A 115,343-nucleotide genomic window follows, 5' to 3' on the forward strand; every position below is an offset into this window, starting at 1 on the left:
CCCGCTCTTTTTTTATTACCTAACGGTGATCCCACGCGGGGTCACCGTTTTTTTTGTTTTGGGTCTTAAATCTTGGTGTATAATCAATGAATAAGTCCCCTTATACGTTTTTACCAAGGTATATTATTCGGTATATTATAGGCTTATAAGGACATTTTGTTTTTAAAGGGTATAGTTGTTATAAACTCTCTCAAAATTTGTTAGTGGTTATGGACTTTTCTGATTTTATCAATCGATATAAAGATAAGCTGCACAATCTCTTCAATATTAAAAGTGATATTGATGAGTTAAGCTTAAGCCGTGGTTTGCCTGATGAGATATTTAATCAAGTTATGGATTGCAAACCGCTGAGTGTATTTATTCCTGAAGAATATGGAGGTCGAGGGGCAGAAACACATGAGGCACTGGCAATGTTAGAAGCCAGTTCATACGAGTCGCTTCCTCTTTCGTTAATGATGGGTATCAATGGGGCGCTTTTTCTACAGCCAGTAGCCAATTACGGCCGTGAAGAAGTTAAACAATCTATTTTTGATAGATTTTTGTATGAAAAAAATATGGGTGGACTAATGATTACAGAGCCTGATTTTGGTTCTGATGCCCTGCACATGGAGACTTCTTTTAAGAAGATTAACTCAGACAAAGGTGATGCTTTTAAGGTCAGTGGAACAAAGCATTGGGCGGGTTTAACAGGCGCTGCAGATTTTTGGTTGATTACGGCTCGCAAAGAAAACAGTAGCGGTGATCTAGGACGTGATATAGGTTTCTTTATTCATGATAGTAAACGCGGAGGCATTGAAGTAGAAGAATACTATAAGAATTTAGGGTTATATATGCTGCCGTATGGAAGGAATAAAATTAACATTACGGTACCTGAAGAATATAAATTACAGCCTAAATCTATCGGTATTAAGATGATGTTGGATGTACTGCATCGTAGTCGGTTGCAATTCCCGGGTATGGGCATTGGCTTTTTGAAGCGACTAATGGACGAGGCCATAACACATTGCAAAGAGCGCTATGTTGGAGGACAAAGTCTGTTTAATTATGATCAGGTCAAGAAGCGATTAAACAGATTGCAATCTTCCTTTACGGTGTGTTCTGCGATGTGTGCATTTACCAGTTCAAATGTACCCCTTACCAAAGATGTATCGAACATGGATCTTACGGCTAATGCCATTAAAACGTATACTACGGATCTGATGCAACAAGCTGCACAATCTTTATTGCAGTTAACCGGTGCCAAAGGATATCGATTGGATCATATTGCCGGACGAGCACTTATTGACAGTCGTCCATTCCAGATTTTTGAAGGCTCAAATGATATTTTATACCAGCAAATTTCAGAATCAGTTTTAAAAAATATGCGTAAGCTGAAACTCAAAAACCTCCACAAGTTTTTGAGTGAGTTTAAACTTACAGAACGTGCTTCGGATTATTTTTCTGATCTGTTAGATTTTAAAATTGATCATACTTTAGCCCAAGATCGGTTAGTTGAACTTGGAAAAATATTAAGTCGTGTAATTTCTCTTGAGTTTACGTTACGTCTTGGTGACAAAGGTTTTAATAAAGATCTCATAAATAATGCCATAACAGTTCTCAAAACAGATGTAGAAAGAATGGTGGCCTCTTTTACAAACGAGAAAGCCCCCAGTGTTGTTGAGAATTATGAAGAATCAAGTTCTTGGTTGGAATCGATTTTGCCCCAACACGCTCACAGTCAATAAGCGTTCTGCCAATCTAACACAAGCGCTATGGAGAAGGTTGTAGTTTTGACCGGTGCTGGCATGAGTGCCGATAGTGGGTTAAAAACCTTCCGTGACTCTGATGGCCTATGGGAAGGTCATGATGTTCAAGAAGTGGCAACACCGCAGGCATGGCAAAGAGATAAAGAACTTGTTTTAGAATTTTACAATGAGCGCCGTCAGCAATTACATTCGGTAGATCCCAATTCCGGACATCAAGCACTGGCCGAGTTAGAAGAGCAGTATGATGTAACCATTATCACACAAAATGTGGATGATTTGCATGAACGTGCCGGCTCATCGGATGTGATACATTTACACGGAGAGCTTTCGAAGGTTCGCAGCGAAGAAGATCCATCACTGATATATGATATCGGTGGTGATACTATTGAAGTGGGAGATACTGCTGAGGATGGGGCACAGTTAAGGCCTCATGTTGTCTGGTTTGGAGAACCGGTTCCAAACATGCGAAAAGCTGCCAAAACTGTATCTAAGGCTGACATATTAATTGTGATTGGTACTTCGCTTGTCGTTTATCCTGCAGCGGGGCTAGTTGATTTAGCAGACCAAAATATCCCAAAATATATTATTGATCCTGCCACTCCCGAACTTCGAACGTTTAAAGGATGGGAGCATGTTCAGGAGCGTGCAGCAGAAGGAACCCCAAAATTGATTCAGGATTTATTAGAGAATTAGAAAAATAATTTTTGATATAATTTTATGAGTGACCATAAAGCAAGTAAAGAAGAGAAAGAAGTTTTAGAGAATTATTTATTACAATTTTTAAACCTGGAAAAACGATATCCGTTACTTCCCGGTATTGAAAATGAAGAAGCTATGGCCGGGTTGATGGGATTAGAAAAAGAGGAGCTGAAAGAGCTTCGCGATCGTTTTTCTTCTAATGCCAAAGAAGCGGCAATTGAATTATTAGAAGATGGAGAAGTAGCAGAATGGATCGAAGAACTACCCTTTGAACAGGGAGACACCATTGTTGCTATTGGAGATTCGTTGACGGATGATCTGCAAAGCTGGTTTAACATCTTCCAACATGTATTGGAGATTGGGCTCGAAGATGCAGATTTGACCTTTGTGAACAGTGGCGTATCCTACAATACCTCGACTGATGCACTTAAACGATTAAACCGTGATGTATTAGATCACGATCCGGACTGGGTTATTGTGGCCTTAGGCACGTTTGATGCCCAGCGCTTACATGTATCGCCGGATCGTACATTGGTATCATTGGCCGATTTCTGGGAAAATCTCAATACTATTGAAACCGTGGTTAGTGAGGTGACTGATAACCCGTTAATCTGGCTTACGCCTCCCCCGGTTATTACTGAAATGCAGCAGCAGATGAGACTTTTCCATTTCGATCTTTTTGAGGAAGATTTGAGTCAGTATCGTGAAATATTAACCGGCAAAAAAGGATACATAGTCGATCCTCTTGGAGAACGGATGAAAGATAAAGATGACAGCGTAGAGGATCAGGAAGAGGAAGAGCCGGGCCCGGCTGCTTGGAATTATTTGAGTGATGGTCTACATCCGTCACTTTCCGGTCATTCAAATACCGTAAAAGAGCTTATTCGGTATTTAGCTCTGGCAAAAGAACCTGAAGAAGGTGCTCAGTTTGAAACTCCCGATGATTATGATGCGGAAGTGGACGATGATTAGAGGGTTACCTTCAGTTCGAGAACATTTAACGAAGGTTTGTAACTGGTGCTAAAACGTTTACTGGAAAGCTGTTTCTGTTCGATAAGTTCAGGATTAACCATTCCAACTTGTATCGTTTGATCGGCGTTGCTATAGGTTATGAGGCCATTGACGTGTTGTTGGGAAGACAACGTAGAAGCCTGTAGATTAGCAGGTTTTTCAGCAAGCGTGAAAGCATCGATTAGCCCGAATCCCATACCAAGCCATGCCCCGGCACCTGCACCGTATTGCAACCCCTGTTCAATTCTTTCTTGCAGGATTAAGGTGACGGAAGACCCCACAAGCATCCCACCGACTGCTCCATAAATAGTATCGAGTAATACGAGAATTGATCGGTTTGTACCATCATTAAAGGTGCCGGAAATATAAAATTGTTCTCCCTTTTCAACTTGGGACATATCATAAGCGCCCATGCCAATGCCATAAAGGGTTCCTGCGCCAAGCCCGACTTCAACCGGTCTATAGTCATTAGAGTTTTGAAGCGCCATAGTTGCTCCGCCGAGCAGTACGCCGTTCATAGCTCCATTTAGCGTGCTACTGCCTAATATTTCAATGGATTGTGCTTTAAGGATGTTTTGTGATAGGGTAATACCGAAAATAATGGCAAGTAATAGAACGAAATATTTTTTCACGATCCTTGAGTGCTATGTAATTAAAATTGCAGCGTAAATGTAGAAAATATTGGTTAAGAGTCCAGTTTATATTACTCGGGATCTTTGAGCGCTACAGGTAGAATTTTTCCATTATAAAACGTAGATCCTTCTATGGCAAAATTTGCGATATAACTTCCCATTTCTTTAGCAGTTAATGGGGCCTCGATTCCAGGAAAAGCTTCTTCGAGCATTTTGGTTTGTACCGCTCCGAGACACAAAGCATTTGCTTTAATATTCTTATCCGATAATTCAACTGAAAGGCACTCCGTTAAGATGCTGAGAGCTCCCTTTGCGACGCTGTATGCTGCAAGACCTGGAAATTTAGCACTGCCTTGAAACCCTCCCATACTGCTGATGTTCACAATATGAGCATCCTTGCTAAATAAAGAGAGCATTTTTTTTGTAATATGTACAGCACTGATCAGATTACTTTCCAGCTGTGATCGCCAATCATCCAGTGTAAGTTCCTCGAATGATTTATTAATTAAGGCTCCCGCATTGTTGATGAGAATATCAACGGTGTTAAAACCTTTTTGCAGTTGATTTATTAGTTTATCAACATCTCTTTGATCCCTAAGATCAGTGGGATTGGCAGAAATGTTTGGGGAACTATTGGCTAACTCGTTTAACGGTTGCTCAGATCGGGCAACGGCTATAGCATGATGTCCTTTATCAGCAAGATCAATACAAGTTTCACGACCTATACCACGACTTGCACCAGTTACAACAGCAACTTTTGACATAACAACAGTTTAATTTTTTAATGAATGTACAAATCCAAATTAGACCTTACAACGTAGATCTTCATTTTAAAAGTTTTGACCTCATTGCGTTGTTAAAGTGACCTAATTTATTCATATTTATAGCCGAAAATATGCGTATATCATACGAAATTGAAGTTTAAAATTTAGTCACTAATTTGGTAGTTATGGCTGATTCAACTGAGCGTCCCTTAGTGCCCGTAAACATTCGAGATTTATCTCCTTATGTGGCAGGTAAAACCATTACAGAAGTCGAAGAAGAATATCAGCCACCGCAAATATCTAAGCTGGCATCTAACGAAAATAGATTGGGATGCAGTCCAAAGGTGAAGCACGAAGTTGTAAAGGCGATGCAGGAGATTCAAGATTACCCGGATCCGATTTCCAGACAGCTTCGCGAAGTTCTGGCGGAGGAGAATAATGTACAGCCGGACAATATAATGATTGCTGCAGGATCTGAAAGTGTCATTGCAAATCTCTGCCGCACTTTTTTTCTGAATCATGAGGAAGCTATTACCGCCGACGCAACCTTCGTCGGTTTTTTTGTTCAGGCGAATATTCGAGGAGTTTCTATCGACAAGGTGCCGGTGACGAATGACTATCGGTTTGATCTTGATGCAATGGCAGAGCGCATCACCAACCGCACGAAAATGATATACATTGCCAATCCGAATAATCCGACAGGTACCTATATTACTGATTCAGAGTTTGAACGTTTTATGCGAAAGGTGCCGAGCGATGTATTGGTTGTTATGGATGAGGCTTACTATGAATATGCAAAAGAGGTGGCGGATTACCCGCATTCACTTGACTATGATTATGATAATGTGATTACACTTCGCACTTTTTCTAAAGCATACGGACTAGCGGGATTTCGGATCGGTTATGCGATTGCATCTGAGAGAATTATCAGCGAGATGATGAAAACAAAGTTGACTTTTGAACCTACTACTCCGGCCCAGGCAGCGGCACTGGCAGCACTTGGAGATCAGCAGTTTCTGAAAAAGACAAAAGATGTAGTTGAAGAGGGAAGGAATAGGCTTTACCAGTTTTTTGAAAAACACAATGTCAATTATGTCCCTTCTATTTCCAACTCGGTGATGATGATTTTACCTGATGAACAGCAGGCTATCGACTTTACACAGGCGATGCTGGAAGAGGGTGTTATTTTGCGGCGAATCAATGCTTTTGGATTGCCACATTGTGTACGGATAACCATCGGACGTAAAAAAGAGATGAAGCACTTTGAGCATAGTTTTGAAAAAGTGATGAACGCATAGAAATTATTGAAATAATCTCATAATAAATTGACAGTTATGCCCACTAAAGAAGAGCAACAGAAAGAAATGCCCGAAGTAATATCGTCGATCGATTGGAGTTGGTTGGCAAAGCTGATGATGGCCTCCCGAGCTATGGACAATAAAGAAGAGAATGAGCTCGTCCCTAATAAAGATGTGCTGTATCAATTTTCGGCCCGGGGTCATGAGCTCGGACAGATTTTATTGGGATCACAGCTTACACACAAGCATGATGCAGCCAGTGCATATTATCGTTCACGTCCACTAATGCTTTCACTGGGATTAAGCTTGGAGGATGCTATGGCAGCGCCTATGGCAAAGTCGGGCGGATACAGTGACGGGCGCGATATTGGAGTGGTTTGCAATAAACCAGGTATCGATGGACCTACGGTGTTGCCTATGGCCGGTGATGTGGGATCACAGTATACACCCGCAATCGGCTGGGCACAGGGCATCCGGTATCATCAAAACCAATTAGATGAGGAAGAATATGAACGAGCCATTTCTGTGGTTTTGGGGGGAGAGGGCTCGGTTGCTACAAATGGATTCTGGTCAGCCTTGACCATTGCTACAACGCAGGATTTACCCGTGCTATTTTATGTTGAAGATAATGGATATGGGATTTCAGTCCCGGGAGAATTTCAAACACCAGGCGGTAACATTGCAAAAAACCTGTATTCTTTTAAAAACATCAGAATTTTTGACGGAGACGGTACAGATCCTGTGGAAGCGGCTGATCTTATTAGTCAATCGGTGAATTATGTGCGGGATAGAAAAGGTCCGGCATTAATTCATCTTACCATGCCGCGCTTGAATGGACACTCTTACCAGGATAATCAAGCCTATAAACCGGATGATTTGATCGAAGAGGAAGAGCAGAATGATCCGTTGGATTATGTAAAAACGTTCTTAGTTCCTGATCGGATTTCTGACGATGATTGGAAGGAGCTGGAAAAACAGGCTGACAAAGATATTGAAGAAGCTGCTGAGGCGGCCTTGGCGCGTCCCGAACCCGACCTTCAGGAAACAGAGCGTTATGCTTTTTCGGAAACGGATGCAAATGGAAACTTGGATACTCAGCTCATTGGTGGACTGGCGCCCTCAGATCATACTTTCCCTAAAAGCTCTGAAACGCCCAAAGCCGGTAAGCAGCGCATTAATATTGTAGAAGCTATACGTAAAACACTGGATTACGAACTTGAAACCAATCCCAAGCTGATGGTTTTCGGTGAAGATGTGGGAGCAAAAGGAGGGGTTCATGCTGTGACGATGGGACTCCAGACCAAGCACGGCGAATCGCGTGTTTTTGATACCAGTCTTTCCGAAGAGGGAATCATCGGTCGATCGGTAGGATTGGCCTATCAGGGATTGATGCCCGTAGCAGAAATTCAGTTTCGTAAGTACGCTGATCCGGCTACCGAGCAGCTTAATAATTGCGGTACGATCCGCTGGCGTACTGCCAATCAATTTGCAGCACCTATTGTAGTGCGTATGCCCGGTGGTTTTGCAAAGTGTGGTGATCCATGGCACAGCCTTAGCAACGAAGTCTTTTTTGCTCATGCGGTCGGATGGGAAATTGTAATGCCCAGTAATGCACAGGATGCTGTTGGACTCTTGCGCTCCGCTATGCGTAGCAATAATCCGACTATCTTTTTTGAGCACCGTAATTTGTTGGATGCCAAATATGCGCGTAAACCTTATCCAGGTGATGAATATTTGGTACCCATTGGAAAAGCTAACAAATTACAGGAGGGAGAAGATCTTACGATTGTAACATGGGGGGCCATGTGTGAACAGGTAGAAATTGCTTTAAACGAAATGGATATCTCTGCTGATATCTTGGATCTTCGCTCTATTATGCCATGGGATAAAGAAGCTGTATTAGAATCTGTCCAAAAGACTAACCGCTGTTTGATTGTCCATGAGGATACAAAAACAGCCGGTTTTGGTGCTGAAATAAGTGCAGTTTTGTCTCAAGAGGCATTTACATACTTAGATGCTCCTATTGAACGGCTTACCATGCCTGATATACCTGTTCCATATAATGTTGAATTAATGGATGCTGTGTTGCCAACATCCGAAAAAATTATTGAGAAAGTTAAAGCTTTGGTAGCTTTTTAGGGTATAACTTTCAAAAATGGTTTAGATTGACTTCCTTTAAAAAACATTGTACTGGTTGACGTCATGCAGTTGATTAATTTACACATTTGATGGGTTGGGAATAGAGCAAGTTTGCTGACATTGGTTTATCTGCCTTTGTTCTTATAAAATGGGTATACAGTTAATCTTTTAACTTTTATGAAGCTTAGTACCAAGTTAATAGGTAGCTTTTCAATAGTAGTCCTCTTTATGGGGGGTATTGGTTTAACCGCATCATATTTTAATCATGCGGTTAAAGACCAAGTGACATTCGAAAGCGAGAAGGCGATTCAGGAGGTTACTTTAGCCGGCGAACTGGGGTTACAGCTTTTTAAAAGCTTGACCAGAACGCAATATTTGCTGGAGGATAGCTATCGTGAAAGTCTCTCGATGGATTACAGCAGGAGTAATAGAACCAAAGAGGTTCAAATTGCAGAGATTGATAAATCTCTTGCAGAGTTTGAAAAGAGCCTGGAAGAGTTGAGAACACTGGTGAAGTCAAATCAGAAAGGTATTTTTGAACCTACCTTAGATTCTGCGAAAGTTCTCAGCTTGTTAGAGAACTTGGAAAAAAAGTACAGAAATTATTCGGCGCTACTTACTCAATTCCAAAATATCAGTACCGAAAACTATCAGGACCGCAAAGAGTTTTTTACGGTGACTATAGAGCCATACTTTCGATCCAATTTATTGCCTAAGATAGATCAGCTTCGAAATCACATCCAACAAAACCATCGGCAGCAAATTGCCGGTTTAAATAGTCAGCTTGACAAGGTAGGGTATATTTTGGTGATTGCCACCGGTATAGCTCTAGTTATTGCAATTATTCTTTCTCTGTTTATTTACCGATCGATAGCAAACCCTATTGCAAAAATTGCAGATGCAGCCCAAAGTGTGGGGCAGGGAAATTTACAGAATCGGATTGGCTACGACTCCAACGATGAGTTGGGACAGCTGAGTTCTACTTTTGATCAGATGGCAGAAAACCTTAGCAAGACGACGGTGTCTCGGGACTATGTGGATAGCATTATAGAAGCTATGGCAGATCTGCTGGTTGTAACCGATGAAGATTTACACATTACGAGAGTTAATTCGGCAGTGTCAGCGATTTTAGGGTACACAGAGGATGAGTTGCTTGGTCAACCGATTGATATATTATTCAATGAAATTCCTGATGAAACTTTTACCAAACAATATACGGATAGCAACAAAACGTATACCGGTGAACTAATTGGAAAAAATGAGAATGCTATTCCGGTTAGCATATCCAGAGGAAAAATAAGCGGTAAAGAAAGATCGGTTGAGGGATATGTATTTGTTGCCAGTGATATAAGTTCGGAAAAGAAAGCCCAGCAAAAAATCTCAGAATCTCTGCGTGAAAAAGAAGTTCTATTGGCAGAAATCCATCACCGCGTAAAGAATAATTTAGCTGTTATTTCGGGACTGCTTCAAATGCAGATGTGGGAATCAGAAAACGAAAATGCCAAATCTGCTCTTCAACAGAGTCATTTGAGGGTACAAAGCATTGCCTTGGTACACGAGAAACTCTATCAATCAGAATCGCTATCGTATATCCAGTTTGACCGTTATTTAAAAGATTTACTGCACACCATTGCAGATATATATATTGGTGATGAATCTGATATTGATATTAACTCGAATCTTAATGCTCTTACTCTTAATGTAAATCAGGCTATTCCCTGCGCATTATTAATCAACGAATTGGTCATTAATGCATTTAAATATGCCTTTGAAAATATTGACGGGGGAACGATTAATATTGAGGTCCAAAAAAATGAACACCAGGTATTGGTAAAGGTAAGTGATAATGGCCACGGATTTGCTGAATCTGATGAGTTAGGCAATGCTCAATCTTTGGGCTTAGAGCTCGTTGATACATTGGTTGAGCAATTGAATGGAGATCTCAAACTTTATAACCAGGATGGGGCGCATATCGAATTTAGATTTACTCCTGAAGGGGTATCGAATACGACGTAATTAATATTCTCTGTCCGAAAATTGCTTCCTCTCGTTGAGCACATCTACAAGTACAATTAATATTGTCATTTCTGATAAAAGGTGATCCTCACTGTTAAGGATGAAGGTGAGGAGCTGCTAAAATATCAAGAATTCGGTTATGAAAGTTTAACGAAACTTGTTGAGCTCCCAGCTTAATGGAGGTATAATCTGGGAGAAAACGAAAAGGACTCAGACTAATATTTTGCACTAAGGTTGAAAAAGAAATCCCTTTCGTTGATCTTCGATTAAATAGAATCACTTGCTTTTGAATTCCTCGATAAAGTTTTTGGTAAAATCAGAAAGAACCAGTCGACCACTTATTTCCGCTCGTTTTTCAAGAAGCTCGTCCCAGTCTTCCGTTCCTTTCCAGAGTACCTTCTTCAGTTCTCTCATTGCATCGGGACTATAAGCGGCAAGCTGCTTTGCCAACGAGTCCACTTCTTCATCCAGGTCAAAATGATTTTCGCAGATTTTTGAAAACAGCCCGTTTTCCCGAGCCCACTTGGCGGAGTTCCAACTTGAAGCATCTACAGAGAGGGTGCTAAATGCTGAGGTACCTACTTTCCGTTCAACGGCAGGACCAACTACAAAAGGACCGATACCCAAAGCGAGTTCACTTAGCTTAATAGCTGCAGATTCGTGTGCTATAGTGTAATCTCCTGCTGATGCAATGCCAACTCCACCACCTACCGTTTTGCCTTGTACGCGGACGATAATAAGCTTAGGGCACTGGCGCATGGCGTTAAGCACCAGTGCAAATCCCATAAAGAAATGCTTCCCTTCTTCGTAATCATCAATGGCAATGAGCTCATCAAAAGAAGCTCCGGCACAAAAAGCACCATCCCCACGACTTTTCAATACCAGTACGTGCGCATCGGGATTGTTGCCCATATCAGTTATAGTATTTGCCAAATTCCGCAGTATTTGTCCTGGCAGGGAGTTCCCTTTGGGATGATAAAATTCAATAGTTCCAATGTTATTTTTAATGTTGGTCGTAATTTCTCCGTTTTCAGACATATTCGTGAATTTATTTGCCACGGATGAACGTGGATCTATATTTATGTATTCGTTTAAATCTGTGACTGATTAATTTTCTTCTTCAAAAATATCCATATCCAAAACTTCACGACGTTTGATGAGTGTCAGAATCGTATATTCTGCAACCAGTTCCTCATCTTGGTTCGTGACTTCCACATCCCAGTAAATGATACCAAATGGAAACTTGTCTTTGGCCTTTTTCTGGCGAACCTTTTTGCTTTTCACGATCAGCTTAGCCTGGATGGTATCACCGGGTGCAACGGGAGCAACAAACCGGAGGTTTTCCAATCCATAATTGAGAATAACCGGTCCCTCATCGGGATGGACAAACAACCCGGCTGCCCGAGAAAGTATAAAATAGCCGTGTGCTACAATTTTACCGAATAGGGACCGCTCGGCCGCGTCTGGATCAGTATGTGCATAAAATTCATCGCCGGACAGATCTGCAAATCGTTCGATATCTTCTTCAGTTACCGTATGAGTGTCCGTGGTACGAGCCTCCCCGACTTCGAGATCTTCAAAATACTGCTGGAAGGGATGTACATCGGCCTCTTTGGTTTCGGCACCTTTGATGTATTGATTGGTGATATTGGTAAGGGTAGTGGGAGATCCCTGTAGAGCTACGCGCTGCATATTATGGATGACTGCTCGTGCTCCGCCCAGCTCTTCACCACCGCCGGCATGGCCCGGTCCGCCATGGATCATATGTGGCATCGGGGAACCGTGTCCGGTAGACTCTTTTGCACAATCACGGTTAACCACCATAAATCGTCCGTGATAGGGAGCGCATCCCAGCGTAATTTCACGGGCAATGTGGTCATCCGCTGTAAAAAGTGATCCCACCAGAGATCCGTCGGCTTTGTTAGCCAGTTTTATTGCCTCTTCATTTGATTCGTAGGGCATTACGGTAGTCATAGGTCCAAAAGCTTCAATTTTATGAACCTCATCAACTTCCATTGGTTTATGGCAAAGCAGTACTTTGGGACTGGTAAAAGCTCCTTTATGCTTTCCATTACCGTTGCTGTATATGGATTCGGTTGTTTGCAACAGGGACGAAACCTGTTCTTCGAATCGTTTGGCCTGTGTGGTGCTGGCCAACGGACCCATTTTCGTCTTTTTTTGTCCGGGATCGCCGATGGGAGTTTTATTCAATCGTTCTTTCAATGCTTCGATCACATCTTCGATACGTTCTTTTGGGACAATTGTCCGGCGAATAGCAGTACACTTTTGTCCCGTTTTTACGGTCATTTCTTCAGCAACCTCATCAACAAAAAGGTCGAACTCTTCCATGTCGGGAGTCACATCAGCACCTAAAATCGAGCAGTTCAGCGAATCGGCTTCCAGGTTGAACCGTACGTTGTTGGCCACGATGTTGGGATGCGCTTTTAGTTTCTGTCCCGTTTCTGCTGATCCGGTAAAAGAAACAGAATCTTGACTGCTAAGATGGTTCAATAGATCGCCAGGAACATCGGCAGCAATAAATTGAATAGCTCCTTCCGGAAGTAGATTTGATTTCAGCATATCTTCAAAAACCTTATAGGCCAGGTAAGAGCCTGTGGGTGAAGGCTTGATGATGGCCGGCATCCCGGAAATTATGCAAGGAGCCAGTTTTTCCAACATGCCCCAGACCGGAAAGTTAAAGGCATTTATATGTGCCGCCACACCGTGACGCGGAACACAGATATGTTGTCCCACAAACGTTCCTTCGCGTGACAGCCGTTCGTGACTGCCTTCCACATGATAGGGCAGATCCGAAAGTTCGATACGTGACTTGCTGGAAAGCGTAAACATACTGCCGATACCTCCTTCGATATCAATCCACGAATCCTGTCGCGTAGCACCGGTGTGTGTCGAGAGTTCGTAATAATCTTCCTTTCGTTCCAAGAGGTATTGGGCCAAAAATTTAATTTTGAACGCCCGCTCATGGATAGACATAGATCGAAGCTTTGGACCTGCCTGCTGTCGGGCGTACTCGCACATTCCCTTATAGTCGAGGTCTGCTTCGACTAGCTGGGCAACAGGATTCCCCGTTACAGCACTGATAAGATCCGTTTCTTTTCCATCTTCAATCCATTGACCTTTGGAATAGCTTTTTACTTTCATAGTAAATTCAATTTAGGCCGCTTATTCTCACAGATATTTGTTAATAAATTAGTTTTTATCTGTGCACATCTGCAGCTATTTATCTTTCCTATTTCCCCACGTTTTGTACTTTTTTGACTGGCTTGGTTGATCTTCCGGTTCCTCCCGAAGCGGTTTGCACTCTTTCAATGAATTATGAAGTTGTCCGGGAAGCTGCTGATACAATTCGGTGCCTTTCGTTTTCCATTCGATCATTTCATCGGAAACATCTCTCACAATTTTTGCCGGGTTTCCTATTACTAATTTTCGCTTGGGGACTTTCATCCCTTCCCTTAAAAATGACATGGCTCCGACGATACATTCATCACCTAATTCTACATTGTCCATTACTACAGAATTCATCCCAACAAGGCAGTTGCGCCCGATATGACCACCATGAATAATGGCGCCGTGACCGATATGTGCACTTTCTTCAAGTACTACTGTCACGCCAGGAAACATGTGGATCGTACAATTTTCTTGCACATTGCATCCATCCTTGATCACAATTTTTCCCCAGTCACCGCGGATGGCTGCTCCCGGCGCTATATAGACATCTTTGCCGATAATCACATTACCCGTTACCGCTGCCTGTGGGTGTACAAAAGCACTTTCATCTACAACCGGTTTATATCTTTCAAACTGATAGATTGCCATAATGGATTTAAGTTTTCACAAAGTCATTAAGATCAAAATAATTAATGTTCAAGTTTCTAAGTGACTTTGTGATTGTTAAAACTACACTTTTTCTAGAATTACGGCCATACCTTGCCCAACTCCAACACAGAGTGTACAGAGTGCATATTGTTTATTTTGTTCATGTAGTTCTATGGATGCCGTTTGCAATAACCTTGCACCTGACATACCCAACGGATGTCCGAGTGCGATAGCTCCGCCATGCGGATTCACGCGCGGATCATCATCTTCGATGCCCAGCTCACGCAACACCGCCAGACTCTGTGCTGCAAAAGCTTCGTTCAATTCGATAATATCCATGTCGTCAAGGGTTAGGGAAGTCCGGCTTAATACTTTTCTGGTTGCGTCCACTGGCCCCATCCCCATAATACGGGGTTCTACACCGACTACTGCCGAAGCTACAATGCGTGTCATCGGCTCAAGGCCAAAATCCTTGATGGCTGTATCACCGGCTAGTAGCATTCCGCATGAACCGTCATTAATTCCGCTGGCGTTTCCCGGAGTTACGGTTCCGTCATCCCGAAAAACAGCCGGCAATTTGCTAAGAATTTCTACCGTAGTTTCGGGACGGATAAACTCATCTTCATCAAATATTTTAGGATCACTTTTTTTCCGGGGGATCTCAACGGGCATGATCTCCTTGGCCATGCGTCCGCTTTTGGTTGCTTGAGTTGCTTTTTGTTGCGACCATGCCGCAAACTTGTCTTGATCCTCGCGGCTCACATCGAACTTCTCTACGATATTTTCAGCCGTTTGGCCCATTGCCTCACTGCCATACTGCTCATCCATTTTAGGATTTACAAATCGCCAGCCAAAAGTAGTGTCATGCATTTCGGTATTTCCTGAATAGGGTGCTTCTCCTTTACCAAGTACCATTGGCCCACGGGTCATATGTTCCATGCCACCGGTTATGAACAAATCGCCTTCGCCCACGTTGATCGATTTATAGGCCATCACGGCGCTGCTCATTCCAGACGCGCAAAGTCGATTGATCGTTTCGCCGGGAACCGATACCGGAAGTCCCGCCAGCAGTGCTGCCATACGAGCTACATTGCGATTGTCTTCGCCTGCCTGATTAGCGCATCCAAAGATCACATCTTCTATACGCTCAGGATCGATGTTTGAATTTCGGTTCATCAGTTCTTCGATTGTCAATGCGGCCAAATCATCTGCCCGAATGGGAGACAGGGCGCCACGATATTTGCCGATGGGAGTTCGAATGGCATCAATAATGTAAGCTTCAGACATAAATTAGTAGTGAGTTGTAAGTATTGAGCAGCAATAGGTCAGATTTTATTCTGAATCTCTTGTTACTCAAAACTAAGTTCTAATTATTTTCCTTAAAATGATATTCTTGGGTTCTGAAAACCGTTCCGCGAAACAAGGCGACTTGTTCATCATCCTGATTGGTAATACTTATGTTATAGACGCCGATGCGTCGGCCAATGCTGAGTTCTTCAGTTTCCGCGATTAGTGTATCACCGGAAACAACTTTTTTCATAAATGAAATATTGTTCTCCATTGCTACGGCTATCCTACCATAACTGTTAGAGGCAAAAGCCAGGGCACTATCGGCCAGTGAAAAAGCAATTCCGCCGTGCGAGACCTTAAATCCATTTACCATGTTTTCTCGGATTCTCATTTCCAGTTTTGCATAACCGGGGTTTATATCAACGACATCAATGCCCAGCCACCGACTAAAGGCATCATCCGTCAACATTTTATCAACCACTTTTTCAGCAAGTTTTTGTTTTTCCATAAGCGGCAGTTTTACAAAGGTTGATACGGAATAAATAGCCTAGCATCCGTGAAGATCTGTGGTTAATGAAATGTTTCTCCGTTACGAACTTTGCGTTTTAATAATGGATTTGGGCGATAGCGATCTTCGCGATATTCAGTCTGTAAACGCGTAATACGATCAAGCACTTTTTGTAAGCCAATCTCGTCTGCCCATTTCAGCAATCCTTTAGGATAGTTGACCCCTTTGGTCATAGCCAAATCCACATCCTCAACGGTGGCGATATTCATAAATACCGCATCGGCTGCTTCGTTAATTAGCATAGCCACAATGCGATCTACTATTTGCTGGCCCAATTCTCTATCCTTTGTTGGCTTGGGATTATCGGCCTCATCTCCATACTCATAGAAGCCTTTGCCAGACTTTTTGCCCAACCAGCCGGCCTCGACCATCCGTTTTTGTGTAAAAGACGGCTTAAATCGTGGATCATAGAAAAATTCTTCGAAAACAGTTTCGGTGACCTTGTAATTCACATCGTGACCGATAAAATCCATTAATTCAAAAGGACCCATCCGAAATCCGCCAATCTCCTTCATCGCCCAGTCAATAGTCGAGACATCAGCAACGCCCTCCTCGTACTGACGAATGGCCTCGCTGTAAAACGGACGGGCTACACGATTTACGATAAAGCCGGGTGTATCTTTGGCTAAAACCGTCGTTTTTCCCCATTCGTCAATTTGTTGTCGGGCGGCTTGCGTAATTTCATCAGAAGTAGCAATGCCCCGCACAATCTCTACGAGTGGCATAATGGGAGCGGGATTAAAAAAGTGAATTCCCAGAAAACGCTTAGGTTTTTTTAGTGCCGATGAGATGGAGGCAATCGATAGGGAAGAAGTGTTTGTTGCTAAAATGCAATCATGCGAAACAATACCCTCCAGGCGCTGGAAGACATCTTGTTTAATATCAATATCTTCAACAACAGCTTCGATAACGAGACTACATTCATCGTAATTGGTGAGATCTTCTACAAAGTGGATACGATTCAAAATTCCGTCCACTTCTTCCTGGCTCATGCGTTCTTTTTCGACCTGGCGTTGCAGAATTTTTCGGAGGGCGTGTTTGGCTTTGCCCAACTGATCGGGATAGGCATCATATAAATAAACTTTGTGATTGTTTTGGGATGCTATCTGAGCAATGCCTTGTCCCATAGTGCCAGCGCCTACTACACCAATAATCTCATCTTTCATTTTTTGCGGTAATTATTTCAAATTCTTGCACTCTGAAAATAATGAATTCAATCCTAAAACCAACTCAAGTTCATTTGTTAGAGAACGATATCATTTTCCCTTAAACTCTGGTTTTCGCTTCTCCAGAAATGCCTGTACTCCTTCGTGATAATCCTCGGTTTTACCGGCCTCGGTTTGAAGATCAGCCTCCAGTTCAAGGTGCTCGTCTAATTTATTAGATAGGGATTGATTAATAGCCTCTTTGTAAAGTGCAAACCCTTTAGTAGGCATTTGGGCTAACTTCTGACAAATAGATTGGGCTTCTTCTATCAGCTTATCAGCTTCTATTGCTTTATAAATGAGACCAATTTCTTCGGCTTTTTCGGGAGTGATTTTTTCGTCCAGCAGATACATCGCATTAGCTCGTTGAAGTCCGACCAGACGCGGCAGGAAAAAAGTGCCGCCGCTGTCGGGAATGAGTCCGATTTTACTGAACGACTGAACGAAAACGGATTGTTTTGAAGCCAACACAAGATCACAGGCTAGTGCTATGTTAGCTCCCGCGCCTGCTGCTGTTCCGTTAACGGCGCAGACCACAGGTTTGTCCAGTTCTCGAATGGCATTGATGATAGGATTGTAGCTTTTGCGTACAGTTTCTCCGAGTTCATAATCATCTCCTTTGTCGACAACTTCCGGCAGATCTTGCCCCGCGCAAAAAGCCTTACCTTTTCCTGTAAGTAACACACAGCGAACGCCTTCATTTCTTGTTGCATTGGTTAATTCCTGTTGCAACTCTTTTGCCATTGGTTCAATAAAGCTATTGAGCTTATCAGGACGGTCCAAGGAAATTGTCAAAATCTTGTTTTCAAGAGAGGTAGAAATATATTCACTCATAATTAAATAATTTTAGGCCGCGGATTTACACGGATTGAAACAGATATACCTTGAGTTTGTCGGCGGCTTATATACACTTAAAATGTTCAAAGGGTTCTTCGCAATCGTGACAGTAATATTGTGACTTACATGCTGTAGAGCCAAACCCACTTTGCAGCTCGGTATTTGTGGAATCGCAATACGGACAAGGAATAACCCGGCTCGAACCTTTGAGTGTTTTCAGAAAATCGTCATCTTTTTCGGTTGTGCCGGGAGGAGCAATTCCATAGTCTTTCAGCTTCCTCTTGGCTTCATCCGACATCCAATCCGTAGTCCAAGTCTCAGAAAAATCCTTCTTCACCTCGAAATTTTGTATGCCGTTTATTTTAAGTGTTTTCTCGATCTCTTGTTCGATAGCTTTCATTGCAGGACATCCGGAATAGGTGGGGGTTATGCGGACAATTACTTTTTCTTCTTCAACGGTAACCTCTCTAGCAATCCCGAGATCGATAATAGATAGTACGGGGATTTCCGGGTCTTTGACATCCGCAAGCAGATCCCAGATTTCATCTTTGTTATACGTTATTTTAGTAGCCATAACATTTTATTAACGAGCTGTTTGCTTGGGAATCCCTATTAATAATAAACTAAAAACCAATAGTTACTCCCAGTCTGCATCGGGATACGAACGACGCAAGTGCTGCATTTCTGCCAGCAGATGCCCCAAATGTTCAGTATGTAATCCTTTGCGACTGCCTTCTACCATAAATTGATCAAAATCCGGAGCTTCCAATGTTGCTTCGGCCAGTGTATCTGAAACCAAATTTTTCCAGTCTGATTTGAAGGTTTCGGTATTGGCAGCCAGATTTCTATCCTGCAAAAATTCATCGACTTCATCCTGATGGAATAATTCTCCTGTATAGGTCCATATGTCATTAAAAGCATCCTGGATGCGCTCGTGGCTTTCTTCCGTGCCATCGCCGAGTCGTAATATCCATTCACGGCTGTGACGCAGGTGATATTTTACTTCTTTAAAATGTTTTTCAACCATTCCGCGGAACTGTTCATCCTCAACGTCCGACAATAACTGGTATAAATAATAGCTGTACGATGAAAACAGAAACTGTCGAGCAATAGTAAAGCCGAAATCACCTTTTGGCAATTCCGTAATTTTTAGATTTTTGTACTCAACATCATTGCGGAAGTAAACTAAATCGTCACGGTGACGTCCTTCTCCCTCGATTTCAGCGGCATATTCATAAAGATTGGCAGCGTGACCAATATAATCCAAAGCGATGTTCGCCAAGGCAATATCTTCTTCCAAGATGGGACCGTGGCCACACCATTCTGAGAGGCGATGGCCAAGAATCAGGCGGTCATCAGCCAAGCGGACCAGGTATTCAAAAAGTGCTTCTTGTTTCGTTAATTCTTTTGTAGCTGTACTCATGATCGTCGTTTTGAAACTCGGGGTACACTGTAAAATTGCGGATGCCGATAGGGTTTGTCATCGGCCGGATCAAAAAATGGTCCGGCATCTTCCCCTTTGGAAGCTACTATCTGGTCGCTTGGAACCACCCAAATATTGACGGCTTCCCTGCGTCGCGCGTATACATCTCGGGCATTTTCCAAGGCTTTTTCCGCATCAGGGGCATGCAGGCTACCGGCATGTTCATGGGGTTTTCCGTCTCTGGGTTGGGTAAAGACTTCCCAAAGCGGCCATTGTGTATCTTCGTTTTCAGATTTTTTATCGTTGCTCATCTTAGACTGTTATTCAGAATATAATTTAATTTTTAAAGGCAATGCTGTAGTTATTATTGATTGCTTGAAAGAGCCAAATAACCTTTTAACTCGCTTTTTCTTTACTCAATTTCTGTTTTCGGGCGTATTCTTCTGCCGCTTCGCGGACCCATTTACCATTTTCATGCGCTTCCCGACGCGCTCTCATGCGTTCCTTATTCATAGGTCCATTGCCCTTCACAACATTCCAAAACTCATCCCAGTCAATTTCACCAAACTCCCAGTGTCCGGTTTCTTCATTATATTCCAAATCCGGGTCGGGAATTTCGATACCTACCTCATGAGCTTCTGCAACATGGCGATCTACAAAGCTTTGTCGAAGTTCGTCGTTGGTTTTTGACTTGACGCCCCATTTAATAAGCTCAGCACTATTAGGTGAGTCGTCGTCGTGTGGGCCAAACATCATTAGCGTTGGCCACCACCAGCGGTTTACCGCATCTTGAATCATCTCCTGTTGCTCAGGAGTGCCATCCGCCATTTTAGCAACCATTTCGTATCCTTGTTTCTTATGGAAACTTTCCTCTTTACAAATACGCACCATGGCACGTGAATAGGGACCGTAGGAGCTTCGCGCCAGCATTGTTTGATTGATGATAGCAGCACCATCCACAAGCCAGCCTATTACGGCTACATCGGCCCACGATAAGGTGGGATAGTTGAAAATACTCGAATATTTTGCTTTGCCTTCCAACAGTTGGTCAATTACTTCTTGCCGGCTAGCGCCCAGCGTTTCGGTAGCACTATAGAGATAAAGGCCGTGACCTGCTTCATCTTGCACCTTGGAAAGAAGAATCATTTTACGACGAAGCGACGGAGCACGGGTAATCCAGTTTCCTTCGGGTAACATACCCACAACTTCGGAATGGGCGTGTTGCGACATCATCCGGATAAGTTGTTGTCGATAGCGATCCGGCATATCGTCTTTGGGTTCAATCGTTTCTCCATTGTCGATGCGTTCCTGGAATGTTTTCATCTTGGTTTGATTACTCAATAATTATCGCTTTAATGAAACCGGTTTCACCCGAACATATACATGAACATCAAATTAAACAAATACATTCAATAAAACGCATTGAACTCATTAATCTTATAAGTAAAATGCAAGTGTAATTAAATAATTTGAGACGTAAACCGTTGGATACTATATTAACTTATGTTAAACATTAACAAATATATTGAGGTGTAGTACAAGATGGGGGCACAAGCAGATCATACCGCGACATTAAAACGACCTGTCGAAGAAGAATTTGATGACCATCTTGGACTTCAGGATGTTGATTTTGTAGAGCATTATGTTGGTAATGCCAAACAGGCCAGTCATTTTTATCAAACGATTTTTGGGTTTGAGCTTAAAGCGTACAGTGGGTTGGAAACTGGAAATCGAGATCGGGTTTCCTATTTGTTGCAGCAGGGTAACATACGCTTTTTAATTACCTCATCGCTCAATAGTAAATCACCCATTGGCGCCCATATTGCCAAGCATGGAGATGGTATTCATGATATTGCCATGGATGTAGAAGATGTAGATCGTGCTTATAAAGAAACCGTCAAACGCGGAGCAGAAGGCGTTGAAGATCCTCACAATCTGGAAGATAAGCACGGAACCATTCGTAAAGCCGCAATTGCTACTTATGGTGATACTATTCATACCTTAATTAATCGGTCGAATTATGATGGCATATTTATGCCAGGTTTTGAACCTGCAGAATCCCCCATAAAAAAGATTGAACCGGTAGGTGTACAGTATGTAGATCACTGCGTGGGCAATGTGGAGAAAGGAAAAATGAACGATTGGGTTGATTTCTATCGCGATGTGATGGGCTTTACGCAGTACATTCATTTTGATGATAATGATATATCAACGGAGTATTCGGCCTTAATGTCGAAAGTGATGGCGGGTGGGCGCGGGATGATCAAGTTTCCGATAAATGAGCCGGCAGAAGGGAAAAAGAAATCCCAGATTGAGGAATTCCTTGATTTTTATGAAGGCCCGGGTGTACAGCATGTTGCACTGTTGACGGGTGATATTATTAAAACAGTGAAGGAGCTGAAAGGGCGCGGATTGGAGTTTTTGCACGTGCCAACTACTTACTATGAGGAGTTGGAGAATCGCGTTGGAAAAATTGATGAACCCATCGATCAGCTTGAGGAGTTGGGTATTCTTGTTGACCGGGATGATGAAGGGTACTTGCTGCAGATTTTTAGCAAGCCGGTGGTAGATCGACCGACCTTCTTCTTTGAGATTATTCAGCGAAAAGGAGCTCGCGGATTTGGAAAAGGAAACTTCAAAGCGCTGTTTGAAGCTATTGAACGGGAGCAAGAAAAACGAGGAAATTTATAAATGATAGTAACGAGTAGTGAGTATTGAGATGGTCTCATTACTCATATCTCACTACTCAAATCTAATGAGGTATCAATTATGATTTATCATCAGTTAGGAAAGATTCCACATAAGCGCCACACGCAATTTCGTCGACCGGATGGAGAGCTTTATCAAGAGCATCTGTTCGGTGCCGAGGGATTTCACGGGCTGTCGTCGTTAATGTATCACCATAATCCACCAACAAAAACATTCAAGGTGGAAAAGAGGGAAGAGGTAAAGATTGAGAAGTGGGATGAAGGCATGCTTCGCCATCATCACCTGCGGACGGCCAATATTGAGGAAGGCGGTGATCCGGTCATGGGACGGAAAGTATTGCTTTATAACAATGATGTACAGATTGGAGCTGTGCGTCCAACCGAACCCATGGATTATTTCTATAAAAACGGGGAGCATGATGAGCTGCTGTTTATCCACGAGGGGGAAGGGTATGTGCATACCATGTTTGGGAAACTCGAATTTGGTTGGGGCGATTATATTTACATTCCACGTGGCACGATTTATCAGGTCGTTTTTGAGACGGAGAAAAACCGCATGCTCACGGTAGATTCCACCGGTCCGGTGGATATTCCGGATCGCTATCTTTCTGACAAGGGACAGTTCCTCGAAAATAGTCCCTTTTGCGAACGCGATATTCGTCGTCCCGAGGGACCGATTTTTGTCAATAAACAGGGCGAATTTGAGGTTCGAATCAAAAAACAGGGTCGATACACCTCCTATTGGTACGAGCACCATCCCTTTGATATCGTAGGCTGGGATGGATACCTGTACCCGTGGATTTTTAACATCAAGGATTTTGAACCCATTACTGGACGTGTCCACCAGCCGCCGCCCGTACATCAGACGTTTAAAGGCAATAATTACGTGGTGTGTTCATTCTGTCCGCGCAAATACGACTACCATCCCAAATCAATTCCGGCACCTTATGCGCACTCAAATGTAGATTCTGATGAGGTGCTCTACTATGTGAAAGGAGACTTTATGAGTCGTAAGGGCGTGGAAGAAGCAAGTATCACGCAGCATCCCGGTGGTATTCCGCACGGTCCGCATCCTGGGAAATATGAAGGAAGCATCGGCAAGGAGGGTACTGAAGAATATGCTGTAATGATTGATACCTTCCATCCGCTGCATTTGACAACCGAAGCCAAGAAACTGGATGATGAAAGTTATCCATATTCCTGGAATGAGGATGTCGAAAAAGAGAAGGTGGAAGCCGAAGAATAATCCTTTTGATAAGCTAATTTGTGAACCCTGTTAGGATTAAAAATCCTGACAGGGTTTTTATTTGGTGGAAGGTTTTGTTGATATAAAAAAAATCAAATAAATTTATCCTAAGTTCAATAAAATTAGTAATTTACTTTCTGTTGTATTTCAGGGTATGGATTGTGGAGGATAGATTTCTATTTATTTAGGGAGTATCCCAAGATAAAGTAGCGTTTGGTAGTCAGGGAGAAAACTTTACAAATGAGGGGAATTATTATGAATGAGAGAAATCTGATTGTTTTCGTATTGGGAATCGCACTTCTTTTGGTTTTTACAGGACAAGATTTGAACGCCCAGCATCAACTGGAATATGGGACCGTGAATTTTGAAACATCCTGTAATGAATCCGCAGATAACACATTTCACTCTGGGTTGGCCCTGATGCATCACATGATGTATGAGCAGGCCCGTAGTAAATTCAAAGAAGCCACCGAACAGGATACCGAGTGCTCCATAGCGCAGTGGGGCATTGCCATGAGTTATATTCACCCGCTTTGGGGGCAGCGCCCATCGGATGCCGATTTTGAAGCCGGCAGCAAAGCCTTAGTAAAAGCAAAAGAAAGAGGTGATTTTGATGAACGAGAAATGGCGTTTATCAATGCGGTGGAGCCATTTTTTGAAGATTGGGAAGAGACGGCCTATCGCGATCAGCTTGCTATTTTTGAGGAAGGCTATCGGGCATTGCACGAACAGTATCCCGAGGATGAAGATGCGGCTGCATTTTATGCGCTCGGACATCTGGCAATGGCACCGCCCGATGATGAGTCGCTTAGCCATCAGCAAAAAGCAGGTGCCATGCTCGAAGAACTGCACAAGCAGTATCCCGAGCATCCCGGTCTGTTTCATTACATCATCCACGCCTATGATAATCCAAAACTAGCCGAGCGAGCTGTTGATGTGGCCCGGGCCTACGATAAGGTTGCCCCTGATGTGCCTCATGCCCTTCACATGCCAAGCCATATTTTTGTCCGGCAGGGTATTTGGTCGGATGTCATTGAATGGAATGAACGTTCAGCCGAGGCTGCGCTGCGCCAGTCATCCGAAGATGAGGTGTCGATGCATTATGTGCATGCATTGGACTATCTGACCTATGCGCACTTGCAGCGTGGTGAAGATGAGAAAGCGAAAAAGGCTGCGCAGAAAACCATTGAGGTCCAGAATCTGCAAAATCATTTGGGCTCGGCCTATGCCGTTGCTGCTGCCCAAGCTCGCTATAATCTTGAGCGGGAGGAGTGGGATAAAGCAGCACAAATTGATCTGGAGTCACCCAATAACTTTTCACATAAAAAGTACCCAGCTACGCAATCAATGATCTATTTTGCACGGGGAATTGGGGCGGCACGATCCGGTGATTTAGATGGTGCTCGTGAAGCCCAAAAGGAGTTGGACAATATTTATGATGTGCTAAAAGAAAAAGAAGAAAACTACTGGGCTGTATTAACCGATGCACAGCGCAAGGCAGTTGAATCGTGGATGACTTTTGAGAATGGAGATCAGCGAGAAGCACTTACACTCATGAACAAAGCGGCTGATACCGAGTATTCTGTGGATAAGCATCCCATCACACCGGGACATATTTTGCCGGCAAGAGAATTGCTGGGAGATATGCTGTTGGAAATGGATCGTCCTGAGGAAGCTTTGACAGCATACGAGAAAAGCTTGGAAATATCTGCCAATCGTTTCCGAAGTTTATATGGTGCCGGACGTGCTGCCGAGTTGGCCGGTTATATGGATAAAGCTAAAGAACACTACAAAGCATTGGTTGCTGTCACATCAGCCGAAGAAGTGGAGCGACCATTGTTTAAAGACGTACAAAGCTTTCTTGTAGTGAACAAATAACACTAAAAGAGCAGTTATTATGGCTGATTCAAAAACCGTTAAGGAAGCCTTTGAACGGAATCAAAAGGCGTTGCAGATGCGTCCGTCAAAAGCAAAGAGTACGGCAACAACAAAAGTACGATTATTCGACGGAACGACCTGTGAAGTGGAGCATAAGCACTGGAAATTTAACGTTGATATCGGAAAATCCGAGGGTGGTAACGACGCTGGACCGGGTCCCGGTATTCTGGAGCGCGGCGCGCTGGGTAGCTGTCTGGCAATCGCTTATTCGCAGCGAGCAGCCGTGTTGGGTATCCCAATAGATAACCTTGAGATTGATGTCGAGTCAGATTTTGATGCTCGCAGCATGTTGCATCTTAGTGATGATCCGCCCGGCTTTAATGCCATTCGATATAGAGTACATATCGAAAGTCCAGCACCAGAAAACGAAATAATGCAGATGATCGAAGAAGCCGATAGGCACAGTCCGGTGTTGGATGATTTTAGTCGTGCCATTCCCGTTAAGCGAGAAGTCATGATTGAATCTAAAGAAAGGGAGGAAGTATGAAACCGGCATTACAACGCAGGGTACAGCGATATGGCTGGGATTACTCATCACCGTATTATCAGAAAGGGTGGGAACGTCAGCTACAACCTGCACAAGAAAAATTGTTGAGAAAGATTGATTTGCAACCCAGCGAAAGGGTTCTGGATATTTCTTGTGGAACGGGGTTAGTGACTTTTCCCATGGCAAAAACGGTTGGAGAAGAAGGTGAAATTGTTGGCATTGATTTATCTGAAAAGATGATCGATGAAGCTAGGGATATCTTTCAGGACTTGGATGCATCCAATGTTAAATTTATGCACATGGATGCCGAGGAGTTGAAATTTGAGGATCGGTCTTTTGATGTGGCTGTAAATTCGCTGGGACTGATGTATTACCCTAATCCCGATAAAGCGATACAGGAAATGTATCGGGTTACGAGCCCAGGCGGACGAACTGCGGCTTTGGTGTGGGGACGTCGCAGTGCTTGTGGTTGGGCTGGAATTTTTCCCATCGTGGATGCACGCGTGGAAACGGATGTGTGTCCGCTTTTCTTCCAGCTTGGCACGGGAAATACACTGGCCCAAGAGTTTGAAAACGCCGGTTTTGAGGATGTGGAGTTAGATCGATTTGAGGTTCCGCTGCCCTACGAATCGGATGAGGAAGCCCTTATCGGTGCGTTCCAGGGTGGGGCGGTGGCCTTGGCGTATCGAAAGTTTGATGAGCAAACGAAAGATGCGGTTCACACCGAATACATCGAGTCTATAATGCCATTTAAAAATGGGAGCGGATACGAAATTCCGGGAGAATTTGTGATTGTATCCGGTAGAAAATAAGTACAGAAAAGTTATTTAACATAAATGGAGGAACATCATGCCCAAATATGTAATCGAACGAAATGTACCGGGAGTTGGTAAACTAAACCACCGGGATAGAAAAGCCGCGGCCATGAAATCAGTGCACGCGCTTAAAGATATAGGTCCCGATATCCAGTGGATTCATTCGTATGTGAGTGAAAATAAAACGCACTGCGTGTATCTTGCTAAAAATGAGGAGCTAATTAAAGAGCACGCAGAGCGCAGCGGCTTTCCAGCCAATAAAATTACGAAGATAGATTACATTATGGAGCCGCTCACTGCTGAGAAATAACAATTCAGTCATAAATTTTTCTTTATTTTTTGCTTGAATTCTGCTGAGAATGTGCTTAATCAGAACTCTGGGGAAGCTGGTTTTACACCTGGGCTTTCATGGGAGGGTATAGACTAATTTTAGTCTCATCTATTTTTTAGCGGTATTATCGACTTTCAATATGGATATTTGTTTCACTGAGATGGATCTTGGGGCTTTCTGGTTAGACTTGGAATTTAAACCACTTTTTTTTGTGTTTAAATGAAGCTAAATCAAATTAAAAAAGAAGGAAAGCAGAGATTAGAATAAGACTATGAGCAATATCTTGATTACTGAATTAGATGGTCAAGGTCCGGGCGATATTCTTGGTGCTATTGGTGGAGAAACGGACATTGATCCCGCAATTATCGGAAATATTAATATTAATGGCTCGAAAGCTTTTGTAGAAGTTAATGATGGAAAAGCAGAAGAGCTTGCAAGCCAACTGAATGGAAAAAAAGTTGGCCATTCCAGGGTCTCGGTTCGAAATATTGAAGAGGAGGATTTTGAAGAAATTGAAACGATTTATGATTACGTGAACCGATTCAAGCGATTGGTAGAGCTGGAGCGTGAAGAGGAAATGCGAGAGCACGAGGAAAGCATTCGGTCGCTTTCTGGCCAACAGCGCGAGGCCGAAGGAAAAGCTATTCTACATTTGAGAGGCCGTGACGAAGGCAATGCGCTCGAAGGCAAGCTGGTGAAGTTTATGCGTCAGCACAAGGGTGAGCCACTTCCGGAGACAGAAATAGCTGTTGGCGATTTGGTAATGGTTTCGCGCAGAGACCCTTTACTTAGCGACAATCCTACCGGTACGGTCGTACAAAAAACCAACTATTCTGTTACCGTTGCTTTTGATCAGCCCCGCAGCTTCATTTTTGGTAAGGGATTGCGCATGGATCTCTATGTCAATGATATTACCTATCAGCGGATGAAGGATGCGTTGACTGAAGTAGAAGAAGCAACCGGAAGGTTGGCGGAACTTAGAAATATTATAGTGGGTCTGGATTCGCCAGAAGAGCCGGAGAAAGCAGAGGGCGTTGAGTGGTTCAATAACGAGCTAAATGAGTCACAAAAAGAAGCAGTGGCCTATAGTCTGGGTGCTGATGATATTCACTTAATTCACGGTCCACCGGGTACCGGCAAGACAACAACAGCCATAGAAGTAATTGAACAATCGGTGGCGAATGGACAGAAAGTGCTTGCTACGGCTGCATCAAATATTGCTGTTGATAATATGCTCGATTTTCTGCTTGATCGTGGTGTAAAAGCAGTCCGAGTAGGGCATCCGGCGCGGGTGACATCACAACTAAAAGAGCATACTTTGGACAGCCTGATCGAGGAAAACGAACTCTATCGCAAGTCAGAAGATCTACGCTCTCAGGCATTTGAGAAAAAAGAGGAGCAGGAAGAATTTACGCATCCATCCGGGAAATTTAGAAGAGGTATGAGTAATACCAAGATCAAAGAGCTTGCTGAAGAAGGGCGCGGCTCGCGGGGCGTTTCAGAAGATAAAATTCAAGATATGGCCCGTTGGATTGAGCTCCAGGATGAGGTCGAAGATTTATTTGAGGAAGCGGATCAGCTGCGCGAGGAAGCCGTTAATGAAATTTTGGAGTCCAAGCAGGTTATTTGCTCAACCAACAGTACAGCTGGCAGTGATCTCATAGCAAACCGTGAGTTTGATCTTGTTGTGATTGACGAGGCTACGCAATCAACGGAACCGAGCTGTTTAATACCTATTACCCACGGCAAGAAGGTAGTTATGGCCGGAGATCATCGTCAGCTGCCGCCCACAGTTAAGAATCGTAAAGCTGCTAACAAAGGGTTGGAGGACACACTTTTTGAACGTCTCGCTGAAAAGCATCCCGCAAGCAAAAATACGCTGGAGATACAGTATCGGATGAACGAAAACATAATGGCATTTTCAAATGAGCAGTTCTATGATGGCATCCTTACTGCCGATGAAAGCGTACAGGAGCATACTCTCGAAGACTTCCAGCTGGATGTCAATGTATTTGACAACAATCTGACAGATATTCTGGAACCACATACGCCGGTCATATTTGTGGATACGGCCGGACGTGACGCCGCCGAACGAATACGGCAGGGGTCTACATCCAAAGAAAATCCCGAGGAAGCGTTGTTGGTTGCACAGATGGTGGATAATTTACTGAGATCGGGGTTGCCGCCTGAGGATATTGCTGTTATCAGTCCGTATAAGGATCAGGTTGATTTGCTGGATCGTAAAATTGATACGGAAAATCTGGAGATAAAATCGGTTGATGGTTTCCAGGGGCGCGAGAAAGAAGTGGTGATCATGTCACTGACACGGAGCAATAAAAATAGGCGTATCGGTTTTCTTGAGGATGTCAGAAGACTCAACGTATCGTTGACCCGAGCAAAACGAAAGCTTATTGTGGTAGGCGACAGCGATACAATAACAGCTCATAAAATCTACAAGCATTTCGTAGATTATGTGCGTGAAAAAGGAAGAATGATCCCGCTATAATTTCACGTATCAATTAACTATTTCATACTCATTTGCCCTGCCGCCTGCAGCGCTTTATAAACATTGACCACACCATCAGACACCGATAGTTCTGCAAAGGCAGCCTGCTGGGCATCCTGTGGATTTCCTTCACTTGGTACGGTTACTTGCTGGTTGGGATATTGGATGGTGTTATCGAGGATAATCTGCCGAACCTGCTTGGCAGTCAATTCCGGATAATAAGCCATAATCAATGCTGCAGTTCCTGCAACAACCGGTGATGCCATACTAGTACCCTCCTGAAATTGGTACTCATTATCGGGCATGGTGGAGTAAATATCTACGCCGGGGGCAAATAGATCTACTGTTTGGTTTCCATAATTACTGAAGTTAGCAACAAACTCTTGATTTGGTTTCCAGCTTGTTGCTCCCACACTAAGCCAAAGCGTGGCAGTAGAATCACTCATGGTGCTGCTATATTTATCTGTGGGATAATTGGCCGTTGTATCGACATTTTGTGCACTGTTACCCGCTCCGTGCACCATCAGTACATTGTTTTTATCGGCGTGAGCCACGGCTTTATCAACCACCTCTTTATAGGGAGAGTAACTTTTTCCAAAGCTCATATTGATAATATCAGCCCCGTTATCCACGGCATAACGGATGGCATTCGCTACATCTTTGTCGCGTTCATCGCCATTGGGAACGGCGCGAATCGCCATAATTTGTACGTTTGAAGCAACACCGTCTACCCCAATTCCATTATTGCGTTCGGCTCCAATAATTCCGGCCACGTGTGTTCCGTGGGAGGGATCAGGTCCCGCTACATCGTTATTGCCGTAGTATTGCTCTGATTTATCATCATAATCATCACCCACAATATCGCGGGGATTAAAATCAGGGTTATAACCGTATTTTGCGAACTCATAAATTTGTTTTTTCTGATCGGCAATGACCGTGGAGTCAATGTCATTTTCCATAACATAAATCATCACATTTTTGGCAAAGTTAAGGTCCTGACTGGTAGGCTGAAGGTTTTGGAGGTCTTTGTAGGAATAAGACGAGTCGGCAAAATGGTTATTTAGTATCTTTTCAGCTTGTGCCTTGCTCTGTGCTATGTTCTGAATATTCTGGTACTGTTGACTTAACTCTTGTATTTTGTCTTCGTAATCCGATTTTATTTCCCGGTAATAAAGGTATTCTTCTTTTTCTTCGGCGGTTAAAGCAGATGATTTCATTTTTTGACCGTACTTCTCCTTCAGCTTTCGATAAAGACGGGTTAATTCAAAGGTATCGTGATTAACATTCTCACCGTCAGCACCGCCGATAAAATTCCATCCGTTAATATCATCCACATAGCCATTATTATCATCGTCTTTGCCATTATCCGGCACTTCATCTTCATTTATCCAAATAACATCATTGAGATCCTCGTGGTCGGTATCCACGCCACCGTCTATAACGGCCACAGTAACTGTTTTTTGTGGGACTTTATCACCTAGTAACTCGTGGTAAGCACGGTCACTGCTTATGCCGCGGAATTGGGTGACTTCCTCATCCCAGTGATGCCATCCTTCGGGCGGTTCCAGCATCGTTTCAAAATTTACTGAATCTGGAGCCTCCTCCTGCACATATCGTTCACTTTGTTTAATGGCTTCATCATCAGAAACCGTTTGTTGGGTTGTTGAGCAGCTATAAAAGGAAAGAGCAAAAGCCAGTATAATTAGTAGTCGCTTTTTCATACAGGTAAAGGTTATAAATGATTACAACTAGATTTGATATTTACTTACAACGATTCAATACTGGAGATAAGTTGTTCAGAAGCTTTTTTGAAAGCCGTAAGAACCGCTTCATTCAGGGACTCTTTGAATTCAGTTCCCGCTTCGGTAGCATAAAAGTTTGCATAGTGTCTAATTCGATTATTATCTAATCCATGGTACATAACTAAATAATTATTAACCAACTCATCTTCTAACTGCATCTGCAGGCGATTTTTAAAATTGTTTACAATGCTGTTAATCTGCGTTTCACTTACGTTTAAATTATTGCTGATTGCATCGGTGCCAATAACCAAAGAGCGGAAAAGGATAGTCTGAGACCCTAGGGCAGATTTTTTTGCCGAGCGGTGTTCAATAAGGTCTTTGATAATTGAAATATGTTCTTCAGATGGCTGATCCTGTTCAAGCTCATATTTTGTAACAATCTGTTTTCGAGTACCCTGTAAGGTATAAAATTCAGCCTCTGCATTTAGGACAGGTTTTACCTTATCAGATTCCAGGGTAGTGAGGACTGAATCAGCATAATTGGCATCAAAATTTTCTTTAAAACTTTTGCGTGCCATTTTTAAGAGGGAATCAGCGTGATATGCTTCACCGTAAAGTTGTAGAAGCTTGCTGTTTTTTGAAGCAGGTATTTGAAACGGATTCTGTGAAAATTGGCTTTTAAGATCTTTTGGAAGCTCAGTTAATGTTTGTTTGACCGGCACCAAGTTAAAAATCCGATCGATATCGGTGCTATCTTTGGCATTCGAAGAATCTTGAGCTATACCCAGAAAGGGAAATAAGAGGCAAAAAATAAAAATCGTTAACCGCGAATATGTCATGATTTTATAATTGATGGAAATAAATGAGGTGATAAATATTTTAGAAAATAAGCTAACGATAATTTTTAACGCTCAAAAGTTTCAGCTTATTTGGTGGATGTTAATTTTTTTTAATCGAAGACCGATTTTTTTGTGTTAATCAAAACTTATGGTAGAATCAAACTAAGATTGATAATTCAATATGTGATCAAGGAAATTTGGAAAGGCGGTTAGATTACTCTGGATAAGTTGAAATATAAAAGGATTATTTTTAGATGAAAGAAGAAAGAGGGAAGACGAGCGAACGAGATAGTGGTTACTGGCGTCCCCTGCCATTGGGATATTTACTGGAAGAATATGGGTTGTTTAGTAAAAAAGTAGTACTAATACTTTTTTTATGGCTTGTCTTATTTGTTCTCAGTTTTCTTTCTGTTATTTATTGGATTCCTTCCGATTGGGACACCTTAGCAAGTACGAGCCAGGCGATTTCGCTTTTTCTGCTGTTTTATCCGCCGCTTTTAATATCAAACTTATTACTGTTTTGGTTAGGATTTGAATGGGGATTTATTCCTGCATACCTCTCTACTTTTATGGTTGCGCTGGCTTTTAATATGCCAACCCAGTGGTCAATACTTTTCGGCATCGCAGTTGTTTTGGGTATGGCTATTTTTGCGGTCGTATATTACAGTACCCATTTTCATTATACCATAGACAGTATTACTCATTTTGCCTTTTTTGTGGGCGTTGCACTGGTAGCATCTATGGCTTCTTCGTTGGGGTCTTTAATCTGGAGCCATGTTCAAGGCCTAACCATTGAAGAAACACTTATTGCCTGGCAAAGCTGGTGGACCGGTACATTTCTTCAGCTTGTTCTCATTAATGCTCCCATTCTTTTTCTGGTTGGAAATAAAATTGAACGTGTAAAGGATAAATATTTTGATGTACCCGAGCGTCCCGAAATTTCACTGGGATGGGTATACAGTGCCATTATATCTGTAGTAACTGTTCTGGTTATTTTTATACTTTCAGCTGAACAATTGGGTACCCTGAGAATACAAGAAGCACTAAAAAATACGTCTTCCAGTTTTGCAAATGAGATTCTAAGTGCTTCACAAACGTTTGAATTGACTGCTTGGATTGCCATAGTGATCTTGCTGGCTGCCGGATTAGGTGGTATTCGGTTGGTTGAAGGGTGGAATAAAACATTAAAAGAACAGGTGCGAGTAAAAAGATCGCTCATAGCAGAAATCCATCACCGGGTAAAAAATAATATGCAGTTAGTCTCAGGACTGATTGAGCTTCAGCTTCAAAACTCAGAAAATCAGAATGTACAAAAGGAGTTACGCAAGAGTCATTCCCGTATTTATTCGATGGGTAAAGTTCATGAACAAACCTATCAGCACGAAGATGCTGCTGATGTTAAAATGGATATTTATGTCGAAAGCATTGTAAAACAAGTAGAAGCCAATTTTGGAGAAATTGACGGAACGCGGTTTATCTTGGAATGTTCTTCTTTTAAACTAACCATCAGCCAGGCTGTAACCTTTGGATTACTACTCAACGAGCTGTTGACTCTTATTTGTAAACATGAATTCAGTCATACCAGTAACAATACTGAAATTACAATTAGAGTTGAAGGAACTGAAAAACTGGTACACGCCAAATTCCAAGGAATTTCTAAACCATTTGAGATTGCAGTTGCCGATTCATTGGATGGCACACTGATTAGAAAACTTACGAAACAGCTTAATACCGAGTTACACCGCGTCCAAGATCAGGAGCAGGAAGAAGCTGTAAACTTAGAGTTTTCCTTTGATAAAAAAGACTCCCCATCGTATTTCAACTCTTGGGAGCCCGTTCAATAAGGTTTTTATCAATAATATAAAAACTCATCTCTCAGACGGCGGGTATACTTTTAATAGCGCTTTTACTATCAATTCTGTGGTATTTAAACAGCTTTAACAGTTCCCCACTTTTGTTGAGTTAGAGTTAATCAATCTGCTACTACTGACTTAAAGAAATCAAGAAAGAGCCTTAGCCTCTCGTCACATTAATTGAATAAATGGGGATCTAAATTCACCTTTAGAGGTATAAACAATTATTCTATTAATTTTTAATTCTGAGGGAGTAATGCTGAAAAGAAAACAGTGTTCATTTGTACCTAGCCATTATTTTATAGGGATGATAATAGGCAGCCTTTTTCTAACTGCTGGTTGTACCGACAAGGCTGATGACCGAAATTTGTTTGCTGATCAAACAGCACCTTTATTTGAGGGGATGGGAGATCATCATTTTGATGTTTCGTTAAATGATACCCTTGCAACTCGATATTTTGATCAAGCCATAATATTGACATACGGTTTTAACCATAAAGAAGCGGAGCGTTCGTTTCGGCAGGTTGTTGAGCTTCAGCCTGATCATCCAATGGCTTGGTGGGGCATTGCATTGGTACAGGGACCAAATTTGAATCTGCCTATGCTGCCTGATGCAGTTCCGATAGCATGGGAAGCTATGCAGCAAGCTCAGGAATTAAAGTCCAACGGTACGCAACGGGAGCAAGATTATATTAATGCGTTGGCAAAGCGATATGCTAAACAACTGCCCGAAGATCGCACCCCACTTGATATCGCCTATGCCGAGGCGATGGGAAAATTAGCTGAAAAATATCCCGATGATATGGATGCGCAGGTGTTATATGCTGAGGCCTTAATGAATCTGCACCCATGGGATTTTTGGACAAAAGAGGGAGAGGCCCAACCGTGGACGCCTAAAATTATGGCGGTACTGGAGCGTATTTTTGAGAAAGAACCGGATCATCCAATGGCTAACCACTTGTACATTCATGCTTCCGAAGCTTCGCCCAATCCCGAAAAAGCTTTGGAAAGTGCGAAGCGATTAAGTAATGCCGTTCCCGGAGCGGGACACCTGGTTCATATGCCAGCCCATACTTATATACGCATAGGGATGTATCATGAGGGATCAGAAGCAAATGAACGAGCGATTGAATCCGATAATGAATATGTTGCGCAATGCCATCAGCAGGGCATGTATCCACTGGGATATATGCCGCATAACCATCACTTTTTGTGGGCAACGGCTACTTTAGAAGGGCGAAAAAAACGTAGTTTAGCGGCTGCCCAAAGTACTTTTGAGCATGTTGATACCACCATGATGCGTGAGCCGGGAATGGGACTCTTGCAGCATTTTTGGACGATCCCAATGTATGGAAATGTACGGTTCGGTGAATGGGATAAAATTCTGGTTACTCCAAAACCTGACCGGGAACTGCTTTATCCTCTCGGCGTTTGGCATTATGCTCGAGGAATGGCGTTTTTGGCCAACAATCAAGTTGATAGTGCACGGCAACATCTGGATGAGCTAAAAATTCTAGCAGCTAATGATTTATTAAAAGAGGTGATTATTATGAATCACGCCTACGATCTCATGCAGATAGCTACGCGTGTATTAGAGGGAGAAATTGCTGCAAAAAATAACGAATACGACCAAGCTGTAGCATTTTTAAAAGAGGCGATCACGATTGAAGATGAATTGCTGTATAATGAGCCGCCGGATTGGTTCTTCCCCGTGCGTCACAATCTCGGTACCGTTTTGCTAGATGCAAAAAAACCTTTGGAAGCCGAACAGGTCTTTCGTGATGACCTCAAAGAGTTTCCTAAAAATGGCTGGGCGCTCTTTGGTTTACATCAGAGTTTATTGGCTCAGGGACTTGAAAATGAAGCACAAGAAATTAAGAATCAGTTTGATGAAGCTTGGAAATATGCTGATATCGAGCTTACTTCCGCGCGAATATTAGAGAAAGAAGAAAGAATGCTGGGTTATGATAGCCAGTAAAGGATGTAGATTTATTTACTGTTTTTGACTTTTCCCAGTCATGGGAACAAACCGAACCGGCATTTTTTGTTCTCTTTTTATGTTGCCGTCTTTTGTTTTTGTGATTTTGGTCAAAACCTGGTTGTCATTAACATTGCCAACCGGAGCTACCAATATTCCTTCAGGAGCCAGCTGATTAATGAGCGGTTGAGGAATTTCTTCAGGGGCTGCTGTTAAAATAATAGCATCAAATGGAGCGTGTTCCGGCCATCCTTTATACCCATCACCAACTTTTGTGGTGATAGTATTATAACCTAGTATCTCAAATCGCTTTATGGCTTGGTCAGCCAGTGGTTTCACAATTTCTATGGTATAAACATGCGGAGTGAGTTCGGATAAAACCGCCGCCTGATAGCCGCTGCCCGTGCCAATTTCCAGTACTTTTTCGCCCGCTTCAATATCCAACAGATCAGACATATAGGCTACAATTAACGGTTGTGAAATCGTCTGGTTATATCCGATCGGAAGGGGACGATTTGCATAGGCATGTTCCTGATAGTTTTTCGGCACAAAAAAGTGACGCGGAACATGGCGCATCGCATCCAGTACTGTTGGATCATTAATAATACCACGGTCTTCAATGCCTTTGTTGACCATCTCGTACCGTTCCTTCTGGCGCTGATCGAAACGAGGACGTTCCCATTGCACCGTATCAGCTACAACAGTATCTGTATCATGTGGAAATAGTAAATCGGCGGCTGACAGAGGAATAGGATCATCACATGTAAGCCATATTCCTGCTGATGCTATCAGGAAAACCAGAAAACGATTTAGTGTTTTCATAAAAGTGGTATTCTTTTATCCGTATCAAAAGAACATACTATCCTCTACAATCCGTTCAAAATAGGGAAGCTATTTGCCTTTCCGCCCTTCAAAACCTAAAATTGAGCACAGCTCAATGGGTAATAAACAAGTGCTTTATGGATTTTCAAGAACTTCAGCAAAAAATCGACTACGCTCGTGATACTTCTAAACAGTTACCTCCTTTGGCGGTTTCGGATATCCCTGAATTATTACAGCAACGTTTGGATAAGGAGGCTAACTACTTGACCTATATTGATGAAAATGATAACAGAACCGAGGTTAGCTATGTTGATTTTTGTCAGCATGTGATAAACTGTGCGCGGTTTCTGCAGAACCACGGACTTAGTCACGGCGATCGTATTGCAACGATCTCACATAATCACTGGCATACCGTTGTGCAGTATTTTGCCGCCTGGCTGTTGGGATTAGTGGTTGTGCCGATCAATTTGGGGGAAGATGATGAGCGCATTGCCTATATCCTTGAAAATGGAGAAGTCGAGTTGGCATTTGTCCGCACCGAATACCGCGATCGATTTAGGGGAATTCTGGAATCGTACAAGTATTTAAAAAATGTTGAGTGGATTGTCTGTGAAGGAGATATCGAGAATTTTACCAGTGAGAAGGGAGATCTTGACCTTCCTGACGATAATTTGAGGGATTCCGAAGCGCTGATTGTCTTTACTTCAGGAACTACCGGTGCACCCAAAGGAGTGGTGCTGAGTCAGCGTAATTTGCTTGAAGATGCTCGAGGCATTGCTGACTGGCACAATATTGACGATCAAACGCGTATGATGTGCGTGCTGCCGATTCATCATGTAAACGGTACCGTAGTTACGTTACTCACCCCGTTTTTTGCTGGGGGATCTACGGTCCTTAATCAAAAGTTCAGGACCAGCCGCTTTTTTCCTACCATCAAAAAAGAGGGCGTTCATATCGTCAGTGTTGTTCCTACGTTGCTGCAGTATCTAAACAATTATTACTCAGATAAAGAAATGCCCGATACCTCAACCTTAACGCACGTAATTTGCGGAGCCGGGCCGTTGACCGTTAAAGTAGCGACAACCTTTGAAGAGCGGTTTGATATTCCCATAATTCACGGCTACGGTCTTTCGGAAACTACTTGCTATTCCTGCTTTCTTCCTGTTGATCTGGATGAAGAAGAACACAGAAAGTGGCTTTCTGATTACGGGTATCCCAGTATCGGTGTGCCGATACCGGCCAATGAAATGGCTATCCATGACGAAGACGGGAATGAGTTAGAAGAAGAGGAGCGTGGCGAAATTGTGATTCGGGGCGTGAACGTGATGCTGGAATATCACAATAACCGAAAAGCCAATGAAAAGACCTTTAAAAATGGTTGGTTTCGAAGTGGAGATGAGGGATTTTATGTCAATGATGAGCAAGGACGTTCCTACTTTTTTATTACTGGTCGACTAAAAGAGTTAATCATTCGTGGTGGAGTAAACCTGGCCCCCCTTGAAATTGACGAGGTGATCAATAAAGCCCCGGGCGTGAAGGCAGGCATTGCCGTGGGATTTGAAAATAACTGGTACGGCGAAGAGGTCGGGGCCTATGTACAGCTTAAAGATGGAGCGGAAGAAGATGAAGAAGCAATTTTAGAGTTTTGCAGAGAGCACCTGCCATTTTCGAAATCACCTAAAGTTGTTGTCTTTGGGGATAAAATACCTGTTACCTCAACGGGTAAGTATCAACGCCGGAAAGTAACGCACCATTTTGAACAGTGGAAAGACACCCAGTTTAGAAAAAGTTAGCAGGTGAAGCTCGACGATGAAAGGATTTGGACAATCTGGAAAATCAAACCTTAACCCAGTTACACAATAATACTTGCTCCTCTATTCGTTATTAATTAAGGTTGAAAAAAGGGATCATCTACATCACGGTACAAACGCAGGAGGTCACTATGGCTCATTCACTGGATCTTGATCTGTTTACACATCTTCAGTCTGACTTGGAATCTCAGCAGTACAAGATATTAGCGGGATTAAAATCTATTTCTGATGATTTTCAGATGAATAAAATTTATCCGCATCTGAGTCATTTGGTAGAACTCTATACTACGCTGGATGATATCTTGAATCGACTGCGGGATTTGCGGGATGAATTTCCAAAGCGTATCAAAAAGATCGACTTTGTAAATGAGGTTATTGAACACGAGGTGGTGTTTGTGGATGGCTCAGATCTAGCTAAAGTGGAAGATCTGATTGAATGGGGACTGCCATTAATCAAAGCAAAAATCGAGGAAGGGAAAGCGATTTATGAGTTTGTAAACGATGAAATTAAGCTCCAAGAAGTTGGGATTATCCCTAATTATACGGATGAGGGCTACTTTTTTGTGCCCGATAACGAGGAGTCAAAATTACTGCTTTACCAATATGAGCTTACCGTTTTTGAAAGCTCACAGGATAAATATCGATCGCTTAAGACAGCCTTTTTAAAAGGATTAGAACAGGGCGATGCTTATCGATCACCGAATGCCATCAAGTTGGACCTGATTGATGAAAATAAAGAATTACCCAATCCGGCTACCTTCGCATTCAATACTGATCTGGACTTTCCATTTCGGGAAACCATTTTCCCTGTTACCAAACGTAAGTTATTGCAGCAGCTGTATGAATAGGTTATAGTATTTGGTAGTGAGAGGTGAGTATTGAGATTATTGGAAAGTAAATTTTTACTTGGGAGATAGCTTTTGGGAGAAGGTGAACATCATTTTTTGAAGTTGATTGATCTCACTTGATAGTATATTAATAGTATTTTCAGGAAGTAAATCTAAGTTATTTGCAATTATTAGTTGTGTTTCTAATTCGCATGATGAAGCGTATGCGATACTTAAGAAGCGTTTAAAATCTTTATTCGTATTTCGTCCAGCTCCTTCTGCAATGTTTGATCCAATAGATACAACACACCTTCGGAGTTGAGAAACTAATCCATATTTTTCTTCAATCGGAAAGTTGGTAGTTACCTCATATATTTCAGTGGCTAAAGAGATGGATCGTTTCCAGATATCTAACTTTTTATATCGGTGCAAAGTAAAAGACTTAATTGATATTTTATAATAGTATGACCGAATAGTTGGGTAATCCTTACAAGCATTTTTGCAGAAATTGTTGCTAAGTTTCAAATCTCACATCTCATTACTCACTACTAAATATCTACAATAGCCAGTGTACACCGAGATATGCATACTAAATTTTCATCTTCGTTAAAAATCTTGGTCTCCCAAATCTGCGTTTGACGACCGGTATGGGTAGGTCTGGAAATACCGTGAACGGTCTCTCCTTTTTTTGCGGCGCGTACATGATTGGCATTAATTTCAACACCCACTGCTGTTTTTCCCTCTTCATCAATATTTAGCCAAGCCCCGATGGATGCCAGTGTTTCGGCCAGAGCAACAGAGGCTCCGCCGTGGAGTAATCCAAAGGGTTGAATAGTATTTTCATTGACCGGCATCGTGGCTTTTACTTCATCAGACTTAAAGGAAGTGAAGGAAATTCCGAGGGTGTCTCCCATATTTTTTTCAGAGACCGAAAGAAATTTTTCTACTCGTTTTTCAATATTCGGTTGGATATACATAAATGATTCTCTTACAATTGATTAGTGGGTGCGAAGTTAATTATAAAATTGGAAGAAAAAATTTAAATAGACTTTTAAATCATCCACAATCGTTTAAATTATTGGTAAAGAACGTCATCAACAATAAAATAGCGTACTGTTATGGCTTACGATCCGACCACTATTATAACTGAGATTGAAAAAGGTATTCAAAAGCATGATAAAGATGTATTCATTTCTACGAAGAGAAATGGGGAATGGATAGAAACGAGTAAAGCTGAATTTCAGGAAAAAGTGCGGAAGCTGGCACTGGGATTATATGAGCTTGGGGTACGTGCCGGTGATAAGGTGAGCCTACACTCCGAGAACAGTGCTGAATGGGTAATTTGTGATCAGGCCATTCTTTCTCTTGGAGCGGTAAATGTCCCCATTTATACTACACAACCCGGAGAACAGATTAAGTATATCCTCGAGAACTCTGAAACCAAAGTGCATATTGTTTCGAATGATGAACTTTTTGCTGATACAAAGCCCATCATTAAAGAAGTTACCAATGTTAAAGCGATAATTTCAATTTTCGGATCGAAACATGGCAAGCTTAAAGAGTTTGTGGATATCCTGGAAATGGGAGCAAAGAAGGATCAGGAAAGCCCTGAGCTCTTCGACGAGCTGCGATCAAAGGTGCAGCCAGATGATTTGGCTTCCCTGATTTATACTTCCGGCACAACAGGAGATCCCAAGGGCGTGATGCTTTCGCACAATAATATTGCTTCAAACCTGCTGGCCTCCTTGGAGCGTGTACCTTTTGATGAGACGGTCCGAGAGCATGAACAAATGCTGTCGTATCTACCGCTTTCGCATGTCTTCGAGCGGATGATTACCTATATGTATCTAAGCATGGGATATCCCATTTACTACATTGAAGATGTGGATGAGATACGCGACGACTTTGACTATGTGAAACCTTATTACTTTGCTACAGTGCCACGGCTGCTGGAGAAAATCCATACGGGAATCAAAGTAAAGGGACAGGAGATGAGCGGGCTCAAAAAGCAGTTGTATTACTGGGCGATAAACAGAGCAGAAGAATATGATCCGGAAAACCCACCGAGCGGATTAGATGCTATTAAGCACAAAATTGCTGATAAGCTGGTCTATTCAAAAATTCGTGAGTTATTCGGTGGAAACCTTCTCGGTATGGTGAGTGGTGGGGCAGCGCTGTCACCCAATCTATTCCGATTTATGAATGCTATGGGGCTTATTTGCATGCAGGGATACGGACTTACCGAAACGTCGCCGGTGCTCTCAGTTAATGATAAGGATCATATGCGCGTAGGGAGTTCAGGAACGCCGCTTTCAAATGTAGATATTAAAATTGCCGATGATGGTGAGATTCTTGCGAAAGGTCCCAATGTGATGGGAGGCTATTACAACAATCCGGAAAAAACAGACGAGGTATTTACAGATGACGGCTGGTTTATGACCGGTGATGTGGGTAAGCTTAAAGATAACTATCTGTTTATAACCGATCGTAAGAAGTCAGTTTTTAAACTTTCTACAGGAAAATATGTGGCCCCACAAATTATTGAGAATCTTTTAACTGAAAGTGGATTTATTGATCAAACAATGGTGATTGGATACCAGCGAAAATTCTGTTCGGCTTTGATTGTTCCCGATTATGACAATGTAAAAAAATGGTTGAAGGGACGTGGAAAATCCGTTTCGGATCCCGAGAATGAGGATCCGGAAATTCGGAGGCTTATACAGCGCGAGGTTGATAAAGTGAATAGACAGCTTTCACCTTGGGAGACAGTTAAGAAATTTGTTCTGCTGGATACGCCTTTCTCAATTGAGTCCGGTGAACTTACGCCAACCCTAAAAGTTAAACGACCGGTTGTAAAAGAACGTTATGAAGATGAAATAGAGTCGATGTATCAAGATGACGAGCAGAAGGCTGAAGCTGAAAAATAACTACCTAAATTAATTCGGTTTCTCTGCGATGTTGCGTGATTAACTTAACAGTCGTAATTAAAATTCTATACGATAATATTTATGTCCACAAGCAAATACGATATTCAGAAAGTTGCGGTACTTGGGTCGGGAACCATGGGCAGTCAAATTGCTGCACACTGTGTAAACGCGGGGCTAGAGGTTTGGCTGCTTGATCTAAAAGATGAGGAGAGCGATAATCCCGATCAGCAGGTACTGGATAATATTGATAAGCTCAAAAAGATGAATCCATCTCCGCTGGGATTACCGGAATATGCTGACCGCATCAAGCCCGGTAACTTTACAGATGATCTGGATATTATAAAAGAAGTTGATTGGGTTTGTGAGGCCATTATTGAAAAGATGGATATCAAAAAGGAGATGATGGCAAAGATTGATGATATCAGGACGGAAGGAACCATCGTCAGTTCGAATACATCGGGATTACCCATTGGGGAGATCAGTGAGGATTGTTCGGATGAATTAAAAGCACATTTTCTGGGTACACACTTTTTCAATCCCCCGCGATACATGAAGTTGTTGGAAGTTATCCCTACGAAATCAACCGCAGATGATGTTGTTGATTATATGTCCCAATTCTGTGAACGTGATCTGGGTAAGGGGGTGGTGCAGTGCAAGGATACGCCCAATTTTATTGCCAATCGCATCGGTATTTTTTCGATGGCTAGTATTATGCCTCACTTCTTTAACGGGGATTTTCGAGCTGAGGAAATCGACTATTTGCTTGGCACCCTTACGGGTTATTCCAAAGCAGCTACCTTTCGGACTGCTGATATGTCGGGACTGGATGTGATTCATCACGTAGCTTCTAATTTGTATCCCGCCATTCCGGATGACGAACGGCGTGAAGTGTTCGATCTGCCTGAGTTTTTTGAGCAAATGGTAGAGGAGGGTAAATTCGGCAACAAAGCGGGCAAAGGTTTTTACAGGAAAGTGCGAACGGATTCCGGTAAGGAGTACAAAGTTATTAATCCTGAATCAGGTGAATACGAATCGCAGATTGATCCTGAATTTGAAAGTGCTAAAGAGGCCCAAAAGAAGTTTAGCACGCCTGAAGAGCGGCTCAAATTTTTGATCAACCAAGATACGGAAGTAGGGGATTTTTTATGGAGAGTGCATTGTGATTTGTTGCTGTATGCCGCTAATCGAATACCTGAGATTACTGAATCCGTAGAATCCATCGATCGTGCGATGAAGTGGGGCTTTAACTGGGAGTTAGGTCCGTTTGAGCGCTGGGATGCTATTGGTGTTAAAGAGTCGGTGGATCGTATGCAGGAAGAAGGCTTGGATGTGCCGAAAAATGTGCTTGATATGCTTAACAGCGGTCACGAGCGATTTTACGATAAACAGAAAGGCACGGTTTATAATCTGGCCACGGGAGAAGTCGAACAGCTGAGTCCGCAGGCCGAAGGGTCAATTCAGGTTGCCAATCTTAAAGCGGATAATAGTGATGTCTTTATGAACGATAGCGCCGGGCTGTATGACCTCGGGGATGGCATTGCTCTTTTTGAGTTCCGAACCCGAAAATACACGCTTGGATTCGAGCTCATCGAGTCGCTGGATAAGGCCTGTACCATTGTGGGAAATAACTTTGATGCGTTGGTAATTAGTCACGACGGCGATAATTTTACGTATGGTGCCAACCTGATGGAAGCAATGGGGGCTTGGGAAAAAGGGGACAAAGAGCGAGTCCGAAAAGCTGCTAAAAATTTTCAGGATGTGGTTGTTGGATTGCGATATCAGCAGTTTCCTGTGATTGTAGCCCCATTTGGTCGTTCCCTTGGTGGTGGTGTTGAGTTTATTTTACATGCAGATAAAGTAGTGGCTCACCATGAATTATATGCAGGTTTGGTAGAGGTCGGCGTTGGGTTGCTCCCAGCCGGGGGAGGGACCAAAGAGATGCTGTATCGTACAATGCAGCAGATATTAGATGATGAGCAGGTTGATCCTATGCCAAATATTAAAGAGAAATTTAAGACAATCGGCATGGCTAAAGTATCTGACGGAGCCCCCAAAGCCAGAGAGTATGGCTATTTACGGGATTCGGATTCTATAATTATGAACCGGGATCTGCTTATTGCTAATGCCAAAGAAGAAGCTCGTCGGATGGCTGATACCGGATATTATCCACCTGAAAAACCAATGATAAAAGTGCTCGGAAATGAAGCTTTGAGTTCTTTGAAAATGATGCTCCATATTATGCATCAGGCCAATTTTATTACTGATTATGACAGGGTTGTGGCCGAAAAAGTAGCATATGTGATGAGCGGTGGTGATCTGAGCGAACCTCAGGAAGTGCCTGAAGATTACTTACTAAGACTCGAACGTGAAGCTTTTATGGAACTGTTGGAAGATGAACGAACCCAGGCTCGCATCGAGCACATGCTTAAGAAAGGTAAACCACTTAGAAATTAGAATACTGATGACACGGATCAAGCTGACAATGGTAATCTGTTAAATTAGCTGTAACCGTGTTCTATTAATTTAAGGTATATACATTATGAAAGAAGCTGTAATTGTTGCTGCTGCCCGAACGCCAACTGGAAAAGCAAATAAAGGATCACTGCGTTTTACTTCCCCTGATACACTGGGTGGGGAAGTGATCAAAAATTTATTGGAGCGAGCTCCGAATCTTCAGCCCGAACAGGTCGAAGACGTAATTATGGGTTGTGCGTTTCCCGAAGCGGCACAGGGACTAAATATCGCACGTCAGTGTGCTGCACTGGGTGGATTGCCACCTTCGGTCCCGGCTGCTACGATGAATAGATTCTGTTCCTCGGGACTACAGACCATTGCCCAAGCCGCCGAACGTATTATGGTGGGTGGTGCGGATGTCATTATTGCAGGAGGTGTAGAGTCGATGTCGCTTGTACCTATGGGCGGATATGTTTCAAGGCTGAATCCCGAGCTTGTGGATAATTATCCCGAAATTTATATCAATATGGGATTGACAGCTGAAAACGTAGCTGATAAATATGGCATAAATCGCGAGGATCAGGATGCCTTTGCCTATCGCAGTCATCAGCGGGCGCTCAAGGCATGGGATGAAGGCTATTTTGATGATCAGATTGTCCCTATCCAAGTGAAAGAGAAGAAAGTGACAGCAGAGGGACAAGTTGAGGAGAATGAATTTATCTTCGACACCGATGAAGGTCCACGGCGCGATACTTCAAAGGAAATTTTAGCTAAGCTGAATCCTGCCTTTAAGCAAGGTGGCTCTGTGACAGCTGGAAATTCCTCTCAGATGAATGATGCCGCGGCAGCTGTGATAGTTATGAGCCGTGAAAAAGCCGATGAATTAGGGCTTGAACCCATAGCCAAATATCATGGTTTTTCGGTAGCAGGAGTTCCCCCGGAAATTATGGGTATTGGTCCGGTTGAGGCAGTACCAAAAGTGCTCAAACAAACCGGGTTTGATTTAGGGAATATTGATCTAATCGAATTAAACGAAGCTTTTGCGGCTCAATCGTTGGCAGTAATTCGCGAGCTTGGGCTGGACGAAGATATTGTCAATATAAACGGTGGAGCTATTGCTATGGGACATCCCCTCGGCTGTACCGGTGCGAAGCTGACCACACAGATCCTGCACGATTTAAAGCGACTGGATAAACAGTTTGGTATGGTGACAATGTGTGTAGGTGGAGGTATGGGGGCCGCCGGTATTTTTGAAAACTTAGCGTAACCTATTTCATCTGAATTTGTTTCAGGATAGTACTTCCTAATTTTAGAAAAGATAATCATGTTTACATCAGATACGTTAGCAGATCAAACGATTTTAATTACCGGCGGTGGCAGTGGATTAGGGTTGGCTATGGCTAAGAAGTTTGCTTCACTGGGTAGTAATATTGCAATTTGTGGTCGGACTGAAGAAAAACTCCAAAAGGCCGTAAAAGAGGTTGAGGGAGAAGGTCAAGATAGTACTGTGAGGTATTATGTGGCTGATGTCCGTGACTATGATCGTGTCGAGAAAATGATCGCAGAAATTGTATCAGATTTTGGGACGATGACCGGACTCGTTAACAATGCGGCCGGGAACTTTTTGTCGGCCTCCGAAGATCTGAGTCCCGGTGGTTTCAAAGCCGTGGTCGATATCGTTTTACACGGTTCATTCAACTGCACACACGTTTTTGGGAACTATCTAATTGATGAAAAGAAGAAAGGTAATATTCTGAATATGGTAACGACTTATTCAGAGGATACGGGTTCGGCATTTGTGCTTCCATCCGCATGTGGAAAAGCAGGCGTACTGGCTATGACGCGATCGCTAGCTTACGAATGGGCAACGTATGACATTCGTTTGAATGCTATAGCGCCCGGACCATTTCCCACCAAAGGTGCATGGGAGCGGTTGGTTCCGGATGAAAGTGCTGAAAAGAAATTTTTATCTAAAATTCCAGCTGGCCGATACGGAGATAAAGAAGAATTAGCCAATCTTGCTACATTTTTGATGTCAGATATGGCTCCCTATATCACCGGAGAATGCGTAGTAATTGATGGCGGGGAACGTTTGTCAGCCGGTCAGTTTAACTTTATTGATAGACTGGGATCGCGTGAAGAGTTAAAGGGATTTTTTAAGATGATGCACAAGAAAGGAGACTAAACCCTGGCAAGTCTTTTTTTAATTTTGTCTATCGTTTTATTCAGCTTCCAAAGCTGATAAGCATTATAAATTGTCTCCCGCTTAAGTTGAATTGATTTTAGAAACTCCAGCGCGGCTAATTCAGCTGACTTACTGGCATCGAAAGACTTGCTGTTGAAGAAAAGGTGCCTATTCCCATTCTCTTCTCCCAGCCGCACAGACTGTTCCAGAACGTTACAATTTACAATAAAGTGATTATTGGCAGCCATACGTTGATGCCGAGAGTTGTTTGCTGTCACATTGATAAAAATATTTGCCGTTGCACCGCTCTCGAATCGTAACATCATATGCAGTGCATAAAGATGTTCTTCGGAAAGCTCAACTGTTTTTAAATCAATGTGATGAACTGAGCCATTTACCCAGCGTAGGCAAAAAGCAAGCTCATCAATCCAGTAGTACTCAAAAGGATGATTGGATTCTGCAAATTCAGAGTAGTTTAGCTCGCGGTTAATTTGCAGAAAAGTCGGCTTTTCGATCCTTTTTGCCATCCATTTTGAGGCCGGAGCAAGAGTGGGCCAGTGAGAAAATTGTACCAGAACATTCGATTCTTCAGCAGCGTGGTAAATTTTTTCAACCTTCTTTGTATTGGTGGGGATGGGAGCAATTAGAAACGTATGATATCCTGCCTTTACGGCCTTAAGTAAATGGTCTAAATTCTCGGTTTGCTCATCCATCAATAGGCACGCATCAACATCACCAATTTCAGATAGTTTGCCGGCAATGACTACTTCTGAGACAGTGCGATGAGGGCGTAAATGTTTTTCCCAGGCAACTGCTCGATCGGCGGGACCTACGATGCCTATTCTCATAACTGGATTATTTATTAAAGTGAATAACTATCCATAGTTATGAAATAGGGCTATCATTTCAAAACCGATTCCAATGCTTATAGAGAGTTATTCCGGCATCACCAAGGCAAGAATGAAATAAAGGAGAACCGGGCTACCCCATCCAAGAAAGGTAGTTATTACAAAAATAATTCTCACGATGGTAGGATCCCATCCAAGATATTCAGCAATGCCTCCGCAGACACCGGTGATCATTTTATCAGTTCGAGATTTCTTTAATCGAGCTCCCATAAGTAATATCAGTTAATGGTTTTATCTTTCTTTATATAGAGATAATACGGTAGAGTCAGTGGGATGTTTCAGTCGATTTGATATTCATATAAAAGGAAAGTCCAAAGTAGTAGAACGGGAACAAAAAGGAACTATAAATTAGCCACGGCGGGGACTGATCAAAATAATACAGCAATGCAATTAGCTGGAGCGTAAAAATGCCTCCGAGGATCAGCGTAAAGGGACGTAAATATTCTGTTCTGGATGGATATACAAACTTGACGGGCAAAAATGTTACGATTGCAAATATCACTAGGATTGCGGAAGCAAAGGTAACGGGCAGTTCAAGTAGAAAAATGTAGAATACAACAATATTCCAGTATGATGGGAAGCCCAGAAAAAAGTGATCATCCGTTTTAGCTTTGGTATTGGAAAATCCAAAGATGCTGGCGATGGCACAAATTACGAGTACCCACGTGGGGATACTCATTGTTGCAAAAATCCAGAGCAGGGGAGCAATAGTCCAGGTGATAAAATCAACAATGTTATCCATCAGGGCACCGTCAATCGCCGGTGCATGTTCTTTGGTTTGCGTTAGTCGTGCTAATGCTCCATCAACAGAATCAACGATGGCAGCTACGGCAAGAACCCAAACCGTTTCTTTATAAAACCCATTATATGTTAATATGAGTGCCCACAAGCCAAGTCCTGCACCTAAAGCAGTAAATAAATGGACCCCGTACGCTGCTGCTTTTTTCACAAACAGTTTATGTAGTTAATGATATCCTTCTTTTAATCACCCTTAATAAAATAAAAAAAGCGGAACCTATGAAGTCCCGCTTTTAGCATAGTAAAATAATGTAAGTTTTTACATATAGATAACAGTGACCTAGGAACCTTGTCCGCTATCGGGTAGCTTATAGGAGATTGGCAAAGAATATTGGACTTTTACCGGCTTGCCATCTTGCATACCCGGTTTAAATTGTGCTTGTTTTACGACTCTAATGGCTTCTTGATCAAGCGCTTCACTTACACCTTTCACAACTTCTGTATCTTCAACCACTCCTTGTTCGTTTACAATAAATTGTACTATTACTCGCCCTTGTTCACCTGCATTGCGAGCTTCCTCGGGATAGTTGATCATTTGCTGTAGGGAGCCTAGTCCACCGACCAATTCTGGCATTTTCTCAGCAGTTACGTAGTAATCACCCTCGTCTGATTTAGAACCAGAAACAGGTGGGGGAGGGGGATCCATGCGAACTTCTTCTTTTAGATCAGAAAATGCTTTATCGGGATTTAACACATTTATCTTAATAACACCATTTCCCCCTTTTTTTCCATATTCCTGTTTGGCTTTTTCTCCCTTCAATACATCTATCGATTCTATGTATTTGGTCTTTAAACGAGATAATTTTGGAATGGAAGATTCATCATTGTCCCATTCTTCGCCATTTACGATGTATAGTGGCTGCTTTGGTGTAGGCGGTGTATTAGCTATTTGTGATTGCGTTTGTTCAACTTCACTGTTGGTAATGCCGTCTTGCGACATATCAGTACAAGAGATAGTAAGTGTTAACAGTGACGCAGCGAAAAAAGTAATTAGAAAACTCGATCGAAAATTCATAGATAGACTATTTTGGTTAGACATGATTTGAATACGCTTTTTAAGTGAAGAAGGATTAACAGCCATACTCAGGGCCAATTTTTGCTGATGATCTCGCTTCGCAAGATCAAAGAGGAGAGAGGCATACTTCTTTTGTGAAAATTCTTTGTTGGATAAAACCTCGCTGTCGCATATTACTTCTCTGTATTCTTCGCGTGACGTATAGAGGCTATAGATTAGTGGATGAAACCAGAAAAGAGATTTTATAACTATAAGAAGGCTATTCAGTAGAAAATCACGGTTTTTAATGTGTACCAACTCATGCTGCACGGCCATAGCGAGTGAAGAGGGTTGTTTTTTTAGATCAGCCGGGATAACAATTTTGGTATTCAGCCATCCGTAAGTAAATGGAATGTTTACACCATCAGAATAGGCGATTAATGTATTTCGGTACTTCTTACTTTCGGATGGAAGATTTCCCATCAAGTCTTTGTCACTGGTAAGTGGAGAGAAATTTAATTCTCGCTCCATATTTTTGAGTTGAACAAAATCGAAAATAAGTTTAAGCACGAGTAACGTTGCAACTGATCCGACAATTATGCTACCAGCGCCTATCCAAAAATTGGGATTGCTCAATACATGAAGTATAGAAGGGTCTGAAGCCGTCCCGGAAACAGTTATTGGGTTTTGAACGACAATGAACATGCCCTCACCCGTTGCCTGTGTGGCACTGCTGATAAAATCCATTAGGTAAGCTCCCAGCACCCCGAGTGGAAGCACCAAGAGAAGGGCGGTGCGGCTGTGATAGTGATAGATGGGCTGTAGCGATTCGTTTTTATGTAAAAACAACGCAATGGGAGTTGCTAACAAAGTCCAAACTACCACCGGAAGCCATAAATGTCCGATCATTTGATCGCCAAACGATTGAAGTAGGTTAATGTATTCCATTATTGATTGTCCTCCATGTTATCAATCATAGATTTAATTTCATTTAAGTCCTCCGAAGTCAAGTCATCACTGTTTACCAATGCTTGAACTAGTTCTTTGGGAGAACCCTTAAATGCTTTCTTCATTAAATCACTGATAAGATTTGAACGGACGGACTCTGGTTTTTGGGCAGGACTGTAAACATATGTAACTCCGTCTTTTCGATATTTAAGCAAATCTTTCTCAGCCAGGTTTTTCATAACAGTCATGATCGTGGTATAAGCTACTTCCCGATCTTCTAAAATTCGTTTACGGACCTGTTTTACTGTAGCTTCGCCCAAATCCCAAACATGATTGAGTACTTCCATTTCGGTTTCTCCAAGTGGCGTCAGTGATTTTTTCATCTTGTAATTGTTGAACTATGAGTGATATATTCTATTTGATGCTAAGTCCTAATCAGTTAATACTAATATAATAGTATTAATCTTTTTGTCAAACTCGCAACGAGAATTATCTAAATAATTTGATGAATTAGGGTTATAGCATTCTGGGGAGAAGAGGCGATATCTGGTTTAGGATAAGGGAGTTCGTCCAGCAGCTTTACCAAATTTTCCGAAGGATTTAACAGGACTATAGGTTTTTGAGCTTTTAGTGCAAGCGTTATTTCAGAGAATGTTCCTGCGCCTGTTCCACACGCGACCACTACATCTGATGAAAGTACGTTGATGTTATTGCGTGCACTGCCCATTCCCGTACAGATAGGGATGTCAACAAATTCAGACATATCGCCTTTGTTTTCGGAGGGCAGGATACCAATTGTTAATCCTCCCGAACTTTTTGCTCCTTTGGAGGCGGCATCCATTACGCCCACATTTCTACCGCCTGTTAAGAGAATCCAATTCTGCTCGGCAATTAATTTCCCCAGTTCATAGACTTGTTCTAAATCTTTTGGAAAGGCTCCCTCACCGGGACCCATAACACCAATAATTGGTTTACTCATACTAGATGCATTTTATTGGAACTTCACTATGATTAAATATATTGATATTACTCATTCATGAAACACAATTCTATAAAATGTCATCCCGACCGTATCTAAAAGAAATTGATAGTCGCATTAATTACTCTGATCCACATGTTTTTGACAAAGCAATTTTTGTACTGCATGATCAATTAAATTTATCGGTGTGGCCTGCCTGGATTCGCGAAGAGAAGCCGTTGTTGATTTTTATAGAAGCGAAAGGAAAAGGAGAGTCTTTACCATATCATAAAAAGAAAATAACTTACGTACTCAGTTCCATGCGCCACTTTGCGGTGGAGTGCTATCAAGCAGGTTATCCTGTGCATTATCATACCACCGATCAGCACTATGGTGAAGGAATTTCGGAGGTCCTTAAAAAATATCAAAATCTGTCTCTTACCTATATGATGCCTTCGGAATGGGATAGCCGTAAGCGGCTTCGTGAGGTTAAACATCAGTTTAAGAATAGAACCACGGAAATTCCCAATGCCTTCTTTTTTGCAGATGCCGACCAGTGGAAAGAAAATATTGAGTCCGGCTATCGCATGGAATACTTCTATCGAGATATGCGAAGGCAAACCGGTTATTTGATGACTGGTGATGAGCCAGTGGGAGAGGAGTGGAACTATGATGAGGATAATCGGGAATCGCTGCCCAAAGAATATTCTGTGCCTGAGGTTACCTCTTTCGAGCCGGATGCGATTACTCAAGAAGTGTTAACACTCGTTGCGGATCGACATCACCATCATTTCGGCAGCCTCGATGGTTTCCAATATGCAGTGACCAGAAAACAGGCGTTTCACTTACTTGATGAATTTATTGAGCAGCGGTTGGCTGACTTCGGTCCCTTCGAAGATGCCATGGCTACCGATGAACCAACGCTTTTTCATTCAACATTATCATTGTATTTGAATAATGGATTGCTGCTGCCCTGGGAAATTTGTGAACGGGCAATTCAAGCTTATAAGAATGGCAAGGCGCCTATTAATTCTGTCGAAGGATTGGTTCGCCAAATTCTGGGATGGCGTGAATTTGTCCGAATCTATTATGAGGCGATGATGCCGGAGGTTCGTGAGGCCAATTTTATGGATTTCGAGAAGCCGCTCCCCGAACTTTTTTGGTCCGGTGATTCGGACATGCATTGCGTGCAGCAAAGCTTAAAGCCGGTTATAGAACATGGCTATTCGCATCACATTCAGCGATTGATGGTATTAAGTAACGTTAGTAATCTCACGAAAACCGATCCGAGAGAGCTATACAAGTGGTTTTGGTTGGCCTATGTAGATGCCTATGAATGGGTCGTGTTGCCTAATGTGTTAGGAATGTCAACTTTTGCTGATGGTGGTGTTTTAGCCTCAAAGCCGTATGTGAGCAGTGGGAACTATATCAACAAGATGAGCAATTATTGTACCTCATGTAAATACAGTGTCACTAAGAAAACTGGGGAAGGAGCCTGCCCGTTTAATTATTTATATTGGAATTTTGTAGATGAGCAACGCGAAGCTTTTGAGGTAAGTGGACGCAATAGCTTTATGGTAAATATGTACGATAAGAAATCAGATGAGGATAAAGAGGCTATAAAGGAATCGAGTAATAAGTTTTTAAATCAATTAGATCGTTATTCAGGTTAATCAAAAGCATTATTAATTATGGAATTTACACAAGTAAGCAATTTAGATTTTAATATTTCGAGAGTAACGCTTGGAACGTGGGCTATCGGCGGCTGGATGTGGGGCGGTTCCGACGATAAGCTTGCGGTTGATACGGTAATAGAAGCCCTCGATAAAGGGGTAACGACTATTGATACCGCCCCCGTATATGGCTTTGGTAAGAGTGAAGAACTGGTCGGTCAGGCCGTGGAGGAGTTTGGCAATCGGGATCAAATACAGCTTGCTACAAAGTTTGGGCTGGAATGGGATGATGACGGCAATATTCAGCGAAATTCAACCCGGGATCGTATTCTTAAGGAAGTGGATGACTCGCTCCGAAGATTGCAAACCAACTATATTGATATCTATCAGGTGCACTGGCCGGATTTAGAGACCGATTTTGCAGAGACGGCTGAAACTTTACAAGAGCTTCTTGACAGTGGAAAAATAAGAGCTATTGGAGTATCTAACTTTTCCCCCGAACAGATGGAAACATTCCAGAAAATTGCACCTATTCATGTCTGTCAGCCACCGTATAATTTATTTGAGCGCGGTATTGAAACAGATGTTATCCCATATTGCAAAGAGAATGATATTACACTATTAACGTACGGTGCCCTTTGTCGCGGGTTGTTATCCGGCAAGATGAGTAAAGATCGAACCTTTAACAAAGGGGATCTTCGTCGCAATGCAGATCCCAAATTTCAGGGTGAAACCTTTGAAAAACATTTAGAAGCCGTTGAAAAGCTGAAAGAATATGCGGATAAGAATTTTGATCAAAAAGTGATTCATTTGGCTGTCCGCTGGATATTAGATAAAGGAATAGATTCAGCTATCTGGGGTGCCCGTAAACCTGAGCAAGTTACCTTTGAGAAGGTTTTTGGTTGGAAGCTTACCGATCAGCAGATCAAAGAAGTTGAGCAAATAGTAGCATCAACGGTCGAAGATCCGGTAAGTCCCGCTTTTATGGCTCCGCCTGAGTAATAATTAAGAATAGTTGATATCTATTATGAAAAACATCAACAGTAAGCGTGTTTTTAAACGAAACGAAAAAGAGCCTATTACTGATGGGGATTACGTGCTGTATTGGATGCAGATAAATCGGCGCTTTCAATACAATTATGCCCTAGAATATGCCGTTGGATGGGCGAACAAGTTAGATAAGCCGCTACTTATTTATGAAGGGTTGAATTGCAATTATCCGTGGGCTTCTGACCGTTTTCATCATTTTCTGATGGAAGGGATGGAGGGGAACCACCAGTATGCCAATGAGAATAATATAAATTATTATTCCTACCTGGAAGATGAACCGGGCGCAGGAAAGGGATTGCTTTATGAGTTAGCTAAAGATGCATGCACCGTGATTTCGGATGAGTTTCCGGTATATATCATACGGGAACATAACCAGAAAGTGGGACCGAAATTAGAGGTTCCCTATATCACGGTAGATTCTAATGGACTTATTCCATTGGGACTTACGGATAAAGCACCCTACAACGCCTACTTTTTCCGTAAGATTATGCAACGCAATTTTATGGAGTGCTTTACGCATCCGCCCAAGAAAGATCCGTTGGACGATCTTGAAAATAAGTCGAAGATTGAGTTAGGGGGCGACTTTCTTTCGAAATATCCTCCTGCAGATGAAAAGCTCAATAACCGGGAGTCATTTATTAGCTCGCTGCCGATCAATCACGAGGTTGGTAAAATTGCCTTGCAGGGCACACGTCAAGCAGCACTGGGTAAACTTGGACAGTTTGTCCAACATGGGCTGTCCAAGTATGATGAACATCGGAACGACCCCGATATCAATGCAACCAGTGGATTAAGTCCGTGGCTGCACTTTGGCAAGATATCGGAGTACGAAATTGTGGACACCGTCCTGGAGCATCAGCCCGAAGGGTGGAATTTGGATAACATAACATTTAACAAAGGGTCCACAGGCGGATTTTTTAATGGGAATCCCAATGTGGATGCGTTTTTGGATGAAGTAATAACGTGGCGGGAGGTTGGTTTTCATTTTGCTCACCACGAACCTGACTACGACCAGTATGAAACGCTGCCGGACTGGGCACTAGAAACTCTGGAAGAACACAAAGATGATCCGCGAGGGTATATCTATAAGCTGGAAGAGTTTGCACAGTCCCGAACCCATGATGAGATTTGGAATGCTGCACAAACGCAGCTCAGAGAAGAGGGCGTAATGCATAATTACCTTCGGATGTTATGGGGAAAGAAAGTGCTGGAATGGACGCCGAATCCCGAAATTGCGCTGGCTTATCTTATTGAATTAAATAATCGGTATGCCATCGACGGGCGTGACCCCAATAGCTATTCGGGTATTTTCTGGATTTTTGGTCGCTTTGATCGTGCTTGGCAGGAGCGTCCTATATATGGGAAAGTGCGTTATATGACGAGCGCTTCTACACGCAAAAAATTGAAACTCAAGCAGTATCTGAATACATACGGTAGCCAAAAGACAATGGATGTATAGCCTACATGTTAGTGGTTATAACTTTTCAATGAGGGCTTTGACGAGCTTTGCAAAATCATTTTTACGAGCATCTGCCGCAGCTTTTACTTCTTCATGGTCGAGTTTTTCGCCTGTTACCCCGGTCGACATATTGGTGATCAGCGAAATAGCCGTGCTTTTTAGATTAAGGCGGGCGGCCTCAAAAAGCTCGGTGGCTGTGGACATTCCTACCGCATCGGCGCCCATCTTTCGGAATGATCTAATCTCCGCTTTAGTCTCGTAATTAGGTCCGGTAACGTACATGTAATTGCCAAGTTGTGTAACAAGCCCCAGGTCTGCGGCAATCTTGCGGACTTTGGGAACCCACTGATGATGGTGATATCTATGCTTTGTATTATCCAGCGGTGATATTGCCAAATTGTTGCGTATTACGCTCTCGATCACCATCAAATCCCCAACCGAAAAGGAGGTATTGATGGCACCGGCAGCATTGGAAATAATAAGCTTATTCGCATCCATATGGTTAGCAATATAAACCGGCGTAGCAGTTTCCTCGAACGAAAAGCCTTCGTAGTGATGAAACCGGCCGGAAAAGGCCATCATTGAGTGTCCGTATATTTCCCCGAATATCAATTCACCGGCATGACCCTGAACCGAAGAAACCGGCATACCGGGAATATCCTCATAAGGAATGGTGAATGATTCTTCGATCTGATCGGCAAAGCTACCCAGCCCTGATCCCAGAATTACCGCTGCTTCTATGTCACTGGAGAGATTTTTTCTATCAAGAAAATTGAAAATATCGTCGGTGAAATCAGGTAATAACATTGCTAAATAGCTTCGATTTTGTATCCCTGTTGCTCGTCATAGTCGGTTAAATTAAATAGAGGATGATGAGTATCGTGATACCCCATCACCGTATATTGCTCTTCGTAGGCTTTTCGAGTTAGTGCTTTTCGCGCTTCCATGCTTTGATCGGCATTAAAATCATATTTTGCCGCAAATTTTCGATTAACTTCACCTCGTGTAGCTAAGACATCACCGGCCATCAAATACTTCTGATTACCGTCATCAAATAACAATACTTGTGAAAATTCGGTATGTCCGCCAATTTTTTCGACTTTTACTTCCGGATAGGGCTGATCCTCTTCGTTCAGATAATGAAGATTTGCTTTGGCATCTAAAAAATGAATAAATTCTGTTTTATCGTCATCATAATATTCATCCATATCTCTCACTTTTTCCCATCCTTTTTGGGAGACCCACAGCTTTGCTTCGGGGAAGGTCAGTTCCCAGTATCCCGATGATTGTCCTGCCAGTCCGCCTATATGATCGTAGTGGAGATGGCTGGCAAAAATATCAGTAATATCATACTCCGTCAGCCCAATTTTTTCAAGGTTTTCCTTGATGAGATTGGTACTTGTGTCTTCTCCAAAGTCGCCGATTCCAACATCAAAAAGAATATTTTTTTTCCCTGATTGAATCAAAAAGGGATTTAATGAAATTTTTAAGGCTCCTTTGGCAGGTTTGTCATCTCGATCAATGCGGTTAAATTTTGTATCCAGACCTACGCTAAACGTTCCTTCGTAAAGGGGATAGGCAGTGATTTCTTTTGTCGCCATGCTACGATTTTTTGTTCTTTTTATTTTCGTACTTATCGTATGCTTCGATAATGTCGCGCACTAATTTGTGGCGGACAACATCATTTTCATCGAGATAAACAAAAGAAATACCGTTTATGTCTTTAAGAATCTTCTGAATAGAAATAAGTCCAGATTTTTGTTTATGGGGTAGGTCAGTTTGAGTGATATCACCTGTAATAATGGCTTTACTGTTGAATCCAATACGCGTTAAAAACATCTTCATTTGCATATTGGTAGTGTTTTGAGCCTCATCTAAAATCACAAAAGCATTGTTGAGCGTTCGTCCCCGCATATAGGCCAGGGGGGCAATTTCGATACTGTTTTTAGCCAGATGCATCTCAAGTCGATCATATTCAATCATATCTTCGAGTGCATCATATAGTGGTCGCAGGTAGGGGTCAATTTTTTCGCGCAGATCACCGGGTAAAAATCCAAGTGTTTCCCCTGCTTCTACAGCAGGTCGTGCCAGTACGATCTTTTTTACCTTGCGTTGTTTCAGTGCCTTAACTGCCAATGCTACCGAGGTATAGGTTTTTCCCGTTCCAGCCGGACCAATAGTAAATACAATATCATTGGCAGAAGCGGCTTCAAGGATCTGTTTTTGCCCCGGTGTTTTTGCGGTTATTGCTTCTCCGGTATGAGTATTGAGAATAAAATCACCGGTAACACGGGTGTCATGCAGTGGATTGGGCCGTTCACTTTTACGGTCGCTATGTTTTAGAGCCAGAACGGTTTCAAGATCACTTTCAGTGAGGTCTCGATTACGAGCAGCCATACGTTCAAGCTCGCTAAAAACCTCAACGAGTTCGTTACAATCCTCTTTAGGCCCCGATATTCTTATAGTATTACCCCGAGCCGAAATCTTGGAATCGGGATAGGCTTCGTCAATCTTTTTAAGATATTCGTCCTGAAAACCTAAAATCAGGACGGGCTCGATATCATCTATTTGATAGGTTTCTTCGTTAACAGTGGATTGTTCTGCGATAAATGGCCTCTATTTTAATTAGAAATCTCAACCCTTAAAAATAAGGAAATAGTATGAATTTTTTGTAAATCGGTTAAAAGTGATTTAAGCAATTGTTCCTTTTCCGGTTTTCGCTTTTTGCGTCAGATTTTCAATTCGTTTGGGGATGTTTTTTGCTTTAAATACAGCGCTACCGGCTACAAGTACATCGGCCCCGCGGTGAGTAACTTTTTGGATATTATCGAGGTTTATGCCTCCGTCAACCTCAATAAGAAAGCCGGCACCATATTCATCACGCATAGCACTCAATTTTTGCAGACGGTAATAGGTATTTTCGATAAAGGATTGTCCGCCAAACCCGGGATTTACGCTCATCAGTAGAATCAAATCCACATCGTTCATAACCGGTTCAATTGTTTGCAAAGAGGTACCGGGATTTATAGCTACACCGGCAGTAATTCCGTAATTGTGTATGTTTTGAATAGTACGGTGTAAATGTGGACAGGCTTCTTGATGTACAGTAATCTGATCAGCCCCGGCATCAACAAATTGTTCGATATATTGATCAGGATTTTCGATCATCAAGTGAACATCTAAAAAGGCGTCCGAACAGCTTCCGGCTGCTTCTACAAATTTGGGTCCGTAGCTGATGTTAGGAACAAAATGCCCGTCCATAACGTCACAGTGCAACCATTGCACATCGGCTTGATTACACTTTTCGATTTCTTCGCCGAGGCGGGTGTAATCTGATGCTAAAATTGAAGGTGCTAAAATGGGCAGCGTAAAATCCATATTAGTTAATTATTATTTTCTGGTGATGAGACATTTGAGGTATCAATGACGGCTCCGGATTCATCTTCTTCTTTTACTTCAAAACGTTCAGAGACAATAAGCTTTAGAGTTTCTCCTTCTGTAATTTGGTCTTTTTGTGGTTCGTAGTTGATAACGACATTGGGATCAAACTCTTTACTTGGTTGAAATCGGATCTCACCAATACGCAAGCCTACTTTCTGCAATTTTTGTTGCGCTTCAGAAAGACGTAATCCCTTGATATTTGGTATGTCTACCATTTTTTCACCAAGTCCGTCACTTACCGCTAAATCGACCATGGTACCTTTGGGTACAACATTTTCGGCCGGTATCGACTGGCGCAGCACAACATTCTTAAACCGTGATGATTCATAACTGATAGTACCAACGCGCAGCCCGTAATTTTCCAGCTGGATTCGAGCATTACGAAGTGACAGGTCTACTACTTTTGGGACTTGAACAGTGGGATTTGCCTCTGTATTAACAGTGAGATAAACTTTCCGATTTGGCTTTACAATTTCTGCTGCTGCCGGCATTTGGTCTATAACATAATCAGCCGGGTAAGCTGTATTGGATCGACGCTCGGCAACTTCGTACCGTAATCCATATGAAGTGAGACGCTCCTGGGCTTCATCTAAAGAAACTTGGGTAATATCGGGGACGGTGACACCCTCGTTATAATTGGTGTACGCCGGCATAATTACAAAATCGAGCAGCGTCAGAAATAGTGCTCCGGCAGCAATTAAACCACCCACCCCAAGGTAGAATATTTTATTTGTGAGTAAAGATTTTATTTGTGACCACATATCCTAAAATATGATTCTTTGAGTATTACTTAAAAATGAAATTTTAGTGTAAAGGTGCGATGCGGATTTAATAGATTGGTTTCTGTTTCCAGTGTTTGGTTTTTTGTTTTGACTGTTAAATAGGCATCAAAAGCTGATACAATATGATTTAATATAAGAAACGATACCATGTTCCCGGCCAAGCGATAACTGTCATTAAAATTATTCGCCAAGCGTGCACCTAAAATAAAATTCTTGGGCATGTTGCTGCCGTCCCAGTTTAGCTGGTATTGAGCTGAAAAATCATTCCAGCCCGGGCCATACTGGTAATATTTGCTGATGAGTTCATAATACTGCTGAGAGCCATAATCCGGCATTACATGCGAAAAATTATTGCCAACATGTTCCGGATATACAAACGGGGTATTACGTTCCACATTGCGCAGCAGTTCAATATCTATTTTAGACCAGTCGTCATTTGGATTGTAAACAGCAGTTTTGCCTTCGATATGCTGTTTAAGATCATCAACATAGCGATTGCTCAAGTTATTTTGTTCGTGATATTCAACCAACCACTGTGCATAGTTGACTACGCTCCAATTGTCATTTGCAAATTGTTTGTAGCGTCGTTCTTCCACTCTTGCATCGTGAGAGCTTTTGAGGTACACGCCCGTCATTACTGCTTCTGCCAAAAAATATAGTCCCGCCCGGATCCATTTTTTGTTGATTGCTTGCCCGCTTCCCGGAATGACTGCTGAACTGAGCAGCGCCCATCCTGCTTTTTCTCTTACCGGTTGATAAAAAGGGGTAGACTGAACGTAATTGATTTTAGGTTCCAGATCATTAATGGTGATTTTCTGCGGATTTTGCACCGTTTGAGCAGTGGTAATGCTTACCGTCATTACCAAGATGATACCTAAAAAAATCGCTTTATTAATCATGATTCAGGACGTCAAAATCAAAGGTCAATCCGAAATGGAAATAAAACTCTTGTCCGTACGATACGCTGCTATCTGTTGATTCAGTAATGAATTCGCTGGGTAAAGTAACATCAAATTTATTGAATCCATAAGCGCTGCTGATAAATAATTTGAGTGGAAACAGGTAGTAGCTGTTAAAAGCAAATCGCAGTTCACCTCCAATGCCTGTTTTAAGATTATTACCAATTTCGAGCGGACCATTCCAACCGTTTCCGGTTTCAGCAAATAATCGCAGAAATAGTTTATCAAAAGTGTGTCGGCCGAGCTGTGTATGTAATTTATTGGCAATTGGGAAGGTGTAAGAAAATTTTGCCAGTGCCGTAGTATTTCCGCCAAGGGCAAAGTAGGGATAGCTTCGCATGCCGGTAAATCCACCGATGTAATCGATATAGAAAAAATCATTGGGATTATTGAGATAACTAAATCCACGGCCGTACAAGTTAAAGGCAGAATGGTTACCTATTGGATATCCTACTCGAACATTGGTTTCGATAGAATGATTTTCTATATCTTGATAGATTGGGTTTAGGGTGCCGTCTTCTACCTCATATTTATCAAGTAATTTGTTGGGTTCGTAGGTATACCGGAAAGCACCGCGAAATCCAACTGGCGCAACATCCGAATTGGGATAGGGAACCCATTTCTCGTAGATATATGCGGCTGTGAGAGTGGTTCCTCTAAAATATTCGGAGGATGAAGATGGGACAAAGGATTCCAGCTCTTGAGAGTAGAACCCATCCGTTTGAACACGATATGGACTATATCCGGCTCCCAGCTCAATCAGGTTGTGTTCATTGAGTTTGCTGCGAAGAAAAATGTCAGCATCCCAGATATTATAAGCGATATCAACGTTAGTGGTATCAGGCAGGCATGCCGTACAAGGAAATTCTTCGATGGAAAGTCCATCCCGGACATTGCGGCGCAAGTTATAGAAATCCAAGGTAACTGTGGGAGACCAGCTTTTTTTAATGAAGGGGAGTCCCACGTGTTCTATTGACAAATATAAATCTCGATCGAGGTCGGTAAGCCGAGCAGGATTGAAAAAATCGCCGATTCCGTTGCTGGGTTCTGAGACAAAACCAAACAGGGCACTGCCAAAGAAACTCAACTGTCCGGTTACTTCGCGGGATGAAAAATAGGTGCCGAGTTTCATATCACGCAGCAGGTTGCCGCCCAAATCGCCCAATTGCCCGGCTGTGAGCAAACGGCCGTTACTGCCATTTCTTTTACTGTAATTATCAAAGCGGACAACCGGATAAAAGCTGAAACTCGTAAACTCGTTGTTGTATGGCTTTAGCTTCAATTGCTCCTGATTATTCGGCTTAGCCGGGATCATTAAGGAATCTGAACGGCTCAAATGCTCCAGTTTTGACGATTCAACAGTTTCAATATCCTCTGTATTCGTTGGATAGTTGAGGTCTGATTTCTCAGGAAGTTTTAAATAAGAGAGTGATTCACGATTATATTTTGTAGAAGATTGTGGTACACTGGCTGATAAATCGATGGAGGAAATGATATAGCCGTCTGTTTTAAACTCAGCAAAATAGAGCGTTTCATTTTTAACATGTGGCATAAATGCCCCGCCGATGACACTCGTTAACTGTTCCGGCACGGCTTCGTTAGTGCCTAGAGGGATGCGATAGATGTTGAAAATGCCATCCGGATTGGTAGAATAGTAGAGGTAATCACCTTTATCATCTATAAAGGGATCGCGGTAGTCGGTTAAGGGATCTTGGAATATGGCTTCAATGGTTTTCGATTTTGTGTCGAGACGATAAATATTACGGCTGTATTTATCAGAAAAAGAAAAATAGAGTTTCTCCCCATCGGGATGCCAGCTGGGACTGTACACCTGTTCTCCATTCTTGTAATTTGTAAAGGGATGCAGTGAACCTGATGCCATATCCACCCCGACTAAATTGGTGCTGCCGTTCGATTGCTGGATAGCTACCAAAGTATTTTTTATCGGATGCCAGCTGGGCGATGACAGTCGTTTACTTTGGGTGAGGCGTGATTCCTTTTCAGATTGCCGGTCATAAATAAACAGATCGTTATAACGTTCACCGTATTTATTTAGCTTTTGTCGGCTAAAAGCAATTTGTGAACCATCCGGAGAAAATGAAAAAGAAGACTGCAGATGCTTTATTGTCGGCTCCTGATTTTTATAAATGCCGTACCGCGGGCTTGATGTTGGCATCGTGCCAATATCGATAGCGTGAGATGAATTTTTAGAATGATCTCGATCATCTATAAAAAGTTGAACCCCAGACGACCTGCTATCCTTGTTTGACAAATATGCAAGTTGATTACCACTTGGACTTACTATTGGATAGAAATTAAAAAACCCTTTGGGCTGAACAGGCTCAGTTTCAATTGGCTGTATGTTTTCGGTGGCCTTGCGGTAATGCTCTTGGGATGTGACAACAAAATCATCAAAAAGCTTACGGCCCGAGATTTCCGTGGTGTTTTTAAGGGCTTTTTCAACAGTAAAAACACCTGGTTCTCCTAAATTTTGCGACAATTCGGGCAGCAGGTCTTCTCCGAATCGATCCACAAGGTAAGAGGTAAAGGCAAAGCCCTGATTGTAAATCCGTTCGCGCTGCAATGCATTTTTAGATCCGAAAATACTCATTTCTTCATATGAAAGAGGATTCTCGGAAAGAACGGCCGTTCTAAAAAGCATATCACGGTGTGCATCCCGGTAATCATACAAAAGGTTCTGACGCTGATATTGTGCTACTCCCTCAGCGAGCCAGGCGGGTACGTTAATGGAAGCAAAGGGATAGGTAAAAATCCCTTTCGGATAACCATAAAGGACGTCAGGACGACGCACGTCAGAGTATGAGAGCCATTGAAGGTAAATGGCAGGTATCCGCCGATCTTTTTTCATCGCGGCCTGTAGCTGGACGATATGGGTGAATTCGTGGGTGATAACATCCCAAAGCCAGTCGTGGGTGCCTCGAAGTGGCGTATCGAGTGATGAAACCCAGATATCAATTTGATTGTCAAAAAAATAGGCTGCCCCGTTGGAATAATCCCTTCGATCTTTGAGCACGATATTGGTCTTGGTATCAGGCTCGATATTATAAAGATTGGTTATCTGAGGATAAATGGTTTCGGCGATGCGGGCTGTCGTTTGTGCCGAGCGACTGTTGCCTTCTTGAAAGTGGATGTTAAAGTGATCGCTTTCAATAGTATACCAAGACAGGTGATTACTGGGATAGTTGAACTGGGAAGGTGAAAGCTGTTGTGCAAAGGCGGAATTGAAGCAGCTGTACCATGACCAGACGATAAGTAGCAATGCAATATGGAATATGCGATTTTTCACCTACTGAATAACTACAATTTTAATCATCTTTTGTTCTTTTTGTCCGTCTACGGTTGCTGTGATCATGGCAAAATATAATCCATTGCTCCAGCTCTGTGTAGAAATTTGATGTTCCTCAGCTGCCCCCCCATTAGTTCTAAAGGTTTTGTTGAAAACAATTCTTCCGCCGGTAGTGATGATTTTTACTTCTACTGTACCTGCTCCAGTGGTCTGAAATCGGATATTCGTAAAGTCATCAGCAGGATTTGGCCAGTTATAAGTTTCCTTTTTGAAAAGAACTCTATTAGCTGATGATGGTTCTTGGAGATTTTTTGTATGAATACTTCCCGACACCTTATTACTGAATGTATTTCCATAGCGGCTTGCCCAAAGTACTTCATCAATATTATTGAGTTGCCATGCTTTGACATCGCCCACGTGACTAACAGCGTAAAGGGTTTTTTTGTAGATAAGGGGATGAATGGGCTGATTATTTTGATCAGAGATATTACCTACATAAAGAGGGAATCCCTCTACGGGTTCTCCATCAAGAGTATATGCATTAATATTCAGGGAAAGACTGTCTTGTGTGGGAACGTAAAGAGTGATCTCCTCGGATTGTTCAGAGTGGACAACTAATGGTGTCCCGATAAATCGGGCATTTGAAGGTGGCTTAATGGGGAAGTGAGGCAGTAGCGCTCCGTTGATATTACGTGATTCAAGGGCACCGGTTTCTTGATTTATATAGCTAAAATCGATGCGTCCATCTCTATCAAGATCGGCCATAGCAGGCCACCCGAGATGGGTATTTTGGACAATGGATGTAGGCTGACCAAATGAATCGGTGTTAAATAACAAGAGTTCATCATCTGACAAGTAATAGAATCCTTGTTGCTCGGCGTCAGGTTCTACGGCCCCTGTGTAATGGCGACTTCCACTCTTATTTATGGGATACGTTTTACCATCCGGTTCAAGTGTAAGTTGGTTTTGTGTAAGTACGGTAAATTTTCCATCAAAGGTGGCAGAGCGCTGTTGTGCATTTGGCAAAGAAGACTGAATTGTACCATCTGAAAGAGAAATACGCTGATTGGTAAAATCCGCATACAGTGTCTGGCCGTCACCGGAACTTAAAAAAGCATTATTTGCATTGATGGTATTATGCCATTGGGTATTCCATTGGCTGCCATCCCACTGCCAGGAAGATAGCATAATTTGGGGTTGAGCAGGGGGAGCACCACCAAGAATGAGGTAAGATCCAAGATACGGCTGTTGGACAGATGTCGATTGAAAGTTGAAAACCGAGTTGCTTTCTTTCTTTAAATTAAGGGCATACGTTGATTGTTGGGTAGGGATAATCAGAAAAGAGTCAGAGGAAGTAGAGTAGAAGGTGAGTCCAAGTGGATATGCAGAAAAATAATCGGATTTTGGTGTAGTGTACGCTGTTTCGTCATCAATTTTTGAAATAGGCAGACTTATCGGATGGATATTGTCGGTAGACCTCGGGCGAATACGGAATGCAGCCACGGGCTGGTTATCGGAAAAGTCATAGAGTTCAAAAAAACTTGGCGCCCCTGAATTGCTTTCATTTGAAGGTCGGGTGTCAGACCCAAATCTGTTTTCATAGAATTGCAACGTGTCACCGTCAAGGGTAACAACTGCGGCATTATTTCCATCCCACCAGAAGTCGAAAGCCGTACCGCGTGCCTGACTGCTGAAGTCATTATTTGCGGCCCGTCCAATGTCTTGCGCACCATCGGCTTCTTCAAGATCTATACCACGGCGGTTGAAATTATTATTTATACTTTGAGTTCTTATCCGATTATTAATAACGGCTTCATCGATATGCCAGATGAGGATTCCGCCATTGAGTTGCCTATCGTCGGCGGTACCATTCGTTTCGTCGGGGCCAGGGTCCAATCCACCCGGCAGACTCCATTCCAGATTACTCACATCGGTAACCACTCCCGGAATTAACGAGTCTTCGAAATCCTCTGACTGGTTGACGAAAGCTTCATCAAAGTTTGAAAACTGTTTGGTTTCTATTGCCCCGTCCGGTTGTATAAATGTAAGAGTGACTCCATTGCCATTGGGATCCCGATGACGGTTTTCAATCAAGAAGTATTCGTCAGCAGATAAAGGCACTTTTGCAATACTGTTTTGTTGATGATAAGCTGCTGTGGGAAGGGTAACGAGATTATTATTGGATGTGCTCGCAATAAATGGCTCTTGCCATCCCAGATGCATCTTTTCCCAAGCCGAGGGCTCAGGCGGAAAAAGGCCGCGATACGAGAAGAAACTTTCTCCATCCATTAATCCAAATCGGCCGATGCCTGAATTACCTGTTTCGGTGTTAAAAAGGTCAGGTAGCCCGAGATAGCTGCCAATGGATGCACAAATAAGTCCGTTCGTAGAAAGTTGTAACACAAACTCGTTACCTGTTACATCTACGCCGGGACGCGAGAGGCTACGCGGTAAAACCATCGAATTAGTCACTCTGAAAGTCCCATCATTAATTGGAAATCCATTAAAATTTGGCTGATCAAGCAAGGTACCTAACGCAGACTGATCTAAGAAGAGGGAGGGGACATCCTGTGGCGTTTTGTTAAGGGTTGTTCCAGTTAGTTCAATATCACGTCCAATACCTGCGTGAAAGATAGCAAAAGCCGTTTTTTGGGGATCTAAATCGGAGGTAGGAAAACCACCTTGTTCTTCTACAACCTGCCAGGTGTCTTGGGCCAAATTGGCAACTTTTTGGTTGGTAAAGGTTTCTCCGGTGGGGGAATATCGCTCCATCTTTTCAGGTAGTTGATATACATTAGGAAGCACCCGGTATTTTATATGAAACTGTTCTCCTGAAATCTTCTTGAAATAATTTTGTACAAAAGTCAGATGTCGTTCAAAATAAGATTGGTTATGGGGCAGGGGATCAATGGTAATTTCCGGATTGTCGAGGTAAGCTAAATTGGATGGATTGAAAGTTCCTGTGCCTGTAGTAAACCTGTTTTCGTCAGGTTGAAACTCGACCATTACTGCAATGATCGTTAGTGTATCGGGTACATTGGGTTGTGAATTTGTGTGGGGGTTGAGGTTATGAGACCGCTTCAGTTCAACTTGCTGGGCAAAACCGTTATGAAGTCCAACTAATAAAAGCATGCTTATAAAAAGCATGCTTTTATAAAAAAAAGTAGTTGATTTATAAAAATTCATGAACCCACAGTCGCTCGGATTAGAAGTTTAAGAGCAAACCAAAGCGGGTTGTATTGGCGAGAGGATGATTTTCGTCCCCAAGAGTATTGATGTAGCTAAAATCTACTCCTACAAACTTGTATCGAATACCGGCTCCCAGAGTCATATATTGCCGATCACCATTGTTGGGATCCTCATAATAATATCCGCCCCGTACGGCAAAAAGATCGTTGTACCAATATTCTGTACCTACAGCATACATCAATTGTTCGGGGAGTGAGAGAGTAACTTCTCCAGTTCCTGTATTACGGGTAAAACTACCCCAGGATGAGAAAATAGAGCTGATAACTCCTTTGGGATCCCCATCAGAATCAAGTCGTGCCATTACCTTAGAGATATCATTGGCGATCGTTAATTTATGGATGCCGTCGTCATCAAGATTTGTATTAAATGCCCATCCAATACGGAAAATTGTTGGCAGGGGATCTTTTTGGGCGTTATCAGTATAGTTAACTCCCGGACCGATATTTGAGATATTTAATCCGGCATTTATATTGGCATCGTTTCCGATAAACTTGAAACTGTTTGATTTGTACAGGGCAGAGAGATCAACTCCTACACTTGAACCGGGGTTTATACGCTGTTGGCTGATTCGGCCATCTGCAAGGCTGCTGTAAATAAATCGGAATCCGGTACCGAGAGACCAGTTTTCATTAAGCTTCAGTCCATAGGATAGTCCAGCTGCAAGTTCATAGCTGTTAAAACGGCCCTGTTCTAACCCGGTTTCATCGGTACGCAGTTGTTCACCTAAGTTCAAAAAAGTAACATGTCCTCCGAATGTACCGATGCCTTCCATGTGATATTTGCCAACCAGATAATCGTAAAATAAATCAGCATTAAACTGGGGCAGCCATTCACTATGCGTAAAGTTAATTTGATTCCCTTTTTGGAAGGCGAGTCCGGCGGGATTCCAGAAAACTGCTGAGGCATTATCGGCAATGGCAACACCGGTATTACCCATTCCTGCTGCGCGTGAATCGGGTTCGATCTGTAAAAATGGTACCGATGTAATGCCAACCTGGCCATATGACAAACTGGCCACAAACAGCAGAAGGGCAAAAGTGGAAAATGCTTTCTTAATCATAACGAAATCGGTTGATAGAAGTACATTCAGGATTTAACAGAAAATAGCAAAGAATCTTACGCTAGACCATGCTATAAAGAACAAGTGTTATTTTCTATAAGTAAAGTTATCAGAATAAATGAAAAATAAAAAAGCAGGATGAATGGGGTCATCCTGCTTTCGTTTTATATGAGGATTCCTAATTAAGCATTTCAAGAACCATAGCTGAGGCTCCACCGCCTCCATTGCAAATGCCGGCACAACCATAACGTCCTTTTGTACGCTTGAGAGCGTGTAGAAGCGTTACGATAATACGTGCTCCCGAGCAGCCAATGGGATGACCAATACTGACCGCTCCACCGTGAATATTGACTTTTTCGGGATCGAGTTCTAAAATTTGCTCATTAGCCAGCGAAACCACTGAAAAGGCTTCATTAATTTCAAAAAGATCAATTTCGTCTTTTTCGAGCTTTGCTCTTTTCATTGCTTTCGGCATAGCATCGGCCGGTGCTGTTGTAAACCATTCCGGTTTTTTGGCTGCACTGGCCTGACTTACAATCCGAGCCAATGGAGTAAACCCAAGTTCTTCAGCTTTTTCTTCACTCATTAAAAGAACGGCTGCAGCTCCATCATTGATACTGCTAGCATTTGCGGGCGTAACCGTTCCATCTTTTTCAAATACTGGATTCAGCTTCGGTACCTTGTCATAGTTAATTCGCTTGAGCTCTTCATCCATGGTAACTTTGGATACATTGCCCTTGCGATCTTTAACTTTCATCTCGATGATTTCATCATCAAAATAACCCTCTTCATGAGCTTTAATCGCTCGCTTGTAAGAAGTAATGGCAAACTCATCTTGTTCTTCGCGACTGATGTTGCACTCCCGGGCACAGATTTCTGCAGCATTACCCATGTGGAAATCATTATAGACATCCCAGAGGCCGTCTCTTATGATCCCGTCTTGGGCTTCAGCATGTCCCAGCTTAGATCCAAATCGATGCTTATTAAGATAATAGGGGACATTGCTCATGCTTTCCATACCACCGGAAACAATAATATCTGCTTCTTCGAGCTGAATTTGATTAGCAGCGATCATGATAGCTTTCATTCCTGAGGCACAGACCTTGTTAACAGCTGTTGCGGGTGTTAGTTCGGAAAGACCGGCTTTTAAGGCGGCCTGTCGAGCAGGAGCTTGACCAATCCCTGCGGTGAGCACATTACCGAATACGACCTCTTGAATCTGCTCGGGTTTAACACCGGATGATTTCATCAACTCTGTGATTGTTGCCGCACCCAATTCCGGTGCTGAAAAAGAGGACAGGTTTCCACCGAAAGAGCCAACCGGTGTACGTTTCGCATCTACAATAACTACATTCCGCATAGTTTTAATAAGTTTTTGAGTTATACATTTTATTATTAGCTCTGAAAGCTATTCAAACGCTTGATCCAGATCATCAATAAGATCTTCAGCATCTTCAATACCAACTGAGAGCCGGATTAACGAATCTTTGAGTCCCGCTTTCTCGCGAATTTCCTTTGGCATAGATCCGTGGGTCATAGAGGCCGGATGGCTAATTAATGATTCAACACCGCCTAGACTTTCAGCCAAAGTAAATAGTGAGGTTCTGCTCATAAATTCTTGAGCTTTTTCCATGGAATCATCTTTCAAAGAAAATGAAACCATACCACCAAAGTCACTCATCTGTTTTTTTGCAATTTCGTGCTGCTGATGGCTTTTCAAACCTGGATATATGACTCTATCAACATCAGAATGATTATCCAAGAAGGAAGCAACTTTTTTAGCATTATCTACTGATTGCTTCACGCGTACCGAGAGCGTTTTAATGCCTCGCAGCGTAAGATAGCAATCCATTGGTCCGGGAACGGCTCCTGTAGTTTTAACCTGGAAACGCAGTTGTTCCATAATGGCTTCGTTTGAAGTGGCGACCGCCCCTCCGATTACATCAGAATGGCCTCCCAAGTATTTAGTGGTAGAGTGCAGTACCATATCAGCGCCCAATTCAAGAGGCTGTTGCAAATAGGGGGAGGCAAAGGTGTTGTCAACCAGGGACAAGATATCCTGTTTTCTTGCAAAATCGGTTAGTTCTTCGATATCTACTATCCGCAAAAGGGGATTAGTCGGCGTCTCAATCCAGAGAAGCTTGGCATTATCGGTGGCTGCTTCCTTTACATTTTCGATATCAGTCATATCAACAAATGTGAAGTCGATACCGTAGGGAGCAAAAACTTTTGTAAACAGTCGATAGGTGCCACCGTATAGGTCGTTGGAGGCAATAATCTGATCTCCGGGTCGAAATATCTTTAAAACTGCATCCATTGCAGCACAACCACTGGCAAAGCAGGCGCATTCATCAGCATTTTCCAGGCCGGCAATGAGTTTTTCGAGGGCTGTGCGAGTTGGATTGCCTACTCGAGCATAATCATATCCCTTATGCACGTTAGGTGCTTCTTGTGCATATGTTGAGGTTTGGAAGATCGGGGGCATTACTGCACCAGAAGTTTCTTCCGGTTTTTGTCCTGCGTGAATTGTTTTGGTATTAAATTTCATTAAAGAAATGTCTTATAGATTAGCCTTTGCATTCTCTGCTTCTTGTTCCATTTCTAAAATAGAATAAGCTTGAAAAAGTTTCTTCCATATTTCCTGATTCTGCTGACCTTGTTCTACGAGGTTTTCAAAAAGAGGAATAGAAGCCGATAAATATTGCTTGATCTTCTCTTGCAGTTGCTCGCGGTAATCTTCTGATACTAATGGTACAAGTTTTTGATACTGTGATGCACTATTATAATAAAAAGTAGCTGTGCGTTCTTTTATTTCCAAGTTAGTCGGATTCGCATCAGAAACCTTACTGAATTGTTCTTCTGCCTCAGAGAATAAAGTATTTACACTATCAAATGCTGTATCGTCAATTGACTGACCACGCTTTAGAGCAGAAGCAACGGCATCGATTTTTGATTTTCCCAAGAAATATAATTCGGTAGCCAATGATTGACCATAAACGATATTCTGAGGTTCATCTTTGATCAATTGCTCGAGCAGTTCTATGGCTTTCTGATGCTCTCCTGCATTAATATAAGCATTTGAAAGACCGTGAAGTACATTCAAGTTACTATTTGAAAATGATTCGGCTTTTTCATAAATCCCAATTGCTTTTTGAGGGTTGTTATTTTCGAGATATAAAAAAGCCAATTTTTCTAAAAGAAGGGCGGGAGGGTTTTCTATGTTGTTTCGAGCAGTTTCCAGGGTTTTAATTGCTTCTTTCTGCTGCTGATTTTTATATAAAGTGCGTGCCTTCATGGTATACGAGACAGCACTGTCAGGAATAATAACAGTTGCATTATTGAAATGAGCAATAGCACCTTCGTAATTAGGGTTGTCAACACTTTCTCCCTGCAATAATTTAACGCCCTGGTTATGCTCTAAACTCCAGGTTACGTTTAGCAAGTCGCTTACTTTATCTTTTGACTCTGAATCTGCGGTATTATCATATAAATCTGCGGCTCGATTTAAAATCTGACGAGCATTTTTATATGGGGATACACGTTCGGAGGGGTCTTCTTTCTTTTGGGCAAGCCTTGTTAGGAGTTTACCCTTTTTAAAGTATAAATCTGCTTGCTCCGGATTTGAGGAAATATCCTCATCCAGAGACTTTATTTGCTGCTGAATCTGCTGTTCAGAAAGGTTTTCAGGTGTGTCAGATTCTTGGGTTGAGGATTGTAATGTAGAGCAACTAATAAAGAACCCGAATGCAAGCACAAGGCTTGCAATTCGGGTATGATAATGAATCATAAAGGAATAAATGGGTTATTAAATCGGGTAGTGTTTATTGTTCCATTCCAGCTTTTTCCATTGCTTCCTGGGCTTTTTCATCCATACCTAAGAAGGTGTAAATCTGGAATAGGCTTCTCCAGTAATTTTCGTTATCTGGTTCAAGCTCGACAGCTTTTTCGTAATACTTCATGGCTTGGCGGATGTTCTCTTTTCCAACTTTATCAAGCCGTGCAGCTTCCTTATTGTCCGTCGTACGGTTTCTGCGGTCAAAATAAGTTTTAGCTTTATTTTGATAAATGACGCCAAGTGTTTCGTAGGCAGCAGGATCATCAGGACGATATTCAAGAGCGACTTTAATCTCTTCTTCCGCTCTATTGGTTAACTTTTCCATTTCGTCCATCAACTTTTCATTTTCATTACTAAGAGACTCAATCTTGCTCTTTAATTCTTCTTTTTTAGATTGATCTGCTTGCTTGTATTGTTTTTGCAGATCCATGATTTTTTGGGAATTGGTACTCAGGGTATCTCGTATACGCATTGCTTGTTGATAGATTTTGGTACCCATTACCAAACGATATTGGGGATTTTCGGGATCTTGTTCAACAAGTTGCTCAAGAGTAGAAATTGCCTTTTGATCTTCTCCAATTCGGCCATAAGCATCAGCAAGAGCAGAGGCAATACGTTCACTGCCGGGATATCGCTTTTGACCATCTTCAAATACTTCTACGACTTTGTCATGCTTATCCAAGTTATAGTAGTAGTTGCCCAAGTGTAGATAGTCAACAGTATCGATCTTGGATTCGGATATCATGCCCATGTACTTCTCTTTGGCAGAGACAGCTTCCTCAAAATTGTTATTACGAGCAGCAATTTGAGCAAGAACGTTCCAAGAACTGGCGCTGTCGGGTTGCACCTTGGTAGCATTACGCAGGTGATACATGGATTGCTTCATTGGATTTTCGACTGTGCTCTTAACACTGTCATTAGTAGCAAGATCAACGCCTCGTTGAAATTCTGTTTGCCAGATAGCAACTTTCACACCAGAAATGTTATTTATTTCGCTGGGCACATTTTCAGAGGTGTCAGCAACGCTCTTTGCTGTCTCAAAAGCTTCATTCATCTGGTCATAATAGTCAGCACGCTTGGTGGGGTCATCTTGAGATCTGGCAAGTTCTCCCAAGGCAACGGCTTTATAATAATATCCCAGTGGGTCGCCCGGATATTGTTCGATGGATTTCTCAGCTGAGGTAATTGCAGCTTCAAAATCCTGATTTTTAAGATTATTTTGTGCTTCGTCGGCTAACGGATTTGAAGTTCCGCATCCTATCAAAATCGCCGCAAGCAATGTTACAAGTAGATGTGGTAATTTTTTTATAAACATGGTTTCTGATTGCTATAAATTCAATGTTATTAGGATATCCATTCGTGATTGCAGAAAGTAATCATATATAGCCCTTTCTGCAATATTAATGCTTAATTTTATTATATTAGGCACTTGTAAAGTAATAGCCTATTAACCCAGTTATCTATTTATATGTTCGGCACAAGCCATTTCGAAAGTCACCACTATAACGGTTTTGAATATCTTAAAATTTCAAAAGGAACAGAGGATTCTGCAAGTCTTGTTTTTTTACATGGCATGTTTGGAGGATTGAGTAATTACGACGCTTTGGTTGAATATATAGATGACTATAATATTTATGTTCCTTCGATTCCGCTGTATGAATTTAAGGCCAGAAAGCTAACGTTTACGAATATGGCCAAATGGCTGCATTCTTTTATGGAGGCGTTGGAAATTGAAAGTCCAATCTTGTTAGGCAATTCTATGGGAGGGCATTTGGCTCTTGAATATACGGTACAACATCCTGAGAATGTCGCAGCATTAATTTTGACCGGGAGCTCCGGACTTCAGGAAAGAGATTTTGGTTCCACCTTTCCCCGTCGCAATGACCGCGATTACGTACGCAAGCAGGCAGCCATTACATTTTATGATGATGACTTTGTGACTGAAGAACTTATGGATGAAATAATGGAAGTCATTAATGATCGATCAAACTTATTGAATGTGTTGGCCATTGCCCGGGAAACACATGAGTACAGCATGGAAGATTACTTGCCGGATATCGATCAGGAGGTGTTATTGATTTGGGGTAAGCAAGATGAAATTACGCCTCCAGAGGTTGCGGAAGAGTTTCATAAAGCGTTGCCAAATTCTCGACTCAAATGGATAGATCAATGCGGACATGCCCCCATGATGGAACATCCTGAAAAATTCGCACTTTATTTGAATGAGTTTTTAATCGAGTTAAAAAATCAAAATGCAACTTCAATAAAATAATATTTACAGATTATGAAGAAGATTATTCATACCTCAAAAGCACCGGACGCCATAGGTCCATATAGCCAGGCTGTTGTTCATGACAACTTAGTTTATTGTTCCGGACAAATAGGATTAGATCCCGATAGTATGGAGTTTGTGGGAGACGAGGTTAATTCTCAGGCTGAACAGGTCATGAAAAATTTAAAAGCCGTTTTGGAGGAAGCCGGTTCAGGTTTTAATAAAGTAATTAAGTGCAGTATCTATCTGGATGACATGGATAACTTTGGAACCGTTAATGAAATTTACGGCAAGTACTTTGAGAATGATCCGCCGGCCCGAGAAACGGTTGCAGTTAAAACACTACCTAAAAACTGTAAGGTTGAGATTGGCTGCATTGCACATGTTTAATCATTAGCTCGTGATTATTTTTATTCGAGAGGGGGAGGAGCTGGATGCCAGTTTCTCCCTTTTTTTCTAACTTTCTATTTCAAAAGTCTGTACTGTATTATTTCCCATCTGATCGTAAGCTATAACCTTGATTTTCGTAGAGGGAGACGGTACAAAGTTAGGATGGTAATAAACAAAGCGATCATTCTCCGGTTCAAATTCTGCAATTCCCTGATTACCATTAACGAATATTTTTGACCGACTATAGTCAATACCGGAAAGATTGTCCTTAGCATCAATATAAATAATCCATTTGCCATCCGGGCGCTCCCTTACACGTGGATTGCTTAATTCAGGAGCTTTTTGATCTTTCATTAAAGAAAAGTGACCCAAAGTTTTGACTTTTCCAATGATATGGGATGCCGAGAAGGTCGTAGGAATTAATTCCCATTCTTTATCTTCCTGATCAAAACTATAAAATGAGAGCTTAGAGGTATCTGTCAAAGTACTATCACGAGCAATATAAAATGCATATTCTTTTTTAACCGGATAGGCGTTTGGAATTACATCTACCGTCAAGGAATCTTTGGTAAAACTATTAACAGCCATACCAACCGATAGGGTGTCATAAAAAGTTTGCTGAGGGAACACCGCAAAGTGATGCTGATCAGCAGAGGAAATAAATGAGGTGGAATCAGGCGTGATTCGGTAGAGTTGCAGTGGACCTAATTCCGGAGTATTAAAAAAGTGAGATTGTTGCCCCCTTAGGTTTATCGCAATACCGTTGGCATGTTCAGTGAATTGTTCTGTATCAGTAAATCCGATAATACTGTGTTCATATTGGTTATATGGGATGGTCACCCAATCTGAAAACCAGTACCATTGTTCCGGTGAAACAGAACTTGAGTTTGAACTATGATTCGTGGATGTCCGATTCTGTTTTTGTTTCTGATCCCCAGGGACGTTAAGGGTGAGTGTTGCCGTGGAAGTATTACCGTAGTAATCTTTTGCCGTGATGCTAACATCATGTGTTCCAACAGGTAAATTCAGGACGCCTTTCTTGCTATCACTTTCATAAAACGGAAGGGAGTTTCCGTCTGCAATATACAGTCGTTGGAAACCTTTGTCGGTATTTTCTAAAAGGTGATATATCCGATCAATGAACATCTGGTGAGTTTCATTATATGAGAAGCTGTCAACTTTAGAATTAAAAAACGGCTCTCCATTCACTTTCAGACTAAGCTCATAAACAGCATAACGGTTGTGAACATTATTGGATTGATCAAAAGCATTGAGACCTAAGCCAATGGGCCCATTTACAGATATCGTACCAAAACTGTAATATTCATCGTCGAGTTTTGCTCTTTTGGTATATATGGCATTGTCCCCTTCAATACTGGATTTGGCACTTAGAGGCTCCACAGAGAGTCCCCTGATTTGCGGTGGAATATTATCTTTCACGGATAAATTTGTCAGCAGCGGATTAAATGGTTTATGGGTGGGCGTTCGAAGTTCAAAATGCAGGTGGGGCGGACCAATACCCGATGCCCCACTGTATCCAATGAGATCACCTTGTGTAACCTTGATATTTCGCCAACCCCAGAACTTCTCCATTTCAAATTTATAATCCTCGGCAAAACGTACAGAATCAGCCAGCTGTTGCAATTTATTGTTAAAAGAAAGCAGATGGGCATATACCGAATAGGAGCCATCATCGTGTTTTAAGTAGATCACTTTGCCATAACCTCTTGGTCCGATGGTAACGCGATCAACAACCCCATCGCGGGTGGCATAAACTTCATATCCTTTTCGCCCCCAGGTTTTGATATCCAATGCCGCGTGAAAATGTGCCGCTCTTGTTTCCCCAAAGGTGGAAGAAAGATACCGGCTGGCTTCAGTTGGCCAGGTATAATGGGCTTGGGATGGATCAAAAGAATGCGATTCTTGGGCTGATAATGGGAGGATACTAATCCCAATAAAAAAAGCAATAGAAAGGAGAAGGCGAATATTCATCGTTTAATCTACGGTTACAGAAATTGTTGCCAGTCCATTGTTTAATGAAGCTTTAATGTTGTCCCCCTTCTTTATAGAAGATACTCCTTTTGGAGTGCCGGTTAAGATGATGTCGCCTGGCTGGAGCGTAAAAATAGTCGATAGGTGGTGAATCAGATCGGCTACAGTGTGGATCATTAGCTTTGTACTGTCCGATTGGCGAACTTCCCCATTAACGGATATTTGTAAACTTAGATTTTGGGGATCTTCGATTTGATCCCTTTTAATAAATGTACTCAGGGGAGCAAAAGTATCAAATCCTTTGGCAACGGTCCACGGGTGACCCTGTTCTTTGGCCTTTTGCTGAATATCACGAGCAGTAACATCGATCCCAATACCGTATCCGCTAGCGTATTCTAATGATTTCTCCTTTGGGATATTTTTCCCAGCCTTATCAATAGCAACGGCTAATTCCACCTCATGATGAACATTCTGACTTTGTGGAGGGATCTGGATGTTATCCCCATCAAAGATGATACTGCTGGTCGGTTTTAAAAAAACAAGCGGCTGGCTCGGGACTTCATTGTTGAGTTCTTTGGCGTGTTCAACATAATTACGACCAATGCAAAATAAGTTACGAAATTGAAGATGGGGCAGACCCGGTATATTTTCCTTTTCCATAGAAAGTAATATAAAAAAAGCCTTGGTTTCTTGAGAAACCAAGGCTTTAAAAAGTTCGTAAAAAGTAAAGTGCTGTTATGAAACAGGTTCAACACTTACATACTTGCGTCCACCAGAGCGAACGCGGAAGGTAACCTGTCCGTCAGCTTTGGCAAAGAGCGTGTCATCGCCGCCACGGCCTACATTATCGCCAGGGTGGAATTTGGTGCCACGCTGACGTACGATAATATGACCGGCTTTAACAACTTCTCCACCGTACTTTTTGACTCCAAGTCGTTTAGAAATCGAATCACGACCGTTCTTTGTAGATCCTTGTCCTTTCTTATGCGCCATAACAATCTAAAGTTTCTGAATTATCCTTCTTGCTTACTGTTCCATGCATCTAAAACGGTAACCCGTTCTTCGTCATCGCTAACAAATCCTTTGAGATCTTCAAGATCAGTATTTCGGATATGACTGATAGCCTCTTTTGCTGTCATATCAGTAGATACTTGGCCTGTGTCTTCAGAATCAGAAGTATCTTTTGCCTTCTCAGCTTTTTTCTTACTTCCACTGCCGGAAGTAGATATACTGTTGATCTCGATTTGGGACATCGGCTGGCGGTGTCCGCGCTTAACTTGATATCCCTTGCGACGTTTCTTTTTGAAAACGATTACTTTATCTGACTTTACGTTATCAAGCAAAGTCGCTTCAACGGCAGCACCTTCAACAACAGGTTGTCCAACTGTTACATTACCGTCGTCATTTGTTAATAAAACTTCATCAAAGGTAAGTTTCTGGTCAGTTTCATCACTTTGCTTGTCAACAAATAGGACATCGCCTTCTGAAACGCGATATTGATGTCCACCTATCTTAACTACTGCGTACATCTAATTGTCTGATTTTGTGTTGTAAATTCTTTTATCTACAGAATGCCAAATATAAGCTTTTCGAAGCTCAAAGCAAAGCTAAAAATCTTATGAATTATAGTCGTTAATATTGTATTATTGTCAATGAATTACAGCCAATAAAATGAAATTGTTATGGAAAAGAACTTACCCGATTTGCACGAGCAAGCTTTTATGTTCAAAAATGAGAAACGCTTTCAGCGAGATGGGGGACGAGCGTGGATTAAGGATTCACAACTTCATGAAGCTCGCAAAGATGGTAATGGCAAATTAAAGACCATCAGCAAAGAAAAGGATGCTGACCGCGTTGAAGAAGCCAAAGATCATAACCCTTCTCTATAATTATTTGCAACGTAATCATCTGAAATGAAATATGTCCGACTTCGATCTTGGATAGTCTTGTTTACTTTGGTTGTCGGTGTCATTATTCTGTTGAACTATTCCAGTAGTGGTTCGGGGCCATTCAAAAGCGCAAATCCCATCACAGATTCGCTTCTTACTGCAACCTACCCGGATTTATACGAAGCTGTAACGCAGCGGGACATAGAATCCCTGGAACCTTTTTTATCTCATCAACATCCTGAAGTACGAAAGCAAGCATGGCGGGCGTTTGCCAATACCCCCGTAGATTCGATTGGCCGATTTATCCCTATTGCTAAAGAGCAAAATTCTGATGCTTCTTGGTTTGGCATAAGCAAGCACGCCATTACTGAAAATAAGCTAAGAGCACTTGAACAAAGCTGGATAAAGCATGTCGAGTTACGTTCCGGTATTTCAAGGGTGCTTGGCCAGCAGGGGGATGAACAATCGCTTTCCTTTTTAGTCGATCAGCTGAATAAAGATTTCGCGAATAGCGAATATCATACAGCACTGGCAGTGGGAAGATTGGTTCAACAATTTGATATAGCTCAAGATCGGCAAATTCGGATTATTCAAAAGGCATTTGATACCGAAAATTATGACGCGACCCAGGCGTATTTGTATGGTTGGTACCGCGGTGATGAATCTCGATTAACTGCTACTGCCCAAGATACGCTATTTAATCGATGGCAATTAATGGGCACAGGAATAAGTCGGGATGTTGATCAATATGTCAATAAGATTCTCCCCGAGCGTACAACTCATACCATGACCATTTTCTATAATGGGGAGCAGGTGCTGGATCATGAAGTTCAGCTGGCATATGAGTTGGCTACATCTCTTGGCAAAATGCCCCTGAATGATCAGAATTCATTAGCAGCTAAGATTTTATTGACGAATGAAAATCCGCATGTGCAGAGTCGAACCCTAAAAAGTTTGCATGGAAAGATCGAAAAGAATGATGGTCTGTATCAATATACTCATGATGAGATGCTAACCGATGAACGGTTAGCTGATGCTGTTTGGCTACAGGCCGTAGCTGCAATGCAACAGCTAAATGAGCAGATCGTTGATAAACACCAAGACCGGCTTGCAGCGATTCCTGATGAAAATCCCTATTTATGGTCCGAGGTATTAGGGATTTATCAGCAGCATGAGTCCGCAGAAAATTACCTGCAGCGTATTGGAGATTTAGTAAGCGAAGGTGAGCCGTTGTCTGTGATGTATGCACTACAAAGTTTAGCAGGTATGGTGCAAAACAACCCAGATATCGATAAAAAGTACAGGCAGCAAATTCGAAATATTGTTTTCGATGCGTTGGATCTTGGGGATCGCGGTGTGGCATATATGTCAGGATCATTATTGGAGAATGAATCATTATTTAGCTCTCAAGATTTTGATCGCATAAACGAAAGTTTATCGGCCTTTACGCTGCCCGGTGATATTGAAGTTTACCAAGTATTTAGCTCTATATATAAAGAGCAGTTTGAAGAACAGGCCAAGGCAGTTATTGACTCACTTGCTTCTAAAAACTATGCGCCCCTGAATCGATCGCTGGCAAATGCCGGATGGGATGTTGATGTGCCCGAAGAGTCGGAGACGGAATTTCGTTTACCGGACTGGGATCGACTTTGGGAGCTCGGGCCAAAACCTACTTTACTAATGCAAACTGAGAAAGGAAGAATTCATATTGAGATGAATCCGCTCAGCGCCCCCGCTACGGTGGCAATGATCGACAGTTTAAACCAGGCAGAACAATATGATGGTGTTCCCTTTCATCGCGTGGTTCCCAACTTTGTAATACAGGGCGGAGATATTGAGCGAGAGGATGGGTTCGGCGGTCCGGATTTTGTGATTCCCACCGAAGCATCAGAGGACGGATTTGTGCGAGGCGCGGTCGGTATTGCAAGCGCAGGTCCCGATACCGAGGGTAGTCAATATTTTGTGATGCATCAGTGGATGCCCCATCTTAATGGTAATTATACCCGTTTTGGCAAGGTCACTGACGGTATGGATGTCGTTGATAGTATTGTGAAGGGAGATAAAGTACTATCGACTACCTGGTATTAACGGTTGCTTGTCTAGAGGTTCGGGATTGTTAAAGATAACCTTGGTATGAAATTCCCCGTTTTCACCCATGGGATCGATTTCATTAAGGCGCCGAAGTTGCATTACCAGCTTTTGATCGTAAGATTCTCCCACTTTAAGTAGCGATTCAAAATCTTTTTTAACTGCACTTATTTTAATTTCAATCGGTTTTAAGAGTAATACGGAAAGCAGTTCATTAAGATCTTTTCTCCATATTGGAAATACGCACGAATATCCCATTTCTCCGAAGACTTTTTCCCGCCATTTTCGAATATCTTCTAAATACCAATCGCCGAATATGAGGTTATCAATAGGTTCAGATAACTCATGAAGAGCACTTTCAATTCGCTCCAAATAAATGTCATTAGGACAGTTGGAGGGGAGGGCAACAGTGATCAGCTCCAAGACGAGATGATCGGCTTGTTCTTTTATGTCGGCTAGCGGAATATTTTGATGGGGTACAATATCTTCGGACTCATCGTAAGTTGTAAGCAGTTTTAGATCTGCTTCGGGATGCGATTCCCTGAAAAAATGAAGAGCCAAATAGGCATCTTTACCCCCGCTCCAAAAAAGAATATTCATATTGTAAAATTAATTTAGCAGTCTGCAATTAAAATAATGTAAGATCGATTCTGAATTCTGATTACTGAATTCCTATATTAGGGCGCAAGTTGAGATACTAAGATAAAAATATTCATTAACGTTTTAATTTAAGATAGGTTTTTGATGAGCAGCGAGATTCAAAAGGTACATTTGCGAACCAAAGGGATACTTCCCGTTCAAAAATTACGTGTATTAGCAAATGCAGGCATAATTTCTCATGCTGATGGGTATCCGTTGCAGGATGACCAGTTTCAGCCCAATTCAATTGACTTGCGTTTAGGGGAAAAGGCCTACCGGGTTAGATGTAGTTTTTTACCCGAAGACGAATCGGTAGATCAGAAGTTGGAAAAGCTTAGCCAGTATGATTTTTCAATAACCGATGGGGCTATTCTAGAACCCAATTGTGTCTATATCATTCCGCTGCTAGAAGAGTTGCATTTGCCGTCACACATCTCTCCGCAGAAAACATTATTCAATGGTAACGAAAACGGAGTAGACTACCAGATTGTATCCGGAGAGCATCTCGCTGCCAAAGCTAATCCCAAGAGTACAACAGGGCGACTTGATGTATTTACACGGGTGATAACAGACTATTCGCATCGATTCGAGGAAATACGATCAGGTTATAAAGGCAAAATGTATTTGGAGGTTGTTCCCAAGTCTTTTCCAATAAAGATAAAAACAGGACAACGTCTTAATCAGTTGCGAATCCGTCATGGTTATACCGTGCTTTCCGACCAAGATATCTTACGCACACACAGTTCCGATCCGATGCTTTTTACCGAGGACGGTGATCCTGTGGATGTAGATGAGTTGAAGGTTAACAACGGACTTTTCTTGAGCGTAAATTTACATGCCTCAGAAGGTAAAATTGTTGGGTACAAGGCCAAAAAGCACCGTGATTATATCGATCTAGAAAATATTGATTATTACGAAGTTTCAGAGTTTTGGGAACCTATTTATCATCAACCGGATGATCACCTGATATTAGAACCGGAGGCTTTTTATATCTTTGCTTCTAAAGAGCGTTGTCGTATTCCGGAATATTTAGCGGCTGAAATGATTGCGTACGATACGGGATCGGGTGAGCTGCGTACGCATTATGCAGGCTTTTTTGACAGCGGTTTTGGCGGACGTGTTGAAGACAAGGGCGCACGCGCTGTACTAGAGGTACGTTCGCACGATGTGCCTTTTTTGATTGAAGACGGACAAACGTTTTGCAGCATGAAATTTGAGCCTAACACAGAAGTTCCTCAATTTGTGTATGGCGATGACATTGAGAGTAATTATCAGGGACAAGAACTTCGATTAGGAAAACATTTTAAACAGTAGCAGTTAAGAGCTGAATAAGTATGGCTCCAAATAATGTAACAGAATGTATTTGTCATAATCGGGAGTTTATCGAGATAAAGCAGTATGCTAATCAAAATAATGTAACTTCGCTCGATGAACTTCAGAATCAGAATTATTGCAGCAACAGCTGTGGGCTATGTGCTCCGTATGTTGAAATTGTTTTGGAAACCGGGCAGACGGAATTTAAGCCCGGCGAACCTTTTCGTAAAAAGCGATAAGTGATGAATATTTTCTATGCCCCGCCCTCGCAGATAAACAATGGTTTTGCTGAGCTTTTGGATCAGGAGGCGATTCATGCATCTAAGGTGATGAGGGCCCGTGAAGGAGACCAACTGACGATCGTTGACGGGGAAGGTGGTTGCTATGAGGGAGTTATTCGCCGGATTACAAAAAAGTCGGTGCAAGTAGAAATTGAGGATGAGCAGCATAGTCCCCGCCCGAAACCACATCTTATTTTGGGACTGGGAATCATCAAGAAAAGAGATCGGCTGGAATTTGCTGTGGAGAAAGCTATTGAATTGGGAGCTGCTCAAATAGGCCTGTTTAGGAGTGAGCATACCATAAAAGAAAATGTCCGTATGGATCGGCTGGAGTCACTGGCGATTTCGGCCATGAAGCAAAGTTTACAAGCTCATCTATGCACGGTAAATATCTATCATTCGTTTGAGCTGATGTTGGACTCGGTTTTTGTAGACAATTTATTGGTTGCCCATGAAAAGGTAGATGAGGACAAAGGAGATATTGATTACAAAAGTGTTCGTGATTCCGATAGTACACTGTTATTAGTTGGACCTGAGGGAGGCTTTTCGCAAACTGAAATACGTGATCTAAAAGAAAAGGGGGGAGAATTAGTATCGCTTGGTCCCCATAGATTGCGCGCAGAAACAGCAGCAATAGCTTTTATGAGTCAATTTTTGTAAATAAAAAAAAGCCCGACTCACAGAGCCGGACTTTTAAATAACGGATCTACGAAACGTTTAGTAACGACCAGTCGATGTCGTTGTATGCGTGGCTGCATACTCTTCAAGCTTAGCTACCTCACTCCACATTTTCATTGCCTCATCAATAGTTTCGTCAAGCTTATTTCTAACGGGATAGTATTTTTTAAGTCCCCAAACCTGTCGCGCCAATTCTGCTTTGATCAGTCCGCGAGGCATCCATTCAATTTCCTCTAAATGTCCTTCCGGAACGAACAGCGTATCTGATCTAAAGTCCGGTTTGGAAAGGGTATCTGTTACAACCATGTTCTTTTCTTTAAGACGGCTAAAAACCTCATCCATCTGTTCTTCCGACCATTCGAACTCTTTATTGAACTGGTCGAAATTATTCTCCCATTTTTTTCGGAAAGCATCTCCATTTTCATCCAGGTAGTCACGAACAAAATTGAAGCCAACTCGATTACGTAGCATATAATTAGCTACAATTTTGGATTGAGCGGTATCGGGTTGAACGATATGATCGGGGACAATTCCACCGCCGCCGTAAACAGTTCTTCCTGCATCTGTTGAAAATTTTAGTGAATCGGGTACATGAGAAACGAATTCCATGGCATCACCCTTGGCATCAACCCCGCGCTTATAAATTTCATAAGCATATTCTTCACCGCCTTTTTTGTTGTAGGGTTTCTGAATTAATCGGCCGGAGGGCGTGTAGTACTTGGAGATGGTAACCCGAATTTTACTGGAATCAACAAGTTCGTACTGTTGCTGTACCAATCCCTTGCCAAAAGTACGTCGTCCGACAATCCATCCGCGGTCGTGATCCTGAACAGCACCACTTACAATTTCGCTTGCAGAGGCAGATCCCTCATCAACAAGAATCATCAGGGGCTTATCTTTGAAAATACCATCTCGGCGCGAGTAGTAGGCTGAGGTAAATCGCGTATGCCGACTCTTTGTAGAAACAATTTTTGTACCTCTGGGGAAGAATTCCTCAGTAATGGCCACAGCTTGACTAAGATAACCACCGGGGTTGCCTCTCAGATCCAACAGCAGGCGTTCCATGCCTTTAGATTGGAGGTCTTTCATAGCCTCCATAAACTCTTCGTGAGTAGTTTGGATAAATTTATCCATTTTGATGTAGCCGGTTTCTTCGTCCATCATGTAAGCAGCACCGATGGAATATAGCGGGATGTCATCGCGGACAATAGTAAACTGAATGGGATCTTTTACGTTCGGTCGTTTGATCGTAACATCTACCTCAGAACCTTTGGGGCCCCGCAAGGTATTTCGAACATCTTCATTGGTGAACCCAATAGCACTTTCACCGTCAATTTTAATAATACGATCTCCGGATCTGATTCCAAGTGCATCACTGGGGCCGCCGGCAATAGCTGTAATTACGGTAATGGTATCTTGTATAACATTGAATTGAACACCAATACCCTGAAATTTACCCGAAAACTCGTCGTCGATATCATCACTTAGGGATGGTTCAATATACACGGAGTGCGGATCCAGCCCTCTAAACATAGCTTCTAAAGCATCCTCAGTTCGCTCGGTCATATCTTCATCAGGATAATTATTAGTGATATAAAGATATGCCTGCTCAAACTTGTCGACCGATTTACCAAGGTTTTTGATTTTCAAATCTTCAAAAGTAGTATCGGCCGGGGTGTCTTCAAGATTCGCCGTACTGTCTGACAGATTTTTTACTAATCCCCTAATACTATTTTTGTACAGCTCAGTAACATCAACTTTATCAACATAGTTATCGATTATTCGCCGTTGAGCCTGCACATATTTTTTTATGTTTTTTTGTAACGTATCATTCCCCGGAACGACGGTTTCAACGCCGGCGAACCAGAAGGTGGATAGTACAAAAAGGGTTACAATGTTGGGGATGATAAACTTTTTCATGCTCATAGTGCAAAAGGTATTGGTGATTGTATTGCAGTAATTACTTTTTAAAACGTACTGCTAAAGTAACAACGTCTTAAGTAGGCAAATGAGTATTAGCCGCTTAATTTATAAGTAGTTGATTAATTTGATTTTTGTCAACGTACAATTACAGAATATATTGACTTAAATCTTTGTCCTTAACAAGATCATCCAATTGTTTGTTCACATAATCTTTGTCGATGGTGATGTCGCCTGAACTAATGTCATCGGGGACAGCAAATAACAGCTCATCCAGCAGTGATGATAAAATGGTATGAAGCCTTCGGGCACCGATATTTTCTACGCGATCATTAACCTGGGCTGCAATTGAAGCCACTTCCTTAAGGGCATCTTCGGTAAATTCGATATCCACACCCTCAGACTTTAGCATAGCCTGATATTGCTTGGTCAGTGCATTTTTGGGCTGCGTTAGTATATCATAGAAGTCCTCTTCGGTAAGAGAGTTAAGTTCTACGCGGATGGGGAAACGACCCTGCAATTCCGGAATAAGGTCAGAAGGCTTTGATACGTGAAAAGCTCCCGAACCAATAAACAGCATATGATCTGTTTTCACCATGCCGTGTTTGGTCGATACATTACTGCCTTCAACAATAGGAAGCATATCTCGCTGAACGCCCTGTCGGCTTACATCGGGTCCACCGCCACCACCGCCTTTGCTATTGTTGGATGATTCAGCCACCTTGTCAATTTCATCAATAAATATAATTCCTTGTTTCTGTACGCGTTCAAGTCCTTCTTGTACCGCTGATTCGTGATCTATCAGCTTCTCCGCTTCTTCTTCTAAAAGAATTTCCCGGGCTTCTTCAATGGTTACTTTACGCTTGGTTTTCTTTTGCCCCCCCATGTTACCAAGCATATCCTGCAGGTTAATGCCCATTTCTTCCATGCCGCCCTGGGGACCGAAGACCTGCATCATCGGTGAACGACTCGATTTTTGAACTTCAATCTCAATTTCGCGCTCATCTAATTCTCCGTTTCGAAGTTTCTCGCGAAACTTTTTGCGTGTACGTTCATTTAGCTCCTGATCAGAAGCGCTTTGGGGATTAAAATCCTGATCGCTGGAATTGGCGTCGAATCCGGGAGAGCTATTATTTCCCTGGTTTTTCTTAACGGGAGGGATGAGGATGTCCAATATCCGTTCTTCCACAATTTCTCGAGCTTCTTCTTCCACTCGATCGCGCATTTCGGTTTTTACCATGTCAATAGCGATGTCCGTAAGATCACGAATCATCGACTCTACATCGCGTCCCACATAGCCGACCTCGGTAAATTTACTTGCTTCGACTTTAATGAAGGGCGCTTCTGCAAGCTTAGCCAGACGACGGGCAATTTCTGTTTTACCGACGCCGGTAGGGCCAATCAGTAGAATATTATTAGGAAGAATTTCGTCTCTGATTTCTTCATCAGCATTCATGCGCCGCCAGCGGTTTCGCAAGGCAATGGAAACCGATCGCTTTGCATCATCTTGTCCAACAATATATTTGTTCAACTCCGCTACAACTTGTTGCGGCGTAAGATTTTTCTGTGTAACTGTCTTTTGTAAAGTACTCATCAATCTTCAATTTCTAATATGCTCAGGTTATGATTCGTATAGATACAGATGTCTGCTGCAATATCAAGTGCTTTTTGCACTATCTGTTGGGCTGATAAATCGGGAGCATTTGCTTTCAATGCCCGAGCAGCAGCAAGCGCATAGCTACCGCCACTGCCGATCGCTAAAATTTGGTCATCAGGTTCAATAACATCACCCTGACCCGAAATCAGCAGAGCCTGATCTTTACTCATTACGACCAAAAGAGCTTCAAGTTTTCGTAAAAATTTATCCTGCCGCCACTCTTTGGCCATCTCAACGGCGGCTCGTTTTAAATTTCCGTTATACTGTTTCAGTTTTTCTTCGTATTTCTCAAAAAGTGTAAAGGCATCAGCTGTTGAGCCGGCGAATCCGGCAGCAATTTTTCCATCATACAGATGTCGTACCTTGTTAACGGTCGCTTTCATCACTGTATTTTCCATTGTTGCCTGGCCGTCGCCGCCAAGGGCAGCCTCTCCGTTGTGGATAATGCCTAATACAGTTGTTGCTTTTATCTCAGGTAAACTCATTAAATTCTGTTCTGTTTCAATTCTTTTGGGATTGGGATGTATCGGTTAAGAGTCAGATTTATAATACTTCGATTTTGAGCTGCCTCCCGAACGAGTTGGACGCGGCTTTCGCTTATCTCGTTTTTGACGTCCTTTCGAATCGGATCCATTCTCTTTCTTGTAATAATCGAGGTCACCTCTGCCGGGACGCTCATCCAGATCATCCAAATCGCTTGTTTCGTTAGCTATAAGCTCATCGATGTTATTCTCCTGCATAACTACATCCGTAATATCGATATCGGATCCGGCGATGGTAGCTTTATATTCGTTCAGGGAAATAGAATCGTCAGCCACAAGCGTAATTTTCAGCCAGTAGCGGAACATCCATTTCCGACGAATGCTAAGCAATCCTTTTTCCAGATACGCCTTCAGGTATGGATTGATATAGATATCAACGGCACGATAGTCGGTAGTAGTGCGAAACTTGCTTAACCACGCATCAAGATCGGCAATAATCGTATTCTTGGTGACTACGCTGCCAGATCCACCGCACGTTGGACATACTTTTGATACAGAATTGACCACACTCGGCCGGATACGCTGACGCGTAATTTGAACCAGCCCGAAGTCACTCATGCCAATAACATTGGTCTTGGCGGGGTCTTTCTTGAACTCTTTTTTGAGTTCGTCGTAAATTTTCTTGCGGTTTTTATCATTGCGCAGATCAATAAAGTCAACGACAATAATTCCCCCGATATCTCGCAGACGCAGTTGCTTCGCTACTTCACGTGCTGCTTCAAGATTTGTTTTCAGTGAATTATCTTCCTGTTTTTCTTTGGCTGCGTAGGGTCCGGAGTTTACATCTACCACATACATGGCTTCAGTCTGCTCAAAAATAAGGTACCCACCGGATGGCATACGAACGCGCGGACTAAAGATTGAATCTACATCCTTGGCAACCTTCATAAAGTCAAAGATATGCTCACGTCCCTTGTAAAGTTCTACATTGGGAAGCATTTGCGGGGCAACCTGGCTGACATACGATTTGATTTTTTTGTGCATTTCGGGATCGTCAACCAACACGCGGTCGTATTGTTTGGCAAAAAGATCACGAACCAAGCTCTCGGTCATATCAAGATCTTTATAGAGAAGCTCGGGAGGTTCAGCTGTTTCTAGGCGTTCCAGAATGCGTTCCCATTTCTTGAGGACGTCGCGCATATCATCCTCAATAGATTGCTCATCTTGTCCTTTGGCAACTGTTCTAATGATCACACCGAATCCATCGGGAACCATTGAGCTTACGATACTCTTGAGGCGCCGACGCTCTTTGTAATTATTAATTTTGCGTGATACGGCAACGTAATCTCCCATGGGTATGAGTACAAGAAAACGTCCTGCAACGGTAATATCCGTAGAGATACGCGGTCCCTTAGAGCCAATGGGCTCTTTAACAATTTGAACCAATAACTTTTGACCGGGATTTAGAATTTTGCCCGCCCAGTTCTGTTTTTCGTAATTGGATATCTGGTTGAAATCCGTCTTTTTGAGCTCTTCACGCACATTCTTTTGAATGGCATCGCGCCCGTTAAGCATCTGAACATATTCTTTCAGATGGTCGCCGGCGTCAGAAAAGTGCAGAAAAGCGTCTTTGGGAGTACCCATGTCAATAAAAGCTGCACGGATACCGCTCATTACCTTGTGGACTTTCGCCAAGTAGATGTTACCTACCGTACGCTGGTTTTCATCAGACTCTATAAAAAGTTGAGCCAGTTCGCCATTTTCCAGCAGAGCTATCCGGGTCTGCTTTCCCGAAGCGTGAATAATGATTTGATTTTTCATTGAAATATTCTTCTTTCACGCAGTTGCTGTCCTCCGGACGTATAATCCTGATCAGTAAATCAATAGCTTTCATAGTAACAACAGTCTTACAGTTCGTTCGTCTTAGCGGGATTTCAGCAACCGCTAAATTAAAATTCCTGTTAGGAGAAAAATTTGTTTGTGTAAAAAGGTCGTATTCAGAGGAGGGTATATCTTGCAGAAAACGATCACAAGAAATCAGCGAGTTCATAAACTTCGCCGCATCCTTCAAAAAGAAGTCCAAATGCTTTCGAAAAGTGAATAAAACCTTAAGTAGTGCTTGTGAGTAAATAATATGCTGCAAAAGGTAAACCTAAACTTTTTAAAATCTCTGAATACTTGGTACAAAGTATCACATTAATATACAAGTAGTTTTGCTATTATGTAAACGGGAAATTTTGGAATGGAGTTCACGAAGGGTAGAAGATCCAAAAGATGTGCAATGTGGTGCTTAGTTGAATATAATTGTAATGCTTTTAACAATTTTTATTCTACTTCGTAAGAGTTGACACACTTTTTTTAATAGAAATATTTTTTGGGATGGATTCGATGCGAAAATTTATTTCTCACATTAACAAATCAAAGTTGTTAACCTTTTTAATAGTATTGCTTGCTGTTTCTGTATTACCCGTGCAGGCACAAGACCAAGAGCCAATTAAAGTACTATTTTTGGGAACGACCCACCTTGATAACCCGGGTAGGGATGCGATAAATCCGGATGTTCCTGATGTGCTTACCGATCAAAAGCAAAAGGAGCTAGAGGATGTTCGTGATGCTTTAGCTGAATTTAATCCCAACAAAGTTGCTTTGGAGGTTCAAATGAAGCATCAGTCAGCTTTTGACTCGTTATACCAAAAGTTTCGGGCCGGTAAACTTGATACTTTTTCAACGGGGGATTTTGGATCCAAACGCAGTGAGCACTACCAGATTGGATTTAAGTTGGCCGATCGGTTAAATCACGAGCATGTGTATGCTGTAGATCACTACATCCCAATGATGATGGGTAAGATGATGGAGTTTGCCAAAAAACACCAACCCGAGTTTTTGGAATACTTTGAACGATATAAAAGTGGTGAGCATGTACGATTGCAAGACAGCTTATTGCAAAAGGGTGCCTTGCTTGAACTCTATCAATATATCAACACGGAGGAAAGTGTCAAGAGATATCATGAACCTTATGTGCGGTCACTTGCATTGGCAAATGACACCTCTTTTGTAGGAGCAGATGTGACAGCTGATTATCACCGGAGAAACCTGCGCATTTTTGCCAATCTTATGAAAATTGCTGAGCCGGGTGATCGCATTTTTATGATGTTTGGGGCCGGTCATTCACCCTTTATACGTCCGCTGCTTAAAGATTCGCCCCGCATCGAATTTGTGGATCCGATGGATTACTTGGAGTAAGGATTAAGAAGATTAAATTTGGATATCTGGTTACGTGGCACCGCTGCCTAACTAAATTTGATTATATTCTCAAAAGCGGGGAATATTTGGATATTATCCATTATCGACTGACTCAGAAGTAGTATGTAAGATTGGATGATTGAGTTTATATCACATGTATAGCTTTGACTAATTCATCGTAAATTCTTTCGTGAAAACGGTATCTTCCGACGGTACCTGCTGTCCCTGTTGATTAATCATTAAGTCGTTTTTGTGAATGATGTTTACGGTGTGGCTGCCCTTAGATAAGTTATTTATATAGGCGTCATAAAAATAACCCTGAGGCATAGAAGGTGCTGTATCATCTCCAGGATCTGCGCGAACAATAAGAGTAGTGGAATTGTTTTCGTATTCAAATTCACCGATTACGCTAAATCCGACAGCGGCTAAATAATAACCCTTTATGGTAATTTGGTTGTCAGTTACTTCTGTGATAAACGGAGGGTTATCGTTAGGTTGTTCATTTGGCTGGAGTGGTTCAAATACCAGGCTGTCACCGTTGAAGGTTGTCTTCTGGTTTGGCGACTCTGAGGTTTGAAAATCAAACTCGGGCCTACTGTTGTTATTGTTAAACAGGCTGTTGCAGGCTACAAACCCCGCAATTATGAAAATGGTAATAAACAGTTTAAGTAAACGCATAGAAAAAGAACTTTAATTCAACTGAGCTTAAAGATATTATTTACAGGGATCTGGAATATTTGGATCGGTTGATCCGTCATTTGTTTGTGTCGTGGAACTATTACAGCTTGAGGAGCTGATAATTACGTTTTGTATAGCTACATCGGATTCACCTGCACTCGTAACTTCTACTTTTACAGCCGATTGTTGGTCGGATGAGCTTGGGTTATAAAAGGAGGTGGAATAACTGCTGCTGGTCACCCCTGAATAGCTCCATGAGTCACTTGGCGTATCTCGTCGATACCATTCGTAGTTAACCGAACCTTCGTTATCAGAAACGTTCGCTGTCCAAGTACCTTGTTCGTCGGAATTTAAACTTTGGGGGCCGCTGATTGAAACTGATAAAGCAAGATCATTAGTTACAGCTTCGTAAGCACGGATTTTGTTATGATAACCGGAAGAAGTATTAACCAATCTTTGGCGTACTTGTGGTGCTGTCATTGACGGATTATAAGCTCGTATTAGACCTGCAATCCCAGCTGCTATTGCTGTTGACGAAGAAGTTCCACCTGATCCATCATTTAATATTATATTGCCCTGTGGTTCACAAAATGCTTCTGGTGGACAACTTGAATTTACTGTGCCTCCACCGGCAAGGGCCGAGATATCTTCATACTGGTCAACGCCGTAATTTGATCCATCATCGTAAAGCCCTCCAATTCCGAACACGAAATTATATTTTTGCGGATAGTCGTGGTTTGATGGACTGCTAGGGTTACCTGTTGAAGAGAGTAAAACGATATCATCTGTGTGATAGGCATCATACATTGAATTATATACAGAAGAACTAATAAAGTCATCAGTTCCGCTAAAGCTCATTGAAAGAACATCAATATTATTATTGCGAGCCCATTCTATTGCCCAGTAAAAATCGTCACTCTCGATATTGTAAGAATCATTGTTGTTTGCACAACCTTCTGTTATGTGACAGTTTTGTGCGATTTTCATGCTAATAGTTAAACCATCCGGCATAATGCCGACATATCCTTGGCTGTTATCATTAGCACCTGCTAATCCTGTCATATATGTACCATGCCCATGGTCATCCCATTCATGACAATTGCCGTATGGTTGTCCACTGCCGCCGCTACAATTTCCAAAACTGTCGAAGTCATTGACAAAGCCTAATTTTTTTATCCCTTCAGAAGAAGAAATGAGTTTCCCGTCAGGATGATAGGAGTTTGTGCTCTGATCATAAGAAAAACCACTATCGAGAATCCCAATTCGGGCTCCAGATCCTCGCGTGTAATCCCATGCATCTAATACATTATGAAATGAATGCTTTGAGTCAGAGGGGTTTGTACCCTGCGGGCCGGCAAATAATGCTTTCATTTTCTCATTCGCATCAAAGATAGCATCACTATGAAAATAAACCGGATGTGTCTGATTAGCTTCAATATAATCTACATTCGGATTATTCAGTAAAGCAGTTACAATTCCAACAGTTCCTTTTTTTGGTAATGTAGCTGTAATAACATGCCCGTAGTCGGAGGTTTGCAGTTGTTCTACATTTTGGTTCTTTAGTAAGGCTTTAATAGCTTGCCTGCTTTGTTTATCTACCTGAGCAAATCCGGGGTGGCTTCTTTTAGAGGATTCACCGTTAGTTTTAGGCAAGGCAATAATATCAGCAGCACCAGCAGGCATTTCTTTTAGTGTCGTTCTGGCCATACTTGGTGAGGATGACTGTTTTAAAGCAATAATAACTTCATTCTCATTTTCAAGCCCCTTAAGTTTTTGGGTAAAAGCGGATGGATCAGAAGTGATAAATTTCCCGGTTTCTGAAGGACTGGAACTTTCAGAACTGCTTGTTTGGACTTTGGGAGCTTGCTTATTTGAGGGGGGGGGTATTGGTAGGAGAATTATCACTGCAACCTATGACATAAAAATTTAAAGTTATGTTGAATATATTTTTAGGATCCTTGAGGAAGGTGTTCATGATGACATAGTTTTCTTAAGAAGACTAACAACCTAAACCTTAGAATAGCACGTGGAAAAATCAAGAAAAGATTTGAGAGGGTTCTCCCAAGATGTTTCTTATGTGTTATTCGGAACTCATTTTAGAATCTCAAACGTATTCTAAAGTCTTTAAATATAGATCCTGAAACCTGTGCTCCGAAGTTTTAACGTAGGAGTATAAATTCAGGGTGACACTATCGAAAATTTTAAAAGGCTATATTATTGAACGAGTACAAAAAGTGATCTATCTTAATGCTAAAGAATGGAAAAAGTTAGCTCTTCTGACTTGGACGCTAAATACCTTATCTGGTTGCGTAGCTTCGCTGCACAACCAATAATTATTTCTGAAAAGCTATTCTTCTTGTTGCGTACGCGTAATATTAGCCCCAACGTTTATGAGCTTTTCCTCCAGATCTTCGTAGCCGCGGTCGAGGTGATAGATGCGCAACACATCCGTTTTGCCTTTGGCAACCATTCCGGCCAGCACCAAGCTAACGCTGGCGCGTAGGTCCGTACTCATTACCGAAGCTCCTTTAAGTACCGTTTTGCCCTCAACATGCGCCGTATTTTTCTTGACGTCGATATCGGCACCCAGTCGAACCAGTTCGGGCACATAACTGAACCGATCATCGTAAATGGTATCCGTCACTTTTGATTCCCCATTTGCCTGCGTCATCATCGTTGCCCACTGGGCCTGCAGGTCGGTGGGGAAACCGGGATACACTTTCGTCTCGATAGATGTGGGATTAATTTGCTCTGGAGCCTTAATCTGAATGGTGCTATTATTAATCCTCATTTCTGCCCCCGTTTTACGAAAGGTTTCCGGGAAATGACCCAAGTCATCCACATCCACATTGGTCAAGGTTACATTAGAGTTTGGATGCATGGCTGCGGCGATCATAAAAGTGCCGGTTTCAATGCGATCAGAAGCATTACGGGCGGTAATGCCCTGCAGGCTGTCCACTTTTCGAATAGTTAGGGTGTGTGTTCCGATGCCTTCAATATCAGCGCCCATTTCGGCCAACTTTTTGCAGAGGAGTACGACATCTGGTTCTTTGGCGGCATTTTTGATCGTAAATTCTTTAGCGCGAAGTACCGATGCCAGCACTAAGTTCACAGTTGCGCCAACGCTGCTGGGTTCTAAGGTAAAGGTACCACCCTCCAATTCTTCGGGAGCACTGGCGATCACATAGCCTTCGTCGAGCTGAATGTCTGCCCCCATCTCACGCATGCCATCAAGATGCAAGTCAACGGGACGCGGTCCCCATGCACATCCACCGGGCAGCGATACCTTGGCTTCACCATATTTGCCAAGCAGGGCACCGAGCATATAGAAAGAGGCACGCATCTTTCGAACGAGCTCATAGGGAGCTTCTAAATGGGTTAGATTTTTGGGATCTATGGTAAGTACGCCTTCATCCTCATTAAAATCGACTCGGCATCCCGTTACCCGAATTACATTGTTAAAGGTATAGATATCGCGCAATTTAGGAATGTTGGTAATGGTTGTAGGCGAATCACCCAGGATGGCCGCGGCCATCAAAGGAAGGGCTGCATTTTTTGATCCGCTGATTGGTATAGTGCCTTGGAGAGGGGTAGGTCCTTCAATTACAAATTTATCCACTTGCTTCTATTTCTAAAATTAGAGCGTCTTTTTCGAGTGAGTCTCCCTGTGCAACAGCGATAGATGATATTATGCCTTTAATGGGAGCTTTGAGTTCGTTTTCCATTTTCATGGCTTCTAAAATAGCAACAGGATCACCGAGTTCTACCTCATCACCTTCTTCTACCAGAACCTCCAGTATTTTACCGGGCATGGGGGCGTTAAGTTCACCTTCGCCAATTTCGCCAACCGTTTTAAAGCCCATGCGATCAAGCAACAGATCCTGTTCGTTGCGAACATCTACCGAGTGCCAGCTGCCGTTGAGGGTAAAGGTAACGGTGTGCTTGTCGTATGATACATTATCGATTTTGTAGAGTTTTGTTCCCATACGAAGCAGATAGCGACCATTTTCCTGACGGTGAAACTCATAGGAATGTGAATCATCATCAAAAACGACTTCGTTAGCATCTTCTACAATTTCGAGCTCGGTAGTGGTGTCGTCTAATACAGCTTCAAATTTCATAATTAATTCGATTTAATTTCTGCAAGTCCCTTGCTTGTAGCTTGAAAAGTAAAATCCTGCAGGTTATCAGTATCATAAAAACTGGTCAGGGCAATTTTATTGCCGCTGCGTTCATAGGCCTCCACAAAACCAAAACTTAACAGGTTGATCAGATCATCACGCAGTTCTCCCTGCAACAATCCCGTTTCTTCCATAATAACCTGGAATTTTTCCGGGAAGATGAGTCGTTCGAGAACTCTTTTTTCAGTTTTTGTAATTTTATGCTTGCCCATGGTGCTTTTGTTTTAGAGAGCTTGAAAATAGGAGGGAGATTGCTCTTTAACAACTTACTCCGGGCCAATTTTTATATCCCCGTAAGTCACCACATTTAGATCGCCGTCAAGAATGCGTATTCGATAGAGTCCGTTGGCTTGCGAGCCACCTGATTGACCGGAAATTTCCTGGCCGCTCAATTGGATGGTAACCAGTGATGGTGATGAAATATTATCACGGATGGCAATTGGCGGTTTTCCGGCTTCCGAAACAGTCTCAAAAGAATAAACTTCTAAGCGGTCAAGATTATCGACATTACTTAGGTAGATATTAATCGTCAAGTTTTGGTTAAAATCCATAGGATTCGGATAGGGAGGCTGGAAACTTGAAATGCCGGTACCTATATTAATTAATCCCCTGTACATGGGACTAATACGCCAATCATCAGGATCATTATTAGTGATTTCTCCCTGGGTTGGAGTTGCAGTATAGTTACTTGGGGCAGAAAGGGATTGGTCTTCAAACTCTCGCTGATCATTACTTTTAGAACATCCTGCAAGAATCAGGAATCCCGCTAAAAGTAAAAAAGTTAGGTATTGAGAAAATTTATTAGATAACATGAACGAAATTCCTGTAAGATACTTTCAATAATGTTTCAATTTCATCTATATAATAGGGAACTTTGGACGCTTATATAAAACAATTTTACCACTTTATTTTGAAAGTATTGAAGCAGTTTACAATCACCGGATTTTTCATTCTCTGCTTAGTTGGTGGGATGGTATTTCCAACGGGCGCACAGGCACAAGATTCACTATTGACTTACGAACATCCCCACCGTCCGCCCACGATGGAAGAGTTGTTGCAGTGGAAAGAGGTGTTCACCTATAAAGTAAAATTTGGGTTTTTTAAGCTGGGTGAGGTAAAAACAACCATTATCAAGGATACTACTTATCAGGGACAAAAAATATGGTGGCTGCGTACAGTGATAACATCAAATTCGGGGCTTCCTTTTGTCGGGGAAGAAGAAAACCATTATAACACCTTTATGGTAGAAACCGACAGTACCCCTTACACCACGCTTTATTGGCGTGACAATGTTGATGAGGACGAATTTGAGGCAGAAGTGTATGAATTTGATTACGAAAATGAGAAAGTATACCTCTTTGAGGATATGTCCCCTGTAGACACGCTGTCGTTAACAGAGCCCTCGAGTTCGGGGCAGCTTATTTTCTATTATTCCCGCTTGTTTGCGGGTACGGATCAGGATTATCGTCTTCCGGTGTATTTAGAGCGTGAAAAGGGATATATCGATGCGACGAACAGTACTAACGTTGAAATGCGTAATTACGCTGCTTTTGATGACCCGGTGAAGACATATTTTAGTGAAGGAGACGCTGATATTGATGGCCCTTTTGGATTTCGAGGAAAATTTAAGGCGTGGTATATTGCCGACGATTTGCGCGTCCCCGCCGAAGCCCACGCCAAGGTTTGGCTGGGTAATGTTAAGGTGCAACTTATTGATTATAAAAAAGAACGCAGATAGCCAATGAAAATACAGTTTAAGAAATTATCTCACGCCGAGGATTTACCGCTCCCTTCGTATGAATCAGAATTTGCAGCCGGAATGGATATTCGGGCCGCTCTTGAAGAACCAATCACCCTGCAGCCCGGTGAACGTGTGCTGATCCCATCGGGATTAAAGATGTCCATGCCGCAGGGTTACGAGGCGCAGATACGTCCCCGCAGCGGATTGGCATACAGAAATGGTATCACTATGCTGAATACGCCCGGAACCATTGATGCGGATTATCGTGGTGAGCTAAGAATGTTGGCGGTGAATCTGGGAGACGAGGTCTTTACCATAAATCACGGGGATCGTATTGCCCAGATGGTTATTGCGCCGGTGATTCAGGCTGAGATAAGTGAAGTAAAAATCCTTTCTGAAACTGATCGCGGCGACGGCGGATTTGGCAGCACGGGGGTGGAATAGGTCACAGATCTGCACAGCAGATTGTTACGGATGAATTTGAATTTTTTAAATCAGGGTCAATCTGTGGCTTAGGAAATGAATTATGCTCGATAAGATACGTCCATATATAGAGTTAGTATCACAGAACCAAAACTATCGTCGGTTGTGGCTAAGCCAGATTGTATCCAATTTTGGGGATTGGTTTGGAATATTGGCCGTGTATGCGCTTATCACCAAATATTCCGATTCTGAATTTCTGCTGGGGCTGATTATTGTCGTAAAGATGATGAGCCTTGCCAGCTTTTCACCCTTTGCAGGGTATATTACGGACCGTTTTGACCGGCGGCAATTGATGATTCTTTGCGATCTGCTGCGCGGCGTTATTGTGCTGGGATTGTTGCTGGTAGTCTCATATGAGACCCTGTGGCTGGCATATGTATTAACGGCAGTGCAGATGATGTTATCTGCTGTTTTTGAGCCCGCAAAAACATCGTCTATCCCCAATGTTACCACAGAAAAAGAGTTGGTAGATGCCAATGTGTTATCAGCAGCAAGCTGGAGCATTATTTTTACTATCGGCATGGGTATAGGGGGATTGGCAACTGCATGGCTGGGTACCGATCTGGTGTTTATCATTAATGCTTGTAGTTATCTATTGTCTGCATGGTTTATTTACCGAGCGGTTATCCCGCAAAAGAAAATGGATGCGGCCGAGCGTAAGCGAACCCGCAATCCACTAACGGGAATAAAAGAGGGGTTTCAGTACTTGTTTCGCACGCACAAAGTGTTACGTCCCACCTTGGCCAAGGGATGTTTTACGATGTTCTTGGGAGCGTTGACCTACATGCTTATTCTGGTTTCTGAGGATGTGCTGATGATGGGCAGTGTCGGGCTTGGACTGCTTTATTCGGCTCGGGGAGTAGGTACTGGCATTGGTCCTGTGGTCGGGCGACGCATTTTTAACCAGGAAAGTAGTTGGGTGCGGGCGATGGGTTTTTGTATGATTTTTGCCGGATTAATGTATTCAGTGGTTGGGTTGTCGACCAGCTTAGGGGTAATGTTACTCTTTGTTTTTATCGCCCATGCTGCGTCCGGAGCAAACTGGGTAATGAGCACCGTGCTGCTGCAGCGTCGCACGCCCGATACGTTTCGGGGACGTATCTTTAGCACGGAATGGCTGTTGTTCACGCTGGCGCAATCGGCATCAGTATTAACAGCATCGTGGATTCTCGAAACCGGGTGGCTTAGTATTCAGCAGGCTATGGTGGTATTTGCGTTGGGGCTGGCGGTGGCAGGCATGATCTGGCATTTTACAATTACTCAGCAGGAGGAGAGCTATCAATCAGAGCGTACTCAAAAAGAACAGTATGCTACAGCAAATAAGGCATAAGTATTGATAAATAAATCACCAACTTTCCAGGTATATCTATATATCTGATGATTTTATTTTAGGTCCTTCTTCCCTTGGAACATTAAACGAATCAAAATTTGAAGAAACTCGATTCTTTATATCCGGTTTTCTGCAACTTTACCAATTTTGGCGGATCGTTGGGTTATGTGTTAATTTGCTGGAGTAACACCGGCAGAGAATTGCTATGATCAACTAATTTTATTGTGTATCGCAACCCATAATTTTCAGCACAATTAAGAAATCCATAAGGGTCAATATAACCCTTATGGATAATAGAATAATTAGTTTCCGGTATAAACGATGCGCCAAATTTTTCCTTGAATCGAATCAGATACGTAAAGTGATCCATCGGGGCCGATAGCTACTCCCGTAGGTCTGTATTCGGCATCACCGGGAGATTCTATATTGTCAGTTCCGGCAAAATTGTTTGCAAATGTTTGATGTTCACCGGATGGGTTTTCTCCATTAAAAGGCAGAAAGGTAATACGATATCCTTCTTGTGTTTCCGGTGCTCGATTCCATGATCCGTGGAAAGCCACAAAGGCACCATTTTTGTATTTTTCCGGGAATTGATCTGCATTATAAAAAAGTAAATCATTGGGCGCCCAGTGAGCTGGAAATGCGTAGATAGGATCTTCAAAATCCGCAGCCCGTCCAACTTCATTACCGTCACCGCCGTATTCAGGCGCCAGCACTTTTTTTTCTTGAAAATGATCGTAATAGGTATATGGCCAGCCAAAGTTATCGCCGTCTTCAACTGAAAAGAACTCTTCAGCAGGAAGTTGAACACTTTCTTTTTTGCTAAAACGATCGGGCCACAACGCATTTAGTTGATCACGGCCGTGTTGTACAAGGTAAAGTTTGTTGGTGGCATTATTCCATTCGAGTGCAACAGCATTTCGTATACCGGTTGCGTATCGATGTCCGTCTTCCAGTTGAGTTTGTTTGGTTTGCGTTGCGGAGAACTGCCATATTCCGCCATGTTGTTCCAGCTGAGGACAAGGGTCCTGGCCCGGTGATCCCGGAGATCGCATTTCTTCTTGGCAGGCATTGGAAGGGCCGCCAATGTTCACATAGATATTATCTGCTTGATCAAAGGTAAATGACTTGGCAGCGTGTTGGCTCTGCTCTGGCAGGTCAGTAATAATTTTTTCCGGCTGGCCAGTGGGAACAATACCCTCACTTGGAAGGGAATATCTAAAAACTTCCACATCCGAACTTCGATACAGATAGCCATCGCGGATATCAATACCGGTGCCTGTATATTCTCCGAAATATTCCGTTTGGTCCGCCACACCATCGCCATCGGTATCACGCAGTGCCGCTGTGCCGCCTTCTTGTTGTTTTTCGCTCAGTGCCACATAAATATCTCCATTATCACGGACAGTTATATGGCGGGCAGGGCCAACATTTTCGGCAACAACTACGGCTTGGAACCCATCAGGAAGTTCCAATCCACCGTTATTTTCATCATAGGCAAGTTTCTGCTGACTTCCTGCCGTATCAGGCTCTGCAGTGCAGGACATTAGTGCCAAGATTACTCCTAAAATGATTCCAGTATGAGTTATTCTATACATGAGTCCCTGATTTTTTAATTAATTATTGTATTTGCTGCACATGTCGTTTTCCAATTAAAAAACTATGATCACAAAAATATTCAAATCCAAAAACTAAATAATTATTCCTTCGGTTAAAATTCGGACGATTGATGAGGTCCGAGATTCCACCCTGAGAGCACCATGAATTTTCATAGGTACCAATATTGGAGCTACTCAAAATGCTTTCTCTCTTTTTCAAAATCTTCATCCGAAACAAGTCCCTGCTGCCATAACCCCGTCAGGTAATCCATGCGTTCCATGGTGCCGGGATCGCGGTCCGGCTGTTGGGGCTTTGTATGTTCTTCTTTCTTTTGACGTTCTTTTTGGACGGAGATCGCTTTTTCAAGGGTATCCTTAAGCACAAGCGGATCAGCCATACCACGAAGCGTCATTGAAGTGGCTGTGGTTTCAAGTTCAATATTCCCAACGGATAGTTTCTTTTGAAGCCAACTTTGTTGCACAGATACATGTTCAATATTCACAAGATCAAGATTGCGCTGATATTTGTCATCACGTGAAGAAATCTGCGTGTCGCTGAAGCTATAACTGTATTTTTTGTGTCTCTTATACACCCAGTAAAGCCCTATAAATCCAACTCCAAAGAGCGGAATAAATAGTACTGAAAGCGTGTATCCGAGCAGATGATTTTTCCAGTTAGGCTGAAGTGTGATGGATCTGTTTGAATGTTGATTGGCCATAGTAATTGAACTTTATACCAGTTTATTGATCTGTTGTAAACTTAGGTAAAATTCCGGAAAGACTAAGGCGAAAAGACTAATTTTTCCAAAACAGATTTCGTATATTATCAGGCTTTCATAATCATCCGCCTCGTACAGAGGTAAGTTTTTTTGTTCATGAGATTAAAACCCTGGAAATATATTGTTGCCGTCTGGATGACCGTCGTTATCAGTGCCGGCTTTCTGATCCCCATTCCTGACATCCCCATTCTTAAAGAATCGGCGCGCAATCTGTTTTTGCATGTACCCATGTGGTTTACCATGTCGGTCTGTTTTGCAGCTGGACTTTATTACAGTATCCGTTATTTGAATAGCCCGATAATGAAATTTGATCGCAAAGCGGAAACCGCAACGCAGATAGGACTAATTTTTGGGATTTGCGGATTGCTGACCGGATCTATTTGGGCGCGCTTTACGTGGGGAACCTGGTGGACTTTTGCCGAACCGCGCATGAATCTTTCGGCGCTGGGAATGATGATTTATGTAGCGTACTTTGTATTGCGTACAGCGTTCAATAATCCCGAGAAACGAGCTAAGATTGCGGCTGTGTTCAATGTATTTGCTGCGACAACTATTCCTTTTTTACTGTATGTCATCCCGCGTCAGTTGCCGAGCTTGCATCCGGGTGCGGACGGAAATCCAGCCTTTAGCGAAATTACGGCCCCTGAATTGCGTTATATTTTTTACCCTGCGGTCATCGGATTTATTGGACTGGCGATTTGGCTCAATGATATTCTGAATCGCTACAAAACTGTAAAGCATTTAACTGATCAACAACGAGCATGAAATTTATACCTATTCAGGCACAAGAAGATACCGTTGCTGCCGTTGATACATTGACAGAAAGTTATTCCCCGAAGTGGGACGGCACTGCCGGATTGGATCAGGCAAGTCCGTTAATTCAAACGGTGGCTTCCTACGACCTCATCTTTATTGTATTGGGCGTGAGCCTTATTATTTGGTTTGTGCTTCTGTTTTTTATTATCCGTGTAGATAAAAAAGTGAATAAACTGGAAGAAGAAATTGAAAAGTCTAACGTAGAAGGAACGTCATGAAACCTAAACTGATCATTGGAATCATTGCTATTGTCGGATTTACATCACTGTTGATGTATAATTTCGGAAACAGTATAAGCACGTATGTGAATTTTGAACAGGCCGCGGGAATGGAAGGTGCCCATGTGGTAGGTCAATGGGATGACTCCCAAGATTATGGATTTTCGATGGAAACCAAACAGTTTTCCTTTTATATGGAAGATGAGGACGGTAACGTTCGTCGGGTTGTGTATCCCAAGCCCAAGCCGAACAATTTCGAAGAGGCTGATCAGTTGGTCGTAATCGGTGAGATGCAGAACGGGGTTTTTTATGCCAACGATATGTTGATGAAATGCCCATCTAAATATAACAATGCCGATGAAGCTGAATTTCAAAGAGCAATGCCCTCAAAGAGTTAACATTTCATGATTGGATTTTTAGGAAACCTTTTCGTCAATGCCGCATTTGTGAGCGCAATCCTGGCGGCCATTGGATACTTTGTTTACGCCCGGAACGATAGGGATAAGTACTTTAAAATATCGAATTGGCTGTTCGGTATACAGGGCGTTTTCCTGTTGATTGCATCGGGCTTGCTGCTGTATATCATCCTTACGCACCAGTTTAATTTCTATTACGTCTATAACTATACCAGCAGTGATCTACAGCTTAAATACCTGATATCAGCTTTTTGGGGAGGGCAGGAAGGTAGTTTTATGATCTGGATTCTGTTTTCTATTGTCATTGGGCTGGGACTTATGAAATGGACACGAAAACCATACCGCGGGCCGGTGCTCTTCTTCTTGACACTCACACAGGTTTTCTTACTGTCAATGGTATCAGGTATCTCAATTGGTGATTTTCAGCTGGGAGCTTCTCCATTTCGCTCGCTGGCTGAGGCCATGCCCAACGCCCCATTCTTGCAGTCCAACCCTGATTTTGTGCCGAAGGACGGCAAAGGACTGAACGATCTGCTCAAAAGTCCTTGGATGATGATTCATCCGCCCATTCTATTTGTGGGATTTGCAATGATGACTGTTCCGTATTGTTTTGCCATGGCTGCCCTTTGGAAGCGCAAGTATAATGAGTGGGTTGGCCCCGCACTGCCATGGACTCTGGCGGCTAATGTAGCCCTTTTGACAGCGATCTTTCTTGGTGGATACTGGGCATATGTCACGCTTTCGTTTGGTGGATACTGGGCCTGGGATCCCGTTGAAAATGCCTCCTTCGTACCATGGCTGTTAGGTACGGCAGGTATCCATACCATGATTATTCAGCGCAAAAGCTCGACCTCGCAAAAAGCTTCCATCATTTTTGCGATATTGGCTTACGTAGCTATTGTTTACGAGACCTTTTTGACGCGATCGGGTATACTGGCTGATTCTTCCGTACACAGCTTCGTAGATTTGGGATTATATAGTCAGTTAGTAGTATTTATGGGAGCGGTCACCATTATTGGTTTGGGGCTGTTTTTCTATCGATACAAAGAGTTGCCCTCTCAGCAGAAAGAGTCCAAATTTTTGAGTCGCGAGTTCATGACTTTTGCTGGGGCAATGGTACTATTCTTGATCGGGCTTGTCATAATATTGGGGACCAGCTCACCGATTATTGGTCGCTTGTTTGTGGAGAATCCTACTCCGCCCGAAGTCAGTTTTTATAACGAATGGACGATGCCGCTGGCTATAATTGCTGCAATTATGACGGTATTGGGGCAGTTTTTATTCTGGAAACGTCAAGACGCCGAATCGCTGGCGGCCGATCTGTTATGGCCGGTTGCTGTTTCGTGTGTTTTAACTTTGGCAACTATTATTATTGGGGACGTCCGAAATTTATATTACATGGTATTTCTGTTAGCTGCTTGGTTAGCAGTAATTGGCAACTCAGTGATCATGTACCGTCTCGTTCGCAAAAAACCATTACTAATAGGTGGGACACTAAGTCATGTTGGTTTTGGTGTTCTTCTGCTTGGAATATTGGCTTCATCGGCCTATAACGAAATGTTGTTGGATGATTCCGTAAAGAAATACAATGCAGCCATTGAACGGGGGGAAGTAACCGATGAACAGGGATTCCAGAAGACGCAAAAGGTAGATTTCCTGGAACTAAAGTTAAATCAGCCAAAGATTATTGATGACCGTTATAAGGTTACTTACGAGGGGTATACGCTCAAAAACCAGGAACGTCCCGGACAACAGGAATATCGCATTAAGTTTGAGCCTGCCAATGATAATGGAGAGCAGTTTGTATTAAACCCCCAGGTGTATCCGATGTTGTCATCTTCTTCCCAGTCTGATATCCAATGGTCAGTTGATCCGGATGTAGGCACCGGTTTGATGAGTGATATTTATCTATACGTAGCGGGAAGTTCATTTGTAGAGCGAAGAAACGAGGAAGCCAAAGAAGCTGCAGCAAAGCGAAGGGGCAATAATGCATCTGCAGAAGAGGATTCAGTACAAGTGCAGGAAGTAAGCATTGAGCGCGGTGAAACCATAAAAGTGGGAGAATTTGATCTCAGCTTTGATGATTATGTTGAAGTTGATAATCAGCAATTGCAGGACAGTACCATTGTAGCTATTCGTGCTAATTTAACGTTGACCCAGCGGGGCAGTGATTCTTCGGTGCCATTGCGACCATTATTTTCTATTTATGTGAAGGAGGGCGAAAATTGGACTTATGCACCGCCTATCTCCATACCCGGTTATGAGGATGCGAGTATCCAATTTACCAGCGTAGACCCCTCTAATGGAGGCATCGATCTCAAAATACGCGGTATCGATACCCAGGTAGAAGAGCAGTGGGTGTTGCTTGTTGCTGAAGAAAAACCGTTTATTTCTGTTGTTTGGCTGGGTACCTTTTTACTGATGGCTGGATTTAGCATTTCTATTTTCCGACATTGGGATAGAGAACGGAAGAAGGGGTAGGTTCAAAGGACTGTGTTATCCCGGACTCCGACCCGGGATCTTTTTACAGTACGAACTTTAACCGGATTGAGTATCATGACAATATCTTTTGTTACACGAGATCCTGTAACATGTTCAGGATGACAGGGTGTAAATGGATATCATTAGATAATGAAACAACTGCTTTCACTCATACTTTTATTTTTGGTATCCACGGTGGAAGTAGTTTGTCAACCCACATCAAATCAGCCCGATCCCAAGGTAGCATTTCTAAAATCACTGGCCGTGCCAGGTTGGGGGCATTATTATGTAGATCAAAAGAATTGGCAGCGCGGACAGTATCATCTCGTTGCGGATGCGGTTCTGATTCTCAGTTATGTAGGGTTTTCCATCCACTCAAATAATTTGCAGCAAAACTGGTACTCTTATGGGCGTCAGCATGCGGGCGTTCCAATTGAGGGGCGAAGCCGGCAGTTTCAATTGGCCGTTGAGGATTTTAATAGCCTGGAATCCTACAACGACTATCAGGCTCGCAGCCGAAATTGGGATCAGCTTTTTGATGATGTGCCAGAAAACCGATGGCAGTGGTCGAACAGTGCTGAGCGACAGAAATACGGCGATCTGCGCAGACGATTCGAGCGTATTGATCAACAGTTACCTGCGCTACTGGGATTGATGATTGTCAATCGTGTAATCAGTGGTATTAGTGCATATAATCGTGCCCAAAAGAAGCAGAATTCAACCGTTAGCAGTTCGCTTTTTTTATCTCCTTATAATTACACTGGCGGACTGATAGCTAATCTAAGGATAAAATTTTAGCGAATGCCTCGATATAAGATTTTGATAGAATTTGATGGGACCCGGTACAGCGGCTGGCAGAAACAACCCAATAGTAATACTGTTGAAGAGGAAATTGAGTCAGCATTATCCAGAATCTTGACTCAACCTGTTGATGTGATTGGACAGGGACGTACAGACAGCGGAGTGCATGCCGAAGGGCAGGTGGCCCATTTTGATTTTCCCAATGAGTTAGATCCGGATAAAATCCTGTATGCATTGCTGGGGGTATTACCGCACGATATCGCCGTCTGGGATATGCAGCAGGTTGGGAATGATTTTCATGCTCGTTTTGATGCAACTGCGCGTCGTTACCGGTATCAAATTGTTCGACGTCCGGCTCCATTGCTGCGGTCGGTTTCTGAAATGGTGCTCGATGAGCTGGACCTGGAGGCGATGCACTATTGTGCACAAAAGGTGGAGGGGACATATAATTTCGACAGCTTTACAAAGCCGGATAACGAAACCCCAGATTCGATTTGTGAAGTAACCGAATCGTCATTTACTGAAAACGGTTACCAACTTTGTTACCATATCGAAGCCAATCGGTTTGTTCGTCACATGGTGCGGAGGTTGGTGGGAACCATGATCGAGGTGGGAAAGGGCAGCAGAATGGTCAAAGAGTTTGAAGATATGATTGATAAACCCAGCAAAAATAAGAACGCCCATGGAGCCGCTGCGCAGGGGCTTATTCTGGAAAAAGTTACCTACTAAAAAAGCTAAAAAAATTCTTGACTCGGGTTACCTAAATCTATTATATTTGTGCTCTCTTTGAAACGGTTGAAAGATATTTAAACGAGTTACATTCCTCGGTAGCTCAGCGGCAGAGCAATCGGCTGTTAACCGATGGGTCGTAGGTTCGAATCCTACCCGGGGAGCAAAAAGGCTTCATCTTTATAGGTGAAGCCTTTTTTATTTTGTGCCGGCCTTTTTTCAGCCATTTATGCTGAATTTCCCAATAAATTAGGTCAGTCTTCTGTTAGGTTAGTAAATTCGATTGCATCAATAATCACGGTTCCAGTTCCATCAAGTTTTAGTCCCACACTGCCCGCCTCGGGGGCATTCCCGTGACCATGGACGACCATCTCTTTGTTGGTACAGGCCCGGAAGTGAGTGCCGTTGCCCACAGTACGAATAAACAGCATGCCCGACGCAGAGTAGGATTCTTCGGCAAAGACTTTACGGTTGCCCTCGCTGACACGTCCTTGTGAAATAGTGCCATCGGAAGAGAGCGTCACAAAATCATAGTTTTGGGCATCCTGCACGTGGTTGACGAGCGAAATATCTCCCTCAAAATCAGACAGGTCCAGGTAGTAATCGACCTGCACATTTTGGAATGAGTTATGGCCGGTAAAGAAATTCGTCAGGGAGTCTCCGCTCAATTGCAGCAGGTAGTTATCACCACTTTTAACTACAGTGGGCTGCAGATCTTGAATAGAGCCTTCCAGCCAGAGGAAGTTTTTGAGCAGTGTGCTCACCGCATTGGACCCCATATCCCATGACCAATTGCCGTTTTCCTGAACGGTGAAGGTAGTACCTGTTTCAACTGTCAGGCTGTCGGTTGCGACAGAAGTGCTTTCCTCCTGTTGTAACAACTGACCGGTACCCGCTCCATAACCAAATACCAGTTCAGCTCCGTTATCGCCGGTTTCATAGAGGAAGAACACCCCAGGCAGGGCAAGGACAAACAGCCCAATTCTGATCGCTTTTTGATCCATCCTTTGATACCAGTGGAGCAGAATTCGCAACACAGCATATATCCCAAAGAACCATACCGTCCAGAGGGCCCAGTCGCTATGGTCGTTTAAGACTGATTGCGCTTCAGACGGCAGAAACACGCTATCAGCCGCAAGGGTCCCCGTATAGTAAGCGGCAATAGCCGAAACAGCGCCAAACCCGTAAAGAATTGTTGTTTTCAGGTCATCCCACCAGTTATCGGGTAGAAAGAAGTTTAGCAAATCCATCAACACTGCCAGCAGAATAATGGCTATTGGGAAATGAACAAGGATCGGGTGAATGTTGGGGGCCCATTCGGGAATTAATTCCATAACAAGAGTTTCTATTAATTATAACAGTTGCGTATAAGCGAATGCGGATATTCCTAAAACATTAATGATAATAAATATGGAAACAGCAATTTTCTTGATTTTACCACCACCCTCCATGTCCATCATCTTCATTTCATGGGTTTGCATATACTTTTTGTGCAGCCAGATAAGTATGCCGGCTATCCAGATAAAAATGAGATTCATCCAGAAGGTATAGTCAATTTTGAATTGCGTGATCTCCGATACGCCCCGCCTGCTTTCCGGGACGATACCCAGAAACGAGAAGAGTCCGTTTAGGATCAAGGCCGTAAGAACAATGCTGACAAACATGATTCCGGCAATATACAGGGCCACCCGCCAGCCGTAGTATTTGGCATTAATGTGGACCAGCGGCGGTACCATCAGATCAGAATAGATAAAGCCCATGATACCGGCAAACAGCACTCCGTTTTGATTGAGCACCGTCGCCAGTGGTATGTTACCCATAGAACCGATAAAGGTAGCAGCGGCTACAAAGGGAGCAACTAAAGCGTTCTCAAGCGTTACCAGCCAGCCCGGCAGGTGCTGGGCTTCGGTCAGAAACAGGCTTGCCCAGAACGATTCGGGGACCAGCACGGCCACAAATCCAGCAATGGTAAAACCGATCAGGATATCCTCCCAGGCCATCTTCCAATCGTTGACAAATTTATGTCCCACCAGTTGCCATCCTTCCTTACTTTTGATGCGCTTTTTCCAGTCAAAATCTTCGGTCAGTCCGTCGTCATCCTGTTCCACTTTTTCGCGGGCGGCCTCCAGCCAGCTTTCGGGATAGGTCCATTTGATGAGCAGGCTGCTAATGGCAATAAGGACAAGTCCGCCAATAAGTTCAGCGGCCAGGAATTGCCATCCAAGAAAGATGAGGATCAGAATACCAAGCTCAATAACCAGATTGGTGGAAGCAAACATAAACGCTACGGCCGCTATAAAGTGTGCTCCTTTTTTGACCAGGGAACGGGCCGCTGCCAGGGCGGCAAACGAGCAGGATGAGGAGGCCGCGCCAAAGAAAGTGGACAGTGAAATGCTTTTGAAATCAGCTTCTCCCATATATTTGGTAAGCTCTTTTTTGGGGACAAAGGCCTGGATCATCCCGCTGACAAAATAGCCCAGCACAAAAGCCCAGCCGGCTTTCCAGAAAAAACCAAGCGCTGTTTTTGCTGATTCGCCATATAGACTTAAAAAATCCATGAGTACTAATGGTTGCTAACTTTTTGCTTTCAAATGCATACCCCCAGTCGTTCAAACCGGGCGCATGGTATTAGATTATAATGGGATATTAAAGTACTTGATTAATAAATAACTATATCAGTTAAAATCACTTAAGTAATTCATTTTTTCTCTTATTAAATTCCTCTTCATCAATTTCGCCCTCAGCATACCGGCGTTTAAGGATTTCCATGGGTGTTTCTTTAGGCTGACTCTGACTGGATGGACCAGAGTTCATTACGGCCCGGACAGCAACTATGACCAGCGCGATAATTAAAAACCACCAGATAACCATCATCCATCCGCCTCCAAAGAAATTGAAATCATGCATAAGATCTCACCACTGTGTTGTTTAATATTAATTAAAGTAGAATCAACCATTAAAACCACATGCGAACGCCGCCGAGCAAACTCAGATTACTCACATGCCCGCCGTCCGCGCGAGCCATATCGGCAGTTTCGCCCAGCTTGCGTTCCCAGTTGATGCCGATGTAGGGGGCAAATTCCCGCGCAAACTCATAGCGAAGCCGAAAGCCGAGCCCGATATTCTGGAATCCGGACCCGACGCCCCATTCCGGAACATCCTGCAGGGCCACACTGGTTTCGAAAATAGGCTGACCGATCAGTCGCTGCGTAAATAGCAGGTCATACTCCGCTTCCAATGAGACAGAAATATCACCGTCCTCGCTGACAAACATACCGCCATCAACGTGGAAGAAGTAGGGGGCCATGCCTTGCAGGCCAATTACCGCAAAACCTCGGGACTTGTTGCCCCCACCTTCATAGGCCAGGTCGTATCTGATTCCTCCCTGAATGTCAAAGTAAGGACCAATGGCCCGACTGTAGAGCCCCTGGAATTCCATTTCGGCTTCGCTCTCTGTGGTTAGCGCTTCGCCGTGAGATTTGAACCAAAATTTGTTCAGATCTTTGCCTACATACCCTTGAACCTCCCACATCAGGGGATTGACGCCGCTAACACTGCGGTATTCCAACTTTTCAGCAATCAGATAGACGTAGGTTTTATCGTCCATCATCAAGTCGTTGCTGAACTCAGGTGCTTTTTGGGCAAAGGCCGAGCTGCCGGTGATTATGATGATCGCTAAGATAGTGAGAATGAATGATGAGGTGCGTTTAATCATGGTCATTATGGTGCAATTTTGTATGTCAGATAAAATTCGTTTATAAAATTTCTTTGATCCAAAATGGATTATTGGATTAAACTGTGGGTCAATCTCCCTAAATCCCTCTTCTCCAAGAGGGACTAATAGTGGCCTTGTAGCAACTTGGCTAAATTGTAATTCAGGTGTTCCTCCTTGAAGAAGGAGGACAGGAGGATTGAGATTTCGAATAAATGGGTTTCTTTTAGATTGTTTGAGGTCATTGGTTATAAATACGTGTCTATGAATAGTCCTGTCCGTAGATGCTGCCGTCTTCATCGGCCACCTGGACCACGCGAAACATGCCGCGTTCCATGTGGTAGAGGATGTGGCAGTGGAAAGCCCAGCGCCCTTTGTCGCGCGGCGTGATGAGTGCCGAAATCCGCTGGGCCGGTTGTACCAACAGAGTATGCTGGCGGGGATTGTATTGCCCGTTTCCGTTTTCCAGCTCCATCCACATGCCGTGCAGGTGAATGGGGTGTTCCATCATCGTATCGTTGACCAGCGTGAGCCGGAGTCGCTCGTTGTGGGCAAATTCAATAGGACCATCCACTTCATGAAACTGCTCGCCGTCAAATGACCACATGTAGCGTTCCATGTTCCCGGTCAGGTGCAGTTCTACTTCACGCTGGGCATCGCGGGTGTCTTTATTGGGACGCAGGCTTTTTAGATCGTTATAGACCAGTACTTTTCGTCCGTCGTTGCCAAGACCAATACCGGGTTCATCGAGCCGGTCAAACTGGTTTTGGGCAACGGCCGCTGCGCCCGGTCCGTGCTTGTCGGGACCGTGTTTGACGGGGAATTTGGAGTCTTTGGACATATCCATATCTCCGTGGTTCATATCGCCATGATCCATGTTCTCCATGTCATCACCTTCCATATCCATGTCCCCCATAGCCATCATCATGCCCATGTCTCTCATACTGCGTTTGGGACGGGGACGAAGGTCCGGCACCGGGGCTTCCATCCCTTCGCGCGGGGCCAGCGTGCCGCGGGCATAGCCGCTACGGTCGAGGGATTCAGCAAAAATGGTATACGGTTTTTCTTCTTTGGGTTCTACAATTACATCATAGGTTTCGGCAATACCGATCCGGAACTCCTCGATGGGTACCGGCTCTACATTTTGGCCGTCGGCGGCTATCACCGTCATCTCCAGGCCGGGAATGCGAACATCAAAGGCCGTGGTTCCAGCAGAAGCATTGATAAATCGCAGGCGCACTTTTTCACCTTTTTGGAACAAGGCGTTCCAGTTGGAATTGGGACCACGTCCATTCATCAGATACGTATAGGTCGCACCGGTGACGTCCAACAGATCCGTGGCGCTCATCCGCATATTGCCGAACATGGCATAGTCTTTAATGGTGTCGCCAAGACCGTTCTTTTTAACATCATTGAAAAACTCTCCAAGATCTCGCTTCTGGTAGTTGTAATAGCCCTCCATTTTGATGTTGTTGGCTAACACATCGTGAGGATCTTCGAACGTCCAGTCGGAAAGTACAATCGGGTATTCACGGTCGTATTCGACCGGATCTTCATCGGCCGGATCGATAATCATGGGTCCGTAGTGACCGAGCTGTTCTTGCAGGCCGGAGTGACTGTGATACCAGTAGGTACCGCTCTGCCGCACCGGGTAGCGGTATTTGAAGGTTTCTCCGGGGGCGATGCCGTCAAAGCTGACGCCGGGTACGCCATCCATTTGGAAAGGCAACAGGATGCCGTGCCAGTGGATGGAAGTCGTATCATCCAGCTCGTTGGTTACTCGAAGCATTACGTCTTGTCCTTCCTGCAGGCGGATTAAGGGTCCCGGCACTGAACCGTTTATACCTATGGCTTCGCCGCTTTTTCCATCGATCTGGTGTGCCATTTTGCCGATGGTCAGATCAATAACATTGTCGGGGCCTTTGGGAGTTAACACTTCTCGTTTCTCACTGCCGAAGCCCGCTAACGCGTAGCCCGGTAATACTGCACTTGCCCCGGCAAAAGCTGCCAGGGAGCCAGCATATCGGAGAAAGGTGCGGCGATTCATACCATTATTGTTATAGTCACTCATAAATCAGCGTAACCTATTGTTTTTCAATTAGCTAAAGCGTTGGTTTCCAAATATCGAACCGTAACATACAAACCGAACCTTAAATCAAGCTTAAAACATTATTGGTAAGCATCTTTTATCTTTGGGTCGTTATTCAAATAATCAGAAAGACTGTGGTATGTGGATATTATTGGTCGAAGACGAAAAACAACTTGCCAGCTCTCTTAAGCGTGGACTGGAAGAAGAGGGGCATGTAGTGGAGGTGATGCACAACGGAGAGGAAGCTGAGCTGCAGGGACTGGTGAATGATTACGATTTGGTGATCCTGGACTGGCGGCTGCCCCATCGCGACGGCAAACAAATTCTGGAGCATTGGCGCGCGGAAGAGCGAACCTTCCCCGTTCTCATGCTAACGGCCCTGGGGGATCTGGATCATAAAGTGTCTGGGTTGGATGCCGGGGCCGATGATTATATGGGCAAGCCGTTTTCATTTGAAGAGCTGCTGGCCCGCGTTCGGGCATTGGGACGACGATCTTCGGAGATGCAGAACGATGAAGTGGTTTCGGTAGGCCCAATCGAGTTGGATGCACGTAAGCACTGGGTAAAAGTATGCGGCATTAAGCGTTCGCTCAGGCCCAAAGAATTTATTCTGTTGGAACTGTTGCTTGGAGAACCGGAAACGGTGTTTTCCAAAACGCAATTAGCCGAGCGGGTCTGGGGCTCAGCCTACCACGTGAGCGATAACACCATTGAAGCTACAATTTCAACACTGCGCCAGAAGTTGGCCGAATCGTTTGAAGAGTGCGGGAAAGCATTCTTGGAGGATCATTCTCAGGTGATTGAAACGATTCGGGGTGCAGGGTATCGACTACATAGTGACCTAATTAACAACAATGAGTAGCATTGTGAGTAGCATAACAAGCTTTTTTGATCGGCTCTCGATCTCTAAAAAATTGGCATTTTGGTATGGGTTGAGTTTGTTTATCATGCTAAGTGCCTTCGGCTATTTTTTATATGAATCGTTTCATCAGTCGATCCATCATAACTATGATCGCCATCTGCGGTTTGAGGCCGAACAACTGCTTCCCCATGTCAATACCACCGAAGATACGCTGGCTATTGATTTGTCAGGATATAGTCGCAATGCGGCCCTTAAAAGCGGCGTCGAATACGGGACCTACGTGCGGCTATACAATCAGGAAGGGCAACTTATTTACCGGAGTCCGAACTTTACCGATGTCGATCAGCCACTGGACACGGAGATCCCCGATGAGACGGACGAGTATTCCTTTAGTAGCCAGTGGCAGGATCTGCCGGCACGAACGCTTTTCTACCCGATCCATGACTCCGGCGGAACGTTTTGCGGTTGGCTGGAAGTGACCGGTTTCGAATGGACCTTGCACGAAGAGCTAAGTCGATTCAGGCGATATTTGTTGGTTCTAATTGCCATAAGCGTAGCGTTCTCTATACTCGGGGGATACTGGCTTTCCAGAAGGGCACTTACGCCGGTGGCCGCTATCAATGACGCAGCCAAATCAATCACAGCTACCGATTTGGATAAACGTATTCCGGTCAATTACCAGGTGAAAGATGAGCTGACCGACCTGGCAGAGACCTTCAATATGATGCTGAATCGACTGCAAAAAGGATTCGAGCGGGAAAAACGTTTTACCTCGGATGCGGCCCATGAACTCATGACGCCACTGTCATCCTTGCAAAGTGATGCGGAGATTATGCTGCGCAAGCCGCGCTCAAAAGAAGAGTACCGGGAAACCATCCAGCGGATGCTGGTAGAGACCCGTCGCATGAGTGAGATGGTACATCTGTTGCTTCAGTTGTCAAGAGTAGAATCGGTGCACCGTTCTGAGCCGGAAATTGTCAATATCAGCCGCATTATCGAATTAGTGGCCGATAACTATCGGCAGAAGGTGAACGAAAAAGATATTTCTGTGAATATAAATATCAACCCGGATTTATATGTTCGAGCACATGGGGCTTATATTGAGGAGGTCATCAACAATCTGTTGGAGAATGCATTGAAATATACTCCCGAAGGTGGAGCTATTGACTTACAGCTACAACAATCGAGTGGCAAAGCAGTCATTCATTTAAGTGATACGGGTATTGGATT

Annotated in this window: 102 protein-coding genes and 1 tRNA gene (1 of these 103 running past the window's edge); 44 read left to right on the top strand and 59 right to left on the bottom strand. The window is 42.9% G+C overall.

Annotation, left to right across the window (positions count from 1 at the left end; translation table 11 throughout):
• The first annotated feature begins 209 nt into the window (after positions 1–209).
• Genes ACT3IB_RS00005 through ACT3IB_RS00015 form a run of 3 tightly spaced genes read left to right on the top strand, consistent with a single transcriptional unit; the run spans position 210 to position 3,416 of the window.
• Positions 210–1,724, top strand: coding sequence for an acyl-CoA dehydrogenase family protein (locus ACT3IB_RS00005; RefSeq protein ID WP_491536960.1), 1,515 nt, complete (start codon positions 210–212; stop codon positions 1,722–1,724).
• 27 nt (positions 1,725–1,751) lie between these two features.
• The gene (locus ACT3IB_RS00010) at positions 1,752–2,438 is read left to right on the top strand and encodes an SIR2 family NAD-dependent protein deacylase (RefSeq protein ID WP_491536961.1); all 687 of its coding nucleotides are present in this window, start codon (positions 1,752–1,754) and stop codon (positions 2,436–2,438) included.
• A gap of 24 nt (positions 2,439–2,462) precedes the next feature.
• A complete protein-coding gene (locus ACT3IB_RS00015) occupies positions 2,463–3,416 on the top strand; it encodes an SGNH/GDSL hydrolase family protein (protein ID WP_491536962.1) in 954 nt (317 codons plus the stop codon).
• Here ACT3IB_RS00015 and ACT3IB_RS00020 read toward each other — a convergent pair.
• Positions 3,413–4,087 (bottom strand): hypothetical protein, encoded by a 675-nt coding sequence (locus tag ACT3IB_RS00020; protein ID WP_491536963.1) that lies wholly within the window; start codon positions 4,085–4,087, stop codon positions 3,413–3,415. The two genes, ACT3IB_RS00015 and ACT3IB_RS00020, sit on opposite strands and share 4 nt — an antisense overlap.
• A gap of 71 nt (positions 4,088–4,158) precedes the next feature.
• A complete protein-coding gene (locus ACT3IB_RS00025; protein WP_491536964.1) occupies positions 4,159–4,851 on the bottom strand; it encodes an SDR family NAD(P)-dependent oxidoreductase in 693 nt (230 codons plus the stop codon).
• Positions 4,852–5,036: 185 nt separating this feature from the next.
• Between ACT3IB_RS00025 and hisC the strand changes: the two genes are divergently transcribed.
• From hisC to ACT3IB_RS00040, 3 genes are all read left to right on the top strand, one after another.
• A complete protein-coding gene (gene hisC, locus ACT3IB_RS00030) occupies positions 5,037–6,149 on the top strand; it encodes a histidinol-phosphate transaminase (protein ID WP_491536965.1) in 1,113 nt (370 codons plus the stop codon).
• 36 nt (positions 6,150–6,185) lie between these two features.
• Entirely contained in the window at positions 6,186–8,288 is a 2,103-nt protein-coding gene (locus ACT3IB_RS00035) for an alpha-ketoacid dehydrogenase subunit alpha/beta (RefSeq protein ID WP_491536966.1), read from the top strand.
• A 177-nt stretch (positions 8,289–8,465) separates the two neighbouring features.
• Entirely contained in the window at positions 8,466–10,304 is a 1,839-nt protein-coding gene (locus ACT3IB_RS00040; RefSeq protein ID WP_491536967.1) for a histidine kinase dimerization/phosphoacceptor domain -containing protein, read from the top strand.
• A 276-nt stretch (positions 10,305–10,580) separates the two neighbouring features.
• Here the strand turns inward: ACT3IB_RS00040 and ACT3IB_RS00045 are convergent, their stop codons facing one another.
• From ACT3IB_RS00045 to paaA, 11 genes are all read right to left on the bottom strand, one after another.
• Positions 10,581–11,342, bottom strand: coding sequence for an enoyl-CoA hydratase/isomerase family protein (locus ACT3IB_RS00045; protein WP_491536968.1), 762 nt, complete (start codon positions 11,340–11,342; stop codon positions 10,581–10,583).
• A 69-nt stretch (positions 11,343–11,411) separates the two neighbouring features.
• Positions 11,412–13,466, bottom strand: coding sequence for a phenylacetic acid degradation bifunctional protein PaaZ (gene paaZ, locus ACT3IB_RS00050; protein ID WP_491536969.1), 2,055 nt, complete (start codon positions 13,464–13,466; stop codon positions 11,412–11,414).
• Positions 13,467–13,541: 75 nt separating this feature from the next.
• Positions 13,542–14,141 (bottom strand): acyltransferase, encoded by a 600-nt coding sequence (locus ACT3IB_RS00055; RefSeq protein ID WP_491536970.1) that lies wholly within the window; start codon positions 14,139–14,141, stop codon positions 13,542–13,544.
• A gap of 81 nt (positions 14,142–14,222) precedes the next feature.
• Positions 14,223–15,428, bottom strand: coding sequence for a 3-oxoadipyl-CoA thiolase (gene pcaF / locus ACT3IB_RS00060; RefSeq protein WP_491536971.1), 1,206 nt, complete (start codon positions 15,426–15,428; stop codon positions 14,223–14,225).
• Positions 15,429–15,507: 79 nt separating this feature from the next.
• Entirely contained in the window at positions 15,508–15,939 is a 432-nt protein-coding gene (gene paaI / locus ACT3IB_RS00065; RefSeq protein ID WP_491536972.1) for a hydroxyphenylacetyl-CoA thioesterase PaaI, read from the bottom strand.
• Positions 15,940–16,001: 62 nt separating this feature from the next.
• Complete coding sequence (locus ACT3IB_RS00070; protein WP_491536973.1) at positions 16,002–17,165, bottom strand: 3-hydroxyacyl-CoA dehydrogenase NAD-binding domain-containing protein; 1,164 nt, start codon at positions 17,163–17,165, stop codon at positions 16,002–16,004.
• A gap of 90 nt (positions 17,166–17,255) precedes the next feature.
• The gene (locus ACT3IB_RS00075; RefSeq protein WP_491536974.1) at positions 17,256–18,038 is read right to left on the bottom strand and encodes an enoyl-CoA hydratase-related protein; all 783 of its coding nucleotides are present in this window, start codon (positions 18,036–18,038) and stop codon (positions 17,256–17,258) included.
• Between the two features lie 67 nt (positions 18,039–18,105).
• Entirely contained in the window at positions 18,106–18,615 is a 510-nt protein-coding gene (paaD, locus tag ACT3IB_RS00080) for a 1,2-phenylacetyl-CoA epoxidase subunit PaaD (RefSeq protein WP_491536975.1), read from the bottom strand.
• A 63-nt stretch (positions 18,616–18,678) separates the two neighbouring features.
• Positions 18,679–19,464, bottom strand: coding sequence for a 1,2-phenylacetyl-CoA epoxidase subunit PaaC (gene paaC, locus ACT3IB_RS00085; RefSeq protein WP_491536976.1), 786 nt, complete (start codon positions 19,462–19,464; stop codon positions 18,679–18,681).
• Positions 19,461–19,775, bottom strand: coding sequence for a 1,2-phenylacetyl-CoA epoxidase subunit PaaB (gene paaB / locus ACT3IB_RS00090; protein ID WP_491536977.1), 315 nt, complete (start codon positions 19,773–19,775; stop codon positions 19,461–19,463). Before paaB ends, paaC begins: the two co-directional genes overlap by 4 nt.
• An 85-nt stretch (positions 19,776–19,860) precedes the next feature.
• Complete coding sequence (gene paaA, locus ACT3IB_RS00095; RefSeq protein ID WP_491536978.1) at positions 19,861–20,787, bottom strand: 1,2-phenylacetyl-CoA epoxidase subunit PaaA; 927 nt, start codon at positions 20,785–20,787, stop codon at positions 19,861–19,863.
• A gap of 219 nt (positions 20,788–21,006) precedes the next feature.
• On the opposite strand from paaA, the gene hppD reads away from it, so the two are divergent.
• From hppD to ACT3IB_RS00130, 7 genes are all read left to right on the top strand, one after another.
• Positions 21,007–22,155, top strand: coding sequence for a 4-hydroxyphenylpyruvate dioxygenase (hppD, locus tag ACT3IB_RS00100; protein WP_491536979.1), 1,149 nt, complete (start codon positions 21,007–21,009; stop codon positions 22,153–22,155).
• A gap of 75 nt (positions 22,156–22,230) precedes the next feature.
• Entirely contained in the window at positions 22,231–23,418 is a 1,188-nt protein-coding gene (locus ACT3IB_RS00105; protein WP_491537669.1) for a homogentisate 1,2-dioxygenase, read from the top strand.
• 255 nt (positions 23,419–23,673) lie between these two features.
• Positions 23,674–25,296 (top strand): tetratricopeptide repeat protein, encoded by a 1,623-nt coding sequence (locus ACT3IB_RS00110; protein WP_491536980.1) that lies wholly within the window; start codon positions 23,674–23,676, stop codon positions 25,294–25,296.
• Positions 25,297–25,315: 19 nt separating this feature from the next.
• The gene (locus tag ACT3IB_RS00115) at positions 25,316–25,843 is read left to right on the top strand and encodes an OsmC family protein (protein ID WP_491536981.1); all 528 of its coding nucleotides are present in this window, start codon (positions 25,316–25,318) and stop codon (positions 25,841–25,843) included.
• Positions 25,840–26,655, top strand: coding sequence for a class I SAM-dependent methyltransferase (locus tag ACT3IB_RS00120; protein ID WP_491536982.1), 816 nt, complete (start codon positions 25,840–25,842; stop codon positions 26,653–26,655). Before ACT3IB_RS00115 ends, ACT3IB_RS00120 begins: the two co-directional genes overlap by 4 nt.
• A 37-nt stretch (positions 26,656–26,692) precedes the next feature.
• Positions 26,693–26,968, top strand: coding sequence for a DUF4242 domain-containing protein (locus tag ACT3IB_RS00125; RefSeq protein ID WP_491536983.1), 276 nt, complete (start codon positions 26,693–26,695; stop codon positions 26,966–26,968).
• 292 nt (positions 26,969–27,260) lie between these two features.
• Positions 27,261–29,495, top strand: a complete 2,235-nt coding sequence (locus tag ACT3IB_RS00130; protein WP_491536984.1) for an IGHMBP2 family helicase — start codon at positions 27,261–27,263, stop codon at positions 29,493–29,495.
• 17 nt (positions 29,496–29,512) lie between these two features.
• Here ACT3IB_RS00130 and ACT3IB_RS00135 read toward each other — a convergent pair whose 3' ends face one another.
• A complete protein-coding gene (locus tag ACT3IB_RS00135) occupies positions 29,513–31,216 on the bottom strand; it encodes a S8 family peptidase (RefSeq protein ID WP_491536985.1) in 1,704 nt (567 codons plus the stop codon).
• Positions 31,217–31,260: 44 nt separating this feature from the next.
• Complete coding sequence (locus ACT3IB_RS00140) at positions 31,261–32,076, bottom strand: hypothetical protein (RefSeq protein ID WP_491536986.1); 816 nt, start codon at positions 32,074–32,076, stop codon at positions 31,261–31,263.
• 254 nt (positions 32,077–32,330) lie between these two features.
• Here ACT3IB_RS00140 and ACT3IB_RS00145 point away from each other — a divergent pair, with 254 nt between their 5' ends.
• Positions 32,331–33,920, top strand: a complete 1,590-nt coding sequence (locus ACT3IB_RS00145; RefSeq protein WP_491536987.1) for a sensor histidine kinase — start codon at positions 32,331–32,333, stop codon at positions 33,918–33,920.
• A 316-nt stretch (positions 33,921–34,236) separates the two neighbouring features.
• The gene (locus tag ACT3IB_RS00150; protein WP_491536988.1) at positions 34,237–35,907 is read left to right on the top strand and encodes a tetratricopeptide repeat protein; all 1,671 of its coding nucleotides are present in this window, start codon (positions 34,237–34,239) and stop codon (positions 35,905–35,907) included.
• Positions 35,908–35,922: 15 nt separating this feature from the next.
• Here ACT3IB_RS00150 and ACT3IB_RS00155 read toward each other — a convergent pair whose 3' ends face one another.
• Positions 35,923–36,729, bottom strand: a complete 807-nt coding sequence (locus ACT3IB_RS00155) for a protein-L-isoaspartate(D-aspartate) O-methyltransferase (RefSeq protein ID WP_491536989.1) — start codon at positions 36,727–36,729, stop codon at positions 35,923–35,925.
• Between the two features lie 137 nt (positions 36,730–36,866).
• On the opposite strand from ACT3IB_RS00155, the gene ACT3IB_RS00160 reads away from it, so the two are divergent.
• Entirely contained in the window at positions 36,867–38,522 is a 1,656-nt protein-coding gene (locus ACT3IB_RS00160) for a class I adenylate-forming enzyme family protein (RefSeq protein ID WP_491536990.1), read from the top strand.
• 149 nt (positions 38,523–38,671) lie between these two features.
• On the top strand, positions 38,672–39,388 hold the full coding sequence (locus tag ACT3IB_RS00165) for a hypothetical protein (RefSeq protein ID WP_491536991.1): 717 nt from the start codon (positions 38,672–38,674) through the stop codon (positions 39,386–39,388).
• A 54-nt stretch (positions 39,389–39,442) separates the two neighbouring features.
• Here the strand turns inward: ACT3IB_RS00165 and ACT3IB_RS00170 are convergent, their stop codons facing one another.
• Complete coding sequence (locus ACT3IB_RS00170; RefSeq protein WP_491536992.1) at positions 39,443–39,892, bottom strand: four helix bundle protein; 450 nt, start codon at positions 39,890–39,892, stop codon at positions 39,443–39,445.
• A gap of 23 nt (positions 39,893–39,915) precedes the next feature.
• Positions 39,916–40,344, bottom strand: a complete 429-nt coding sequence (locus tag ACT3IB_RS00175; RefSeq protein ID WP_491536993.1) for a hotdog fold thioesterase — start codon at positions 40,342–40,344, stop codon at positions 39,916–39,918.
• Between the two features lie 141 nt (positions 40,345–40,485).
• On the opposite strand from ACT3IB_RS00175, the gene ACT3IB_RS00180 reads away from it, so the two are divergent.
• The 4 genes from ACT3IB_RS00180 (at position 40,486) to ACT3IB_RS00195 (ending at position 46,933) form a co-directional block, all read left to right on the top strand.
• Positions 40,486–42,294, top strand: a complete 1,809-nt coding sequence (locus ACT3IB_RS00180) for an AMP-dependent synthetase/ligase (RefSeq protein WP_491536994.1) — start codon at positions 40,486–40,488, stop codon at positions 42,292–42,294.
• Positions 42,295–42,375: 81 nt separating this feature from the next.
• Positions 42,376–44,748 carry a 3-hydroxyacyl-CoA dehydrogenase/enoyl-CoA hydratase family protein gene (locus ACT3IB_RS00185; RefSeq protein WP_491536995.1) on the top strand — a complete coding sequence of 791 codons (2,373 nt, stop codon included), beginning with the start codon at positions 42,376–42,378 and terminating at the stop codon, positions 44,746–44,748.
• Positions 44,749–44,833: 85 nt separating this feature from the next.
• Complete coding sequence (locus ACT3IB_RS00190) at positions 44,834–46,015, top strand: acetyl-CoA C-acyltransferase (protein WP_491536996.1); 1,182 nt, start codon at positions 44,834–44,836, stop codon at positions 46,013–46,015.
• Positions 46,016–46,072: 57 nt separating this feature from the next.
• Positions 46,073–46,933 carry an SDR family oxidoreductase gene (locus ACT3IB_RS00195; RefSeq protein ID WP_491536997.1) on the top strand — a complete coding sequence of 287 codons (861 nt, stop codon included), beginning with the start codon at positions 46,073–46,075 and terminating at the stop codon, positions 46,931–46,933.
• Here the strand turns inward: ACT3IB_RS00195 and ACT3IB_RS00200 are convergent.
• From ACT3IB_RS00200 to ACT3IB_RS00225, 6 genes are all read right to left on the bottom strand, one after another.
• Positions 46,930–47,781, bottom strand: coding sequence for a Gfo/Idh/MocA family oxidoreductase (locus tag ACT3IB_RS00200; RefSeq protein ID WP_491536998.1), 852 nt, complete (start codon positions 47,779–47,781; stop codon positions 46,930–46,932). The two genes, ACT3IB_RS00195 and ACT3IB_RS00200, sit on opposite strands and share 4 nt — an antisense overlap.
• Before the next feature lie 87 nt (positions 47,782–47,868).
• The gene (locus ACT3IB_RS00205) at positions 47,869–48,051 is read right to left on the bottom strand and encodes a PspC domain-containing protein (protein ID WP_322576555.1); all 183 of its coding nucleotides are present in this window, start codon (positions 48,049–48,051) and stop codon (positions 47,869–47,871) included.
• A 55-nt stretch (positions 48,052–48,106) separates the two neighbouring features.
• Complete coding sequence (locus ACT3IB_RS00210; protein ID WP_491536999.1) at positions 48,107–48,790, bottom strand: CDP-alcohol phosphatidyltransferase family protein; 684 nt, start codon at positions 48,788–48,790, stop codon at positions 48,107–48,109.
• A 129-nt stretch (positions 48,791–48,919) separates the two neighbouring features.
• Entirely contained in the window at positions 48,920–50,581 is a 1,662-nt protein-coding gene (locus ACT3IB_RS00215) for a TonB family protein (protein WP_491537000.1), read from the bottom strand.
• A complete protein-coding gene (locus ACT3IB_RS00220; RefSeq protein ID WP_491537001.1) occupies positions 50,581–50,964 on the bottom strand; it encodes a BlaI/MecI/CopY family transcriptional regulator in 384 nt (127 codons plus the stop codon). The genes ACT3IB_RS00215 and ACT3IB_RS00220 overlap by 1 nt, the downstream gene beginning before the upstream one ends.
• Before the next feature lie 110 nt (positions 50,965–51,074).
• Complete coding sequence (locus tag ACT3IB_RS00225) at positions 51,075–51,560, bottom strand: TIGR00725 family protein (protein ID WP_491537002.1); 486 nt, start codon at positions 51,558–51,560, stop codon at positions 51,075–51,077.
• Positions 51,561–51,637: 77 nt separating this feature from the next.
• Here ACT3IB_RS00225 and ACT3IB_RS00230 point away from each other — a divergent pair, with 77 nt between their 5' ends.
• Genes ACT3IB_RS00230 through ACT3IB_RS00240 form a run of 3 tightly spaced genes read left to right on the top strand, consistent with a single transcriptional unit; the run spans position 51,638 to position 55,721 of the window.
• Positions 51,638–53,212 (top strand): cryptochrome/photolyase family protein, encoded by a 1,575-nt coding sequence (locus ACT3IB_RS00230; protein WP_491537003.1) that lies wholly within the window; start codon positions 51,638–51,640, stop codon positions 53,210–53,212.
• Positions 53,213–53,230: 18 nt separating this feature from the next.
• Positions 53,231–54,214 (top strand): aldo/keto reductase, encoded by a 984-nt coding sequence (locus ACT3IB_RS00235; protein ID WP_491537004.1) that lies wholly within the window; start codon positions 53,231–53,233, stop codon positions 54,212–54,214.
• Positions 54,215–54,239: 25 nt separating this feature from the next.
• Entirely contained in the window at positions 54,240–55,721 is a 1,482-nt protein-coding gene (locus ACT3IB_RS00240; protein WP_491537005.1) for a hypothetical protein, read from the top strand.
• Between the two features lie 15 nt (positions 55,722–55,736).
• On the opposite strand, the gene ACT3IB_RS00245 is transcribed toward ACT3IB_RS00240, so the two are convergent.
• The 13 genes from ACT3IB_RS00245 to ACT3IB_RS00305 all read right to left on the bottom strand — a co-directional run bounded on the left by ACT3IB_RS00245 (position 55,737) and on the right by ACT3IB_RS00305 (position 73,669).
• Positions 55,737–56,528 (bottom strand): purine-nucleoside phosphorylase, encoded by a 792-nt coding sequence (locus ACT3IB_RS00245; RefSeq protein ID WP_491537006.1) that lies wholly within the window; start codon positions 56,526–56,528, stop codon positions 55,737–55,739.
• Between the two features lie 2 nt (positions 56,529–56,530).
• Positions 56,531–57,322 carry an MBL fold metallo-hydrolase gene (locus ACT3IB_RS00250; RefSeq protein ID WP_491537007.1) on the bottom strand — a complete coding sequence of 264 codons (792 nt, stop codon included), beginning with the start codon at positions 57,320–57,322 and terminating at the stop codon, positions 56,531–56,533.
• A 1-nt stretch (position 57,323) separates the two neighbouring features.
• Positions 57,324–58,118, bottom strand: a complete 795-nt coding sequence (locus ACT3IB_RS00255; protein WP_491537008.1) for a PhoH family protein — start codon at positions 58,116–58,118, stop codon at positions 57,324–57,326.
• Positions 58,119–58,412: 294 nt separating this feature from the next.
• Complete coding sequence (rpe, locus tag ACT3IB_RS00260; RefSeq protein ID WP_491537009.1) at positions 58,413–59,099, bottom strand: ribulose-phosphate 3-epimerase; 687 nt, start codon at positions 59,097–59,099, stop codon at positions 58,413–58,415.
• Between the two features lie 5 nt (positions 59,100–59,104).
• Positions 59,105–59,923, bottom strand: coding sequence for a PASTA domain-containing protein (locus ACT3IB_RS00265; protein ID WP_491537010.1), 819 nt, complete (start codon positions 59,921–59,923; stop codon positions 59,105–59,107).
• Between the two features lie 29 nt (positions 59,924–59,952).
• Positions 59,953–60,843: a hypothetical protein gene (locus tag ACT3IB_RS00270; RefSeq protein WP_491537011.1), complete on the bottom strand. Its 891-nt coding sequence runs from the start codon at positions 60,841–60,843 to the stop codon at positions 59,953–59,955.
• Positions 60,836–64,210: a TolB family protein gene (locus ACT3IB_RS00275; protein ID WP_491537012.1), complete on the bottom strand. Its 3,375-nt coding sequence runs from the start codon at positions 64,208–64,210 to the stop codon at positions 60,836–60,838. The genes ACT3IB_RS00270 and ACT3IB_RS00275 overlap by 8 nt, the downstream gene beginning before the upstream one ends.
• Entirely contained in the window at positions 64,211–67,396 is a 3,186-nt protein-coding gene (locus tag ACT3IB_RS00280) for a T9SS-dependent M6-like inactivated metalloprotease (RefSeq protein WP_491537013.1), read from the bottom strand.
• A gap of 19 nt (positions 67,397–67,415) precedes the next feature.
• Positions 67,416–68,519: a type IX secretion system outer membrane channel protein PorV gene (gene porV, locus ACT3IB_RS00285; RefSeq protein WP_491537014.1), complete on the bottom strand. Its 1,104-nt coding sequence runs from the start codon at positions 68,517–68,519 to the stop codon at positions 67,416–67,418.
• A 178-nt stretch (positions 68,520–68,697) separates the two neighbouring features.
• Positions 68,698–69,879, bottom strand: coding sequence for an acetyl-CoA C-acyltransferase (locus tag ACT3IB_RS00290; protein ID WP_491537015.1), 1,182 nt, complete (start codon positions 69,877–69,879; stop codon positions 68,698–68,700).
• 48 nt (positions 69,880–69,927) lie between these two features.
• A complete protein-coding gene (locus ACT3IB_RS00295; RefSeq protein ID WP_491537016.1) occupies positions 69,928–71,067 on the bottom strand; it encodes a cystathionine gamma-synthase in 1,140 nt (379 codons plus the stop codon).
• Positions 71,068–71,079: 12 nt separating this feature from the next.
• Positions 71,080–72,306, bottom strand: a complete 1,227-nt coding sequence (locus tag ACT3IB_RS00300; protein WP_491537017.1) for a tetratricopeptide repeat protein — start codon at positions 72,304–72,306, stop codon at positions 71,080–71,082.
• A gap of 34 nt (positions 72,307–72,340) precedes the next feature.
• Positions 72,341–73,669: a tetratricopeptide repeat protein gene (locus ACT3IB_RS00305; protein WP_491537018.1), complete on the bottom strand. Its 1,329-nt coding sequence runs from the start codon at positions 73,667–73,669 to the stop codon at positions 72,341–72,343.
• Positions 73,670–73,822: 153 nt separating this feature from the next.
• On the opposite strand from ACT3IB_RS00305, the gene ACT3IB_RS00310 reads away from it, so the two are divergent.
• On the top strand, positions 73,823–74,626 hold the full coding sequence (locus ACT3IB_RS00310) for an alpha/beta fold hydrolase (RefSeq protein ID WP_491537019.1): 804 nt from the start codon (positions 73,823–73,825) through the stop codon (positions 74,624–74,626).
• A gap of 12 nt (positions 74,627–74,638) precedes the next feature.
• Entirely contained in the window at positions 74,639–75,016 is a 378-nt protein-coding gene (locus ACT3IB_RS00315) for a RidA family protein (protein WP_491537020.1), read from the top strand.
• A 66-nt stretch (positions 75,017–75,082) separates the two neighbouring features.
• Here ACT3IB_RS00315 and ACT3IB_RS00320 read toward each other — a convergent pair whose 3' ends face one another.
• From ACT3IB_RS00320 to rplU, 4 genes are all read right to left on the bottom strand, one after another.
• Entirely contained in the window at positions 75,083–77,008 is a 1,926-nt protein-coding gene (locus ACT3IB_RS00320) for a M23 family metallopeptidase (RefSeq protein ID WP_491537021.1), read from the bottom strand.
• 3 nt (positions 77,009–77,011) lie between these two features.
• On the bottom strand, positions 77,012–77,668 hold the full coding sequence (locus ACT3IB_RS00325; protein WP_491537022.1) for a fumarylacetoacetate hydrolase family protein: 657 nt from the start codon (positions 77,666–77,668) through the stop codon (positions 77,012–77,014).
• Between the two features lie 75 nt (positions 77,669–77,743).
• The gene (gene rpmA / locus ACT3IB_RS00330; RefSeq protein ID WP_095605091.1) at positions 77,744–78,001 is read right to left on the bottom strand and encodes a 50S ribosomal protein L27; all 258 of its coding nucleotides are present in this window, start codon (positions 77,999–78,001) and stop codon (positions 77,744–77,746) included.
• Positions 78,002–78,021: 20 nt separating this feature from the next.
• Positions 78,022–78,537 (bottom strand): 50S ribosomal protein L21, encoded by a 516-nt coding sequence (gene rplU, locus ACT3IB_RS00335; RefSeq protein WP_491537023.1) that lies wholly within the window; start codon positions 78,535–78,537, stop codon positions 78,022–78,024.
• Between the two features lie 153 nt (positions 78,538–78,690).
• Between rplU and ACT3IB_RS00340 the strand changes: the two genes are divergently transcribed.
• Together ACT3IB_RS00340 and ACT3IB_RS00345 are read left to right on the top strand one after the other, a co-directional pair.
• Positions 78,691–78,897 (top strand): hypothetical protein, encoded by a 207-nt coding sequence (locus ACT3IB_RS00340; RefSeq protein WP_491537024.1) that lies wholly within the window; start codon positions 78,691–78,693, stop codon positions 78,895–78,897.
• Positions 78,898–78,921: 24 nt separating this feature from the next.
• Positions 78,922–80,985 carry a peptidylprolyl isomerase gene (locus ACT3IB_RS00345; protein WP_491537025.1) on the top strand — a complete coding sequence of 688 codons (2,064 nt, stop codon included), beginning with the start codon at positions 78,922–78,924 and terminating at the stop codon, positions 80,983–80,985.
• Here the strand turns inward: ACT3IB_RS00345 and ACT3IB_RS00350 are convergent.
• On the bottom strand, positions 80,965–81,585 hold the full coding sequence (locus ACT3IB_RS00350; protein WP_491537026.1) for a Dph6-related ATP pyrophosphatase: 621 nt from the start codon (positions 81,583–81,585) through the stop codon (positions 80,965–80,967). The genes ACT3IB_RS00345 and ACT3IB_RS00350 overlap by 21 nt on opposite strands.
• Before the next feature lie 144 nt (positions 81,586–81,729).
• On the opposite strand from ACT3IB_RS00350, the gene ACT3IB_RS00355 reads away from it, so the two are divergent.
• Genes ACT3IB_RS00355 through ACT3IB_RS00365 form a run of 3 tightly spaced genes read left to right on the top strand, consistent with a single transcriptional unit; the run spans position 81,730 to position 83,879 of the window.
• The gene (locus ACT3IB_RS00355; RefSeq protein ID WP_491537027.1) at positions 81,730–82,938 is read left to right on the top strand and encodes a 2'-deoxycytidine 5'-triphosphate deaminase; all 1,209 of its coding nucleotides are present in this window, start codon (positions 81,730–81,732) and stop codon (positions 82,936–82,938) included.
• 20 nt (positions 82,939–82,958) lie between these two features.
• Positions 82,959–83,177, top strand: coding sequence for a hypothetical protein (locus ACT3IB_RS00360; protein WP_491537028.1), 219 nt, complete (start codon positions 82,959–82,961; stop codon positions 83,175–83,177).
• Positions 83,178–83,180: 3 nt separating this feature from the next.
• Positions 83,181–83,879: an RsmE family RNA methyltransferase gene (locus ACT3IB_RS00365; protein WP_491537029.1), complete on the top strand. Its 699-nt coding sequence runs from the start codon at positions 83,181–83,183 to the stop codon at positions 83,877–83,879.
• Positions 83,880–83,936: 57 nt separating this feature from the next.
• On the opposite strand, the gene ACT3IB_RS00370 is transcribed toward ACT3IB_RS00365, so the two are convergent.
• The 4 genes from ACT3IB_RS00370 to ACT3IB_RS00385 all read right to left on the bottom strand — a co-directional run bounded on the left by ACT3IB_RS00370 (position 83,937) and on the right by ACT3IB_RS00385 (position 89,777).
• Positions 83,937–85,823: a S41 family peptidase gene (locus tag ACT3IB_RS00370; protein WP_491537030.1), complete on the bottom strand. Its 1,887-nt coding sequence runs from the start codon at positions 85,821–85,823 to the stop codon at positions 83,937–83,939.
• A gap of 142 nt (positions 85,824–85,965) precedes the next feature.
• Positions 85,966–87,411, bottom strand: coding sequence for an ATP-dependent protease ATPase subunit HslU (gene hslU, locus ACT3IB_RS00375; protein ID WP_491537031.1), 1,446 nt, complete (start codon positions 87,409–87,411; stop codon positions 85,966–85,968).
• Positions 87,411–87,959 carry an ATP-dependent protease subunit HslV gene (gene hslV / locus ACT3IB_RS00380; protein WP_491537032.1) on the bottom strand — a complete coding sequence of 183 codons (549 nt, stop codon included), beginning with the start codon at positions 87,957–87,959 and terminating at the stop codon, positions 87,411–87,413. Before hslV ends, hslU begins: the two co-directional genes overlap by 1 nt.
• 45 nt (positions 87,960–88,004) lie before the next feature.
• Positions 88,005–89,777, bottom strand: a complete 1,773-nt coding sequence (locus ACT3IB_RS00385; RefSeq protein ID WP_491537033.1) for an Rne/Rng family ribonuclease — start codon at positions 89,775–89,777, stop codon at positions 88,005–88,007.
• 558 nt (positions 89,778–90,335) lie between these two features.
• On the opposite strand from ACT3IB_RS00385, the gene ACT3IB_RS00390 reads away from it, so the two are divergent.
• Complete coding sequence (locus tag ACT3IB_RS00390) at positions 90,336–91,199, top strand: DUF5694 domain-containing protein (RefSeq protein WP_491537034.1); 864 nt, start codon at positions 90,336–90,338, stop codon at positions 91,197–91,199.
• Between the two features lie 168 nt (positions 91,200–91,367).
• Here the strand turns inward: ACT3IB_RS00390 and ACT3IB_RS00395 are convergent, their stop codons facing one another.
• The 6 genes from ACT3IB_RS00395 to ACT3IB_RS00420 all read right to left on the bottom strand — a co-directional run bounded on the left by ACT3IB_RS00395 (position 91,368) and on the right by ACT3IB_RS00420 (position 96,870).
• Positions 91,368–91,877 (bottom strand): hypothetical protein, encoded by a 510-nt coding sequence (locus tag ACT3IB_RS00395; protein ID WP_491537035.1) that lies wholly within the window; start codon positions 91,875–91,877, stop codon positions 91,368–91,370.
• A 36-nt stretch (positions 91,878–91,913) separates the two neighbouring features.
• Positions 91,914–93,584, bottom strand: coding sequence for a S8/S53 family peptidase (locus tag ACT3IB_RS00400; RefSeq protein WP_491537036.1), 1,671 nt, complete (start codon positions 93,582–93,584; stop codon positions 91,914–91,916).
• Positions 93,585–94,224: 640 nt separating this feature from the next.
• A complete protein-coding gene (gene murA, locus ACT3IB_RS00405; RefSeq protein ID WP_491537037.1) occupies positions 94,225–95,496 on the bottom strand; it encodes a UDP-N-acetylglucosamine 1-carboxyvinyltransferase in 1,272 nt (423 codons plus the stop codon).
• Positions 95,489–95,998, bottom strand: coding sequence for an acyl-CoA carboxylase biotin carboxyl carrier protein subunit (locus tag ACT3IB_RS00410; RefSeq protein ID WP_491537038.1), 510 nt, complete (start codon positions 95,996–95,998; stop codon positions 95,489–95,491). Before ACT3IB_RS00410 ends, murA begins: the two co-directional genes overlap by 8 nt.
• Before the next feature lie 2 nt (positions 95,999–96,000).
• Entirely contained in the window at positions 96,001–96,270 is a 270-nt protein-coding gene (locus tag ACT3IB_RS00415) for a hypothetical protein (RefSeq protein ID WP_322576599.1), read from the bottom strand.
• 54 nt (positions 96,271–96,324) lie between these two features.
• Complete coding sequence (locus tag ACT3IB_RS00420) at positions 96,325–96,870, bottom strand: hypothetical protein (protein WP_491537039.1); 546 nt, start codon at positions 96,868–96,870, stop codon at positions 96,325–96,327.
• Positions 96,871–96,968: 98 nt separating this feature from the next.
• Here ACT3IB_RS00420 and ACT3IB_RS00425 point away from each other — a divergent pair, with 98 nt between their 5' ends.
• The 3 genes from ACT3IB_RS00425 to ACT3IB_RS00435 all read left to right on the top strand — a co-directional run bounded on the left by ACT3IB_RS00425 (position 96,969) and on the right by ACT3IB_RS00435 (position 99,612).
• Complete coding sequence (locus ACT3IB_RS00425) at positions 96,969–97,796, top strand: DUF3108 domain-containing protein (protein ID WP_491537040.1); 828 nt, start codon at positions 96,969–96,971, stop codon at positions 97,794–97,796.
• A 3-nt stretch (positions 97,797–97,799) separates the two neighbouring features.
• Positions 97,800–98,243 (top strand): dUTP diphosphatase, encoded by a 444-nt coding sequence (gene dut / locus ACT3IB_RS00430; protein WP_491537041.1) that lies wholly within the window; start codon positions 97,800–97,802, stop codon positions 98,241–98,243.
• Positions 98,244–98,325: 82 nt separating this feature from the next.
• Positions 98,326–99,612: an MFS transporter gene (locus tag ACT3IB_RS00435; RefSeq protein WP_491537042.1), complete on the top strand. Its 1,287-nt coding sequence runs from the start codon at positions 98,326–98,328 to the stop codon at positions 99,610–99,612.
• Between the two features lie 302 nt (positions 99,613–99,914).
• Here ACT3IB_RS00435 and ACT3IB_RS00440 read toward each other — a convergent pair whose 3' ends face one another.
• Together ACT3IB_RS00440 and ACT3IB_RS00445 are read right to left on the bottom strand one after the other, a co-directional pair.
• A complete protein-coding gene (locus ACT3IB_RS00440) occupies positions 99,915–101,210 on the bottom strand; it encodes a PQQ-dependent sugar dehydrogenase (RefSeq protein WP_491537043.1) in 1,296 nt (431 codons plus the stop codon).
• A 191-nt stretch (positions 101,211–101,401) separates the two neighbouring features.
• Positions 101,402–101,929: a PH domain-containing protein gene (locus ACT3IB_RS00445; RefSeq protein ID WP_491537044.1), complete on the bottom strand. Its 528-nt coding sequence runs from the start codon at positions 101,927–101,929 to the stop codon at positions 101,402–101,404.
• A gap of 156 nt (positions 101,930–102,085) precedes the next feature.
• On the opposite strand from ACT3IB_RS00445, the gene ccsA reads away from it, so the two are divergent.
• The 7 genes from ccsA to ACT3IB_RS00480 all read left to right on the top strand — a co-directional run bounded on the left by ccsA (position 102,086) and on the right by ACT3IB_RS00480 (position 107,614).
• The gene (gene ccsA / locus ACT3IB_RS00450; protein WP_491537045.1) at positions 102,086–102,754 is read left to right on the top strand and encodes a cytochrome c biogenesis protein CcsA; all 669 of its coding nucleotides are present in this window, start codon (positions 102,086–102,088) and stop codon (positions 102,752–102,754) included.
• Positions 102,751–103,023, top strand: coding sequence for a CcmD family protein (locus ACT3IB_RS00455; protein ID WP_491537046.1), 273 nt, complete (start codon positions 102,751–102,753; stop codon positions 103,021–103,023). Before ccsA ends, ACT3IB_RS00455 begins: the two co-directional genes overlap by 4 nt.
• Positions 103,020–103,421, top strand: a complete 402-nt coding sequence (locus tag ACT3IB_RS00460; protein ID WP_491537047.1) for a cytochrome c maturation protein CcmE domain-containing protein — start codon at positions 103,020–103,022, stop codon at positions 103,419–103,421. Before ACT3IB_RS00455 ends, ACT3IB_RS00460 begins: the two co-directional genes overlap by 4 nt.
• A 6-nt stretch (positions 103,422–103,427) precedes the next feature.
• The gene (locus ACT3IB_RS00465) at positions 103,428–105,920 is read left to right on the top strand and encodes a heme lyase CcmF/NrfE family subunit (RefSeq protein ID WP_491537048.1); all 2,493 of its coding nucleotides are present in this window, start codon (positions 103,428–103,430) and stop codon (positions 105,918–105,920) included.
• Positions 105,921–106,070: 150 nt separating this feature from the next.
• Entirely contained in the window at positions 106,071–106,718 is a 648-nt protein-coding gene (locus tag ACT3IB_RS00470; RefSeq protein ID WP_491537049.1) for a hypothetical protein, read from the top strand.
• A 3-nt stretch (positions 106,719–106,721) separates the two neighbouring features.
• Entirely contained in the window at positions 106,722–107,450 is a 729-nt protein-coding gene (gene truA, locus ACT3IB_RS00475; RefSeq protein WP_491537050.1) for a tRNA pseudouridine(38-40) synthase TruA, read from the top strand.
• A 92-nt stretch (positions 107,451–107,542) separates the two neighbouring features.
• Positions 107,543–107,614 (top strand) — tRNA-Asn (locus ACT3IB_RS00480).
• A gap of 90 nt (positions 107,615–107,704) precedes the next feature.
• Here the strand turns inward: ACT3IB_RS00480 and ACT3IB_RS00485 are convergent.
• The 5 genes from ACT3IB_RS00485 to ACT3IB_RS00505 form a co-directional block, all read right to left on the bottom strand.
• Positions 107,705–108,784, bottom strand: a complete 1,080-nt coding sequence (locus tag ACT3IB_RS00485; protein WP_491537051.1) for a DUF2231 domain-containing protein — start codon at positions 108,782–108,784, stop codon at positions 107,705–107,707.
• 18 nt (positions 108,785–108,802) lie between these two features.
• Positions 108,803–110,008: a permease gene (locus ACT3IB_RS00490; RefSeq protein ID WP_491537052.1), complete on the bottom strand. Its 1,206-nt coding sequence runs from the start codon at positions 110,006–110,008 to the stop codon at positions 108,803–108,805.
• A 127-nt stretch (positions 110,009–110,135) separates the two neighbouring features.
• Positions 110,136–110,357 (bottom strand): SHOCT domain-containing protein, encoded by a 222-nt coding sequence (locus ACT3IB_RS00495; protein WP_491537053.1) that lies wholly within the window; start codon positions 110,355–110,357, stop codon positions 110,136–110,138.
• 49 nt (positions 110,358–110,406) lie between these two features.
• Positions 110,407–111,462, bottom strand: a complete 1,056-nt coding sequence (locus tag ACT3IB_RS00500; protein ID WP_491537054.1) for a copper resistance protein B — start codon at positions 111,460–111,462, stop codon at positions 110,407–110,409.
• On the bottom strand, positions 111,425–113,233 hold the full coding sequence (locus ACT3IB_RS00505) for a copper resistance system multicopper oxidase (RefSeq protein ID WP_491537055.1): 1,809 nt from the start codon (positions 113,231–113,233) through the stop codon (positions 111,425–111,427). The genes ACT3IB_RS00500 and ACT3IB_RS00505 overlap by 38 nt, the downstream gene beginning before the upstream one ends.
• 157 nt (positions 113,234–113,390) lie before the next feature.
• Between ACT3IB_RS00505 and ACT3IB_RS00510 the strand changes: the two genes are divergently transcribed.
• Entirely contained in the window at positions 113,391–114,113 is a 723-nt protein-coding gene (locus ACT3IB_RS00510; protein ID WP_491537056.1) for a response regulator transcription factor, read from the top strand.
• A gap of 4 nt (positions 114,114–114,117) precedes the next feature.
• Positions 114,118–115,343, top strand: partial view of a sensor histidine kinase gene (locus ACT3IB_RS00515; protein ID WP_491537057.1) — the 5' portion only. 211 nt of this gene lie beyond the right edge of the window; the window shows 1,226 of its 1,437 coding nt (coding positions 1–1,226); its start codon is at positions 114,118–114,120; its stop codon lies off the right edge, out of view.

The organism is Fodinibius sp. GM21 (genome assembly GCF_058386955.1).

Coding starts and splice junctions, on each gene's coding strand:
- ACT3IB_RS00440 (WP_491537043.1), bottom strand. CDS start 101,210: ATGTATAGAATAACTCATACTGGAATCATTTTAGGAGTAATCTTGGCA.
- ACT3IB_RS00350 (WP_491537026.1), bottom strand. CDS start 81,585: ATGAATATTCTTTTTTGGAGCGGGGGTAAAGATGCCTATTTGGCTCTT.
- ACT3IB_RS00510 (WP_491537056.1), top strand. CDS start 113,391: ATGTGGATATTATTGGTCGAAGACGAAAAACAACTTGCCAGCTCTCTT.
- ACT3IB_RS00165 (WP_491536991.1), top strand. CDS start 38,672: ATGGCTCATTCACTGGATCTTGATCTGTTTACACATCTTCAGTCTGAC.
- ACT3IB_RS00045 (WP_491536968.1), bottom strand. CDS start 11,342: ATGTCTGAAAACGGAGAAATTACGACCAACATTAAAAATAACATTGGA.
- paaZ (WP_491536969.1), bottom strand. CDS start 13,466: ATGAAAGTAAAAAGCTATTCCAAAGGTCAATGGATTGAAGATGGAAAA.
- ACT3IB_RS00055 (WP_491536970.1), bottom strand. CDS start 14,141: ATGGCAATCTATCAGTTTGAAAGATATAAACCGGTTGTAGATGAAAGT.
- ACT3IB_RS00490 (WP_491537052.1), bottom strand. CDS start 110,008: ATGGATTTTTTAAGTCTATATGGCGAATCAGCAAAAACAGCGCTTGGT.
- ACT3IB_RS00365 (WP_491537029.1), top strand. CDS start 83,181: ATGAATATTTTCTATGCCCCGCCCTCGCAGATAAACAATGGTTTTGCT.
- ACT3IB_RS00455 (WP_491537046.1), top strand. CDS start 102,751: ATGAAATTTATACCTATTCAGGCACAAGAAGATACCGTTGCTGCCGTT.
- ACT3IB_RS00500 (WP_491537054.1), bottom strand. CDS start 111,462: ATGAAGACGGCAGCATCTACGGACAGGACTATTCATAGACACGTATTT.
- ACT3IB_RS00485 (WP_491537051.1), bottom strand. CDS start 108,784: ATGGAATTAATTCCCGAATGGGCCCCCAACATTCACCCGATCCTTGTT.
- ACT3IB_RS00220 (WP_491537001.1), bottom strand. CDS start 50,964: ATGAAAAAATCACTGACGCCACTTGGAGAAACCGAAATGGAAGTACTC.
- ACT3IB_RS00385 (WP_491537033.1), bottom strand. CDS start 89,777: ATGAAAAATCAAATCATTATTCACGCTTCGGGAAAGCAGACCCGGATA.
- ACT3IB_RS00255 (WP_491537008.1), bottom strand. CDS start 58,118: ATGGCTGCTCGTAATCGAGACCTCACTGAAAGTGATCTTGAAACCGTT.
- pcaF (WP_491536971.1), bottom strand. CDS start 15,428: ATGTCTGAAGCTTACATTATTGATGCCATTCGAACTCCCATCGGCAAA.
- ACT3IB_RS00300 (WP_491537017.1), bottom strand. CDS start 72,306: ATGATTCATTATCATACCCGAATTGCAAGCCTTGTGCTTGCATTCGGG.
- ACT3IB_RS00295 (WP_491537016.1), bottom strand. CDS start 71,067: ATGAAATTTAATACCAAAACAATTCACGCAGGACAAAAACCGGAAGAA.
- ACT3IB_RS00125 (WP_491536983.1), top strand. CDS start 26,693: ATGCCCAAATATGTAATCGAACGAAATGTACCGGGAGTTGGTAAACTA.
- dut (WP_491537041.1), top strand. CDS start 97,800: ATGAAAATACAGTTTAAGAAATTATCTCACGCCGAGGATTTACCGCTC.
- ACT3IB_RS00180 (WP_491536994.1), top strand. CDS start 40,486: ATGGCTTACGATCCGACCACTATTATAACTGAGATTGAAAAAGGTATT.
- ACT3IB_RS00310 (WP_491537019.1), top strand. CDS start 73,823: ATGTTCGGCACAAGCCATTTCGAAAGTCACCACTATAACGGTTTTGAA.
- ACT3IB_RS00240 (WP_491537005.1), top strand. CDS start 54,240: ATGAAAAACATCAACAGTAAGCGTGTTTTTAAACGAAACGAAAAAGAG.
- ccsA (WP_491537045.1), top strand. CDS start 102,086: ATGAGATTAAAACCCTGGAAATATATTGTTGCCGTCTGGATGACCGTC.
- ACT3IB_RS00355 (WP_491537027.1), top strand. CDS start 81,730: ATGAGCAGCGAGATTCAAAAGGTACATTTGCGAACCAAAGGGATACTT.
- ACT3IB_RS00265 (WP_491537010.1), bottom strand. CDS start 59,923: ATGTGGTCACAAATAAAATCTTTACTCACAAATAAAATATTCTACCTT.
- paaI (WP_491536972.1), bottom strand. CDS start 15,939: ATGGAAAAACAAAAACTTGCTGAAAAAGTGGTTGATAAAATGTTGACG.
- ACT3IB_RS00465 (WP_491537048.1), top strand. CDS start 103,428: ATGATTGGATTTTTAGGAAACCTTTTCGTCAATGCCGCATTTGTGAGC.
- ACT3IB_RS00155 (WP_491536989.1), bottom strand. CDS start 36,729: ATGAAAACACTAAATCGTTTTCTGGTTTTCCTGATAGCATCAGCAGGA.
- ACT3IB_RS00140 (WP_491536986.1), bottom strand. CDS start 32,076: ATGACATATTCGCGGTTAACGATTTTTATTTTTTGCCTCTTATTTCCC.
- ACT3IB_RS00390 (WP_491537034.1), top strand. CDS start 90,336: ATGGATTCGATGCGAAAATTTATTTCTCACATTAACAAATCAAAGTTG.
- ACT3IB_RS00040 (WP_491536967.1), top strand. CDS start 8,466: ATGAAGCTTAGTACCAAGTTAATAGGTAGCTTTTCAATAGTAGTCCTC.
- ACT3IB_RS00015 (WP_491536962.1), top strand. CDS start 2,463: ATGAGTGACCATAAAGCAAGTAAAGAAGAGAAAGAAGTTTTAGAGAAT.
- truA (WP_491537050.1), top strand. CDS start 106,722: ATGCCTCGATATAAGATTTTGATAGAATTTGATGGGACCCGGTACAGC.
- ACT3IB_RS00190 (WP_491536996.1), top strand. CDS start 44,834: ATGAAAGAAGCTGTAATTGTTGCTGCTGCCCGAACGCCAACTGGAAAA.
- hppD (WP_491536979.1), top strand. CDS start 21,007: ATGGGGGCACAAGCAGATCATACCGCGACATTAAAACGACCTGTCGAA.
- ACT3IB_RS00130 (WP_491536984.1), top strand. CDS start 27,261: ATGAGCAATATCTTGATTACTGAATTAGATGGTCAAGGTCCGGGCGAT.
- ACT3IB_RS00075 (WP_491536974.1), bottom strand. CDS start 18,038: ATGAGTGAATATATTTCTACCTCTCTTGAAAACAAGATTTTGACAATT.
- ACT3IB_RS00420 (WP_491537039.1), bottom strand. CDS start 96,870: ATGTTATCTAATAAATTTTCTCAATACCTAACTTTTTTACTTTTAGCG.
- hisC (WP_491536965.1), top strand. CDS start 5,037: ATGGCTGATTCAACTGAGCGTCCCTTAGTGCCCGTAAACATTCGAGAT.
- ACT3IB_RS00360 (WP_491537028.1), top strand. CDS start 82,959: ATGGCTCCAAATAATGTAACAGAATGTATTTGTCATAATCGGGAGTTT.
- ACT3IB_RS00280 (WP_491537013.1), bottom strand. CDS start 67,396: ATGAATTTTTATAAATCAACTACTTTTTTTTATAAAAGCATGCTTTTT.
- ACT3IB_RS00410 (WP_491537038.1), bottom strand. CDS start 95,998: ATGAAATTTGAAGCTGTATTAGACGACACCACTACCGAGCTCGAAATT.
- ACT3IB_RS00225 (WP_491537002.1), bottom strand. CDS start 51,560: ATGAGTAAACCAATTATTGGTGTTATGGGTCCCGGTGAGGGAGCCTTT.
- ACT3IB_RS00230 (WP_491537003.1), top strand. CDS start 51,638: ATGTCATCCCGACCGTATCTAAAAGAAATTGATAGTCGCATTAATTAC.
- ACT3IB_RS00005 (WP_491536960.1), top strand. CDS start 210: ATGGACTTTTCTGATTTTATCAATCGATATAAAGATAAGCTGCACAAT.
- ACT3IB_RS00250 (WP_491537007.1), bottom strand. CDS start 57,322: ATGGCGACAAAAGAAATCACTGCCTATCCCCTTTACGAAGGAACGTTT.
- ACT3IB_RS00415 (WP_322576599.1), bottom strand. CDS start 96,270: ATGGGCAAGCATAAAATTACAAAAACTGAAAAAAGAGTTCTCGAACGA.
- ACT3IB_RS00120 (WP_491536982.1), top strand. CDS start 25,840: ATGAAACCGGCATTACAACGCAGGGTACAGCGATATGGCTGGGATTAC.
- ACT3IB_RS00115 (WP_491536981.1), top strand. CDS start 25,316: ATGGCTGATTCAAAAACCGTTAAGGAAGCCTTTGAACGGAATCAAAAG.
- ACT3IB_RS00325 (WP_491537022.1), bottom strand. CDS start 77,668: ATGGAAAAGGAAAATATACCGGGTCTGCCCCATCTTCAATTTCGTAAC.
- paaB (WP_491536977.1), bottom strand. CDS start 19,775: ATGAGCAACGATAAAAAATCTGAAAACGAAGATACACAATGGCCGCTT.
- paaC (WP_491536976.1), bottom strand. CDS start 19,464: ATGAGTACAGCTACAAAAGAATTAACGAAACAAGAAGCACTTTTTGAA.
- ACT3IB_RS00320 (WP_491537021.1), bottom strand. CDS start 77,008: ATGAATATTCGCCTTCTCCTTTCTATTGCTTTTTTTATTGGGATTAGT.
- ACT3IB_RS00460 (WP_491537047.1), top strand. CDS start 103,020: ATGAAACCTAAACTGATCATTGGAATCATTGCTATTGTCGGATTTACA.
- ACT3IB_RS00215 (WP_491537000.1), bottom strand. CDS start 50,581: ATGGAATACATTAACCTACTTCAATCGTTTGGCGATCAAATGATCGGA.
- ACT3IB_RS00025 (WP_491536964.1), bottom strand. CDS start 4,851: ATGTCAAAAGTTGCTGTTGTAACTGGTGCAAGTCGTGGTATAGGTCGT.
- ACT3IB_RS00145 (WP_491536987.1), top strand. CDS start 32,331: ATGAAAGAAGAAAGAGGGAAGACGAGCGAACGAGATAGTGGTTACTGG.
- rplU (WP_491537023.1), bottom strand. CDS start 78,537: ATGTACGCAGTAGTTAAGATAGGTGGACATCAATATCGCGTTTCAGAA.
- paaA (WP_491536978.1), bottom strand. CDS start 20,787: ATGAAAACATTCCAGGAACGCATCGACAATGGAGAAACGATTGAACCC.
- porV (WP_491537014.1), bottom strand. CDS start 68,519: ATGATTAAGAAAGCATTTTCCACTTTTGCCCTTCTGCTGTTTGTGGCC.
- ACT3IB_RS00400 (WP_491537036.1), bottom strand. CDS start 93,584: ATGGCCAGAACGACACTAAAAGAAATGCCTGCTGGTGCTGCTGATATT.
- ACT3IB_RS00175 (WP_491536993.1), bottom strand. CDS start 40,344: ATGTATATCCAACCGAATATTGAAAAACGAGTAGAAAAATTTCTTTCG.
- ACT3IB_RS00505 (WP_491537055.1), bottom strand. CDS start 113,233: ATGAGTGACTATAACAATAATGGTATGAATCGCCGCACCTTTCTCCGA.
- ACT3IB_RS00035 (WP_491536966.1), top strand. CDS start 6,186: ATGCCCACTAAAGAAGAGCAACAGAAAGAAATGCCCGAAGTAATATCG.
- ACT3IB_RS00010 (WP_491536961.1), top strand. CDS start 1,752: ATGGAGAAGGTTGTAGTTTTGACCGGTGCTGGCATGAGTGCCGATAGT.
- ACT3IB_RS00290 (WP_491537015.1), bottom strand. CDS start 69,879: ATGCGGAATGTAGTTATTGTAGATGCGAAACGTACACCGGTTGGCTCT.
- ACT3IB_RS00315 (WP_491537020.1), top strand. CDS start 74,639: ATGAAGAAGATTATTCATACCTCAAAAGCACCGGACGCCATAGGTCCA.
- hslU (WP_491537031.1), bottom strand. CDS start 87,411: ATGAGTACTTTACAAAAGACAGTTACACAGAAAAATCTTACGCCGCAA.
- ACT3IB_RS00470 (WP_491537049.1), top strand. CDS start 106,071: ATGAAACAACTGCTTTCACTCATACTTTTATTTTTGGTATCCACGGTG.
- ACT3IB_RS00200 (WP_491536998.1), bottom strand. CDS start 47,781: ATGAGAATAGGCATCGTAGGTCCCGCCGATCGAGCAGTTGCCTGGGAA.
- paaD (WP_491536975.1), bottom strand. CDS start 18,615: ATGGCTACTAAAATAACGTATAACAAAGATGAAATCTGGGATCTGCTT.
- ACT3IB_RS00070 (WP_491536973.1), bottom strand. CDS start 17,165: ATGAAAGATGAGATTATTGGTGTAGTAGGCGCTGGCACTATGGGACAA.
- ACT3IB_RS00395 (WP_491537035.1), bottom strand. CDS start 91,877: ATGCGTTTACTTAAACTGTTTATTACCATTTTCATAATTGCGGGGTTT.
- ACT3IB_RS00270 (WP_491537011.1), bottom strand. CDS start 60,843: ATGATTAATAAAGCGATTTTTTTAGGTATCATCTTGGTAATGACGGTA.
- hslV (WP_491537032.1), bottom strand. CDS start 87,959: ATGAGTTTACCTGAGATAAAAGCAACAACTGTATTAGGCATTATCCAC.
- ACT3IB_RS00245 (WP_491537006.1), bottom strand. CDS start 56,528: ATGTTATTACCTGATTTCACCGACGATATTTTCAATTTTCTTGATAGA.
- ACT3IB_RS00305 (WP_491537018.1), bottom strand. CDS start 73,669: ATGTTTATAAAAAAATTACCACATCTACTTGTAACATTGCTTGCGGCG.
- ACT3IB_RS00345 (WP_491537025.1), top strand. CDS start 78,922: ATGAAATATGTCCGACTTCGATCTTGGATAGTCTTGTTTACTTTGGTT.
- ACT3IB_RS00160 (WP_491536990.1), top strand. CDS start 36,867: ATGGATTTTCAAGAACTTCAGCAAAAAATCGACTACGCTCGTGATACT.
- ACT3IB_RS00370 (WP_491537030.1), bottom strand. CDS start 85,823: ATGAGCATGAAAAAGTTTATCATCCCCAACATTGTAACCCTTTTTGTA.
- rpmA (WP_095605091.1), bottom strand. CDS start 78,001: ATGGCGCATAAGAAAGGACAAGGATCTACAAAGAACGGTCGTGATTCG.
- ACT3IB_RS00135 (WP_491536985.1), bottom strand. CDS start 31,216: ATGAAAAAGCGACTACTAATTATACTGGCTTTTGCTCTTTCCTTTTAT.
- ACT3IB_RS00340 (WP_491537024.1), top strand. CDS start 78,691: ATGGAAAAGAACTTACCCGATTTGCACGAGCAAGCTTTTATGTTCAAA.
- ACT3IB_RS00445 (WP_491537044.1), bottom strand. CDS start 101,929: ATGGCCAATCAACATTCAAACAGATCCATCACACTTCAGCCTAACTGG.
- ACT3IB_RS00150 (WP_491536988.1), top strand. CDS start 34,237: ATGATAATAGGCAGCCTTTTTCTAACTGCTGGTTGTACCGACAAGGCT.
- ACT3IB_RS00110 (WP_491536980.1), top strand. CDS start 23,674: ATGAATGAGAGAAATCTGATTGTTTTCGTATTGGGAATCGCACTTCTT.
- ACT3IB_RS00495 (WP_491537053.1), bottom strand. CDS start 110,357: ATGCATGATTTCAATTTCTTTGGAGGCGGATGGATGATGGTTATCTGG.
- ACT3IB_RS00435 (WP_491537042.1), top strand. CDS start 98,326: ATGCTCGATAAGATACGTCCATATATAGAGTTAGTATCACAGAACCAA.
- ACT3IB_RS00205 (WP_322576555.1), bottom strand. CDS start 48,051: ATGGGAGCTCGATTAAAGAAATCTCGAACTGATAAAATGATCACCGGT.
- rpe (WP_491537009.1), bottom strand. CDS start 59,099: ATGGATTTTACGCTGCCCATTTTAGCACCTTCAATTTTAGCATCAGAT.
- ACT3IB_RS00195 (WP_491536997.1), top strand. CDS start 46,073: ATGTTTACATCAGATACGTTAGCAGATCAAACGATTTTAATTACCGGC.
- ACT3IB_RS00235 (WP_491537004.1), top strand. CDS start 53,231: ATGGAATTTACACAAGTAAGCAATTTAGATTTTAATATTTCGAGAGTA.
- ACT3IB_RS00185 (WP_491536995.1), top strand. CDS start 42,376: ATGTCCACAAGCAAATACGATATTCAGAAAGTTGCGGTACTTGGGTCG.